The sequence below is a fragment of the Modestobacter sp. NPDC049651 genome (assembly GCF_040659695.1).
In the GTDB taxonomy this organism is placed as follows: Bacteria; Actinomycetota; Actinomycetes; order Mycobacteriales; family Geodermatophilaceae; genus Modestobacter.
Genome location: NZ_JBFAOG010000004.1, coordinates 1 through 114,072, shown reverse-complemented (window position 1 = coordinate 114,072; position 114,072 = coordinate 1). Strand labels below are relative to the sequence as shown.

General features: G+C 74.1%; 103 protein-coding genes and 1 pseudogene (1 of these 104 only partly in view). 35 read left to right on the top strand and 69 right to left on the bottom strand.

Annotation, left to right across the window (positions count from 1 at the left end; genetic code table 11):
* A protein-coding gene (locus AB0J00_RS07880; protein WP_357742651.1) for an MMPL family transporter crosses the window boundary here: on the bottom strand, positions 1-1,583 show its 5' portion. 538 nt of this gene lie to the left of the window's left edge; the window shows 1,583 of its 2,121 coding nt (coding positions 1-1,583); the start codon lies at positions 1,581-1,583; its stop codon lies off the left edge, out of view.
* 87 nt (positions 1,584-1,670) lie between these two features.
* Here AB0J00_RS07880 and AB0J00_RS07875 point away from each other — a divergent pair, with 87 nt between their 5' ends.
* On the top strand, positions 1,671-2,222 hold the full coding sequence (locus tag AB0J00_RS07875; RefSeq protein WP_357742648.1) for a MarR family transcriptional regulator: 552 nt from the start codon (positions 1,671-1,673) through the stop codon (positions 2,220-2,222).
* Entirely contained in the window at positions 2,212-2,727 is a 516-nt protein-coding gene (msrA, locus tag AB0J00_RS07870) for a peptide-methionine (S)-S-oxide reductase MsrA (protein WP_357742645.1), read from the top strand. Before AB0J00_RS07875 ends, msrA begins: the two co-directional genes overlap by 11 nt.
* Positions 2,728-2,775: 48 nt before the next feature.
* Here msrA and AB0J00_RS07865 read toward each other — a convergent pair whose 3' ends face one another.
* From AB0J00_RS07865 to AB0J00_RS07850, 4 genes are all read right to left on the bottom strand, one after another.
* Positions 2,776-3,507 (bottom strand): hypothetical protein, encoded by a 732-nt coding sequence (locus AB0J00_RS07865; protein ID WP_357742642.1) that lies wholly within the window; start codon positions 3,505-3,507, stop codon positions 2,776-2,778.
* Positions 3,508-3,679: 172 nt separating this feature from the next.
* Complete coding sequence (locus tag AB0J00_RS07860) at positions 3,680-4,435, bottom strand: amino acid ABC transporter ATP-binding protein (RefSeq protein WP_357742640.1); 756 nt, start codon at positions 4,433-4,435, stop codon at positions 3,680-3,682.
* Positions 4,432-5,100, bottom strand: coding sequence for an amino acid ABC transporter permease (locus AB0J00_RS07855; RefSeq protein WP_357742637.1), 669 nt, complete (start codon positions 5,098-5,100; stop codon positions 4,432-4,434). Before AB0J00_RS07855 ends, AB0J00_RS07860 begins: the two co-directional genes overlap by 4 nt.
* Positions 5,097-5,945 (bottom strand): amino acid ABC transporter substrate-binding protein, encoded by an 849-nt coding sequence (locus tag AB0J00_RS07850; protein ID WP_357742634.1) that lies wholly within the window; start codon positions 5,943-5,945, stop codon positions 5,097-5,099. The genes AB0J00_RS07855 and AB0J00_RS07850 overlap by 4 nt, the downstream gene beginning before the upstream one ends.
* A gap of 150 nt (positions 5,946-6,095) precedes the next feature.
* Here AB0J00_RS07850 and AB0J00_RS07845 point away from each other — a divergent pair, with 150 nt between their 5' ends.
* Positions 6,096-6,566 (top strand): Fur family transcriptional regulator, encoded by a 471-nt coding sequence (locus AB0J00_RS07845; protein WP_357742631.1) that lies wholly within the window; start codon positions 6,096-6,098, stop codon positions 6,564-6,566.
* Positions 6,563-8,782: a catalase/peroxidase HPI gene (gene katG / locus AB0J00_RS07840; protein WP_357742629.1), complete on the top strand. Its 2,220-nt coding sequence runs from the start codon at positions 6,563-6,565 to the stop codon at positions 8,780-8,782. The genes AB0J00_RS07845 and katG overlap by 4 nt, the downstream gene beginning before the upstream one ends.
* Before the next feature lie 103 nt (positions 8,783-8,885).
* On the opposite strand, the gene AB0J00_RS07835 is transcribed toward katG, so the two are convergent.
* The gene (locus tag AB0J00_RS07835; RefSeq protein ID WP_357742626.1) at positions 8,886-9,620 is read right to left on the bottom strand and encodes an alpha/beta fold hydrolase; all 735 of its coding nucleotides are present in this window, start codon (positions 9,618-9,620) and stop codon (positions 8,886-8,888) included.
* Positions 9,621-9,783: 163 nt separating this feature from the next.
* Here AB0J00_RS07835 and AB0J00_RS07830 point away from each other — a divergent pair, with 163 nt between their 5' ends.
* From AB0J00_RS07830 to AB0J00_RS07810, 5 genes are all read left to right on the top strand, one after another.
* Positions 9,784-10,590: a class I SAM-dependent methyltransferase gene (locus tag AB0J00_RS07830; protein ID WP_357742623.1), complete on the top strand. Its 807-nt coding sequence runs from the start codon at positions 9,784-9,786 to the stop codon at positions 10,588-10,590.
* A 64-nt stretch (positions 10,591-10,654) separates the two neighbouring features.
* Positions 10,655-12,391, top strand: a complete 1,737-nt coding sequence (locus tag AB0J00_RS07825) for a DUF429 domain-containing protein (RefSeq protein ID WP_357742621.1) — start codon at positions 10,655-10,657, stop codon at positions 12,389-12,391.
* Between the two features lie 188 nt (positions 12,392-12,579).
* Complete coding sequence (locus tag AB0J00_RS07820; RefSeq protein ID WP_357742618.1) at positions 12,580-14,145, top strand: MFS transporter; 1,566 nt, start codon at positions 12,580-12,582, stop codon at positions 14,143-14,145.
* Positions 14,142-14,723, top strand: coding sequence for a helix-turn-helix domain-containing protein (locus tag AB0J00_RS07815; RefSeq protein ID WP_357742616.1), 582 nt, complete (start codon positions 14,142-14,144; stop codon positions 14,721-14,723). The genes AB0J00_RS07820 and AB0J00_RS07815 overlap by 4 nt, the downstream gene beginning before the upstream one ends.
* A 76-nt stretch (positions 14,724-14,799) precedes the next feature.
* Positions 14,800-15,771 carry a zinc-binding dehydrogenase gene (locus AB0J00_RS07810; RefSeq protein WP_357742613.1) on the top strand — a complete coding sequence of 324 codons (972 nt, stop codon included), beginning with the start codon at positions 14,800-14,802 and terminating at the stop codon, positions 15,769-15,771.
* Positions 15,772-15,815: 44 nt separating this feature from the next.
* Here AB0J00_RS07810 and AB0J00_RS07805 read toward each other — a convergent pair whose 3' ends face one another.
* The 5 genes and pseudogenes from AB0J00_RS07805 to AB0J00_RS07785 all read right to left on the bottom strand — a co-directional run bounded on the left by AB0J00_RS07805 (position 15,816) and on the right by AB0J00_RS07785 (position 22,295).
* The gene (locus AB0J00_RS07805) at positions 15,816-16,772 is read right to left on the bottom strand and encodes a VWA domain-containing protein (RefSeq protein WP_357742610.1); all 957 of its coding nucleotides are present in this window, start codon (positions 16,770-16,772) and stop codon (positions 15,816-15,818) included.
* Positions 16,769-17,722, bottom strand: a complete 954-nt coding sequence (locus AB0J00_RS07800) for a DUF58 domain-containing protein (protein ID WP_357742607.1) — start codon at positions 17,720-17,722, stop codon at positions 16,769-16,771. Before AB0J00_RS07800 ends, AB0J00_RS07805 begins: the two co-directional genes overlap by 4 nt.
* A pseudogene (locus AB0J00_RS07795) lies at positions 17,719-18,822 on the bottom strand (MoxR family ATPase); the annotation flags it as partial. The gene AB0J00_RS07800 and the pseudogene AB0J00_RS07795, both read right to left, overlap by 4 nt.
* A 257-nt stretch (positions 18,823-19,079) precedes the next feature.
* On the bottom strand, positions 19,080-20,576 hold the full coding sequence (locus AB0J00_RS07790; protein ID WP_357742605.1) for an NlpC/P60 family protein: 1,497 nt from the start codon (positions 20,574-20,576) through the stop codon (positions 19,080-19,082).
* 180 nt (positions 20,577-20,756) lie between these two features.
* Positions 20,757-22,295 carry an AMP-binding protein gene (locus AB0J00_RS07785; RefSeq protein WP_357742602.1) on the bottom strand — a complete coding sequence of 513 codons (1,539 nt, stop codon included), beginning with the start codon at positions 22,293-22,295 and terminating at the stop codon, positions 20,757-20,759.
* A gap of 203 nt (positions 22,296-22,498) precedes the next feature.
* Between AB0J00_RS07785 and AB0J00_RS07780 the strand changes: the two genes are divergently transcribed.
* Positions 22,499-23,590 (top strand): LLM class flavin-dependent oxidoreductase, encoded by a 1,092-nt coding sequence (locus AB0J00_RS07780; RefSeq protein ID WP_357742600.1) that lies wholly within the window; start codon positions 22,499-22,501, stop codon positions 23,588-23,590.
* Complete coding sequence (locus tag AB0J00_RS07775) at positions 23,587-24,387, top strand: SDR family NAD(P)-dependent oxidoreductase (protein WP_357742598.1); 801 nt, start codon at positions 23,587-23,589, stop codon at positions 24,385-24,387. Before AB0J00_RS07780 ends, AB0J00_RS07775 begins: the two co-directional genes overlap by 4 nt.
* 76 nt (positions 24,388-24,463) lie before the next feature.
* On the opposite strand, the gene AB0J00_RS07770 is transcribed toward AB0J00_RS07775, so the two are convergent.
* From AB0J00_RS07770 to AB0J00_RS07705, 14 genes are all read right to left on the bottom strand, one after another.
* On the bottom strand, positions 24,464-25,555 hold the full coding sequence (locus AB0J00_RS07770) for an oligopeptide/dipeptide ABC transporter ATP-binding protein (protein ID WP_357742595.1): 1,092 nt from the start codon (positions 25,553-25,555) through the stop codon (positions 24,464-24,466).
* Positions 25,552-26,718, bottom strand: a complete 1,167-nt coding sequence (locus AB0J00_RS07765) for an ABC transporter ATP-binding protein (RefSeq protein WP_357742593.1) — start codon at positions 26,716-26,718, stop codon at positions 25,552-25,554. Before AB0J00_RS07765 ends, AB0J00_RS07770 begins: the two co-directional genes overlap by 4 nt.
* Before the next feature lie 38 nt (positions 26,719-26,756).
* A complete protein-coding gene (locus tag AB0J00_RS07760) occupies positions 26,757-27,644 on the bottom strand; it encodes an ABC transporter permease (RefSeq protein ID WP_357742590.1) in 888 nt (295 codons plus the stop codon).
* Positions 27,631-28,599: an ABC transporter permease gene (locus AB0J00_RS07755; protein ID WP_357742587.1), complete on the bottom strand. Its 969-nt coding sequence runs from the start codon at positions 28,597-28,599 to the stop codon at positions 27,631-27,633. Before AB0J00_RS07755 ends, AB0J00_RS07760 begins: the two co-directional genes overlap by 14 nt.
* A 62-nt stretch (positions 28,600-28,661) precedes the next feature.
* Positions 28,662-30,245 carry an ABC transporter substrate-binding protein gene (locus AB0J00_RS07750; RefSeq protein ID WP_357742585.1) on the bottom strand — a complete coding sequence of 528 codons (1,584 nt, stop codon included), beginning with the start codon at positions 30,243-30,245 and terminating at the stop codon, positions 28,662-28,664.
* A 414-nt stretch (positions 30,246-30,659) separates the two neighbouring features.
* Complete coding sequence (locus AB0J00_RS07745) at positions 30,660-31,664, bottom strand: amidohydrolase family protein (protein WP_357742582.1); 1,005 nt, start codon at positions 31,662-31,664, stop codon at positions 30,660-30,662.
* Between the two features lie 10 nt (positions 31,665-31,674).
* Complete coding sequence (locus tag AB0J00_RS07740) at positions 31,675-32,784, bottom strand: zinc-binding dehydrogenase (protein WP_357742580.1); 1,110 nt, start codon at positions 32,782-32,784, stop codon at positions 31,675-31,677.
* Positions 32,781-33,662: an SDR family oxidoreductase gene (locus AB0J00_RS07735; RefSeq protein WP_357742577.1), complete on the bottom strand. Its 882-nt coding sequence runs from the start codon at positions 33,660-33,662 to the stop codon at positions 32,781-32,783. The genes AB0J00_RS07740 and AB0J00_RS07735 overlap by 4 nt, the downstream gene beginning before the upstream one ends.
* Positions 33,659-34,561, bottom strand: coding sequence for an SDR family NAD(P)-dependent oxidoreductase (locus tag AB0J00_RS07730; protein WP_357742574.1), 903 nt, complete (start codon positions 34,559-34,561; stop codon positions 33,659-33,661). Before AB0J00_RS07730 ends, AB0J00_RS07735 begins: the two co-directional genes overlap by 4 nt.
* Complete coding sequence (locus tag AB0J00_RS07725; protein ID WP_357742571.1) at positions 34,558-35,670, bottom strand: hypothetical protein; 1,113 nt, start codon at positions 35,668-35,670, stop codon at positions 34,558-34,560. The genes AB0J00_RS07730 and AB0J00_RS07725 overlap by 4 nt, the downstream gene beginning before the upstream one ends.
* Positions 35,667-36,263, bottom strand: a complete 597-nt coding sequence (locus AB0J00_RS07720) for a UGSC family (seleno)protein (RefSeq protein WP_357742568.1) — start codon at positions 36,261-36,263, stop codon at positions 35,667-35,669. Before AB0J00_RS07720 ends, AB0J00_RS07725 begins: the two co-directional genes overlap by 4 nt.
* Positions 36,264-36,266: 3 nt before the next feature.
* Positions 36,267-37,385 carry an NDMA-dependent alcohol dehydrogenase gene (locus AB0J00_RS07715; protein WP_357742566.1) on the bottom strand — a complete coding sequence of 373 codons (1,119 nt, stop codon included), beginning with the start codon at positions 37,383-37,385 and terminating at the stop codon, positions 36,267-36,269.
* Positions 37,386-37,424: 39 nt separating this feature from the next.
* Positions 37,425-38,903, bottom strand: a complete 1,479-nt coding sequence (locus tag AB0J00_RS07710; RefSeq protein ID WP_357742563.1) for an aldehyde dehydrogenase family protein — start codon at positions 38,901-38,903, stop codon at positions 37,425-37,427.
* A 10-nt stretch (positions 38,904-38,913) separates the two neighbouring features.
* The gene (locus tag AB0J00_RS07705) at positions 38,914-40,023 is read right to left on the bottom strand and encodes an NDMA-dependent alcohol dehydrogenase (protein WP_357742560.1); all 1,110 of its coding nucleotides are present in this window, start codon (positions 40,021-40,023) and stop codon (positions 38,914-38,916) included.
* Positions 40,024-40,414: 391 nt separating this feature from the next.
* On the opposite strand from AB0J00_RS07705, the gene AB0J00_RS07700 reads away from it, so the two are divergent.
* The 5 genes from AB0J00_RS07700 (at position 40,415) to AB0J00_RS07680 (ending at position 44,240) form a co-directional block, all read left to right on the top strand.
* A complete protein-coding gene (locus tag AB0J00_RS07700) occupies positions 40,415-41,158 on the top strand; it encodes a 3-oxoacid CoA-transferase subunit A (RefSeq protein WP_357742558.1) in 744 nt (247 codons plus the stop codon).
* Entirely contained in the window at positions 41,155-41,850 is a 696-nt protein-coding gene (locus AB0J00_RS07695) for a 3-oxoacid CoA-transferase subunit B (protein WP_357742556.1), read from the top strand. The genes AB0J00_RS07700 and AB0J00_RS07695 overlap by 4 nt, the downstream gene beginning before the upstream one ends.
* Entirely contained in the window at positions 41,847-42,740 is an 894-nt protein-coding gene (locus tag AB0J00_RS07690) for an amidohydrolase family protein (protein ID WP_357742554.1), read from the top strand. The genes AB0J00_RS07695 and AB0J00_RS07690 overlap by 4 nt, the downstream gene beginning before the upstream one ends.
* Positions 42,741-42,754: 14 nt before the next feature.
* On the top strand, positions 42,755-43,669 hold the full coding sequence (locus tag AB0J00_RS07685; protein WP_357742551.1) for an SDR family NAD(P)-dependent oxidoreductase: 915 nt from the start codon (positions 42,755-42,757) through the stop codon (positions 43,667-43,669).
* Positions 43,670-43,841: 172 nt separating this feature from the next.
* Positions 43,842-44,240, top strand: a complete 399-nt coding sequence (locus AB0J00_RS07680) for a VOC family protein (protein WP_357742549.1) — start codon at positions 43,842-43,844, stop codon at positions 44,238-44,240.
* Between the two features lie 9 nt (positions 44,241-44,249).
* On the opposite strand, the gene AB0J00_RS07675 is transcribed toward AB0J00_RS07680, so the two are convergent.
* From AB0J00_RS07675 to AB0J00_RS07655, 5 genes are all read right to left on the bottom strand, one after another.
* A complete protein-coding gene (locus AB0J00_RS07675) occupies positions 44,250-44,717 on the bottom strand; it encodes a MarR family transcriptional regulator (RefSeq protein ID WP_357742546.1) in 468 nt (155 codons plus the stop codon).
* A gap of 125 nt (positions 44,718-44,842) precedes the next feature.
* On the bottom strand, positions 44,843-45,787 hold the full coding sequence (locus AB0J00_RS07670; RefSeq protein WP_357742543.1) for an SDR family oxidoreductase: 945 nt from the start codon (positions 45,785-45,787) through the stop codon (positions 44,843-44,845).
* Positions 45,787-46,017, bottom strand: a complete 231-nt coding sequence (locus AB0J00_RS07665) for a hypothetical protein (RefSeq protein ID WP_357742540.1) — start codon at positions 46,015-46,017, stop codon at positions 45,787-45,789. The genes AB0J00_RS07670 and AB0J00_RS07665 overlap by 1 nt, the downstream gene beginning before the upstream one ends.
* Positions 46,014-47,072: a hypothetical protein gene (locus AB0J00_RS07660; protein WP_357742538.1), complete on the bottom strand. Its 1,059-nt coding sequence runs from the start codon at positions 47,070-47,072 to the stop codon at positions 46,014-46,016. Before AB0J00_RS07660 ends, AB0J00_RS07665 begins: the two co-directional genes overlap by 4 nt.
* Entirely contained in the window at positions 47,069-47,620 is a 552-nt protein-coding gene (locus AB0J00_RS07655; RefSeq protein ID WP_357742535.1) for a UGSC family (seleno)protein, read from the bottom strand. Before AB0J00_RS07655 ends, AB0J00_RS07660 begins: the two co-directional genes overlap by 4 nt.
* A 272-nt stretch (positions 47,621-47,892) precedes the next feature.
* Here AB0J00_RS07655 and AB0J00_RS07650 point away from each other — a divergent pair, with 272 nt between their 5' ends.
* Positions 47,893-48,780, top strand: coding sequence for an IclR family transcriptional regulator (locus AB0J00_RS07650; protein ID WP_357742532.1), 888 nt, complete (start codon positions 47,893-47,895; stop codon positions 48,778-48,780).
* 21 nt (positions 48,781-48,801) lie between these two features.
* On the opposite strand, the gene AB0J00_RS07645 is transcribed toward AB0J00_RS07650, so the two are convergent.
* Together AB0J00_RS07645 and AB0J00_RS07640 are read right to left on the bottom strand one after the other, a co-directional pair.
* Positions 48,802-49,545, bottom strand: a complete 744-nt coding sequence (locus AB0J00_RS07645; RefSeq protein ID WP_357742529.1) for a Sir2 family NAD-dependent protein deacetylase — start codon at positions 49,543-49,545, stop codon at positions 48,802-48,804.
* A 10-nt stretch (positions 49,546-49,555) separates the two neighbouring features.
* The gene (locus tag AB0J00_RS07640) at positions 49,556-49,906 is read right to left on the bottom strand and encodes a hypothetical protein (RefSeq protein WP_357742526.1); all 351 of its coding nucleotides are present in this window, start codon (positions 49,904-49,906) and stop codon (positions 49,556-49,558) included.
* A 152-nt stretch (positions 49,907-50,058) separates the two neighbouring features.
* On the opposite strand from AB0J00_RS07640, the gene AB0J00_RS07635 reads away from it, so the two are divergent.
* From AB0J00_RS07635 to AB0J00_RS07620, 4 genes are all read left to right on the top strand, one after another.
* Positions 50,059-52,890: an aconitate hydratase gene (locus AB0J00_RS07635; protein WP_357742523.1), complete on the top strand. Its 2,832-nt coding sequence runs from the start codon at positions 50,059-50,061 to the stop codon at positions 52,888-52,890.
* A 13-nt stretch (positions 52,891-52,903) separates the two neighbouring features.
* The gene (locus AB0J00_RS07630) at positions 52,904-53,665 is read left to right on the top strand and encodes an SDR family oxidoreductase (RefSeq protein ID WP_357742520.1); all 762 of its coding nucleotides are present in this window, start codon (positions 52,904-52,906) and stop codon (positions 53,663-53,665) included.
* The gene (locus AB0J00_RS07625; RefSeq protein WP_357742517.1) at positions 53,665-54,375 is read left to right on the top strand and encodes a CbiX/SirB N-terminal domain-containing protein; all 711 of its coding nucleotides are present in this window, start codon (positions 53,665-53,667) and stop codon (positions 54,373-54,375) included. The genes AB0J00_RS07630 and AB0J00_RS07625 overlap by 1 nt, the downstream gene beginning before the upstream one ends.
* 247 nt (positions 54,376-54,622) lie before the next feature.
* On the top strand, positions 54,623-55,129 hold the full coding sequence (locus AB0J00_RS07620) for an FBP domain-containing protein (protein WP_357742515.1): 507 nt from the start codon (positions 54,623-54,625) through the stop codon (positions 55,127-55,129).
* Positions 55,130-55,133: 4 nt separating this feature from the next.
* On the opposite strand, the gene AB0J00_RS07615 is transcribed toward AB0J00_RS07620, so the two are convergent.
* From AB0J00_RS07615 to AB0J00_RS07585, 7 genes are all read right to left on the bottom strand, one after another.
* Entirely contained in the window at positions 55,134-55,946 is an 813-nt protein-coding gene (locus AB0J00_RS07615) for a sulfurtransferase (RefSeq protein WP_357742512.1), read from the bottom strand.
* Positions 55,943-56,395 carry an SgcJ/EcaC family oxidoreductase gene (locus AB0J00_RS07610; RefSeq protein WP_357742509.1) on the bottom strand — a complete coding sequence of 151 codons (453 nt, stop codon included), beginning with the start codon at positions 56,393-56,395 and terminating at the stop codon, positions 55,943-55,945. Before AB0J00_RS07610 ends, AB0J00_RS07615 begins: the two co-directional genes overlap by 4 nt.
* An 88-nt stretch (positions 56,396-56,483) precedes the next feature.
* The gene (locus AB0J00_RS07605; RefSeq protein ID WP_357742506.1) at positions 56,484-56,762 is read right to left on the bottom strand and encodes a hypothetical protein; all 279 of its coding nucleotides are present in this window, start codon (positions 56,760-56,762) and stop codon (positions 56,484-56,486) included.
* A 117-nt stretch (positions 56,763-56,879) separates the two neighbouring features.
* Positions 56,880-58,772 (bottom strand): ABC transporter ATP-binding protein, encoded by a 1,893-nt coding sequence (locus tag AB0J00_RS07600; RefSeq protein WP_357742504.1) that lies wholly within the window; start codon positions 58,770-58,772, stop codon positions 56,880-56,882.
* A 57-nt stretch (positions 58,773-58,829) separates the two neighbouring features.
* Positions 58,830-59,600, bottom strand: coding sequence for an enoyl-CoA hydratase/isomerase family protein (locus AB0J00_RS07595; protein WP_357742501.1), 771 nt, complete (start codon positions 59,598-59,600; stop codon positions 58,830-58,832).
* Entirely contained in the window at positions 59,597-59,848 is a 252-nt protein-coding gene (locus AB0J00_RS07590; RefSeq protein WP_357742498.1) for a helix-turn-helix domain-containing protein, read from the bottom strand. The genes AB0J00_RS07595 and AB0J00_RS07590 overlap by 4 nt, the downstream gene beginning before the upstream one ends.
* 143 nt (positions 59,849-59,991) lie before the next feature.
* Complete coding sequence (locus tag AB0J00_RS07585) at positions 59,992-61,602, bottom strand: ABC-F family ATP-binding cassette domain-containing protein (RefSeq protein WP_357742496.1); 1,611 nt, start codon at positions 61,600-61,602, stop codon at positions 59,992-59,994.
* Between the two features lie 111 nt (positions 61,603-61,713).
* Between AB0J00_RS07585 and AB0J00_RS07580 the strand changes: the two genes are divergently transcribed.
* The 3 genes from AB0J00_RS07580 to AB0J00_RS07570 are packed head-to-tail and all read left to right on the top strand — an operon-like array spanning position 61,714 to position 66,361.
* Entirely contained in the window at positions 61,714-63,906 is a 2,193-nt protein-coding gene (locus tag AB0J00_RS07580) for a hypothetical protein (RefSeq protein WP_357742493.1), read from the top strand.
* Between the two features lie 42 nt (positions 63,907-63,948).
* Complete coding sequence (locus tag AB0J00_RS07575) at positions 63,949-65,781, top strand: hypothetical protein (protein ID WP_357742491.1); 1,833 nt, start codon at positions 63,949-63,951, stop codon at positions 65,779-65,781.
* A gap of 40 nt (positions 65,782-65,821) precedes the next feature.
* The gene (locus tag AB0J00_RS07570; RefSeq protein ID WP_357742488.1) at positions 65,822-66,361 is read left to right on the top strand and encodes a GNAT family N-acetyltransferase; all 540 of its coding nucleotides are present in this window, start codon (positions 65,822-65,824) and stop codon (positions 66,359-66,361) included.
* Positions 66,362-66,415: 54 nt separating this feature from the next.
* Here the strand turns inward: AB0J00_RS07570 and AB0J00_RS07565 are convergent, their stop codons facing one another.
* The 10 genes from AB0J00_RS07565 to AB0J00_RS07520 all read right to left on the bottom strand — a co-directional run bounded on the left by AB0J00_RS07565 (position 66,416) and on the right by AB0J00_RS07520 (position 76,618).
* Positions 66,416-66,994 carry a GNAT family N-acetyltransferase gene (locus tag AB0J00_RS07565; protein ID WP_357742485.1) on the bottom strand — a complete coding sequence of 193 codons (579 nt, stop codon included), beginning with the start codon at positions 66,992-66,994 and terminating at the stop codon, positions 66,416-66,418.
* A 59-nt stretch (positions 66,995-67,053) separates the two neighbouring features.
* Positions 67,054-67,431, bottom strand: a complete 378-nt coding sequence (locus AB0J00_RS07560; protein ID WP_357742482.1) for a metal-sulfur cluster assembly factor — start codon at positions 67,429-67,431, stop codon at positions 67,054-67,056.
* Positions 67,428-67,907: a Fe-S cluster assembly sulfur transfer protein SufU gene (sufU, locus tag AB0J00_RS07555; protein ID WP_357742479.1), complete on the bottom strand. Its 480-nt coding sequence runs from the start codon at positions 67,905-67,907 to the stop codon at positions 67,428-67,430. Before sufU ends, AB0J00_RS07560 begins: the two co-directional genes overlap by 4 nt.
* Positions 67,907-69,235: a cysteine desulfurase gene (locus AB0J00_RS07550; protein WP_357742476.1), complete on the bottom strand. Its 1,329-nt coding sequence runs from the start codon at positions 69,233-69,235 to the stop codon at positions 67,907-67,909. Before AB0J00_RS07550 ends, sufU begins: the two co-directional genes overlap by 1 nt.
* A complete protein-coding gene (gene sufC, locus AB0J00_RS07545; RefSeq protein WP_357742474.1) occupies positions 69,232-70,023 on the bottom strand; it encodes a Fe-S cluster assembly ATPase SufC in 792 nt (263 codons plus the stop codon). Before sufC ends, AB0J00_RS07550 begins: the two co-directional genes overlap by 4 nt.
* A 10-nt stretch (positions 70,024-70,033) precedes the next feature.
* On the bottom strand, positions 70,034-70,378 hold the full coding sequence (locus tag AB0J00_RS07540) for a non-heme iron oxygenase ferredoxin subunit (protein ID WP_357742471.1): 345 nt from the start codon (positions 70,376-70,378) through the stop codon (positions 70,034-70,036).
* A 2-nt stretch (positions 70,379-70,380) separates the two neighbouring features.
* Entirely contained in the window at positions 70,381-71,721 is a 1,341-nt protein-coding gene (gene sufD / locus AB0J00_RS07535; RefSeq protein WP_357742468.1) for a Fe-S cluster assembly protein SufD, read from the bottom strand.
* On the bottom strand, positions 71,721-73,163 hold the full coding sequence (gene sufB / locus AB0J00_RS07530; protein ID WP_357742465.1) for a Fe-S cluster assembly protein SufB: 1,443 nt from the start codon (positions 73,161-73,163) through the stop codon (positions 71,721-71,723). Before sufB ends, sufD begins: the two co-directional genes overlap by 1 nt.
* Complete coding sequence (locus tag AB0J00_RS07525; RefSeq protein WP_357742463.1) at positions 73,160-73,975, bottom strand: helix-turn-helix domain-containing protein; 816 nt, start codon at positions 73,973-73,975, stop codon at positions 73,160-73,162. Before AB0J00_RS07525 ends, sufB begins: the two co-directional genes overlap by 4 nt.
* An 84-nt stretch (positions 73,976-74,059) precedes the next feature.
* Positions 74,060-76,618: an ATP-dependent Clp protease ATP-binding subunit gene (locus AB0J00_RS07520; RefSeq protein ID WP_357742460.1), complete on the bottom strand. Its 2,559-nt coding sequence runs from the start codon at positions 76,616-76,618 to the stop codon at positions 74,060-74,062.
* 225 nt (positions 76,619-76,843) lie between these two features.
* Here AB0J00_RS07520 and AB0J00_RS07515 point away from each other — a divergent pair, with 225 nt between their 5' ends.
* Positions 76,844-77,749 (top strand): COX15/CtaA family protein, encoded by a 906-nt coding sequence (locus AB0J00_RS07515; RefSeq protein ID WP_357742457.1) that lies wholly within the window; start codon positions 76,844-76,846, stop codon positions 77,747-77,749.
* 125 nt (positions 77,750-77,874) lie between these two features.
* Here the strand turns inward: AB0J00_RS07515 and AB0J00_RS07510 are convergent, their stop codons facing one another.
* Entirely contained in the window at positions 77,875-78,795 is a 921-nt protein-coding gene (locus tag AB0J00_RS07510; protein ID WP_357742454.1) for a heme o synthase, read from the bottom strand.
* A gap of 313 nt (positions 78,796-79,108) precedes the next feature.
* On the opposite strand from AB0J00_RS07510, the gene tkt reads away from it, so the two are divergent.
* The 6 genes from tkt to AB0J00_RS07480 all read left to right on the top strand — a co-directional run bounded on the left by tkt (position 79,109) and on the right by AB0J00_RS07480 (position 87,036).
* The gene (tkt, locus tag AB0J00_RS07505) at positions 79,109-81,340 is read left to right on the top strand and encodes a transketolase (protein ID WP_357742451.1); all 2,232 of its coding nucleotides are present in this window, start codon (positions 79,109-79,111) and stop codon (positions 81,338-81,340) included.
* A gap of 40 nt (positions 81,341-81,380) precedes the next feature.
* A complete protein-coding gene (gene tal / locus AB0J00_RS07500; RefSeq protein ID WP_357742448.1) occupies positions 81,381-82,487 on the top strand; it encodes a transaldolase in 1,107 nt (368 codons plus the stop codon).
* Between the two features lie 118 nt (positions 82,488-82,605).
* On the top strand, positions 82,606-84,123 hold the full coding sequence (zwf, locus tag AB0J00_RS07495) for a glucose-6-phosphate dehydrogenase (protein ID WP_357742445.1): 1,518 nt from the start codon (positions 82,606-82,608) through the stop codon (positions 84,121-84,123).
* A 37-nt stretch (positions 84,124-84,160) separates the two neighbouring features.
* Positions 84,161-85,396, top strand: a complete 1,236-nt coding sequence (locus tag AB0J00_RS07490) for a glucose-6-phosphate dehydrogenase assembly protein OpcA (RefSeq protein ID WP_357742442.1) — start codon at positions 84,161-84,163, stop codon at positions 85,394-85,396.
* On the top strand, positions 85,393-86,259 hold the full coding sequence (gene pgl, locus AB0J00_RS07485) for a 6-phosphogluconolactonase (protein ID WP_357742439.1): 867 nt from the start codon (positions 85,393-85,395) through the stop codon (positions 86,257-86,259). The genes AB0J00_RS07490 and pgl overlap by 4 nt, the downstream gene beginning before the upstream one ends.
* Positions 86,260-86,493: 234 nt before the next feature.
* A complete protein-coding gene (locus AB0J00_RS07480) occupies positions 86,494-87,036 on the top strand; it encodes a class I SAM-dependent methyltransferase (protein ID WP_357742437.1) in 543 nt (180 codons plus the stop codon).
* Positions 87,037-87,082: 46 nt separating this feature from the next.
* Here the strand turns inward: AB0J00_RS07480 and AB0J00_RS07475 are convergent, their stop codons facing one another.
* The 10 genes from AB0J00_RS07475 to uvrC form a co-directional block, all read right to left on the bottom strand.
* Entirely contained in the window at positions 87,083-87,424 is a 342-nt protein-coding gene (locus AB0J00_RS07475; protein ID WP_357742434.1) for an RNA polymerase-binding protein RbpA, read from the bottom strand.
* Between the two features lie 143 nt (positions 87,425-87,567).
* Positions 87,568-87,798, bottom strand: coding sequence for a preprotein translocase subunit SecG (gene secG, locus AB0J00_RS07470; protein WP_357742431.1), 231 nt, complete (start codon positions 87,796-87,798; stop codon positions 87,568-87,570).
* 97 nt (positions 87,799-87,895) lie between these two features.
* The gene (locus AB0J00_RS07465; protein ID WP_357742428.1) at positions 87,896-89,611 is read right to left on the bottom strand and encodes an ABC transporter substrate-binding protein; all 1,716 of its coding nucleotides are present in this window, start codon (positions 89,609-89,611) and stop codon (positions 87,896-87,898) included.
* A gap of 80 nt (positions 89,612-89,691) precedes the next feature.
* Entirely contained in the window at positions 89,692-90,522 is an 831-nt protein-coding gene (gene tpiA, locus AB0J00_RS07460; RefSeq protein WP_357742425.1) for a triose-phosphate isomerase, read from the bottom strand.
* Positions 90,523-90,529: 7 nt separating this feature from the next.
* Positions 90,530-91,723, bottom strand: coding sequence for a phosphoglycerate kinase (locus AB0J00_RS07455; RefSeq protein ID WP_357743238.1), 1,194 nt, complete (start codon positions 91,721-91,723; stop codon positions 90,530-90,532).
* A complete protein-coding gene (gene gap, locus AB0J00_RS07450) occupies positions 91,723-92,736 on the bottom strand; it encodes a type I glyceraldehyde-3-phosphate dehydrogenase (protein WP_357742422.1) in 1,014 nt (337 codons plus the stop codon). Before gap ends, AB0J00_RS07455 begins: the two co-directional genes overlap by 1 nt.
* 275 nt (positions 92,737-93,011) lie before the next feature.
* Positions 93,012-93,992, bottom strand: coding sequence for a DNA-binding protein WhiA (gene whiA, locus AB0J00_RS07445; protein ID WP_357742419.1), 981 nt, complete (start codon positions 93,990-93,992; stop codon positions 93,012-93,014).
* 144 nt (positions 93,993-94,136) lie between these two features.
* Positions 94,137-95,156, bottom strand: a complete 1,020-nt coding sequence (gene yvcK / locus AB0J00_RS07440; RefSeq protein ID WP_357742416.1) for a uridine diphosphate-N-acetylglucosamine-binding protein YvcK — start codon at positions 95,154-95,156, stop codon at positions 94,137-94,139.
* The gene (gene rapZ, locus AB0J00_RS07435) at positions 95,156-96,109 is read right to left on the bottom strand and encodes an RNase adapter RapZ (protein WP_357742413.1); all 954 of its coding nucleotides are present in this window, start codon (positions 96,107-96,109) and stop codon (positions 95,156-95,158) included. Before rapZ ends, yvcK begins: the two co-directional genes overlap by 1 nt.
* Positions 96,106-98,151 carry an excinuclease ABC subunit UvrC gene (uvrC, locus tag AB0J00_RS07430; protein WP_357742410.1) on the bottom strand — a complete coding sequence of 682 codons (2,046 nt, stop codon included), beginning with the start codon at positions 98,149-98,151 and terminating at the stop codon, positions 96,106-96,108. Before uvrC ends, rapZ begins: the two co-directional genes overlap by 4 nt.
* Before the next feature lie 190 nt (positions 98,152-98,341).
* Here uvrC and AB0J00_RS07425 point away from each other — a divergent pair, with 190 nt between their 5' ends.
* Positions 98,342-98,947, top strand: coding sequence for a hypothetical protein (locus AB0J00_RS07425; protein WP_357742408.1), 606 nt, complete (start codon positions 98,342-98,344; stop codon positions 98,945-98,947).
* A 74-nt stretch (positions 98,948-99,021) separates the two neighbouring features.
* Here AB0J00_RS07425 and uvrA read toward each other — a convergent pair whose 3' ends face one another.
* Both uvrA and AB0J00_RS07415 read right to left on the bottom strand, forming a co-directional pair.
* Complete coding sequence (gene uvrA, locus AB0J00_RS07420; RefSeq protein WP_357742405.1) at positions 99,022-101,916, bottom strand: excinuclease ABC subunit UvrA; 2,895 nt, start codon at positions 101,914-101,916, stop codon at positions 99,022-99,024.
* A 127-nt stretch (positions 101,917-102,043) separates the two neighbouring features.
* The gene (locus tag AB0J00_RS07415) at positions 102,044-103,456 is read right to left on the bottom strand and encodes an amidase (RefSeq protein ID WP_357742403.1); all 1,413 of its coding nucleotides are present in this window, start codon (positions 103,454-103,456) and stop codon (positions 102,044-102,046) included.
* Positions 103,457-103,504: 48 nt separating this feature from the next.
* Between AB0J00_RS07415 and AB0J00_RS07410 the strand changes: the two genes are divergently transcribed.
* Both AB0J00_RS07410 and AB0J00_RS07405 read left to right on the top strand, forming a co-directional pair.
* The gene (locus tag AB0J00_RS07410) at positions 103,505-104,182 is read left to right on the top strand and encodes an MBL fold metallo-hydrolase (RefSeq protein WP_357742400.1); all 678 of its coding nucleotides are present in this window, start codon (positions 103,505-103,507) and stop codon (positions 104,180-104,182) included.
* Positions 104,183-104,234: 52 nt separating this feature from the next.
* Positions 104,235-104,657 carry a hypothetical protein gene (locus AB0J00_RS07405; protein ID WP_357742397.1) on the top strand — a complete coding sequence of 141 codons (423 nt, stop codon included), beginning with the start codon at positions 104,235-104,237 and terminating at the stop codon, positions 104,655-104,657.
* Between the two features lie 27 nt (positions 104,658-104,684).
* Here AB0J00_RS07405 and AB0J00_RS07400 read toward each other — a convergent pair whose 3' ends face one another.
* From AB0J00_RS07400 to AB0J00_RS07380, 5 genes are read right to left on the bottom strand one after another with little or no spacing between them, the layout of a single operon-like run.
* On the bottom strand, positions 104,685-104,975 hold the full coding sequence (locus AB0J00_RS07400; RefSeq protein ID WP_357742394.1) for a hypothetical protein: 291 nt from the start codon (positions 104,973-104,975) through the stop codon (positions 104,685-104,687).
* 34 nt (positions 104,976-105,009) lie between these two features.
* Positions 105,010-105,759, bottom strand: a complete 750-nt coding sequence (locus AB0J00_RS07395) for an SDR family oxidoreductase (protein WP_357742392.1) — start codon at positions 105,757-105,759, stop codon at positions 105,010-105,012.
* Positions 105,760-105,784: 25 nt separating this feature from the next.
* On the bottom strand, positions 105,785-106,798 hold the full coding sequence (locus AB0J00_RS07390; protein ID WP_357742389.1) for an acetamidase/formamidase family protein: 1,014 nt from the start codon (positions 106,796-106,798) through the stop codon (positions 105,785-105,787).
* A 34-nt stretch (positions 106,799-106,832) separates the two neighbouring features.
* Complete coding sequence (locus AB0J00_RS07385) at positions 106,833-108,047, bottom strand: alpha-hydroxy acid oxidase (RefSeq protein ID WP_357742386.1); 1,215 nt, start codon at positions 108,045-108,047, stop codon at positions 106,833-106,835.
* Positions 108,048-108,090: 43 nt separating this feature from the next.
* Positions 108,091-110,214: a S9 family peptidase gene (locus AB0J00_RS07380; RefSeq protein ID WP_357742383.1), complete on the bottom strand. Its 2,124-nt coding sequence runs from the start codon at positions 110,212-110,214 to the stop codon at positions 108,091-108,093.
* A gap of 73 nt (positions 110,215-110,287) precedes the next feature.
* Between AB0J00_RS07380 and AB0J00_RS07375 the strand changes: the two genes are divergently transcribed.
* The gene (locus tag AB0J00_RS07375) at positions 110,288-111,532 is read left to right on the top strand and encodes an amidohydrolase family protein (RefSeq protein ID WP_357742381.1); all 1,245 of its coding nucleotides are present in this window, start codon (positions 110,288-110,290) and stop codon (positions 111,530-111,532) included.
* Positions 111,533-111,555: 23 nt separating this feature from the next.
* Here AB0J00_RS07375 and AB0J00_RS07370 read toward each other — a convergent pair whose 3' ends face one another.
* Positions 111,556-112,629 carry a TerC family protein gene (locus AB0J00_RS07370; protein WP_357742378.1) on the bottom strand — a complete coding sequence of 358 codons (1,074 nt, stop codon included), beginning with the start codon at positions 112,627-112,629 and terminating at the stop codon, positions 111,556-111,558.
* 88 nt (positions 112,630-112,717) lie between these two features.
* The gene (locus AB0J00_RS07365; protein WP_357742375.1) at positions 112,718-113,725 is read right to left on the bottom strand and encodes a TerC family protein; all 1,008 of its coding nucleotides are present in this window, start codon (positions 113,723-113,725) and stop codon (positions 112,718-112,720) included.
* Positions 113,726-114,072 lie beyond the last annotated feature (347 nt).

The following is a 114,072-nucleotide window of genomic DNA, read 5'->3' as shown; positions in this document are numbered from 1 at the left end:
ACCAGCGGCACGATGACGGCGAGGTCGCGGGCGGCGGTCTCCTGGGTGTCGACGTCCTGGGCGGTGGTGCCGCCGACGAGCGCGTCGGGGTCGACGTCGTGCACCGCCGTCCGGAGGTCGGCGACCGTGGCCTGCGCCGCGGCGCTGTCCGGCGCGTCGCCGAGCGTGGCGTCCAGCCGGACCCGGCCGTCGGACTCGACCGGCTCGCCGCCGGGCTGACCGGAGTCGCCGGTGTAGGGGACGACGTCGACCACCCCGTCGACGTCGGAGGCGGCCGCGGCGACGTCCCGCCAGCCGTCGGCCGGCGTGATGATGCTGGCCGGGCTGGCCGCACCGGCGTCGTAGTGCCGGGCCAGCGCCTCCTGCCCGGTCGCCGACGGGGAGCCGCCGCGGACCGCCTCCGACAGCGGGATGCCGTCGTCGTCGAAGGTGGGCAGGAACGCCGCGAGCACGAACAGCCCCACCAGGCTCCCGGCCAGCACCCGGGCGGGCCGGTGGGCGACCGCGGTGGCCACCCGCTCCCAGCCGCGGCCGTGCCGCTGCTCGTCGCCGTACCGGGGCCGGAACGGCCAGAACGCCGCGCGGCCGAAGAGCACCAGCAGGGCCGGCAGGAAGGTGAGCGCCGCGAGCACCGCGAACGCGATGCTGACCGCGGAGATCGGGCCGAGGCCCCGGTTGGAGCCGAGGTCGGAGAACAGCAGGCACAGCACGCCGAGGACGACCGTGCCGCCGCTCGCGACGATCGGCTCCCACGACCGGCGGAGCGCGACCCGCATGGCGGTGAACCGGGACTGCTCGAGCCGGAGCTCCTCGCGGTAGCGGGCCACCAGCAGCAGGCCGTAGTCGGTGGCCGCGCCGACGACGAGGATCGAGGCGATGCCCTGGCTCTGCCCGTTGACCGCGATCCAGCCGTGGTCGGCGAGGAAGTACGCGACCGCCAGCGAGACGACCAGGGCCATGCCCGCGGTGCCGATGACCAGCAGCGGGAGCAGCGGGCTGCGGTAGACCACCAGCAGGATCAGCAGGACGACGCCGAACGCGGCGACCAGCAGCAGCCCGTCGATGCCGGAGAACCCCTCGGCGAAGTCGGAGAAGACGGCGCCGGGGCCGGTGACGTACGCGGTGGCGCCCTCGACGCCCGGCAGGTCGCGCAGCTGCGTGACGACCTCGCCCAGGCTGTCGCCGAGGTCGGGGTCGAACGGCAGCACCGCCTGCACCGCGGCGCCGTCCTCCGAGGGGATCGGCGGGGACGCCTCGCCGTCCAGGGCGCCGGCCCCGTCGGCGATCCGCACCGCCTGGTCGACCCGCTGCGCCACCTCGCCGAGCGCCGCCTGGTCGAGCGGGCCGCCCCCGCTCTCCCAGAGCAGGATGACCGGGAGGGTGCGCTCGGTCCGGAACCCCGCCTGCAGCTCGGTCACCCGGGTGGACTCCGCGCTGTCGGGCAGGAACGCGGCGGAGTCGTTCTCCGAGACGTCGCCGAGCTTGCCGCTGAACGAGCCGAGCGGGCCGGCGAGCCCCAGCCAGAGCACGGCGATCAGCGCGGGGAGCAGCCAGCGGAGGACGGAGGTGCGGCGGGGCATCATGTTCCTCAGGGATAGGAAGTCTCGATCGTCGAGAGATCTCACGGTACGACGGGTCGCGACGGTGGGCGAACGGGAGGGAGGTGACCGGTGGCAGAGGACGCTGCCGCTGCCCGGCTGCACGTCTCGCTGCTCCTTCGCCGGCTGACCGTCGAGCTGGATGCAGTCGGCGCCCGGTTCGCCGAGGCGCACGGGCTCAACCCGACCGACGTCCGCGCGCTGGTGGCGGTCATGGACGCCGCGCGCACCGGCCGGCCGATGACCGCCGGCCGGCTCGGCGAGGCGGTCGGGCGCACGTCGGCCTCGGTCACCGCGCTGCTGGACCGGCTCGAGCGGATGGGGCACCTGCACCGGGTCCGCGACGCCGACGACCGCCGCCGGGTGGTGCTGGAGATGTCGGAGACCGCGATGTCCGCCGGCGCCGAGCACTTCGGCGGGCTGCAGCGCGACCTGGCCGCGGCGATGGAGCCCTACAGCGACGAGGAGCTGGCGCTGGTCGAGCGGTTCCTGCAGGACGTGATCGGCGTCGTCGGCCGGTACGCGCGCCTCACCGACGGCGGGGTGCCCCGGGCGGAAACACCGGGACCGGCCACGGTGTTCACTCGTCGTGCTGAACAAGAAGGAGGCACACGTGACCACTGAGACCGCCATCCTCGCCGGCGGCTGCTTCTGGGGTGCGCAGGAGCTGCTGCGCAAGCGCCCGGGGGTGCTGTCGACCCGCGTCGGCTACTCCGGCGGTGACACGCCCAACGCCACGTACCGCAACCACGGCGACCACGCCGAGGCCGTCGAGATCGTCTTCGACCCCGCGGTGATCTCGTTCCGGGAGCTGCTGGAGTTCTTCTTCCAGATCCACGACCCGTCGACGAAGGACCGGCAGGGCAACGACATCGGCCGCAGCTACCGCTCCGCGATCTTCTACACGAACGAGGAGCAGCAGCGCGTCGCGCTCGACACCATCGCCGACGTCGACGCCTCGGGCATCTGGCCGGGCAAGGTCGTGACCGAGGTGGAGCCCGCGGGCGCGTTCTGGGAGGCCGAGGAGGAGCACCAGGACTACCTGCAGAAGATCCCCTTCGGCTACACGTGCCACTACGTGCGGCCCGACTGGGTGCTCCCGCGCCGCGAGGCGCAGACCACCCGCTGAGCTGGGCGGAGCGCGTCCCGGGCCCCGGGCCGGGACGCGCTCCGCGGCTCACCGGAGGTGCCGGGCGAAGAACCGGTTCCCCTCCTCCCCCTCGAACGACGGGACGCCGGTGTGCCCGCCGGTGTTGGCGTGCAGCGTCTTCTCGCGCGAGCCGAACGCGTCGAACAGGTCGAGGGCCGCCTGCCGGTCGTTGCCCTCGTCGTCCCACTGCAGCAGGACCAGCAGCGGCACGCCGACCTGCCGGGCCTCGTCGACGGTCCGGCGGGGGACGTGGCTGCCGGCGAACAGCAGCGCCGCCGCGATCCGCGGCTCGACCAGCGCCAGCCGGACGCCGATCGCGATCACCCCGCCCGCGTACCCGACCGGCCCCCTGGTCCCGGGCAGGCGCAGCAGGGCGTCCAGGGCGGCCCGCCACTCCGGCACCGCCGCGTCGACCAGCGGGAGCACGAGCCGGTCGACGATTCCGTCGTCGACCCGCTCGCCGGCGCCCAAGCACCGGTGCAGGTCGGCGCGGGCCTCCTCGACGGCGGGGAGCCGGGGGCGGTCGCCGCTCCCGGGCAGCTCCAGGGTGGCCGCGGCAAAGCCCGCCGCCACCGTGGCCCGGGCCCGGGCGAGCAGCCTCGGGTACATCCGTTCCAGCCCGCCGGGGTGGCCGAGCAGGACCAGCGGGACGGGCGTGGACGCGTCCGCCAGCGTCCAGAGGATGCCGGGCACCGCGCCCAGGGTGAGACGGCGCTCGACGACGTGGTCGTCGACGGGCCGTACAGAGGTGAACTGCATGGTCGTGCCTCTCCGGAGGTGCTCGCGAACGGCACTCCCGGACGACCTACCGGCCCGACCGCGACCCCAGAGGGGAGCGCCCCTGTCCCTGCATCCACGGCGCCCACCTCCTCAGTTCCCCGCACGGCCGCCGGCACCGTACCGACGGACCGGCGGGCCCGTCGAACGAGTTCTACAGCGGGTCGAGCAGGCGCTGCAGGAACTGCCGGGTGCGGGCCTCGCGCGGCTCGACGAGCACCTCGGACGGCGGCCCGTGCTCCACCACGACCCCGCCGTCGAGGAACAGGACCTGGTCGGCGACCTGCCGGGCGAACCGCATCTCGTGGGTGACCACGACCATGGTCCAGCCCTCGGCGGCCAGCGACTGCATCACCTGCAGCACCTCACCGACCAGCTCCGGGTCCAGGGCGCTGGTCGGCTCGTCGAACAGCACCACCTCCGGCCGGGTGGCCAGCGCGCGGGCGATGCCGACGCGCTGCTGCTGCCCGCCCGACAGCTGGACCGGGAACGAGCCGGCCTTGTCGGCCAGCCCCACCCGGGCGAGCAGCGCGCGGGCCTCCTCCTCCGCCTCGGCCCGCGGCCGGCCCTGCGCGAACACCGGCCCGGAGATCACGTTGTCCAGCACGGTGAGGTGCGGGAAGAGGTTGTGCGCCTGGAAGACCATCCCGCTCTGGCCGCGCAGCCGGGCCACCGCGCGGGTGTCCGGCCGGGTCGCCCAGTCCAGCTCGACGCCGCCGATCCGCACCGTGCCGGCCTCGGGCTGCTCCAGGCCGTTGAGGCTGCGCAGCACCGTCGTCTTGCCCGAGCCCGACGGGCCGATCAGGCAGGTGACCGACCCGGCCGGGACGGCGACGTCGATGCCGCGCAGCACCCGGTTGTCGCCGAAGGACTTGACCAGCCCGCGGGCCTCCAGCAGGGGGGCGCTCATGCGGCCACGTGCCGGGACAGCCGGGTCTCCAGCCGGGTCTGGCCGAAGGACAGCACGAGGCACACCACCCAGTAGTAGACGGCGGCGACGCCGTAGAGCGTGAAGTACTCGAACGTCTGCCCCGCGATGATCTGGGCCTGGCGCAGCAGCTCGGTGACCAGGACGACCGCGACGAGCGAGGTGTCCTTGACCAGCGAGATGAGCGTGTTGCTCAGGGACGGGACGGCGATCCGGGCGGCCTGGGGCAGCACCACCCGGCGCAGCGTGGTCACCCGGCTCATCCCGACCGTCATCGCGGCCTCCCACTGCCCGCGCGGCACCGCGAGGATGGCGCCGCGCACCGCTTCCGAGGCGTAGGCCCCGACGTTGAGCGACAGCCCGAGGATCGCGCTCGGCCACGGGGACAGGGTGACGCCGAGGGACGGCAGTCCGAAGAAGATGATGAACAGCTGGAGCAGCAGCGGCGTGCCGCGGATGACCGAGACGTAGAACCGGGCGGGCGCCGAGATCAGCCGGTTGCCCGACAACCGCATGAGCGCGACGAGCACGGCGAGGGCCAGCCCCAGCGCGAAGCTCACCGCCGTCAGCGGCAGCGTGCCCCGCAGCAGCTCCCGGCCCAGCGGCCAGAGGCTGCTGCGGACGAGGTCCCAGTCGATCGCGCTCACTCCGCGCTGACGTCCTCGCCGAAGTACTTCTCCGACAGCTTCGCCAGCGTCCCGTCGTCCTTGAGCTCCTTTAGGGCGCCGTCCACCTGGGTCTGCAGGTCGGCCTCGTCCTTGCGGAAGGTGAGTGCCGACTCGCTCTTGTCGCCGACCTCGGCGGCGACCTTCACGTCCTTGTCACCGGTGGTCTTCTGGTACTCCAGGAAGGCCAGGCTGTCGTTGACGGTGACGTCGACGCGCGACTGCTTGAGCAGCGTGATCGCCTGGGTGAAGCCCTCGACGGCCTCGATCTTCGCGCCGGCGTCCGTGGCGACCTGCGCGAAGTTGCTGGTGGTCGACTGCGCGCTGGTCTTGCCCTCGATGTCGGCCAGCGAGCTGACGCTGTCGTCGTCGGCCCGGGTGATGACCACGCCGTTCGAGTAGGTGTAGGGCGTCGAGAACAGGTACTTCGCCTGGCGCTCGGGGTTGACGCCGATCTGGTTGGCGATGACGTCGTACCGCTTGGCCTCGAGGCCGGCGAAGATCGCGTCGAACTGCGTCTCGCTGAACTCGACCTTCTTGCCCAGCTGCTTGCCGACGGCCCGCGCCACCTCGACGTCGTAACCGGTGAGCTCGTTGCTCTTCGGGTCGTGGAACGAGAAGGGCGAGTAGGTGCCCTCGGTGGCGACGCGCAGCACGTCGCCGGAGCCGCTCCCGCTGCCGCCCTCCGCGTCGTCGGAGCTGCCGCCACCGCAGGCGGTCAGCACGAGGGCGGTGGCGAGGGCGGCGGTCAGGGACAGGCGGGTGCGCACGGTGGTCTCCGGGTTCAGGTGGTCGCTGCAGCGGTCGGGGCCGGCAGGGCGGAGCACCTGCCGGCAGGATGAACCGCTGCCACCCCCGAGCATTCCGCCGCGTGACCGGGCGCACAAATCAGCGGGCCGGCCGTGCGGCTCCCGGGGCCGCTCCGCCGCGCCGGAGCAGTCTTGACCGGGTCAAGGGGGGCTCGCCAGGATGCGGCTGTGCCGGATGCCGCCGACCTCGAACGTGCGCTGCGTGGTGCAGGGCTGCGCGTCACCCGGCCGCGCCTGGCGGTGCTGGACGTCGTCCACGCGCAGCCGCACGTCGACACCGACACGGTGATCGATGCCGCCCGGGCCCGCATCGGCGCGGTGTCGCACCAGGCCGTCTACGACGTCCTGCGGGTGCTGACCGACACCGGGCTCGTCCGGCGCATCCAGCCGCAGGGCTCCGTGGCGCGCTACGAGGCCCGCGTCGGCGACAACCACCACCACCTGGTCTGCCGGTCGTGCGGCACCGTCACCGACGTCGACTGCGCCACCGGCACCGCACCCTGCCTGACCCCGTCGGCCGACGGCGGCTTCGTGGTCGACGAGGCCGAGGTCCTCTACTGGGGGCGCTGCCCGTCCTGTGCCGCAGGACCCTCCCCCGCACTCCCCGACCGCCCCGCAGCACAGAGAGGCACACCGTGACCAACGAGGTCGACAAGGTCCAGACGCAGAGCACCAGCGAGAGCGAGAACCCGGCGATCCCGTCGCCGACGGCGCACACCGACCAGCGACCCCGCAGCAACCGGGACTGGTGGCCGAACCAGGTCGACCTGTCGGTCCTGAACAAACCGTCCCGGGACTCCGACCCGCTCGGCGCGGACTTCGACTACAAGAGCGCGGTCGCCCGGCTCGACGTCGCGCAGGTCAAGCGCGACCTCGTGGAGCTCATGCACACGTCGCAGGACTGGTGGCCGGCCGACTGGGGCCACTACGGTCCGCTGTTCATCCGGATGTCCTGGCACGCGGCCGGCACCTACCGCATCGCCGACGGCCGCGGCAGCGGCAACACCGGCGCGCAGCGTTTCGCCCCGCTCAACAGCTGGCCGGACAACGCCAGCCTGGACAAGGCGCGCCGCCTGCTGCTGCCGGTCAAGCAGAAGTACGGCCGCTCGCTGTCGTGGGCGGACCTGCTGCTGCTCGCCGGCAACGTCGCGCACGACGACATGGGGCTGAAGACGTTCGGCTTCGCGTTCGGCCGCGAGGACACCTGGCAGCCGCAGGAGGTCTTCTGGGGTCCGGAGGACACCTGGCTCGGCGACGAGCGCTACGCCGGTGACGACCCGCTGGACCTCGACGAGGGCCACCTCGCGGCCGTGACCATGGGGCTGATCTACGTCAACCCCGAGGGCCCGAAGGGCCAGCCCGACCCGATGGGCTCGGCGCACGACATCAAGGTCACCTTCCGCCGCATGGGCATGACCGACGAGGAGACCGTCGCCCTCGTCGCCGGCGGCCACACCTTCGGCAAGACCCACGGGAACGGCAACCCGGAACTCCTGGGACCGGAGCCCGAGGGCTGCCCGGTGCACGGCAACGGCCTGGGCTGGGCCAACCCGAACGGCACCGGCAAGGGTGCGGACACCATCACCAGCGGTCTCGAGGGCGCCTGGACGCCGACGCCGACCCAGTGGGACAACAGCTACTTCGAGACGCTCTTCAGCTACGACTGGGAACTGGTCGAGAGCCCGGCCGGCGCCAAGCAGTGGCAGCCGAGCAACCCCGAGGCCCAGGAGCTGGTGGCCGACGCGCACATCGAGGGCAAGCGGAACCCGCCGATGATGTCGACGGCCGACATGGCGCTCAAGGTCGACCCGGAGCTGCGCGCCATCTCCGAGCGCTACTACAACGACCCCGAGCACTTCGCCGACCAGTACGCCCGCGCCTGGTTCAAGCTGCTGCACCGCGACATGGGCCCCAGGAGCCGCTACCTCGGCCCGGACGTGCCCGGCGAGGAGCTGCTCTGGCAGGACCCGGTGCCGGCCGTGGACCACGAGCTGGTGGGTGAGGCGGAGATCGCCGACCTCAAGGCGCGCGTGCTCTCCACCGGCCTGACCGTCCCGCAGCTGGTGCACACGGCCTGGTCCGCGGCCGCGTCCTACCGGGGCACGGACATGCGCGGCGGGGCCAACGGCGGCCGGCTGCGCCTCGAGCCGCAGATCGGCTGGGCGGCCAACGCCGGCGTCCAGGACGTGCTGCCGGTCCTGGAGCGGGTGAAGGCGGAGTTCGAGCAGCAGACGGGCAAGCGGGTCTCGCTCGCCGACCTGATCGTGCTGGCCGGCAGCGCCGCGGTGGAGAAGGCCGCGGCGGACGCCGGCGTGCCGGTGACCGTGCCGTTCCACCCGGGCCGCACCGACGCGTCGCAGGAGCAGACCGACGTCGACGGCTTCCGCTGGCTCGAGCCGCGGGCCGACGGCTTCCGCAACTGGATCGCGCCGGGCAGCAAGCTCGGCCCCGAGACGCTGCTGGTCGACCGGGCGTACATGCTCGAGCTCACCGCCAAGGAGATGACCCTGCTGGTGGGCGGCCTGCGCGTGCTGGGTGCGAACACCGGCGGCGTGCCGCACGGCGTCTTCACCGACCGCCCGGGCGTGCTGTCGCAGGACTTCTTCCGCAACCTGCTCGACCTGGGCATCTCCTGGCGCACCTCGGCGGACACCGAGGGCGTCTACGAGGGGGTGGGCGCCGACGGCACCGTCGTGCGCACCGCGACCGCCGCCGACCTGGTGTTCGGCTCGAACTCGATCCTCCGCGGCATCGTCGAGGTCTACTCGGCCGACGACGCGAAGGAAGCCTTCGTCCGCGACTTCGTCGCGGCGTGGGTCAAGGTGATGGAGCTCGACCGCTTCGACCTGCGGTAGGCACTCCCCTGGTGGCCCCGGTCCGCACGCGGGCCGGGGCCACCAGGCGTCGTCCTCGGTGCCGCGGGTGCGACGGACCGGCCTCGCCTCCTGCCCGGGGCGGTCAGTGCGCGCCGGCTCCGGCCGCCCGCACCAGCGCGGCCACCAGCTCGTCCGCGTGGGACAGGAACGGCGAGTGGTCGGAGTCCAGCTCGGCCAGGACGGGGGCGCCGGCCTCCCGGGCCATCCGCCGCTGCAGGGCCGGCGGGATGGCGCGGTCGCGGCTGGTCAGGACGTAGGAGCAGGGCACCGGCAGCCCGCCGTCGGGGAGCTCGACCGGCGTGACGAACGGCAGCACCGGCTGCGGACCGATCTGCCGCAGCGCGCGCTCCGCGGCAGCGTCGTCGCAGTCCTCGAAGAAGACCTCCCGGGCGGCCGCCGGGGGCATCACCGCGACCGGCGGCTCCCCGTCGACCACCATGTTCGCCTGCACACCGTCACCGGCGCCCTCGGGCAGCTGGGTCAGGTCCACGAGGCTCTGGCCGTTCCCCGGCGCGAACGCCGCGACGTAGACCAGGGCGGCGATCGCCTCGGGGCAGCGGGCGGCGGCCTGGGTGGCCGCCACTCCCCCCATGCTGTGGGCGACCAGGACCGCGGGCTCCGCCGCGGTCCGCAGCGCCTGGCAGACCCGCTCCGCGTAGCGCTCGAGGGTGACCTCGGCGACGGGTGTCCCGTCCGCTCCGGAGCCCGGCAGGTCCACCGCCTCCGCCTGGTGCCCCTGGGCTCGCAACGCCGCGATGACGTCGTCCCAGCACCAGGCACCGTGGAACGCGCCGTGCACGAACAGGAATCGGTTCACGTGGACGATCTCCTCCGCTGAGCTGGCAGGAAGATCATCAGATCACGTCAGTGGCGGGACGCGGGCACGGTGCGCACCGCGAGCCCGGGACTTCGACCTGCGGCAGGCACCCGTCCGCCGGAAGACCCTGTCGCCCCGGTCGTCCCCGCACTACGGTCGCGCGATGGCGGACGACGTCGCGTTCACCGGCTCGGTGCCGGAGCTCTACGACCGCGTGATGGTGCCGTTGGTCTTCCGCGAGCCGGCGGCCTCCCTGGCGCGGCGGGTCGCGTCGCTGACGCCGAACGACATCGTCGAGACGGCTGCCGGGACAGGGGCCCTCACCGCGGCCCTGCTCGACGCCTGCCCGGGTGCCGAGGTGCTGGCGACGGACCTCAACAGCCCGATGCTCGACCGCGCCGAGCGGTGGCTGGCGGACCGCGGCCGGGTGCGGTTCCGGCAGGCCGACGCGCTCGACCTCCCCGTGGCCGACGCGTCGTGCGACGTCGTGGTCTGCCAGTTCGGCGTCATGTTCTTCCCCGACCGGGTCCTCGGCCACCGGGAGGCGCACCGCGTGCTGCGGCCCGGCGGGTCCCTCCTCTTCTCCGTCTGGGACTCGCTCGCGACCAACGACTTCGCCCGGGTGGTGGACGCTGCGGTGCAGGAGCTGGCCGGGGACGACTCCCTCGACTTCATGGGCCGGCTCCCCCACGGCTACCACGACCCGGCCCGCATCGAGGACGACGTGGCCCGGGCCGGCTTCACCGCCGTGGCGATCGAGCGCGTCAGCGGCACGAGCACCGCCGACGTCCACGACATCGCTGCCGGGTACTGCCAGGGCACGCCGCTGCGCGCTGCGATCGAGGCCCATCCGAGGGTCTCCCCGGCCGAGGCGACGCGGGTGGCGGAGGAGGCACTGCGCCGGGAGTTCGGAGCCGGTGTGCTCACCGGCCGCACCGGCTGGTTCGAGGTCGCGGCCCGGGCCGGCTGACCGGCCACCACCCGCGCCACCCGCGGTTCCGAGCACCTGCGGCGGGGCAGGGCAAGCTGACCCCGTGCAGCACATCGGGATCGACCTCGCCTGGGGGCTCAGGCAACCCACCGGCCTCGCCGTGCTGGACGACGCCGGCCGGCTGGTGCACGTCAGCGCGGTGCGCACCGACGACGAGATCGAGACCGCGCTGGCCCCGTTCACCGCCGGCCCGTGCATCGTGGCGATCGACGCCCCCCTGGTGGTCACCAACGCCACCGGGAACCGGGCCGCCGAGCGGGCGCTCAACGCCGACTTCGCCAGGTTCGAGGCCGGGGCGCACCCGACGAACACCGGCAAGGCCGAGTTCGCCGACGGCGACACCCGCGGCGGGCGGATCGGCCGGCGCCTGAAGCTGGACCTCGACCCACGCTCGGGCCGCGACCGCCGGGCGATCGAGGTCTACCCGCACGCGGCGACGGTGGCGCTGTTCCGGCTGGGCCGCACGCTGAAGTACAAGAACAAGCCGGGCCGGACGCTCGAGCAGATGCGCGCGGAGCTGCTCCTGCTGGTCGACCTGCTGGGTGCGGTGGTCGAGCTCGAGCTCGGCGCACCCTTCGCCGCGCTGCGCGAGCAGGTGCTCACCGCCTCCCGCAAGAGCGAGCTGCGGGTGGCCGAGGACAAGGTCGACGCCGTGGTGTGCGCCTACGTGGGGTGGATCGCCGCCCGGCGCCCGGACGAGGTGACCACCTACGGCGACGCGGCCGGCGGCGCCATCGTGACCCCGACCCTGCCGCCGGGCCTGCAGCCGGGCCCCCGGGTCGCCGCCCTCCGGCCCGACCCGGTGCAGCAGGCCATCCAGGCGTACGCCGACGGTCGGCCCGAGACCCTGGTCGCCGGGGAGAAGGCGCTGGCGTTCGTCACCGGGTTGCTCGACGACGCCGGGATCAACTACCTGTCGGTGACCGGGCGGACCAAGACGATCGCCTCGTTCGCGGAGAAGGCGGCTCGCGTGGTCGACGGCGTGCCTGCCTATCCCGACCCGGCGCGGGACATCACCGACCAGATCGGCGTGCGGGTGATCACCTACGTGCAGAGCGACGTGGAGGCGGTCGCCGAGCTCCTCGCCCAGCAGGTGCGGGTGATCGACGACCGCGACATGGGGCGGCGGACCGCGCAGCAGGGCCGCTTCGGTTACTCCAGCCGCCACCTCCTGATCGGCGTGGACCCGGGGCAGGCGGCCGAGCTGCCGGAGCTGGTCGGACGCGTGGTGCAGGTGCAGGTGCGCACGGTGCTGCAGCACGCGTGGGCCGAGTTCGAGCACGACATCCGCTACAAGGGCACGGTGCCGGACGAGCACGCCTCCGAGTTCGACCGCCGGTTCACCCTGGCCGCCGGGTTGCTGGAGCTGGCCGATCAGGAGTTCACCGCGATCCGCGAGCGCCTCCGGGCCCCTGCCCCCGGCGACGAGACCGACGACCCCGACCCCGACGACCCCCGGATCGCGCCGCGGGAGCTGGCCGCGTTCCTGGCCGGGCAGTACGCCGACGCCGGCTGGTCGCGCCCGGACCACTACACCTGGATCTCCGGCCTGCTGCTCGAACTCGGCGTGACCAGCCTGGTGGAGCTGGGCGAGGTGCTGCGCGGCGTCGACGACAGCGGCATCACCGCCCGGATGGACTACCGCTACCCCCCGGGGGCCGTGCGCCGGCTCGACGACACGCTGCTGGCCGGCTTCGGGCAGCGGTACGTGGACCTGCACGGCAACGCCGACCGGCGGACCGCGCTGGCCACCCGGCTGCAGCGGCTCGCCGGCGGCTGACCGGCAGGACCGGCCGGGACGACGTCCGGTGGCGACCAGGTGGTCGTGCCGTCGGTGACCTCGGCGGCGAGGGCGTCGCGCGACCACCGCGCCGTCCGGCTCACGCCGAGGCTCGTCCCACCTCACCCCCGCGAGGGCTAACCGACCGATCGGTTTGTTGTGCCGACCGGACGGTATACCGTGATGACGTGACCACCACTCCCCCGGCCGGCACCGAGTCCTCCCAGGCCGGCGCAGCGACCGCCGCGACGGGCCGGGCGGGGAAACGCGCCTGGCTGTCGTTGATCGTGCTGACGCTGGCCGTCGTCCTCCTGGCCGTCGACGGCACGGTGCTGGCGCTGGCGATCCCCGAGCTGACGGCCGACCTGGCCCCCAGCGGCACGCAGGTCCTGTGGACGGGCGACATCTACTCGTTCATGATCGCCGGGCTCCTGGTCACCATGGGCAACGTCGCCGACCGCATCGGGCGCAAGCGCCTGCTGCTCATCGGCAGCGTGGGCTTCGGCCTGAGCAGCGCCGTGGGGGCCTTCGCCACCACTCCCGAGCTGCTCATCGCCGCCCGGGCCCTGCTCGGCTTCTTCGGGGCGATGATCATGCCCTCGACCCTGTCGATCCTCCGCAACCTCTTCGACGACCCGCGCCAGCGGGCCACCGCCATCGCGGTCTGGGCCGCCGGCGCCACGGGGGGCGCGGCCATCGGCCCGCTGATCGGTGGCGTCCTGCTGGAGCACTTCTGGTGGGGCTCGGTCTTCCTGCTCAACGTGCCGATCATGCTGCTCGTGCTGATCGCAGGTCTGGCCCTGCTGCCCGAGTCGCGCAATCCGGCGGGCAACCGCATCGACCTGCTCTCGGCGCTGCTGTCGGTGCTGGCGATCGTGCCGGTCGTGTACGCCGTCAAGCACGTCGCCGGCAGCGGGCTGGACACCTCGGTCCTGCTGGGCGCACTGATCGGGCTGGGCGCCGGCACCGTGTTCGTCCGCCGCCAGCGGCGCCTGACCCACCCGCTGGTGGACGTCTCCCTGTTCCGGGTGCCGGCCTTCGCCGGTGCGGTGGTCGCCGAGACCATCGCGATCTTCGCCTTCATCGGCCTGCTGTTCTTCTTCTCCCAGTACCTGCAGCTCGTGCGTGGGCTCAGCCCCCTGCAGGCAGGCCTGGTCGAGCTGCCCGCCACGCTGGCCGCGATGGTGGTGATCGCCGTCGCCGGCACGGTGCTGGGCCGGCTGGGGCGGGGGCGCGCGATCGCCGTCGGCATGCTCGTCTCCGCGCTCGGGCTCGGCCTGCTCGCCGCCGCGGAGGCCACCCCCGGCTACTGGCTGCTGTGCGCGGCGATCGCGGTCTGCGGCCTCGGCGCCGGTCTGTCCACGACCCTGGCCACCGACGCCGTCGTCAGCGCCGTGCCCAAGGAGCGCGCCGGAGCGGCCTCGTCGGTCTCGGAGACCGCCTACGAACTCGGCGTCGCCCTCGGCATCGCCGTCCTCGGGTCCCTCCAGGTCGCCCTGTACCGCAACCGGCTCGAGCTGCCCGAGGACGTGCCCGCCGGCCTGCGTGCACCCGTCGAGGACTCCCTGGCCGGGGCCGCAGCCGTCCTGCACGACGCCGGCTCCGCCGCGGCTGACATCATGGACGCCGCCCGGCATGCGTTCACCCAGGCCATGCAGGTCACGTCCGTGGTCGCGGCGCTGCTGCTGGTGGTGGCAGCGGCGATCGCTCGGCGGACCATCCCCTCAGCGGTCGACAGGGAGCCCGCCCCATGACCACCACCGGCGACCGAGCCCCTGGCCGTGACCAGCCGGCGACCCGCGACCGGGACCGCACCCGCCGCGCGCTGCTGGCGGCCACCGAGCAGCTGCTGCACGAACGGGGCACCGGGTTCAGCCTGGCCGACGTCGCCACTCGCGCCGAGGTCTCCAAGGGCGGCCTGCTCCACCACTTCCCCACCCGCGAGGCGCTGGTCATCGCCGTGGTCGAGGCCGGGCTGGCCAGGTTCCGCGACGAGGTCATGCGGCACGTCGACCTGGCCGAGAACCGAGCGGGCAAGGTGTTGCGCGGTTACGTGCGGGCGCTGTGCGGCAGCAGCGCGGAGGCAGTGGCCACCTTCGCCCCCTCGGCCTGGCACGGCGTGGACGCCGTCGCCGAGGTCGCCGCGCTGCTGCACGCCGACGCCGACCGCTGGCGCGAGACCTTCGCCCGTGACGGCATCGCGCCGGAGCGGTCGCTGGTCGTGCAGTTCGCCGCCGAGGGTGTCGCCGCCGCCATCGCCCTGGGCGCCTACATCAACGACGCCGAGGTCGACCTCGCCCGCACGAGCCTCCTCGCCCTCGCCGAGCCGTGAGCTGACCCCCCACGGGTCGCAGGGGCCTCCCCTACTCGCCGGGGCCTCGACCGCCGCCGTGCCCTAGGTTCCGACCATGCGTGCTGTGCAGATCACCCGCTTCGGCGGCCCCGAGGTCATGGACGTCGTCGACCTGCCCGACCCGGTGCCCGCCGACGGCGAGACGCTGTTCGACATCTCCTCCGCGGGCGTCAACTACGCCGACACCCACCAGACCGAGAACTCCTACCTGGCGCCGCAGGAGCTGCCGCTGGTGCCGGGCGCGGAGTTCGTCGGGACGCCGGCCGGCGGCGGGCCGCGGGTGGTCGGCCTGCTCCCCGGCGGCGGCTACGCGCAGCAGGTCGCCACGCACCCGCGGCTGACCTGGGAGCTGCCCGACGCGGTCACCGACGCGCAGGCGCTCAACCTCGTGCTGCAGGGCACCACCGCCTGGCACCTGCTGCGCACCAGCGCCCACCTGGCGGCCGGCGAGTCCGTCGTGGTGGTCGCGGGCGCCGGCGGGGTCGGGTCGCTCGCCGTCCAGCTGGCCAGGCGCTGGGGCGCCGGCCGGGTCATCGCCACCGCCTCCAGCCCGGACAAGCGGGCCCTGGCCGAGCAGCTCGGCGCCGACGCCACCGTCGACCCGGCGCTGGCCGAGGACGACCCGAAGACCTTCACCGCCGCGCTGCGCGAGGCCAACGGCGGCAGGCGCGTCGACGTCGTCCTGGAGATGACCGGCGGGCACGTCTTCGACGGCGCGTTCTCCGCGCTCGCCCCGTTCGGCCGGCTGGTCGCCTACGGCACCGCCGGGCGGGTCCCGCCCAAGCCGGTCAACCCGCAGGCGCTGATGGGCACCAGCCGGGCGGTCATCGGCTTCTGGCTGGCGCACTGCTTCCGCCGTCCGGAGATGCTCGACGCCGCCATGGCCGACCTGCTCGCGCTCACCGCGGCCGGCGAGCTGCGGCCGGTCGACGGCGGCCGCTACCCGCTGACCGCCGTCCGCGAGGCGCACCAGGACCTGCTGGCCCGCCGCACCACCGGCAAGCTCACCCTCGACCCGACCCGCTGAGGTGGAGTGGGTCCGTCGGCGTCACGCCGACGGATCCACTCCGCTCACACCAGGCGGGAGGTCCAGAGCAGCGACAGCACGATGCCGAGGAAGGCGAACACCAGCCCGCCGCGGACGAACCACGGGCTGATGTCCCGCGGCTCGGTGGTGTAGCCGATCTTGCTGCCGAGGTCCTTGTAGACCTGCTCCAGCTGCCGGGCGCTGGCCGCCTCGCTGAAGCTGCCGCCGGTGTCGTCGGCGATCTTCTCCAGCGTCCCGCTGTCGACCGGCACCGGCACCGTCTCGCCGTTGAGGCTGAGCGTGCCGTAGTCGGTGCCGAACGCGATCGTCGACACCGGCACCTTCGCCCCGGTGGCCGCGTCGATGGCCTGCGACGCCTCCCGGCCCACGGTGCTGTAACCGTCGGACAGCAGCACGATCCGGGCCGGCGGCGCGTCGTCGGCGCCGCCGCCGAGGGACGCCTCGTAGTTCTGGATCGTCTGCAGCGAGGTGAAGATGGCGTCGCCGATGGCGGTGGCCTCGGCCAGCTCCAGGTTGTCGATCGCCGCCCGCACCTGGCCGCGGTCGGTGGTCGGGGTGACCAGGCTGCTCGCCGTCCCGGCGAACGACACCAGCCCGAGGTTGATCCGCGCGGGCAGCACGTCGACGAACTCCTTGGCCGCCTTCTGCATCGCCGCGAACCGGTTGGGCTGGATGTCGGTGGCCCGCATCGACAGCGACACGTCGACGGCCATGATCACCGTCGCCCGCTCGCGGGGCACCTGCACCTCGGCGCTCGGCTGCGCCAGCGAGGTGACCAGCGCGGCCAACCCGAGCGCAACCGTGCCGAACGCCAGGTGGCGGCGCCAGCCGGGGCGCTTGGGCACGACCGACCCGAGCAGCCCGACGTTGGTGAACCGGGCGGCGTACCTGGCCCGGCGCAGCTGCAGGACGACGTAGAGGCCCACCACCGCGGCCACCGCCAGCAGGGCGACCAGCCACCACGGTGCCTGGAAGGTCATCGGACAGCTCCTCCGGTGCCGGCGCGCCGGCGGTCGGCCACGAACCTCACCACGTCGGCGACCCAGTCGCGGTCGGTGCGCAGCCGCAGGTGCCCGGCACCCGCCCGGCGCAGCGCCGCCGCGATCTCCCCCCGCTGCCGCGCGGCCGCCTCGGCGAACCGCTGCCGCACCTCGGCCTTGCCGGTGGGCACCTCCAGCGTCTGCCCGGACTCCGGGTCGACGACGGTCAGCAACCCGACGTCGACGAGCTCCAGCTCCCGCGGGTCGACCACCTCGACCGCCAGCAGCTCGTGCCGGGAGTGCAGCCCGCGCAGCGGCCGCTCCCAGTCCGGCTGCGCGGCGTCGGCGCCGAGGAAGTCGGAGATCACCACGACCAGCCCGCGCCGCCGCGGCGGGCGGCGCAGCGTCTCCAGCGCCGCGGCCAGGTCGCCGCGGCGTCCGCCGGTCGCCCGGGGTGTGGCCACCACCTGGCGCAGCAGCCGGTCGGCGGCCAGCCGGCCCGGCGCCGCCGGGTAGCGGTCCACCCGCTCCCCGGTGGTGACGACGGCGCCCAGCCGGTTGCCGCCGCGCACGGTCAGGTGGCTGACCGCGGCCAGCCCGGCGATGGCCAGGTCGCGCTTCTCGCAGCGGGCGGTCCCGAAGTCCAAGCTCGGCGACAGGTCGACCACCACCCAGGTCTCCAGCTCCCGGTCGGCGATCGTCTCCCGCACGTGCGGCACCTGGGTGCGCGCGGTCACCGGCCAGTCCATCCGGCGGACGTCGTCGCCGGGGTGGTAGGTGCGCGAGTCACCGGCCTCGCTGCCCGATCCGGGCACCAGCCCCAGGTGGTCGCCCTGCAGCAGCCCGTCCAGCCGGCGCCGGACGGTCAGCTCCAGCCGGCGCAGCAGCACCTCCGACGACGCGCCGACGCCGAAGTGCGGCGCGTCGTCCCGGTTGGCCGGCGAGGTCACGCGGACGGCGGGCCGTAGCCGCCGTTGCCGTTCGCGGGCTGCCCGTTGGGCGGCGGGTAGGCGGGCTGGCCGTTCGGGTACGCGGGCTGGCCGTTCGGGTAGGCGGGCACCACCGGGCCGCCCGGCCCACCGGGGCCGAACCCGCTCGCGGACTGCCGCGGGGTCACCTGCGGCAGCGGCACGCTCTGCACGATCCGCTTCACCACGTGGTCGGCCGGCACCCCGTCGGCGAGTGCGTCGTAGCTGAGCACCAGCCGGTGCCGCAGCACGTCACCGGTCACGTCGAGCACGTCCTGCGGCAGCACGTAGTCGCGGCCGCGGATCAGCGCCAGCGCCCGGCTGGCGGCGATCAGCCCGAGCGAGGCCCGGGGGCTCGCGCCGTAGGTGACCCAGCCGGCCACGTCGGGCATGCCGTGCTCCAGCGGGGTGCGGGTGGCGACCACCAGCCGGACGACGTAGTCGACCAGCGCGTGGTGCACGAACACGTCGGCGGCGGTGCGCTGCAGCCGGCGGACGTCGTCCGGGGTGAGCACCTGCTCGGCCACCGGCGGCGTGGAGCCCATCCGGTAGACGATCTCCCGCTCCTCCTCCGGCGTCGGGTAGTCGACGACCACCTTGAGCAGGAACCGGTCGCGCTGCGCCTCGGGCAGCGGGTAGACGCCCTCGGACTCGATCGGGTTCTGGGTGGCCAGCACCAGGAACGGGTCGGGCAGCTTGTGCGTGACGCCGCCGAGCGACACCTGCCGCTCGGCCATGACCTCGAGCAGCGCCGACTGCACCTTCGCCGGCGCGCGGTTGATCTCGTCGGTGAGCACGAAGTTGGCGAACACCGGGCCGAGCTCGGTGTCGAAGGCGTCCTGGCCGGACTTGTAGATCCGGGTGCCGATGATGTCGGCCGGCACCAGGTCGGGGGTGAACTGCAGCCGGGCGAACCGGCCGCCGACGACCCGGGCGAGGGTCTCGACGGCGAGCGTCTTGGCGACCCCGGGCACGCCCTCGAGCAGCACGTGCCCGCGGGCCAGCAGGCCCACGAGCATCCGCTCGACCAGCCGGTCCTGGCCGACGATGACGCGCTTGATCTCGAACAGCGCCCGCTCGAGCCGGGCGGCGTCGACCGAGGGCGGGGTGGGCTGCTCCGGTGCGGGCTGGCCGGAGGCGGGCGGGCTGGCGGCGGTCACGCGGCCAGTGTCCTACACCCGGCTGAGGGAGCGCCCGCGCGCGACCGACGCGCCGCGGCACCCGGGAGGAGGAGGAGCCTGCCCCTCCCGCCCCGTGACTGCTAGCCTGGCCAACGCGTCGGGCAGCTCCCCCCGTGGCTGCCCGACGCCCTTCTGCCCGGTCTCCCGGCAGCCGCGCCTCAGGCGCTGGGGCGCACGGCCCCGTAGTAGTCGCGACCGAACCGCAGCGACGACGTGGTCACCTTCTTGCCCCGGTCGGGCGCCTCGATCATCTGGTTGCCGCCCAGGTACATCGCCACGTGGTAGATCGACGTGTAGGCGCTGCCCGACGCGTAGAAGAGCAGGTCACCGGGCTGCAGGTCGTCGGCGTCCACCTGCTTGCTGCGGTTGAGCCACCACTGGTCGCGGCTGGTCCCGCCGATGGCGATGCCGGCCTTGGCGTAGGCGTACTGGGTCAGGCCCGAGCAGTCGAAGCCCCACACGTCCGCGTCCGGCGGGATGCCGTAGCTGGGGCCGTTGCTGCCGCCGCCGCCCCACGAGTACAGGACGCCGATCTGCGACCTGGCCGCGGCGATCGCCTTCTGCACCGCGCTGGTCGACGGCGACCCCGCGGGGGCGCCCGCCGACGAGCCACCGGAGGACGGCGAGCCCTTGGACGGCGAGCCCGAGCTCGACGAAGCGGACGACGACGAGCCGGACGACGAGGACCCGGACGACGAGCCGCCCGACGCCGACCCGCTGGACGCGGAGCCGGACGAGGACGAGCCGGACGAGGACGAGCCCGACGAGGACGAGCCCGACGAGGAGGTGCTGGCCGGCGCCGGCGCGGTCGTCGCGCGGCTCGCGGCCGGGCGGGCGGCGGCCGCGGCGGCCTGCTGCGCGGCCCACTGCTGCGCGGCGGCCCGGGCGCCCTGCAGCCCGTAGAGGGCCTGGCTGGCCTTGTCGAGCTCGGTCTGCAGCGCGGTCTGCTGCACGGCCAGGTCGTCGGCCTGGGCGCGGGCGGCCTGCTCCTGCTGCTGCGCCGACTCGAGCATCCCGGCGGCCTGGGTCTGCAGCTCCCTGGCCTCGCCGAGGCTGGACTGCGCGGCCTGGTCGGCGGCGGTGGCCTGGGTCTGCAGCACGGTCAGCTGCGCGACGACGTCGGTGCGGTGCTCCCCGGCGGCGTCCAGCAGCGCGGCGCGCTCCAGCAGCTGCGCCGGCCCGCCGGCCGACAGCAGCGCCACGGTGCCCGGCGACGTGGTGCCCTGGATGTAGCTCTGCCGGGCGAAGGCGGCGACCTCGTCACGGCCCGTCTGCAGGTCCGCGGCCGCCTGGGCGGACGCGGCGGCGGCGTCGTCCGCCTGCTGCTGCGCGGCCTCGGCGGCCTGCTGCTTCTCCTCGTAGTCCTCGAGTGCGATCAGCGCGTCCTGGTGCGCGGCGTCCGCGCTCGCCTGCAGCGAGGCCAGCTGCCCGCGGATCTCCCCCACCCGCTGGGCGGCGTCCGCCTTGGCCTGCTCGGCCTGCTGCAGCTGCTGGTCGCTGGGGTTGACCGGTGCCGCCGACGCCACCCCCGGGGCGAACAGCGACGCCCCGACCGAGCAGACGAGGGCGATCGCCGCCGTCCCCGCGGTGCGGCGCAGCCAGCGGCCGCTCCCCCGTCGTCCCGACCCGACCTGCGTCCCGACCCACGCGCGCACTGACCCGACTCCTCCGTTGCCCGCGCCGGTCCCGGAGGGGCGGCGCGGTCTCGACCTGTCCAGGAACTCCACGTGGGAGTCCCTCCGCGGGACAGATCGACCGGATCGGGTGAGGAACTGAACGCTGCCGGGGCACCCTCACCCGGAGGGAGGAGGCGGAACCGGACCGTCCGTGCCGGGTCAGTTGACCCGGCGCTCGCTGTCGGCCCAGAAGGCCTCGCGCAGCTTGAACTTCTGGATCTTGCCGGTGGCGGTGCGCGGGATGGCGTCCCGGAACTCCACCCGCTTGGGCGCCTTGTAGCCCGCCATCCGCTGCTTGCAGTGGGCGATGATCTCCGCCTCGGTGACCTCGGCGCCGTCGGCGGTCACGACCAGCGCGGTGACCAGCTCGCCCCACTTGTCGTCGGGCACCCCGATCACCGCGACCTCGGCGACGGCGGGGTGGCTGAAGACGACGTCCTCCACCTCGATCGAGGACACGTTCTCCCCGCCGGTGATGATCACGTCCTTCTTGCGGTCGGAGATGGTCAGGTAGCCGTCGTCGCCGATCGAGCCGCCGTCGCCGGTGTGGAACCAGCCGCCGTCGAGCGCGTCGGCGGTCGCGTCCGGGTTCTGCCAGTAGCCGGCCATCACGGTGTTGCCCCGGGCGAGCACCTCACCGGTGTCGCTGGTGTCCAGCCGGGTGCCCAGCGCCGGCGCCCCGGCCCGGGACAGCGCCCGCGCCCGCTCCTCCGGGTCCAGCGCGTCGTACTCGGCGCGCGACCGGTTGATCGTCAGCAGCGGGGCGGTCTCGGTGAGGCCGTAGATCTGGTTGAACTCCCAGCCCAGCTCCTCCTCCACCCGGGCGATCGTCCGCGACGGCGGCGGAGCGCCGGCGACGACGATCCGCACCCGGTCGCGGCCGGGCACCGGGCCGTCCCACCCCGCGGCGGCCTCCAGGACGGCGTTCCACACCGCGGGCGCACCGGCCATCAGCGTCACCCCGTGCTGCTCGACCCGGCGGAGGATCTCCGCGCCGTCCACCTTGCGCAGCGCCACCTGGGTGCCGCCCACCCCGGCCAGCGTGTACGGCAGGCCCCAGCCGTTGACGTGGAACATCGGCAGCGTGTGCAGGTAGACGTCCCGGTCGCTGACCTGCATGTGCAGGCCGAAGGTGACCGCGTCCAGCCACATGTTGCGGTGGGTCATCTGCACGCCCTTGGGCCGCGCCGTCGTGCCGCTGGTGTAGTTGATCGTCGCGGTGGCGTCCTCGTCGGGCTCGGCCCACGGGCGCGGCTCGGTGTCGAAGCGCAGCAGCCCCTGGTCGTACTCGTCGCCGAGGACCAGCCGGTGCTCGACGGGCACCCCGGCCAGCGCGGGCGCCAGCTCCGGGTCGACCAGCAGCACCCGGGCGCCGGAGTGCTCGACGATGTAGCGCACCTCGTCCGGCTGCAGCCGGAAGTTGACCGGCACGAGCACCCGGCCCGACCCGGGGACGGCGAACAGCAGCTCCAGCAGCCGCGCGGAGTTGTGGCTGACGACGGCGACCCGCTCGCCCTCGGCGATGCCCAGCGCGTCCAGCCCGGCCTGCACCGCCCGCGCCCGGCGGGCCAGCTCCCGGTAGGTGAGCGCGCCCAGCGGGGTCGCCGGCTGGCCGGGCTCGTCGACCATCCCGACCCGGTCGCCGTACACGAGCTCGGCGCGGTCGAGGAAGTCGCGGGTCGTGAGGGGGACGCGCACGGTTGCTCCCGGTGGCCGGGCCGGCTGCGCTGCCGGCCGCTGACGTGGTCGCCGTCACGCTAACCGGGCGGCCGCCCGTCCGGCAGGCGGAAGCAGCGGCGACGGCGTCGCGACGCCGGTCCTAGCGTCGCCACGGGCGCAGTGACCTGCGTCACGGACGGACGACGGCCGGCGCCGCGGCACCGGCCACTGGAGGTGGCGCTGTGCTCGGCATCGGGATCAACCTGGGGTTCGGGAAGCTCGACCCGGACCTCACCGACCAGGAGATGTACGCCGGCGAGGTCGACCTGGCCGTGCGCGCGGACGCGCTGGGCTACGACGGCGTGTGGGTGGTGGAGCACCACTTCGAGGACTACTCGCTGTGCCCGGACAACCTGCTGCTGCTCGCGCACGTCGCGGCCCGCACCGAGCGGATCAAGCTGGGCACCGCGGCGGTGATCGTGCCGTGGAACGACCCGCTGCGGGTGGCCGAGAAGGCGCTGATGGTCGACACGCTGTCCGGCGGCCGCCTGCTGCTGGGGCTGGGCCGGGGGCTGTCCCGGCGCGAGTACGTGCCCTTCCGGATCCCGCTGGAGGAGACCCGCGGCCGGTTCGACGAGGCGGCGGCGCTCATCTTCGAGGCCGTGGAGACCGGCGTCATCAGCGGCGACGGGCCCTACTACCCGCAGCCGCGCGCCGAGCTCCGGCCGCGGCCCCGCGCGTCGTTCCTCGACCGGCGGTACTGCGTCGCCGGCTCACCGGACTCGCTGGTCTCCGCCGCGCACCTGCGTGCCCGGCTGATGTCGTTCATCACCAAGCCGGTGCCCGACCTGATGCCCACCTTCGACACCTACCGGCGGCTCTACGCCGAGGAGCACGGCGAGGCCGCCCCGCCGATCTGCCTCAACGTGAACATGTACTGCCACGAGGACGACGAGCTGGCCCGGGAGCGGCACTTCCGGTACGTCAACCGGTTCTTCCTGTCCAACGTCGACCACTACGAGATGGCCGGCGACCACTTCGCCACCACCAAGGGCTACGAGCGGTACGCCGACGGCGCGCGGTTCCTGCAGGAGACCGGCCTGGAGAAGGCGGCGGACAAGTACGCGGCCACCGCGCTGTGGGGCAGCCCGGAGCGCATCCTCGGCCAGATCGAGGCCGTGCGGGACGTCATCGGCGACTTCGAGCTGGTGCTGGCCCCCTGCTTCGGCGGGATGCCCTACGACGAGGCCCGGGCGAGCCTGGACCTGTTCGCCCGCGAGGTGCTGCCCCGGGCCCGCAGCCTGTCCGGGGCCTCCGTCGGGGTCCCCGCGTGAGCCGGGAGGTCTCCTTCCCGGGCACGACGGCGGTGGTCACCGGCGGGGCCTCGGGCATCGGCAAGGGGCTGGCCCGGGCCTTCCGGGACGCCGGCTGCGCGGTGGTGATCGGCGACCTGGACGGCGACGCGCTCGCGGCCACCGCCGAGGAGCTGGGCGTGCTCGGGGTGCCCACCGACGTCGGCGACCCCGGCAGCGTGGCCGCGCTCGCCGAGCGGGCGGTCGCCGAGCACGGCGAGGTGCACGTCGTCTGCGCCAACGCCGGCGTCGGGCCGGTGGGTGCGGTCGCCGACCTCACGCTCGAGGACTGGCGCTGGATGCTGCAGGTCAACCTGTTCGGCGTCGTCCACACCGTGCACGCGTTCCTGCCGGTGCTGCAGCGCAACCCCGACTGGGGGCACCTGGTGGTGACGTCGTCGATGTCGGCGCTGTGCCCGCCGCCCGGGCTCGGCGCCTACGTGGCAGCCAAGGCCGGGGTGCTCGGGCTCACCGAGGTGCTCGCCGCGGAGCTGGCCGGCTCCCCGGTGGGCACCACGGTGCTGCTGCCCGGCGCGGTGCGCACCAACATCAAGGACAGCCTGCGCACCCGGCCGCCCGGCGCTCCCGGCGCGCTCACCGACCACGACCTGGCCGCCAGCGGCCGCCCGCACCGGTGGCTGGAGCCCGACGAGGTCGCCGCGGCCGTGGTGACCGCCGTCCGGGACGGGCAGCCCTACGTGGTGACCCACCCGGAGTGGCTGCCGGTGGCCGGGCAGCGGCTCGACCGCATCGCCGCCGGCGCCCTGCACCCCGCCTGACCCACCCACCGGCCCCGGACGTGACGGTGCCCCGCCCTCCCCGGTGGGGAGGGCGGGGCACCGGGTGCCGAGCGGGTCAGCCGACCGCGGCCGGCGGGTGCTCCTGGGTCGGCGTCTCCGGCTGCCGCCGGGGCAGCGTGGCGGCCAGCTCGTCGAGCGGGAAGTGGCAGGACACCTGGTGGCCGGGCAGCCGCTCCTGCAGCTTCGGCTCCTCGATCGCGCACTTCTCCTGGGCCCGCGGGCAGCGGGTGCGGAACCGGCAGCCGCTGGGCGGGTCCAGCGGCGACGGCGGCTCGCCGGCCATCGGCACCGGGCGGCGGGCCCGGCCGGTGACCGGGTCGAGGCCGGGGATGGAGTCCAGCAGCGCGGCGGTGTACGGGTGCAGCGGCTGGCGGTACAGCCCCTCCGACGGCCCGATCTCCGCCAGCTGACCGAGGTGCATCACCGCGACCCGGTCGCTGACCTGCTTCACCAGCGCCAGGTCGTGCGCGATGAACATGTAGGCCAGGCCCAGCTCCTTGCGCAGCTTCTCGAACAGGTTGAGCACCTGCGCCTGGATGAGCACGTCGAGCGAGGACACCGCCTCGTCGCAGATCACCAGCGCCGGGTTGAGCGCGATGGCGCGCGCGATGGCGACCCGCTGCGCCTGGCCGCCGGACAGCTCCGTGGGCCGCCGCTTGCCGTAGCTGTCCGGGTTGAGCCCGACCAGGTCCAGCAGCTCGGCCACCCGCTTGCGGCGGGACTCGGCGTTGCCCTCGCCGTAGCCGAGCAGCGGCTCCTCGACCAGCTGCTCGACCCGCCAGCGCGGGTTCAGCGAGCCGAACGGGTCCTGGTAGACCATCTGGACGTCGCGGCGGGCCTCCTTCAGCGCCCGCCGGCGCAGCCCCACCAGCTCCTTGCCGCGCAGCTCCACCGACCCGGCCTTGGGCGGCGGCGCCTGCACCACCGACCGGGCCAGCGTCGACTTGCCCGACCCGGTCTCCCCCACGATGCCCAGCGTCTCGCCGGGGTAGATGTCGAAGGAGACGTGCGAGACGGCGTGCACGACGCCGCCCTTGACGCCGCCCGCGCCCCGGACGGTGAACTCCTGGACGACGTCGCGCACCTTCAGCAGCGGATCCGTGCCCTGCCCGGGCGTGGTCGACGCCCGCTCCTCGACGGCGGTCATCGGGTGGCTCCCTTGCGCGTGGTCGGGTCGGTGGCACCGGCCCGGGTGTAGGCGGTGGCACCGGCGCCGACGGCGGTCGCCCCGGCGGGCACCGGCGCGGCCGCGGCGGCGTCGGCCACCCCCGCGAGCACGGCGCGCTCGGGCACCGGGTGGTGGCAGGCCCACCAGTGGCCCGGCTGGTGCTCGAGGAAGTCCGGTGCCTCCAGGCACCGGTCGGTGGCGTTGGCGCACCGGGGCCGGAACGGGCAGCCCTTGGGCAGCTTGCTGAGGTCCGGCGGCTGGCCCGGGGTGACCGGCAGCAGCTCGTGCGAACCCCGCTCCAGCAGCGGGATGGCGTCCAGCAGCGCCCGGGTGTACGGCATCCGGACGGCGCCGAACAGGTCCGCCGCCGCGGCGTACTCGACCGCCCGCCCGGCGTACATGACCGCCACGTCCTGGGCGTAGCTCGCGGCCAGGCCCAGGTCGTGGCTGATCATGATCACCGCCATGCCGAGCCGCTCCTGCAGCTCCACGATGAGCTCCATGATCTGCGCCTGGGTGGTGACGTCCAGGGCGGTGGTCGCCTCGTCGGCGATCAGCAGCCGCGGGTCACCGGCCAGCGCGATGGCGATCATGACGCGCTGGCGCATGCCGCCGGAGAGCTGGTGCGGGTACTCGTTGAACCGCCGCTCCGGCGCGGGCAGCCGGACCAGGCGGAGCAGCTCCACCGCGCGGTCCCGGACGCCCTTCTTGTCCAGGTCGCAGTGCGCCTTGATGGCCTCGGTGATCTGCAGGCCGATCTTCATGGTCGGGTTCAGCGAGCGGGCCGGGTCCTGGAAGACCATGGCGATGTCGCCCCCGCGCAGCGAGCGGAACTCCTTCTCGCCGAGCCCGATCAGCTCGCGGCCGTCGAACTGCGCCGACCCGGTGATCTCGGCCGTCGGCGGGAGCAGGCCCATGAGCGCCCGGGAGCTGACGCTCTTCCCGGAGCCGGACTCGCCGATGATCGCCATCATCCGGCCGGCGGCCAGCTCGTAGGTCAGCCCGTTGACGGCGTTGACCCGGCGGCCGCCGCGGGTGAAGGTCACCCGCAGGTCCTGCACCGACAGCAGCGGCCGGCCGTCGTCCGGGCGGGCGCTGTGCTGCCCGCCGGCGGACGGGGTGGGCAGGGACGTCTCGGACACGCGGGGCCCCTCACTGGTCGGTGTCGTCACGGAGCGGCTCACCGGCCACCCCACCGGGCACGCAGGTTCTCGCCGAGGAGGTTGAAGGAGAGCACCGTGAGCAGCAGCGCGACGCTCGGCCAGACGACCAGCATCGGCGTCGCGGAGAGGCTGAGCTGACCCTCGGCCACCATGTTCCCCCAGCTCGGGTTGGGTGCCGGGATGCCCAGGCCGAGGAAGCTCAGCGCTCCCTCGATGATGATCACGATGCCCATGCCGAGCATCGCGAAGGTGATCAGCTGCGGGACGATGTTGGGGGCCAGGTGCCGCAGCAGCACCCGCCAGCCGGGGGTGCCGGCCAGCTCGGCGGCGGCCATGAACGGCATGCTCCGCAGCCGCAGCACCGCCGACCGGGCCACCCGGGCGACCGCCGGGATGCTGAAGAACGTCAGCGCCAGGATCGTGTTGGTCATGCTCGGGCCGAGCGCCTGGGCGACGGCCAGGGTGAGCACCAGCGACGGGAACGCGATGAGCACGTCGAGCACCCGCATGATCACCGTGTCCACGGCGCCGCCGAGGTACCCGGACACCGCGCCCAGGGTGCCCCCGATGAGGAGCCCCAGGACGTTGACGGTGAACGCGATCAGCAGCGAGGCCCGGCCGCCGTTGAGCAGGCGGGACAGGATGTCGTTGCCGTTCGGGTCGGTGCCCAGCAGGTGCCCGGGCGAGCCGGCCGGCAGGTAGCTCTCCAGGATGTTGCCGCCGATCGGCCGGGGCAGGCCGAGCACGAGCGGCCCCAGGAAGCAGGCGAAGACGATCAGCGCGATCATCCCGGCCGGGATCCAGGTGCCCAGGTTGCGGACCCGCCGGCGGCGGGGCCCGACCTCCTCGACCTGGTCGAGCTCCGGGACGTAGGCGGCCGACGGGGCCGGTTCAACGACTGTCATGGCGGATCCTCGGGTCCAGGACGGCGTACAGCAGGTCGACGACGAGGTTCGCGACCACCGCGACGAGCGCGAAGATCACCACGACGGCCTGCACGACGACGACGTCACGGGTGTTGATGGCCTGCAGCAGCAGCTGGCCGATCCCGGGCAGCGAGAAGATCTGCTCGATGATGACCGTGCCGCCGATCAGCGCCCCGAGGTTGAGCCCGACCACGGTGATCAGACCGAACGACGAGTTGCGGAAGGCGTGCCGGAGCAGCACCTGCCACGGACCGATGCCCTTGGCCCGGGCCGTGGTGATGTACTCCTCCTGCTGCAGCTGGTCGACCAGGTCCCCGCGCAGGAAGCGCGCGTAGAAGCAGAACAGCGGGATGCCGATCGCCGCCGAGGGCAGGATCATGCCGCGCAGGTTGTCGCCCACCCCGTCCGACAGCGGGGTGTACCCGATGGCGGGGAGCACGCCGAGCTGCACGGCGAAGACCAGCACCAGCACCAGCGCCAGCACGTAGTTGGCGACCGACAGCCCGGCGGTGCTGACGAACATGCTGATCCGGTCGAACAGCCCGTTGGGCCGGTGGGCGGCCGCCAGGGCGACCGGGATGGCGAGGACCAGCGAGACCACGAAGGCCAGCACCACGAGCTCCACGGTGACCGGCAGCCGGTCGCCGAGCACGTCGCTCACCGGCTGCCGGCTGACCATCGAGTTGCCGAGGTCGCCGGTGAGCGCCCCACCGAGCCAGTCGAAGTAGCGCGCGACCCCGGAGCGGTTGAGCCCGAGCTGCTCCTCCAGCTGCGCGATGTCCTCCGGCGTGGCCTCGGGACCGAGCAGCTGCTGTGCGGCGTTGCCGGGGATCAGGCTGAGCACCCAGTACGTCAGGATCGTGACGCCCAGCATGATCGGGATGGCCATCAGCAGGCGCTTGACGACCAGGCGGAGGACCGGCGAACCGGTCATCCGGGTGAGGGAGACCCGCGGGTCCCGGTCGACCGGGACCCGCGGAGTCGTGGTGGCGGTGGTCACTTCTGCCGCCAGACCTCGTCCCAGATGACCCCGGAGTTGACCAGGATCGGCGGGATCTTGGTGGTGAGCCCCGGACCGTGCACGCCCTTGGCGGCCAGGTTGGCGGGGGCGAAGGCGAGACCGAACGGCGCGTAGAAGTTCTTCGCGATCAGCTCACCGGCCTGGCGGTACAGGTCGGCCCGCTGCTTCTCGTCGACCGTCGAGGCCGCGTTGTTCAGCAGCTCGTCGAGCGCCGGGTCGTTGACCCCGCTGTAGGGGACGCCGGAGGCGAACCGGAACCCGACACCGACGCCGGCGGCCGGGTCCCAGGCGCCGGCGGTCTGCAGCATCGCCTGCCACTGACCACCGGTGAACTGCTGGATGACCCCGGAGAGCTGGTAGTCGTTGATCGTGACCTTGATGCCGGCCGCCTCCCACTGCGTCTGCAGCGCGGTGTTGATCTGGGTGGCGACGTAGTTGCTGATGGTGCCGAGGTTGACGGTCAGCCCGCCGAGCTCCTGCACCAGCTGCTTGGCCTTGGCCAGGTCGAACTCCGGGTAGCCCTCGACGTCCTTCTCGTAGAACTTGCCACCGGGGCCGGTGAAGCTCTGGCTCACGTCGTACTTGCCCTTGAACACGCCCTTGTTGATCGCCTCGAAGTCGGTGGCCCGGTAGATGGCCTCCCGCGCCTTGGCGTCGTTGAACGGCGCGATCTTGGTGTTCAGCTGGATGACGTAGGGCGAGGTGGCCGGCTGGATGGTGACCTGCAGGTCACCGCTCTTCTGGGCCTGCTCCAGCAGCGGGGTGGTGTTGAGGCCCTCGTAGGCCTGCGCCTGGCCCGCCTGCAGGGCCTGGTAGGCCGGCTGGTCGCCGCCGATCGACTGGAAGGTCAGCTTGTCCAGGTAGGGCAGGCCGTCCTTGAAGTAGTTCGGGTTCTTCGCCAGCTGCAGCGAGGAGCTCAGCTGGTTGGAGACCACCGTGAAGGGCCCGGCGCCGACGGGGTTGATCTTGAAGTCGTCCTCGCCCTGCTTCTGCACCGCGGCCGGGCTGGCGATCCAGTTGACGTTGGCCGCCGGGAACGAGGCGAGGATCGCCGGGTAGGGGCGGGTGAAGGTCAGCCGGATGGTCAGCGGGTCGACCACCTCGATGCCGTTCTGGGCCAGCGGCCAGGTCGGCTTGCAGGTGCACGGGTTGTTCAGGTCGCGGTCCCAGTTCCAGCGGACCGCCTCGGCGTCCAGCGCGGTGCCGTCGCTGAACTTGATGCCGTCGCGGAGCTTGACGGTGAACTGGGTGCCGTCGTCGGAGATCTGGTAGCTCTCCGCCTGGTTCGGGGTGACCTCGGCGTTGGAGCCGTCGTCGTCGGCCTTCAGCAGGAACAGCCCGCCGAAGATCGCCTGGTTCATGGCGATGTTGGAACCACCGGTGGTGTTGGTGGCCGGGTCCAGGCCGGCCGGCCAGGAGCCGGCGAAGGACGCGTCCTCCAGCACGGTCAGGTCGCCGCCGGCGACCGGGTCGCCGGCCGGCTTGTCCGCGGAGGAGGAGGAGCCGCTGTCACCGGAGCCGCCGCAGGCGGTCAGGAAGACGACCGCTGCTGCGGCCATGGATGCGATCTTGGTCGTTCGTCTCACGTCGGTGCTCCCACGGGGTAGGGCGTCGATGGCCTGGGGATGACGGGCGCTCGGCGAGCGAGCGAGGAGCGGTGGAGCCGATTGCGGGTCCCGCACCAGCGGGTGACGGGGCTCACTATTCGCACGCAGAGAGTCCCGTGCCGCGGGACCCGCGATCCCGGCTGCTTCCGTCCGGCGGTAAGGAACTTCGGGGTCCGGATGCGCTCTCCGGGGGGTACCGTCGCAGAGCGCGACGACCCGCGCGGAGAAGGCCGCGGCCGACCCGGTCCAGCGCGCCGGGACCGGGCGTCCGTGCTGGTCAGCGGCCGCCGGCCGGCCGGCCGCCGGGCAGGCACGACGGCCCGCCCGGCGGTGCCGGACGGGCCGTCGAGGGTGGTGGTGGAACGGTCAGGCGGGCGGGTCGATGCCGAGCCAGCGGAAGGCGTTACCGCTCGCGATCGCGGCGAACTCCTCCGGCGGCAGGCCCATCGAGCGCAGCGTCGCGGCGGCGGGGTCCTCGCGGAGCATCGCCGGGAAGTCCGAGCCGACCAGCAGCCGGTCGGCGCCCAGGTAGTCGATGAGGAACCGCAGCGCCCGGCGGTCGAAGACCATCGAGTCGTACCAGAACCGGCGGGCCAGCTCGACCGGCGCGGGCCCGTCGTCGTGCATGACCGCGCGGGTCGGGTCGACCGGCTCCTCGTTCCAGGAGCCGCTCCAGAAGTAGTTCGCCCGCGGCAGCATCAGCGGGAAGCCGCCGGCGGCGTGGCTGAAGGAGATCCGCAGGTCCGGGCAGGCCTCCGCGGTGCCGCCGGTGACCATCGAGCCGGCCGCGAACGCGCCCTCGACCCCGACGACGTAGGTGCCCATCGCCTTCATCGGCAGCCGCTCGGTGGGGCTGGGCATGGCGTGGACGAACACCGACAGCCCGAGCCGCTCGACCTCCTGGAAGAAGGGCAGGAAGCGCTCGTCGCCGATGCTCTTGCCCAGCACGTTGGAGGCGATCTCGATGCCGTTCAACCCCTGGTCGCGGATCGCCTTGAGCTCGGCGGCCGCGGCGTCGGGGTCCTGCAGCGGCACCATGCCCAGGCCCTTGAACCGGTCGGGGGCGGTGGCGCACAGGGTGGCGGTGAACTCGTTCACCCAGCGGGCCAGCGACAGACCGTCCTCCGCCGGCAGGTCGTACCGGAGCAGCGGCGGCATCGGGCTGAGCACCTCGACGTCCACCCCGGAGGCGTCCTGCTCCTGGATGCGCCGTTCGGCGTCGAAGAAGACGTCGCGGGCGGTGAACCGCATCTGGCCGAAGACCAGGGTGCGGGCGGTGTCGCCGTCGACCGGCTCCATCCGCGGGAAGCACGCCGGCGCGTCGGCCGGGTAGTCGCGGGGCAGCAGGTGGGCGTGCGCGTCGACGAGCACGGGGGCCTCCTCAGGCGGGCAGGTTGGGGTGGACCGACACGTGCACCGGGCTCTCGCCGGGCACCTCGCCGGCGAGCGTCTCGATGGCCAGCGCGGTGTCCTCGAGGCCGAACGTGTGGGTGTGCAGCTTCTCCAGCGGGAAGCGGCCGGACTCGATGAGCGCGATGGCCGCCTCCTGCCCGGCGAAGTCGACGCCGAACGCGCCCTTGACGGTGAGCGCCCGGTTGATGATCAGGTCGGTCGACAGCGGGATCTCCCGGCCGCCCTTGAGGCCGGCGAGCACGACGCGGCCGCCGTGCCGGGCGGCCAGCAGCGCGTCGGTGACCGGGCCGGCGGCCATCGGGGTGAGCTCGAGGACGACGTCGGCCATCTCGCCGTCGGTGATCTCCCGGACCCGCTCGACGACGTCCTCGCCGTCCGGGCCGACGACGACCGTGTGGTCGGCCCCGAACTCCCGGGCCAGCGCGAGCTTGTGCTCGTCGGCGGGCAGGCCGGTGATGACCACGGTGCCGGCGCCGGCGGCCTTGGCGGCGATGACCGCGGCGATCCCGCGCTGGCCGGCGCCGAGCACCACGACCGTGTCGCCGAGGCCGATCTCGCCGAGGTGGGCGGCCCACCGGACGCCGGCGCCCAGCGGGTTGAACATCACCGCGATCTCCGCGGGGATGGTGTTGTCGATCTTGTGCAGGACGGCGTTGGGCGTCAGGAACAGGTGCTCGGCGAAGCCGCCGAACAGGCTGGGCTGGGTGTCGATGCCGGTGACGCCGTGCCCGATGGTCCGGTTGCGGCAGGACTGGTAGCGCCCGGTCAGGCAGTTCTGGCAGGCCCGGCAGGGGACGATGACCTCCAGCGCCACCCGGTCGCCGGGCTGCACGCCCCACCGCTTCGCCGCGTTCTCACCGATCTCCTCGATGATGCCCATCGGCTCGTGGCCGGGGATGAACGCGTCGGTGCGGCCGCCGCCCATGTGGCCCTTGTAGGTCTCGACGTCGCTGCCGCAGATGCCGTTGGCCTCCACCCGCAGCAGGCCGCTGTCGGCGTCGATCTTCGGCCGGGGGAACTCGCGCATCTCGATCTTCCGCGGGCCCACCTGGACCGCGGCGCGGACCGTGTCGGTCATCGGTTCTCCTCTGCGGTGCCCGCGGCGACCGGCTCGGCCGGCCGCGGGAGGGGGAAGGGGGTGAGCCCGCCGCCGTCGAGGACGAGGGTCTGGGCGGTGACGTAGCCGGCGTCCTCGCTCGCGAGGTAGCCGACGGCGGCGGCGATGTCGTCCGGCGTGCCCGCGCGGCCGACCGGGATGTTGCGGCCGCGGGAGGCGATCGTCGCGGCGTGGTCCAGCGACGGGTCGGGGTCGAGGATGGCCCGGCTGGTGCCGACCAGCCCGGGGCAGATCGCGTTGACGGTGACACCCCAGGCGGCGACGTCCATGGCCAGCGCCCGGGTCATGCCGATGACGCCCGCCTTGGACGCGGAGTACGCCGCCGAGCGCGGCGCGGCCGACAGCCCGGCCATCGAGGCGATGTTGACGATCCGGCCGTACCGCTGGGCGCGCATCACCGGGACGGCGGCCTGGCTCATCAGGAACGTGCCGGTCAGGTTGACCCGGATGAGCCGCTCCCAGACCTCGAACGGCACCTCCTCGACGTCGGCCCGGTCGGCGCCCTGCGGCGCGGACGCGTTGTTGACCAGGACGTCGAGCCGGCCGAACTGCCCGGTCGCGGTGCCGACCATCCGCCGGGCGTCGTCCGGGTCGGCGATGTCGCCCAGCGCCGTGGCGACCTCTCCCCCGGCCTCGCGGATCTCCGCGGCCAGCTGGTCGATCCCGCCCCAGCGGTGCTGCTCGGGGACCCCGGCGACCTCCTGCCGGCGGTTGAGCACGCCGGTGGCCTGCAGGTCGGTGACCACGACGGCGTGCCCGGCGGCGGCGAGCCGGTGCGCGATGGCCTGGCCCATGCCGTCCCGCTTGCCGCAGCCGGTGACCAGCGCGACGCGCCTCATGCCTGCGCCACCGGCACCACGGCGTCGGGCCCGAGCGGCACCGTCTCGTCCTCCGGCTCGGCCGCACCGACGACCGCGGTGACCGGCGGCCCCGCGGGGAAGCGGTGCGGCGGGCCGCCCTCGACGGGCAGGATCGCGCCGGACACCCAGCGGGCGGCGTCGCTGAGCAGGAACAGCGCTGCGTGGGCGATGTCCCAGGCGGTGCCCTCGGTCTTCAGCGCCACCGACTGGCGGCGCGGCTCGCGGAGCTGCTCGTCCATGTTGGCCGCCGCGAACGCGCCCCAGATGGCGCCGACCTGCACGCAGTTGACCCGGATGCCCTGCGGGCCGAGCGTCGTGGCCGCTCCCTCGGTCAGGTTCTCCAGCCCCGCCTTGGCGACGCTGTAGACCATGCCGGGGCCGCGCATCTTCACGCCGACCGAGGAGATGTTCACGATGCTGCTGCCGGCCGGCAGCTGCGGGACGGCGTGCCGGGTGACCGACCACGCCGACCGCAGGTTGATGTCGACCAGCTGGTCGAACCGCTCGGGGGTGACCTCGAACAGCCCGGCCCGGTCGCCGGCGGCCACGTTGTTGACCAGCCCGTCGAGGCGGCCGAACGCGGCGGCCGCCTCGGCGACGGCGCGCCCGCAGGCCGCGTCGTCGGTGACGTCGGCGACCACCACGGCGGCCTCGCCGCCGGCGGCGGTGACCCGGTCGACGGTGCGCTGCGCGGCCGCGCGGTCGCGGTCGAGCACGACGACCTTGCCGCCGGCCGCGGTGACCAGCCGGGTGATGGCGTAGCCGACCCCGGGCAGGTCGCCGTTCTGGCCGCCGCCGGTGACGAGCACGACCCGGCCGGCCATGGACTGGCCGGCGCCGCCGAGCGGGTCCTCGAGCGGGTCAGGGGTGCTGGTCATCGAGCGGCCTCCAGGGGCTGGGCGGGGGTGGTGGGAGCGGTGCGGCCGACCACGGGCACGGCCCGGCCGGACCAGTCGGCGAACATCCGCACGACCATCGAGATCCCGGCGTTGCGGGCGCCGGCCACGGCGATCAGCAGGTGCCGCGGGTCGCCGTCGGGGAGCGTCCGCTGGAAGCCGTCCCCGTCGTCGCCGGGGACGGGGAGCGCGCCGTCGTCCTCGCGGGCGAAGCGCACGCCGTTGTCGCCGATGCCGTCCTTGCCGACCCGGTGCAGGTCGGCCAGCGAGCGGCCGCAGTGCTCGTACAGCCAGGCGCGGACGTCGGCCCGGCTGAACCCGGCGTCGGCCAGCAGCTGGGCGTGGTCGGGAGCGAAGACGACCCCGGCCGAGGCGTGCCGGAAGATCAGCACGCCGGTGCGGGAGATGGTGTCGGCGAAGTCGGCGAGCAGCTGCTCGGCGCTGCTGGTGTGCCGGTTGTCGACGAACTCGCAGGTGCGCAGCAGGGTCGCCGACACCGCCGAGCCGCCGCCGGGCAGCCCGGCCTCGGCGGCCAGCGGCTCCCAGGGGCTGTCCGCCTCGTTCTCGCCGAAGCAGATCTGCCAGCGGCCGGGCAGGCCCTGGGTGGCCTGCTCGAGCACGTGCGGGTGGATGCCGAAGGCGTTGCGGACGATCAGCCCGATGGCGCGCGCGATGGTCGCGTTGGGCCGGAAGCCGGGCCCGAAGACGCCGCCGGTGCTGTTGAGGCCGATCTCGTCGCGCACCGGGCCGTTGACGATGATCAGCGGCGCCGGGCCGCTGGTCGACTGCCACCCGCCGCCGCCGGTGGCCCGCTCGAGCATGAGCGCGTCCCAGGCGGCGAGCACCACCGGGAAGTACTCGGGCCGGCAGCCGGCCATCGCCGCGTTGATCGCCGCGGTCTCCAGGGTGACCGAGCGGTCCAGCTGCGGCAGCCGCCCGATCACCTCGTCGGCCGGTCGGTCGGTGGTGGCCAGGAACTGCTCCAGCAGGGGCAGGCTGACCGGTACCAGCGGCAGGCCGTCGGACCAGCCCTGCGCGTAGCAGTGCTCGATCGCCGCCTGGGCGGCGTCGGGGTCCAGCAGCTCGGTCACGCCCGCTCCCCCGCCAGCAGCCCGACCACGTCGGGGAGCAGGTGCTTCGCACGCTCGGCGACCTGCTGCGGGCTGAGGACGGCGACCGGGTGCGCCGTCCGGGCGTACCGGTAGCCGGGCGCGCCGCGCAGCTCGGCCATCGCGTCCGCGGTCGCGACGAAGGCCTCGCTGCAGATGACCGCCGCCGGCAGCCCGGCCTGCTCGAACCGGATGCCGTCGGCCACCGCCGACGCGCTGCACGACCCGCAGTCGCCGACCGCGGTGATCACCAGGTCGCAGTCGCCCGCGAACTCGGTCACCACCTCGTCGCTGACCGGCATCGCGAACACCTGCTTGGTGGCCCGCCGGGTCACCCGGACGCCGTGCTCGGCCTCCAGCAGCGCGCCGATCTCGTCCAGCAGCAGCGCGGCGTTGTGCTTGGTGTTCTCCAGCAGGCCCACCCGCAGCCCGGTGAGGTCCGGGCGGCGGGGGGCGAGCTGGCCGGCCGGCCGGTCCGTCCCGGCCGGGGCGGGGGCCCCGGCGAGGACGGACGTGCGGCCGGTCGGGTCCAGGATCGCGTTGGGCTCACGGGTGGGCAGGGTCGGGGTCGTCATCGCTCAGTCCTCGTGGACGATGACGCCGCGGATGTTCTTGCCGTCGTTGAGGTCCTTGTAGGCCTCGTTGACCTCGTCGAGGGCGTACGTGCGGGTGACCAGCTCGTCGAGCTTGAGGTCACCGGCGCGGTACAGGCCCAGCAGCTTGGGGATGTCCGACAGCGGGTTGCAGTCGCCGAACAGCGCGCCGCGGATCTGCCGCTGGTAGCCGATGAGCATCCCGGCGTGCACGTGCACGGCCTTCTCGTTGATGTGCCCGACGCCGGTGATGGTGACCTTGCCGCCCTTGCCGGTCATCAGCACCGCGGCCTGGACCATCTCCTCGGTGACCACGCCCGGGGTGAGGATGACGTGGTCGGCCAGCTGCCCCCACGTCGTCTCGACCACGAAGTCGTGCGCCTCCTTGGCCGAGGCGAACGCGTGGGTGGCGCCGAACACCGGGGCCATCTCGCGCTTGAACTCGACCGGGTCGACGACGACCACGTTCTTGGCACCGGCGAACCGGGCGCCCTGGACGGCGTTGCTGCCCACACCGCCGGCCCCGAAGACGACGACGGTGTCCCCGGCCCGGACGCCGGCGGCGTAGACCGCGGAGCCCCAGCCGGTCGGGACGCCGCAGCCGACGAGGCTGGCGACCTCGAACGGGATGTCGTCGGCGATCGGGACGACGGCCCACTCGGAGACGACGGCGTACTGCGAGAAGGTGCCCAGCGAGCAGAAGCCGCCGAGGTCCTCGTCGCCGAGGTGGAAGCGGAAGGTGCCGTCGAGGAACATGCCGCTGCCGGCGTTGAGGCCCTTCTCGCACATGTTCTGGTGCCCGGTGGAGCACGGCCGGCAGTAGCCGCAGGCGGGGATGTAGGAGCAGACGACCCGGTCGCCGACCTTGACCCGGCGGACGTCGGGGCCGACCGACTCGACGATGCCGGCGCCCTCGTGGCCGCCGACCATCGGGAAGCGGACCGGCGCGTCCCCGGCGGTGATGTGGTCGTCGGAGTGGCACAGGCCGGAGGCGGCGAACTTGACCCGGACCTCGTGCGCCTTGGGCTCGTCGAGCTGGAGGTCGACCATCTCCCAGCCGATGTGCGGCCCCCGGGCGATGGCGGCGTGCGTGGTGATGCTCATCGGGATGCGCTCCTCGGGGTGCTGGCGTGGGTGGTGGGCTCAGGCACCGGTGCCCCGCAGGGACACCGTCTTGACCTGCGTGTAGTCCAGGACGGAGTCGGCGCCCATGGTGCGGCCGAAGCCGGAGCGCTTGTAGCCGCCGAAGGGGCCGCCGATGACGCCGGCGCCGAGGGCCGCGTTGACCGCCACCTGGCCGGCCTGCAGGCCGCGGGAGAACTTCACGGCCTTGCCCACGTCGCGGGTCCAGACCGAGGCGACCAGGCCGTAGTCGGTGCCGTTGGCCACCCGCAGCGCCTCGTCCGCGTCGGCGACGGCGGTGACGCCGAGCACCGGGCCGAAGATCTCCTCCTGGTGGATCCGCATCTGCGGGTCGACGTTGTCGAAGAGGGTCGGCTCGACGAAGAAGCCGCGCTCGAACTGGGCGCCCGAGGGGCGGCCGCCGCCGAGCACCAGGTCGGCGCCCTCCTCCTGGCCCAGCTGCATGTACTTGAGCACGCGCTCCTGCTGCTTGGCGTTGATCAGCGGGCCCATGTTGACCTGCTCGTGCCACGGGCCGACCTTGACCTGCGACATGTGCTCGGCCAGCCGCTGCACGACCTCGGCGTGCACCGACCGCTCGACGACCACCCGGGAGCCGGCGGCGCAGATCTGGCCGGTGTTGAGGGTGATGCCGCGGGCGATCGCCGGGATGGCGGCGTCCAGGTCCGCGTCGCCGAGGATGACCTGCGGGGACTTGCCGCCCAGCTCCAGGTGCAGCGGGGTGAGGTTCTCCGCGCAGGCGGCCATGATCAGCGACCCGGTCTGCGGCGAGCCGGTGAAGCTCATCCGGCGGATCCGCGGGTGCGCCGGGATGGCCGCGCCGGCCTCGTGGCCGTAGCCGGTGACGACGTTGACCACGCCCGGCGGGATGCCGGCCTCGAGCGCGAGCCGGGCCAGCGCCAGCGCGGTCAGCGGCGCGTCCTCGGCCGGCTTGATGACGATGGTGTTGCCGGCGGCGATCGCCGGGCCGACGTCGGTGACGAACATCGGGCCGGGGGCGTTCCACGGGATGATCGCGCCGACCACGCCGTAGGGCTCGCGCAGCGTGAGGCCGAGCGCGTCCGGGGTGTAGGTGGGCAGCGACAGGCCCTGCACCTTGTCGGCCTGGCCGGCGGTGAAGCGCAGCTGGCCGGCCATCGGCGGCGGACCCCAGTGCGGCCGGCCGACCTCCTGCGACTCCAGCTTGTCCAGCTCGCCGATGTTGTCCTCGATCAGCTGCGCCCAGCGGAACAGCAGCGCGGCGCGGGCGGTGGCGTTGGTGTCGCGCCAGGCCGGGAACGCGGCCTCGGCCGCGCGGACCGCGGCGTCGACGTCGGCGGCCCCGCCACGGGGCACGCGGGCGAGCACGTCGCCGGTGGCCGGGTTGATGACCTCGATGGTCTGGCCGTCGGCGGCCGGGACCCAGTCACCGCCGATGAGCTGGGCGTTGTCGATGATGAGCGGGCTGCCGGTCTGCGGGCCGGGAGGGGCGATCGTCATGGCTGGGTCCTCAGTGCTCGTGGATGATGACGCCGCGGACGTTCTTGCCGTCCAACATGTCCTGGTAGCCCTGGTTGACGTCCTCGAGCCGGTACGTGCGGGTGATCAGCTCGTCGAGCTTCAACTTCCCGGACCGGTAGAGGGACAGCAGCCGAGGGACGTCGAACAGCGGGTTGCAGGCGCCGAAGATCGCGCCCTGGATCCGCCGCTGGTAGCCGATGAACATCCCGGGGTGCTCGTTGATCCAGCCGTTGCCCACGGCGGTCACGGTCACCTGGCCGGTCTTGCCGACGACCTTGAGCGCGTCGGCGATCACCTCGTCGTGCAGCACGCCGACGGTGATGATCGCGTGGTCGGCCAGCTGGCCCCAGGTGGACTCGACGACGAAGTCGTGCGCCTCCTTGGCCGAGGCGAAGGTGTGGGTGGCACCGAAGACGGTGGCCATCTCGCGCTTGAACTCGACCGGGTCCACCACGATGACGCGCTCGGCGCCGGCCAGGGCCGCGCCCTGCACCGCGTTGCTGCCGACGCCGCCGGAGCCGTAGATGACGACGGTCTGCCCGGCGCGGACGCCCGCGGCGTGCACCGCGCTGCCCCAGCCCGTCGGGACGCCGCAGCCGACGAGGCTGGCGACCTCGAACGGGATGTCCTCACCGATCGGGATGACCGAGTACTCGCTGACCACCGCGAACTGGCTGAACGTGCCCAGCACGCACAGGCCGCCGAAGTCCTCGCCGTTCTGGTGGAACCGGAAGGTGCCGTCGGCGAACATGCCGGTCGAGGCGTTCTTGCCCTCGTCGCAGAGGTTCTGCCGGCCGGTGGAGCAGTACCGGCACTTGCCGCAGGCCGGGATGAACGAGCAGACGACGTGGTCGCCGACCTTGACCCGGGTGACGCCCTCGCCGACCGCGTCGATGATGCCGGCGCCCTCGTGCCCGCCGACCACGGGGAAGCGCATCTGCGCGTCGCCCTTCTGGATGTGGTCGTCGGAGTGGCAGAGCCCGGCGGCCATGAACTTGACGCGCACCTCGTTGGCCTTGGGGTCGTCGAGCTCCAGCTCGGTGATCTCCCAGGGCTTGCCGGGCTCGCGGCAGACCGCGGCGCGGGTGGTCACACTCATCTGGACCCTCTTCCTGCTGGTGGGTGGCCGCTTCGGCAGTGGGGCCGCGGCACTCGGTCCGGGGTGGTGGTGTCCGCGCCGGACCACGGGCGGCCGCTGATCACGATGCTCAGCCCGAGTGGCCTGGGCCACACCTCTCCCGTCGCACGGAAGACCGCAGCTCGGGGGCCCGCGGAGGCGGCTCGGCGGGCCGCGGGGGCCTGCCTGAGCGCCGGCTGGGCACACCTTCCCCAGGGTGGAAAGCGGGGTTCTCCGGTCCGCGCCGCCGTCCCTACCGTCCTCGGCGTCGGCGTGACGCGGACCACACGGTCCGTCCCGTCCCCGCCGCGCGACACCGCCGCGGCACCGCCGCCTCCCCGTTCCCAGCCAGCCGCAGCGAGAGGACCTGGCGTTGATCGACAAGTACCGCGAGGACGTGCTGTCCGTGGTCGACCAGATCCCCTCGGGGGCCTCCATCGCCGTCGGGGGGTTCGGCAGCTCCGGGCGGCCGGACGCGCTCATCGACGCGCTGTGCGAGCTGGACCGCCGCGACCTGCACGTCTACGTCAACAACGTGGGCAACGACTTCAGCGGCATCGGCCGCCTCCTCCACGAGGGGCGGTTGCGCCGGTTCACCGGGTCGTTCCCGGTGCTCCCGGAGTTCTACGACGAGTACTTCGCCGGCAAGGTGGAGCTGGAGCTCGTGCCCCAGGGCACCCTGGCGGAGCGGATGCGCGCCGGCGGGGCCGGGATCCCGGCGTTCTTCACCCCCTCCGGCGCCGGCACGATGCTCGCCGACGGCTCCTTCACCCTCCGGTACAGCCCCGAGGGCGGCGTGGCCGAGCACGTGCCGGCCAAGGAGCACCGGCTGATCAACGGCCGCGAGTGCGTGCTCGAGGAGGGCATCGTCGCCGACTACGCCCTGGTGAAGGCGCACCGCGCCGACCGCCGCGGCAACCTGCGCTTCCGGTTGTCGGCCCGCAACTTCAACCCGATCGCCGCCATGTGCGGGCGCACCACGCTGGCCGAGATCGAGGAGCTCGTCCCGGTCGACGAGCTGCACCCCGACGACATCCACCTCCCCGGGGTGTTCGTGGACGAGCTGGTGCCGTCCACCACCGCCGCCCGCGAGCTGGTCGAGAGGACCGCGTCATGACCGCCACCACCCCCGCGCCGACGACCGGGACCGCGCCCGCGGCGCCGGCCGCTCCCCCGCAGGGCCGCACCCGCGACGGCATCGCCGAGCGGCTGGCCGCGGACCTGCAGGACGGGTACGTCGTCAACCTCGGCGTCGGCATCCCGCTGGAGGTGCCCCGCTTCCTGCCCGACGACGTCGAGGTGGTGCTGCACGCGGAGAACGGCGTCCTGGGCCTCGGCCCCGCGCCGGACGGCCCGGGCGACCCCGACCTCACCGACGCCGGCAAGCAGCCGATCACGCTGCTGAGCGGCGCCGCGATCACCGACTCGGCGATGTCGTTCGCGATGATCCGCGGCGGCCACCTGGACGTCACCGTGCTCGGCGCGCTGCAGGTCGCCGCCAACGGCGACCTCGCCAACTGGTACGTCCCCGGCCGCAACCCGGCCGTCGGCGGCGCGATGGACCTGGTCGCCGGCACCCCGCAGGTGTGGGTGGCCATGGAGCACGTCGACCGCAAGGGCCGGCCGAAGATCGTGCCGGAGTGCACGATGCCGCTGACCGGGCGCGCCTGCGTGACCCGCGTCTACACCGACCTGGCCGTCTTCCATGTGGTGGACGGCGGCCTGCGGCTGGTCGAGTGCGCGCCGGGCGTCACGCCCGAGCAGGTGCGCGCCGCCACCGCCGCGCCCTACACGGAGGACCTCGCATGAGCAGCCCCGCCTACCCCGGCCCCCGGATCGACCTCGACGCGATCACCGCCATCGACGTGCACACCCACGTGCACCGCTCGGTGTCCGCTCCCCCGCCGTCCGGCTCGCAGGGCGAGGACATGGGCGCCTACTTCGGCATCGGCACCATGCCGCAGTACACGGTGCCGCAGCTGGCCGACTACTACCGCGAGCGGAACATGGCCGCGGTGGTCTTCGGCGTCGACAGCGTCACGCACACCGAGGAGGGCACCCCGACCAACGAGGAGGTCGCGGAGCAGGCCGCCGAGCACGCCGACGTGATCATCCCGTTCGCCAGCATCGACCCGCACCGCGGCGCCGAGGGCGTGGCGATGGCGCGCCGGCTGGCCCGCGACTACGGGGTGCGCGGGTTCAAGTTCCACCCGAACACCCAGGCGTTCGCCCCCAACGACCCGATCGCCTACCCGCTGTACGAGGTGATCCAGGAGTTCGGGCTCATCGCGCTGTTCCACTCCGGGCAGACCGGCGTCGGTGCCGGCACCCGGGGCGGCGGCGGCATCCGGCTGAAGTACTCGAACCCGATGCTCGTCGACGACGTCGCGGTCGACTTCCCCGACCTGGACATCATCCTGGCCCACCCGTCCTTCCCCTGGCAGGACGAGGCGCTGTCGGTGGCCACCCACAAGCCGCGGGTGCACATCGACCTGTCCGGCTGGTCGCCGAAGTACTTCCCGCCGCAGCTGGTGCAGTACGCCAACTCGCTGCTGCGGGACAAGGTCCTCTTCGGGTCGGACTTCCCGGTCATCACCCCGGAGCGCTGGGTGAAGGACTTCGGCGAGCTGAAGATCAAGGACGAGGTCCGCCCGAAGATCATGAAGGACAACGCCGCCCGCCTGCTCGGGCTCGGCTGAGGAGGACGGCAGACATGCAGGACGTCGACGGGCGGGTCGCCTTCATCACCGGCGGGTCCAGCGGCATCGGCCGCGGGATCGCGCTGGCCTTCGCCCGTGCGGGCATGCAGGTGGTGGTCACCGGCCGCCGCCAGGAGCACATCGACGAGACGCTCGCCGAGTTCGACGCGGCCGGCCTGACGGCGGAGGCGCGGCAGCTGGACGTCACCGACGCCGCCGCCGTGGAGGACGCGGCCGCGGAGACCGTCGCCCGGTTCGGCCGGGTGGACGTGCTGGTCAACAACGCCGGCATCGGGCTCACCGGCCCGGTGATGGGCGCGACCGCCAGCGACTGGGACTGGCTGATCGACGTCAACATCAAGGGCGTCGGCAACGGGCTGCGCGCGTTCGTGCCGCGCATCCGCGAGGGCGGCCGGGGCGGCCACGTCGTCACCACGACGTCGATGGCCGGGCTGCTGCCGGTCGTCGCGGGGCTGTACAGCATGACCAAGGCCGCGGTGATCGCGCTGTCGGAGGCGCTGGCCATCGAGCTGGCGCCGGAGGGCATCGGCGTCTCGGCGTACTGCCCCGGCCCGGTGCACAGCAACATCGCCGCCGGCGTCGCCGCCCGGCCCGCGCAGTACGGCGAGAGCGGCTACACGCCGCCGCCGGCGGAGTTCCTCGAGCGGGCCAAGCAGCAGCCGTACATGAGCTACCTGGAGGCAGGCGAGCGGGTGCTCAACGGCGTGCGCCGCGGCGACCTGTTCATCCTGACCCACCCGGAGTTCAAGGAGGGCGTGCGCGAGCGGTTCGAGACGACGCTGGCCGCGTTCCCCGACGAGCCGATCGACGAGGAGCGGGCTGCGGTGATCCCGTTCCTGACGTCCTCGCCGATCTACGCGCCGGAGAACCGGCTGCCGAGCCCGCGGCTCACCGACCTGGTGCCCTGATCGACCTGTGGACTGACCGCCTGGTCCGACGAACGGCCGGTCCTGCCCCTCTGGGCGGGGCCGGCCGTTCGGCGTCCTGCCCGGTCCGACGTTTGACAACATGTTGTCATGTACGCCAGGGTGGCAGGGCCGCGGACCCGCGGCGCCCGACGCCGCACCCAGGAGAGCGCCCGTGCACCTCGCCTCGATCCGCCTCATCACCGACGACGTGGACTCCCTCGTCGACTTCTACGAGGAGGTGACGCAGGTGGCCGCGGAGCGCCCCGCACCCGTCTTCGCGGAGCTGCGCTACGCCACGTGCACCCTCGCCATCGGCCACTCCTCGACGGCCGCGCTGTTCAACGGCGCCGCCCAGCCGGCGAGCAACCGCACCGCGATCCTCGAGTGGGTGGTCGACGACGTCGACGCCGAGTTCGACCGGCTGCAGCCGGTCGTGACCGCGTGGGAGATGGCGCCGACCACGATGCCGTGGGGGAACCGGTCGATCCTCTTCCGCGACCCCGACGGGAACCTCGTCAACCTCTTCACGCCGGTCTCCGAGGACGCCCGCCGGCGCTTCCAGCGCGCCTGACCGCTCCGGTCAGGCGTCGCGCAGGACGGCCAGCAACCGCCGGACCGCCTGGTGGCCGTCCTGCAGGTCGGCCGCCGCGGTGTCCGGCAGCCAGCGACCCCGCTCCTGCGCCGCACGGTCGGAGATCCGCTGCAGCAGGGCCTCCCCGGCGGGGGTGAGCCGGATGAACGGCGACGTCCGGTGGTCCGGGTTCGGGGCCGGGTGGGCGAGGCCTCGGGCGACGAGGTCGTCCGCGCTGCGCTGGACCGCCTGCCGGGTGGTCCCCAGCCGGCGCGCCGCCTGGGGCACCGTCAGCGGCTCGGCCGAGAAGACGCTGAGCGCGTACCAGCGCGCCCGGGTCTGGTCCTCCGCACGGGCGATGGCATCGGCCATCTCCCGGAACCGCCCGGCGAGCTCCTGGACGTCGGCGATGAACAGCGCCAGGGCGCCGTCCAGGCCGTCGTCCGGGAAGTTGACAGCCTGTTGTCGATCCGGCACGTCCGGGACGCTAGCAGCACGAGCCCGCACGCGACGGAGCCCGACCCGGTCGTCACCGGGTCGGGCTCCGCCCTGTGCCAGCGCCGCCCCGGGCCGCGGCAGGACGGCCGGGGCGGCGCCGCGTCTCAGCCGGCGGCGCCGGGCAGCGGGGTGCTGTCGAGCGGGACCACCGGCACGGGGCCGGCGATGTCCTCGGGGGCGGCCGGGAAGTAGGCGAAGTTCTTCGCCCGGGCGCCGCCGTCGACGACCAGGTCGGTGCCGGTGATCAGCCGCGCGTAGTCCGAGCACAGCCAGGCGACGGCGTGGCCGATGTCGGTCGGCGTCCCGGTGCTGCCCATCGGCACCAGCGGCGGCCGTTCCCCCGACCAGCGCGAGGGACGGCGCCACGGCTCGTCGCCGCCGTCGCCCCCGAGCCCGCCGCCCTTGCGGCCGGCGTTGAGCATGTCCGCCGGCCGGCCGGAGACGGCGAACTCGGCGAGCAGCTCGGGGTTGTCGACCGTCGGTGCGGTCGGGGTGTAGCCGTTCACCCGGATGCCGTACGGCGCGAGGTCCATCGCCGCGGCGCGGACGAAGTTGTTCACCCCGCCCTTGTTCCAGGCGTAGGCGATGACCCCGGGCGAGCCGTTCCAGCCGTTGGACGACGAGATGCACACGATCGAGCCGCGGATGCCCCGCTCGGCCATCGCCCGCCCGACGATCTTCGTGTTCAGGAAGTAGCCGAGCCCGGACACCTTGATCGACCGCTCGAAGGTCTCGGCGGTCTCGTCCAGCACGCCGCGGCCGCCGAGCATCGCCGCGTTGTTGACCAGGATGTCGATCCGGCCCCACCGCTCCAGCACCGCGTCGACGTAGGCCTGCACGGCCGCCTCGTCGGTGACGTCGCCGGGCGCGGCCATCGCCTCGCCGCCGTTGCGCTCGATCCGTGCGATCGCGGTCTTGATGACGCCCTCGTCGACGTCGTTGCAGGCCACCTTCGCGCCGTACCGGGACAGCGCCAGCGCGATGCCGCTGCCGATGTTCGGGCCGACGCCGGTGACGAGGGCGACCTTGCCCTCGAGGGAGACCTCCATCAGTGCGCGTCGACCGGGTAGGTGAGCTGGATGCTGTCGGGCTCCACGCCGAGCACCGGCGCGAGCATCTGCTGCATGAGCGGCTTGGGCACCAGGCACTCCTCGCAGGCGTCGGGGCCCGCGACGATGGTCACCGCGGCCGCGCTGCCCTGCAGGTCGACGTCCATCCGGTAGTCGTCCGCCTGCAGGGTCTGGCGCAGCTGGTCCAGCTGCTTCTCGTCGACGGTCACGGGTGCTCCTCCTGGGTGGTCCAGCGGACGGGGACGGACCGGCGGGACCACGAGGCCCAGCCGAACGGGCGGAAGACCATGGAGATGGCGGCGTTCGCGGCGCCGGCCACCACCACGGTGATGTCCTCGGGCGACGGCATCATCGCCAGCGGGGTGTCGTCGTCCGGGTCGCTGCCGGGCTCGGCCTTCCCGGCCGCGCGGACGTCCGCGCGGGACCGGACGGCGTGCTCGAACAGCCACTGCTGGACGTCGGCGCGCGAGTACCCGGCGTCCGCCAGGGTCTGCGCGTGCTCCGGGCCGAGGACGAGGCCGCCGGTGGAGTGCCGCACCCCGAGGTAGGCGCCGAGCCGGCCGAGCGTGTCGGCGAAGTCGAACAGCACCGACTCGGCGCTCTCGGTGTGCCGGTTGTCGACGTACTCGCAGGTGCGGATCAGCATCGCCGAGACGGCGTCGGTGCCGGCCTCGAGCCCGCCGAGCACGCTGAGCGGCTCCCACGGGGAGAGCTCCTCGTTCTCGCCCAGGCAGATCGACCAGCGGCCGGGCAGGCCCTGGGTGGCCTGCTCCAGCTCCTGCGGCTTGATGCCGAAGCCGTTGCGCACCACCAGGCCGAGCGCGCGGGAGATGGTGGCGTTGGCGCGGAAGCCGGGGCCGAAGACGCCGCCGGCGTAGTTGATGCCCAGCCGGTCGCGCACCGGGCCGTTGACCACCAGCAGCGGCGCCGGCCCGCTGGTCGACTGCCAGGCGCCACCGCCGGCGGCGGGCTCGCCCTGCAGCGCCTCCCAGGCGGCCAGCACCACGGGGAAGTACTCGGGCCGGCAGCCGGCCATGATCGCGTTGACCGCGACCTGGGCGACGGTCACCCGCCGGTGCAGGTGGCCCTGCTCGCCGACGACGGCGTCCGGCGCCAGGTCGGTGGTGGCCAGGAACTCCTCGACGTCCGCGGCGGTGGCCGGCACCACCGGGAGGCCGTCGGTCCAGCCCTGCGCGTAGCAGTGCTCGATCGCCTCCCGGGCGTACCGGACCGGGTCGGCGACGGGGTCCGCGACGGTGCTCACGCGTCGTCCCCGTGACCGGTCAGCAGCGCGACGAGCTCGGGCAGCGCCTGCTCGGCGCGGCCGTGCACGCCCTCGCGGGTGAGGCTGGCGACGGGGTGCGGCGTCGTCACGTAGGAGTAGCCGGGCGTGCCCTGCAGCGCGGCCATGGCGTCGGCGCTGACCCGGAACGCGTCGCTCACCAGCACGACGCTGGGGATGCCCGCGGCCTCGAGCTGCAGCCCGTCGGCGACGGCCGAGGCGCTGCACGAGCCGCAGTCCCCGACGCCGACCACGACGACGTCGCACTCGCCCTTGAGGTCCTCGATGATCTCCGGCGGGGCCGGGTGGACGATGCTCGGCTTGGTGCGGGTGATCACTGCCTTCGCGCCGTAGCGCGACTCCAGCAGCCCGGCGACCTCCTCGAGGAAGGCGCCGGCGTTCCGCTTGGTGTTGGCCAGCAGGCCCAGCCGCTTGCCCGCCAGGTCGGCGGGGCGGACGGCCAGCGCCGTCCGGCCGCGGTCGGCGTCCGCGGGCGGGCCGACCGTGGGGTCGATGATCGTGTCGAACACGGCGCGCTCCTCGGGGTCCGGGAGGCCGGACTGCGGCCCCGGTGACGGAAAGGTAGGAGCGCCGGTGTGGCGTGGGCCACGGCTTTCCCGTGACGCGGAATGACGATCGACCAGCCGTGAGCGGGCGGCCACGGTGGACGCTGGACCGTCATATGTCCCGCCTCGCCTGGACTTCCCGGCCGGTGCTTGACAACGCCGTCAGCGGGAACTGAAGGTGACGTGCGCCACGCTCGCATGCGTGGGACCGCACCCCTTCGATCCAGGAGGACGACGTGCCGGCAACGACGCCGCTCCCCACTCCCCCGCGACGCGCCTCCTCCCCCCGGCCGTCGGCCCCCGAGGCCCGCCGACCCGACGACCTGCACCCCTCGACGGCGGCCGGCCGAGCGCTGGCGGTCCTCGCCGCCTTCGGCCCGGAGCACCCCTCCCTCTCCCTGTCCGAGATCAGCCGCCGCACCGGGCTGTCGCTGACGACCACCCACCGGCTGGTCGGCGAGCTGCGCGAGTGGGGCGCGCTCGAGCGCGGTGCCGACGGCCGCTACGGCATCGGCCTGCGCCTGCTGGAGCTCGGCGCGCTGGCCCCGCACGGTCTCCAGCTGCGCGAGATCGCGCTGCCGTTCCTCGACGACCTGCACCACGCGACCCGCGCGAACGTGCACCTCGCGGTCCGCGACGGGCACGACGTCGTCTACGTGGAGGCGCTGCGGGCCCGGGGTGCGGTCCAGGTGCTCTCCCGGCTGGGCGGGCGGTGGCCGCTGCACGCCACCGGCACCGGGCAGGTGCTGCTGGCCTTCGCCACCCCGGAGATCCAGCGCGAGGTGCTCAGCTCACCGCTGCGCCGGTACACCACCAACACGATCACCGACGTCGCCCACCTGCGCCGGGTGCTCGCCGAGGTGCGCCGCACCGGGGTCGCGATCGCCGAGAACCAGCTGCCGCCGGCGGGTGCGCTCGCCGTGGCGGTGCCCGTGCGCGGGCAGCGCGACGAGGTGGTCGCCTCGCTCGGGGTCACCATCTCCCGCGGCTCCGCCCGCGCCCAGGCGCTGGTGCCGGTGCTCGCCGCCGCGGCCCGCGGCATCAGCCGGGCGCTGGGCGCCCCGTCGGTCAGCACCGTCGACCCCCGGTCGGTGCGCCGCACCATGGAGCCCGACCTGCTCTGACGCCTCGCCGGCTGCTCGGGGTCAGGCCACCCCGAGCAGCCGGGGCAGGGCGGTGCCGATCGGCTCCCGGACGACGAGGTCGGCCATCCCGTCGTACGGCGTCGGCTCGCCGTTGACCACCACGACCCGGGCGCCGGAAGCCGCCGCCAGGTCGACCAGCCCGGCCGCCGGGTGCACCTGCAGCGAGGTGCCGACGGCGAGGAGCACGTCGCAGTCCCCCGCCGCGAGCGCCGCCGCTTCGATCACGTCGGCGTCCAGCAGCTGGCCGAAGCTGATCGTGGCCGACTTGAGGATCCCGCCGCAGACCGTGCACGCCGGGTCCGGGTCACCGGCGTCCAGCCGCGCGACGGTCTCCGCCATCGGCCGCCGGTCGCGGCAGCCCAGGCACTCGGTCTCCCGCACCGTGCCGTGCAGCTCGAGCACGTCGGTGTTCCCCGCCTCGGTGTGCAGCCCGTCGACGTTCTGGGTGAGCAGCGCCCGCAGCCGGCCCTGCCGCTGGAGGTCGACCAGCGCCGCGTGCCCGGCGTTGGGGCGCGCGCCCAGCCCGGTCGTGTGCCGCATCGCCCACGCCTTGCGCCGGATCGCCGGGTCCGCGACGTAGTAGGACAGCGTCACCAGCTTCTCGGCGTCCGGGTCGCGGGTCCACACGCCGTCGGGGCCGCGGTAGTCGGGGATGCCGCTGTCGGTGGAGATGCCGGCGCCGGTGAGCACCGTGATGCGGCGCGCGCCGGAGAGCCAGCCGGGCAGCGGGTCGGGGACCGTCACGCCGTCCACGCTAGGGGGTGCGCCCGCTCCCGGCCGCCCGCTTCGGCGGCTTCCCGCGCCAGGCCAGGCTCTGCGCGTCCAGCTCGCGCAGCAGCGGGTCCCCCTCGGCGAGCAGCCGGTCGGCCAGGGCCACGGCGGCGGCCAGCTGCTCGTCGTCCAGCTGCTCGAACGCCGGCGACCGGCGCCGGTCGAGCACGTCGTACCAGCGCCCGCCCACGGTCGTGTCCAGCACGATGCGGCCGAAGCAGTGGTCGGCGGTCACCACCCACTGATCGGCGCGGGCCCGCCGCGGCAGCTCGCCCAGCACCAGGTCGCGGTACCGCGCGAGCAGGGTCGCGCGGTGCGGTGTCGGCGCGGGCACGGGCCCACGGTACGGCCGCGCACCGGTGATCCCACTCACTGAGGGTGAGGGAAGGGCAGCCTTGGTCGGCGTGGGCGGAGCAGGGCTGGGATGATGCGGGGTGGCAAGTCGAGGCGCAGGAGCGCAGGACCAGCGAGGGTGAGGCGCAAGCAGTGGCAGCCAGCAAGGACAGCTTCGGGGCCAGGACGACGCTCGACGTCGACGGGACCGAGTACGACATCTACCGGCTCGACGCGGTGGAGGGCTCCGACAAGCTGCCCTTCAGCCTGAAGGTGCTCCTGGAGAACCTCCTCCGCACCGAGGACGGCGCGAACATCACCGCCGACCACATCCGCGCCCTGGCGAACTGGGACCCGTCGGCCGAGCCCGACCAGGAGATCCAGTTCACCCCGGCGCGCGTGGTGATGCAGGACTTCACCGGCGTCCCGTGCATCGTCGACCTCGCCACCATGCGCGAGGCGATGTCGGAGATCGGCGGCGACCCGAACCGGATCAACCCGCTGGCGCCGGCCGAGCTGGTCATCGACCACTCGGTGATCGCCGACGTCTTCGGCACCCCGGAGTCGTTCGAGCGCAACGTCGAGATCGAGTACCAGCGCAACGGCGAGCGCTACCAGTTCCTCCGCTGGGGCCAGGGCGCGTTCGACGACTTCAAGGTCGTCCCCCCGGGCACCGGCATCGTGCACCAGGTCAACATCGAGCACCTGGCGCGCGTGGTGTTCCCCCGCCAGGAGGGCGACCGGGTCGTCGCCTACCCCGACACCTGCGTGGGCACCGACTCGCACACCACCATGGTCAACGGCCTCGGCGTGCTGGGCTGGGGCGTCGGCGGCATCGAGGCCGAGGCCGCGATGCTCGGCCAGCCCGTCTCGATGCTCATCCCCCGCGTCGTCGGCTTCAAGCTGACCGGCGAGCTGCCCGACGGCTCGACCGCCACCGACCTGGTGCTCACGATCACCGAGATGCTGCGCCAGCACGGCGTGGTCGGGAAGTTCGTCGAGTTCTACGGCGCCGGCGTCTCCGCCGTCCCGCTGGCCAACCGCGCCACGATCGGCAACATGAGCCCGGAGTTCGGCTCGACCGCCGCGATCTTCCCGATCGACGGCGAGACGATCAGCTACCTCCGGCTGACCGGCCGCTCCGAGGAGCAGATCGCGCTCGTCGAGGCCTACGCCAGGACGCAGGGCCTGTGGCACGACGACGACCGCGAGCCGGCCTTCTCCGAGTACCTGGAGCTGGACCTCTCCACGGTCGTGCCGAGCATCGCCGGCCCGAAGCGGCCGCAGGACCGCGTCGCGCTGACCAACGCCAAGGAGGCGTTCCGCGAGGCGCTGCCCACCTACGCGCCCGACGGCGCCAGCGAGCCGGACGACGCCGCCGGGGCGCGGTCCACCGTCGACGAGTCGGTCGAGGAGACCTTCCCGGCGTCGGACCCGGCCAGCCCGTTCGCCGAGGGCAACGGGGACGCCGGCAAGCCGCACCCGTTCATCCCCGGCCAGCCCCTTCCCGACCGGGCCACCCGGCCGACCAAGGTCGTGATGGAGGACGGCACCGAGACCTTCGTCGACCACGGGCACGTGACGATCGCGGCGATCACCTCCTGCACCAACACGTCGAACCCTTCGGTCATGATCGGTGCCGCGCTGCTGGCCAAGAAGGCCGTCGAGGCCGGGCTTGCGACCAAGCCGTGGGTGAAGACGACGCTGGCCCCGGGCTCCAAGGTCGTCACCGACTACTACGAGAAGGCGCAGCTCACCCCGTACCTGGAGAAGCTCGGCTTCTACCTGGTCGGCTACGGCTGCACCACCTGCATCGGCAACTCCGGCCCGCTGCCGGAGCCGATCAGCAAGGCGGTCAACGAGGCCGACCTCGCCGTCGTCTCGGTGCTCTCGGGCAACCGGAACTTCGAGGGCCGGATCAACCCGGACATCAAGATGAACTACCTGGCGTCCCCGCCGCTGGTGATCGCCTACGCGCTCGCCGGCACGATGGACCTCGACCTCACCAGCGAGCCGCTGGGCAAGGGCACCGACGGGCAGGACGTCTACCTGCACGACATCTGGCCCTCGCCGCACGAGGTGCAGCAGGTCATCGACGAGGCCGTCACCGCCGAGATGTTCGCCGCCGACTACGCGGACGTCTTCGCCGGCACCGAGCAGTGGCAGAACCTGCCCACGCCCACCGGTGAGACCTTCGAGTGGGACCCGCAGAGCACCTACGTCCGGAAGCCCCCGTACTTCGAGGGCATGCCGGAGACCCCGGCCCCGGTGCAGGACATCACCGGCGCCCGGACGCTCGCGGTGCTCGGCGACTCGGTGACCACCGACCACATCTCGCCGGCCGGTTCCATCAAGGCCGACTCCCCCGCGGGCCGGTACCTGACCGAGCACGGCATCGAGCGGCGCGACTTCAACTCCTACGGCTCCCGGCGCGGGAACCACGAGGTGATGATCCGCGGCACGTTCGCCAACATCCGGCTGCGCAACCAGCTGGTGCCCGGCACCGAGGGTGGCGTCACCAAGAACCACCTGACCGGTGAGACGACGTCGATCTACGACGCGTCGCAGGCCTACCAGGAGGCGGGCATCCCGCTGGTCGTGCTGGCCGGCAAGGAGTACGGCTCCGGTTCCTCGCGCGACTGGGCGGCCAAGGGGACGGCGCTGCTGGGCGTCAAGGCGGTCATCGCCGAGAGCTACGAGCGGATCCACCGCTCCAACCTCATCGGCATGGGCGTGCTGCCGCTGCAGTTCCCCGAGGGGCAGGACCGCGAGTCGCTCGGCCTGACCGGCGACGAGGAGTTCACCATCACCGGGATCACCGAGCTGAACGACGGCTCGATCCCCCGCACGGTCAAGGTGCACGCCGGGGACGTCGAGTTCGACGCCCGGGTGCGCATCGACACCCCCGGTGAGGCGAACTACTACCGCAACGGCGGGATCATGCAGTACGTGCTGCGCTCGCTGCGCGGTTCCGCCTCCGCCTGACGGGCCTGGGCTGATGGACCTGGGGCTGGGCGGCCGCCGACACCTGCTCACCGGCGCGAGCCGGGGGCTGGGGCTGGCGACCGCCCGGGCCCTGGTCGACGACGGCGCCCGGGTGATGATCAGCTCCCGCGGCGCCGGCTCCGTGGACGCCGCCGTCGCCTCCCTGGGTGGGGCGCCGGCGGCGTTCGGCGTCCCGGCCGACCTCGCCGAGCCGGACGCCGCCGCCGCGCTCGTGGACGCCGCGCTGGACCGCCTGGGCGGGCTGGACGGCGCGCTGGTCTCCGTCGGCGGGCCGCAACCGGGCTCGGTGCTCGAGGTCGGTGAGGACGCCTGGCGGGCCGCCGTCGACAGCGTGCTGCTCGGCCCGCTGCGGCTGCTCAGGGCCCTCGTGCCGCACCTGGCCGAGGGCGCGGCGATCGGCATGGTCCTGTCCACCTCGGTGCGCCAGCCCATCGGCAACCTGGCCATCTCCAACGGCCTGCGCCCCGGCCTGGCGATGACCCTCAAGTCGCTCGCCGACGAGCTGGGCCCGCGCGGGATCCGGGTGGTCGGGCTGCTGCCGGGCACGATCGCCACCGACCGGATCACCGAGATCGAGGCCGCCTCCGGCGATCCCGCGGCCATGCGCGAGCGGACCGAGGCCGGCATCCCGCTGCGCCGGGTCGGCCGGCCGGAGGAGTTCGGCCGGGTCGCCGCGTTCGCCCTCTCCCCCGCCGCCTCCTACGTCACCGGCACGATGCTCGCCGTCGACGGCGGCGTCACCCGCGCCCTCTGATGACGCCCGTGCTGGTCGCCTGCGCGCACGGCACCCGCAACCCCACCGGCCGGCGGCTGATCGCTGAGCTCGCACTGGCCGCCCGCGCGCTGCGGCCGGGGCTGCGCACCACCGCCGCGTTCGTCGACGTGCAGCCGCCGACGGTCGTCGACGTCGTGCGGGGGCTCGCCGACGACGGCGTCCCGGCGGTCGTCGTCCCGCTGCTGCTGTCCGGCGGCTACCACGTGCACGTCGACATCGCCGGTGCGGTGGCCGCGCACCCGCACGCGGTCGCCGCCCGCCCGCTCGGGCCGGACCCCCGGCTGGTCGCCGTGCTCACCGACCGGCTGCGGGCGGTCGGCGCCGACCCCACCGACCCGGGGACGGCGGTGGTGCTGGCCGCCGCCGGGTCCAGCGACCCGCGGTCGGTGCAGGACGTGGCGGACACCGCCGCGCTGCTGCAGCAGGACCGGGCCGGCCCGGTCACCACCGGCTACGGCTCGGCCGCGCAGCCGCCGGTCGCCACCGCGGTGACCGCCGCCCGCGCGGCCGGCGCCCGCCGGGTGGTGGTCGCGTCCTACCTGCTGGCCCCCGGCCACTTCCACGGCAAGCTGGCCGAGGCGGGCGCCGATTCCGTCACGGAGCCGTTGCTCCCCGACGCGCGCATCGCCGCGGTGCTGCTCGACCGCTACGACGCCGCCTGCCGGAAATCGTTGGACGACGCGTCGTAATCTGGAACGGCCGGTCACGGGGCCGGCTCCAGGACAGCGAGGAGCGAGCGGGTGCGCATGATCGCCGCGGGTTGCGAGGTGGCCGTTGAGGCCTGCTCCGCCGCGAGCCGGACCCGCGTCCGGCGCTCCTGACCCGCTCTCCTCCCCGACACGCCCCGCTCCGCGGGAGCGTGCCCGCCGGCGAGCGGGGCTGCGGGCGCGGGCGCCCCCATGCCCCCACCCCGCCTCGCCCTCCGGAGCAGATCCCGTGAACCCCCTGACCGACAAGCAGATCCGCGCGTCCTTCGTCAACGCCAGCCGCCGCGAGACGACCGACGCGACCCTCCCCGACCTGACCGAGCTGGACTGGGACCGCCTGGACTACCTGGGCTGGACCGACCGCCGGGCGCCACTGGCCGCCTACGTGGTGCTGGAGCTGGACGGCGCCCCGACCGGCGTGCTGCTGCGCGCCAGCGCCGCCCCGGCCAGCGGCCGGCGCCGCACCGCGCTGTGCACCTGGTGCCAGGACGTCACCACCGTCCGGGCGAGCCTCTACGTGGCCCGCCGCGGCGGTGCCGCCGGGCGCGAGGGCAACTCGCTGGGCATCCTCGTCTGCGAGGACTTCAGCTGCTCGGCGAACGCCCGGCGCCGGCCCACGGCCGTCGAGGCGGGCTCCGCGGTCGACGAGGTCCGTGACGCGCTCGTCGCGGACCGCATCGCCGGCCTGCGCGAGCGGTCCGCGGCCTTCGTGCAGCAGGTCGCAGCGACCCGCTGAGCGCTCAGGGTCCGGTCGCCACCGGCCGGCCGGGGTCGTGCGACCACTGGGACCACGACCCCGGCCACAGCGCCGCGTCGACGCCGGCGACCGCGAGCGCGGCCACCTCGTGCGCGGCGAACACCCCCGAGCCGCAGTAGACGCCGACCGGGCGCCCGTCCGTGGCGCCCAGCCGGTCGAACCGCTCGGTCAGTGCAGTCACTGGAAGGAACCGGCCGTCCGCGCCCAGGTTCTCGCCGCTCGGGGCGTTGACCGCGCCGGGCACGTGCCCGGCGCGCGGGTCGACCGGCTCGGTCTCGCCGCGGTACCGCTCGCCGGCCCGGGCGTCCAGCAGCAGGCCGCGGGCCGGCAGCGCCGCCGCCTCGTCGATCGTCAGCACGGGCAGCGCCCCGCCGGTCAGCTCCACGTCGCCGGGCGCCGGGACGACATCGCCGGTCTCCAGCGGACCGGGCCACGCCTGCAGCCCGCCGTCCAGCAGCGTGGTGGCGGTGACGCCGGCCCAGCGCAGCAGCCACCACGCCCGGGCGGCCGCCGTCCCACCGGCCGCGTCGTAGACGACGACCCGCGACCCGGCCGAGATCCCCCACCGGCGGGCAGCTGCTTGCAGGAACTGCACCGACGGCAGCGGGTGCCGCCCCTTGGCCGGTGACGGCGGCGCCGACAGCTCGGTGTCCAGGTCGACGTACACCGCGCCCGGCAGGTGACCGGCGAGGTACTGGTCGCGGCCGTCGGTGCGGCCGAGCTGCCAGCGGACGTCGAGCAGCACGTCGGCCGGCCGGGCCAGCAGCTCCTCGGCGGTGGTGAGGACCGGCGTCACCGGGCGGCCTCGAGCTCCGCGGTGAGCGCGGCCAGCGCGTCGGCCCGTCCGCCGTACCGGGCCGGCGTGCTCTGCAGGACGGCGATCTTCCAGCGGCCCCCGTCGTCGACGGCGGTCAGCGAGTGGACGGTGTGCAGCGCCGGGTCGAGGGCGTCGGCACCGGGCGGCACCATGCCGGCCACCGCGTGCAGCACCGCGACGTCGTCGGCCAGCGGGCGCACCGACCGCACGATGCCGACGAACGACGGGGTGGACCGCTCGGCGAACAGCCGGCGCATGTCCGCGGCGATGGTCAGCCGGCCGCTGCGCAGCGTGCCGTCGAGGTCGATCATCTCGCCGTCGTCGGCGAAGACGGAGGACACCGTGACCCCGCTGCGCTGGTTCCACCCGGCGAGGTAGCGGACGTACAACGCCCGGATCTGGGTGTCCTGCGGATGCCCTGCGCTCAACGACTCGCTCCCCCTGTTGCTGGTGATACGGGAGTGAACGCTAGTCGCCGAGGTGCGGGGACGGACCGTCCCCCGCCGTCGGGGAGGCTCAGAACGCGGCGACGTGCACGGCGCTGAACCCGTCGCCGTCCCGGCGGACGTGCCACACGCGCACGTCCTTGCCGCCGGTGACGTCCTTCTCGTGGAAGCGGACCTCCTCGCCCAGCGGTACGCCGTGCCCGCGGACCACCACCGGACCGGGCGCGCCGTCGACGGTGAACTCGGCGTCGCCGAGGAAGGAGTCCAGCGACGGCGGGCCGCCGTCGGGGAGCACGGTGACGGCGCAGGGCTTGCCGGACGCGACGATGGGGCGGCTGGCGTGGGTCATGGCGGCACCTCGGGCTCGGGTCGGCGGGGGCGGGTCGGGTCGGGCCTGGACAGGCCTGCCCGGGCTACCCCGGCGGCGCGACGGGCCACGCGCCCGCACGCGAACGCAACGCAGAGTTCACCCGGCGGACGCGGGCTCCGCGACCTCACCGCGGAACTGGGTGCGGTACAGGTCCGCGTACAGGCCGCCGGCGGCCAGCAGCTCCTCGTGCCGGCCGCGCTCGACGATCCGGCCGCCCTCGACGACGAGGATCTGGTCGGCGCCGCGGATCGTCGACAGCCGGTGCGCGATGACCAGCGACGTCCGGCCGGCCAGGGCGGTGTCCAGCGCGTGCTGCACCGCGACCTCCGACTCGCTGTCCAGGTGCGCGGTCGCCTCGTCCAGCACCACGATGCCCGGCGCCTTGAGCAGCACCCGGGCGATCGCCAGCCGCTGCTTCTCGCCACCGGACATCCGGTACCCGCGGTCGCCGACCACGGTGTCCAGCCCGTCGGGCAGCGAGTGCACGAGCGCGGCGATCCGGGCGCCGGTGAGCGCCGCCCACACCTCCTCGTCGGTGGCGTCGGGCTTCGCGTAGCGCAGGTTCGCCGCGATCGTGTCGTGGAACAGGTGCGAGTCCTGGCTGACCACGCCGATCGCGTCGCGCAGCGACGCCGCGGTGGCCTGCCGCACGTCGACGCCGCCGACCCGCACCGCGCCGTCGGTGACGTCGTAGAGCCGGGACACCAGCGCGGCCATCGTCGACTTGCCCGCCCCCGACGGGCCGACCAGCGCGACCAGCTGCCCGGGCTCGGCGCGGAAGGAGACGTCGTGCAGCACGTCGCCGCCGCCGTGCTGCTCGGGGACGGCCACGTCCTCCAGCGACGCCAGCGACACCTCGTCGGGTGCGGGGTAGCGGAAGGACACGGCGTCGAACTCGACCGAGCGGTCCTCGGCGGGCACCGGCACGGCGTCGGGGGCCTCGTCGATCATCGGCGCGAGGTCGAGCACCTCGAACACCCGGTCGAAGCTGACCAGCGCGCTCATCACGTCGACCCGCACGTTCGCCAGCGCGGTCAGCGGCCCGTAGAGCCGGGACAGCAGCAGGGCGAGCGCCACGACGTCACCGGCGGACAGCGACCCGGTGAACGCCAGCCACCCGCCCAGGCCGTAGACCAGCGCGGTGGCCAGCGCCGCGACCAGCGTGAGCGAGGTGAAGAAGACCCGGCCGTACATCGCCGACAGCACGCCGATGTCGCGCACCCGGGCCGCCCGGCCGCGGAACGACTCCGCCTCCACCTCGGGCCGGCCGAACAGCTTCACCAGCAGCGCCCCGGCCACGTTGAACCGCTCGGTCATCGTCGCGTTCATCGACGCGTTGAGCCCGTAGGACTCCCGGGTGATCTCCTGCAGCCGCTTGCCGATCCGCTGGGCCGGCAGCACGAACAGCGGCACCATCACGATGGACAGCAGGGTGATCTGCCAGGACAGGCTGAACATGACGCCGGCGGTGAGCACCAGCGCGATCACGTTGGAGACGACGCCGGACAGCGTCGAGGTGAACGCCCGCTGCGCGCCGATCACGTCGTTGTTCAGCCGGCTGACCAGCGCACCGGTCTGGGTGCGGGTGAAGAAGGCCACCGGCATCCGCTGGACGTGCTCGAACACCCGGCTGCGCAGGTCGTAGATGACGCCCTCGCCGATCCGGGCGGAGTACCAGCGCTGGGCCAGCGAGCTCACCGCGTCCAGCACGGCCAGGCCGGCGATGAACAGCGCGATCCGGACGACGTCGCCCGCGGTGCCCGAGAGCCCGGCGATCCGGTTGACGATGTCGCCGGCCAGCAGCGGCGTGACCACACCGATCAGCGAGGAGAAGACGACCAGCGACAGGAAGCCGGTCAGCTCCCGGCGGTACGGGCCGGCGATGCCGAGGATCCGCCGGACGGTCCCCTTCGGGATCTGCCGGCTGGTCACCGACCGGTCGCGGCTGAACGACCGCATCGCGGCCATCGAGGTCATCGGTGAGCTCATGGCGGTCCCCCTCGCTGTAACTGTGTAAGCCAACCGCGAGGAGGGCGGCGGTGTTCCTCAGCGGCCGGCGAGCAACCCCAGCCGGCGCACCTGCGCCGCCCGCTCGGCGGCGTCCTGCTCGTCCGGCCCGGTGCGGACGGCGGAGCGCAGCAGCGCCAGCGTCTCCCGTGCCGCCCCCGCGTCGACCGCGAGCAGCGCGGCCACCAGGTCGGCGACGGCACCCTCGAGCTGCCCGGCGGGGACGGCGAGGGCGGCCAGCCCGGTGGCCACCGCTTCCGGCGCCCCCACGGCGCGCCCGGTCAGGCACAGCTCCACCGCCCGGCTGTAGCCGACCAGCTCCACCAGGGTGCTGGTGCCGGTCAGGTCCGGGACCAGGCCGAGGGTCGCCTCGGGCAGCCGCAGCTGCAGGTCGTCGGCCACCACCCGCAGGTCGCAGGCGAGCGCGAGCTGCGCGCCGGCGCCCACGGCGTGCCCCTGCACCGCGGCGACCGACACCACCCCCGGCGCACGCAGCCACCGGAACGCCTGCTGGTAGCCCCGGATCCGCTCCTGGGCGACGTCCGGCGGGAGCGCGCCCAGCTCGGCGAGCCCGCCGGGCACCCCGCCCGCCGGGTCGAACAGCCGGCGGTCCAGCCCGGCGGAGAAGGAGCGGCCCGAACCGCGGACGACGACCACGCGCACCTCGTCGTCCAGCCCCTCACCCACCGACCGCAGGGCCCCCCAGGTCGCGGGCGTCTGCGCGTTCAGCTGGTCGGGGCGGTCCAGCGTGACGGTGAGGACGGCGCCGTCGCGCGCCGTCCTCACCCAGCCGTCGGCCGGGTCCGTCACACCTCCTGCTTCTTGGTGCTGTTGCGGTTGGCCCCGCCGCGCCCCCGCAGGGTGGCGCCGGACTCCGACAGCAGCCGGTGCACGAAGCCGTAGGAGCGGTTGGTCGAGGTGGCCAGCGAGCGGATGCTCTCGCCGCTGTCGTAGCGGCTGCGGAGCTCCTCGGCCAGCGAGTTCCGGTCGTCGCCGGTGATGCGCTTGCCCTTGCCCAGGTCAGTGACGGTGTCCGTTGCAGTGCTCGAGTCGGCCATGACTCCCTCCCGTACCCGCAGGATCCCCCTCCGGCTGGGCCGGCCGGTCCCGCTGGTCGCCTGGTGCCGCAGTCCCGCTGACCTCGGCCTCCCACGACCGATGATCACCCAGGCACGGGGCGTCGGCCACCGGAGAGGAGGACTCAGGCCAGCGACACCAGGTCGGCGAGCTCCTCGCTCCAGGCGTCCTCGGTGCCGTCCGGGAGGATGATCACCTTGTCCGGGCTGAGCGCCCGCACCGCGCCCTCGTCGTGCGTGACCAGCACGATCGCCCCGGCGTAGGTGCGCAGCGCGTCGAGCACCTGCTCGCGGCTGGCGGGGTCGAGGTTGTTGGTCGGCTCGTCGAGCAGCAGCACGTTGGCGCCGGACACGACCAGGGTGGCCATCGCCAGCCGGGTGCGCTCACCGCCGGACAGCGTGCCGGTGCGCTGGTCGACCGCGTCGCCGGAGAAGAGGAACGCGCCGAGGATGCGGCGCAGCTCGGTGTCGGTGCTGTCCGGCGCCGCCGACCGCATGTTCTCCAGCAGCGTGCGGTCCATGTCCAGCGTCTCGTGCTCCTGGGCGTAGTAGCCCACCCGCAGCCCGTGCCCGGCCTTGACCTCGCCGGTGTCGGGGGTCTCGGTGCCGGCGAGCATGCGCAGCAGCGTGGTCTTGCCGGCGCCGTTGAAGCCCAGGACGACGACCCGCGCACCCTTGTCGATCGCCAGGTCCACGCCGGTGAAGATCTCCAGCGAGCCGTAGCTCTTGGACAGGCCCTCCGCGGTGAGCGGGGTGCGCCCGCACGGCGCCGGGGTCGGGAACCGCAGCTTGGCGACCTTGTCGGCGACCCGGACCTCGGCCAGGCCGGCGGCCAGCCGCGCGGCGCGCTTGTCCATGCTCTGCGCGGCCTTGGCCTTGGTCGCCTTGGCCCGCATCTTGTCCGCCTGGGCGGTCAGCGCGTCGATCTTCTTCTCCGCGTTGGCCCGCTCGGCCTTGCGGCGGCGCTCGTCGGTCTCCCTGGCGTCCAGGTACCGCTTCCAGCCGAGGTTGTAGATGTCGACGGTGGCCCGGTTGGCGTCCAGGTGCCACACCTTGTTCACCACGGCCTCGAGCAGCTCGACGTCGTGGCTGATCACGATCAGGCCGGCGCGGTGGCTGGCCAGGAAGCCCTTGAGCCAGGCGATCGAGTCGGCGTCCAGGTGGTTGGTGGGCTCGTCGAGCAGCAGCGTGTCGGCGTCGGAGAACAGGATGCGCGCGAGCTCGACCCGGCGGCGCTGGCCACCGGAGAGGGTGCGCAGCGGCTGCTCCAGGATGCGGTCGGGCAGCCCCAGGTTGGTGCAGATGCGGGCGGCGTCGCTCTCGGCGGCGTACCCGCCCATCGCGGCGAACTGGTCCTCCAGCCGGCCGTAGCGGCGGACCGCCCGGTCGCGCTCGGCGTCGTCGGCGGGCTCGGCCATGGCGACCTGCGCCTTGGTGAGCTCGGCGCGCAGCTGGTCCAGCCCGCGGCCGGACAGCACCCGGTCGCTGGCGGTGATGTCGAGGTCGCCGCTGCGCGGGTCCTGCGGGAGGTAGCCGAGCTCACCGGTCACCTCGACCTTGCCGGCGTGCGGCACGCGCTCGCCGGCCAGCGTGGTGAGGGTGGTGGTCTTGCCGGCGCCGTTGCGCCCGACCAGGCCGATCCGGTCACCGGGCTGGACTCGGAGGTTGGCCTCGCTGATGAGGATGCGGGCCCCGGCGCGCAGCTCCAGACCGGTCGTCGTGATCACTGATGCCATTCTAGGCGCTCCGACCGCCCGGGCCGACCGCTTTCCCGGGTGATGTGGACGGCACCCCCGCGCTGTGGACGGTGCCCCCACGCGGGCCCCGGACCGGCCAGGATGCTGATCATGAGCTCGACGAGTGGCCCGCCGGTGCTGCCCTGCCCCGTCTGCGGGACGGCGCTGCGCGCGGCGGCACCGTCGCCGGAGGCGGCGACCTGCCCCGCGTGCGGCCTGCCCGCGGCGGCGCGCGCGGCGCTGGTCGTCGCCCGCGTCGACGCGACGATGCGGGAGTTCGCGCGCGACCGGGAGGCGCTGCTGGCCGCGCTGCGGGCGGCCGCCCCCGGCCCGGCGGCGCCGCCGGTGCCGTTCTCTCCCGCGCCGCCTGTTGCCGTGCCGCCTGCTCCCGTGCCGCCCGCTCCCGCGCCCGGTCCGCCGGCCCCGCCCGCCTGGTGGCCACCCGCCCCCGAGCTGCCCGTCCGGCCGCCGCGCCGCCGGCTGAGCCCGCAGCAGGTGCTGCTGGGGCTGGGGGCGCTGCTGCTGGTGGCCGGGGCGCTGGCCTTCGTCGCGCTCGGCTGGACCCGGCTCGGGCTGGTCTTCCAGGCGGGGGTCATGGGCACGCTCACCGCGGCGGCGGCCGGGGCGTCGGCCTGGGCGGCCCGCCGCGGGCTGCGCGCGACCGAGGAGGCGCTGGCCGGGGCGAGCGCCGCCCTGCTCGCCGTCGACCTCGGCGCCGCGCACGCCCGCGGCCTGCTCGGCGTCGACGAGGTCCCGCTGCGCCTCTGGACGGCGGTCGCCTGCGCGGTGCTGGTCACCGCCGGGCTGCTGCTCGGCCGCGCCACCCGGAGCACGACCACCTGGCCGCTGGTGGCGCTGCTGGCGGGCCAGCCGGTGCCGCTGCTGCTCCTGCCCGGCGACCGGGTGTCCGGAGCGGCCGGGGTCGCCGCGCTGCTCGTGGTGGCCGCCGTCGACCTGGCGGCGGTGCTCGTCGTCCGGGGCGCGCTCGTCCGGCTGGCAGGCTCCCTCGCCGGGCTCGCCGCGCTGGGCGGCGGCTGCCTGGGCGTCGCCACCGCCGGCACCGCCGGTGCCGGCGAGGCCTGGACGGCGACCGCGCTGCTGCTCGCCGCCGCGGCCGCGGTCGTGGGGGTGCCCCTCCACCGGCTGCCGGCCCGGCTGCACCCGTTCCTGCCCGCCGGTGCGCTGCCCCTGCTGGCCACCGGCACCGCCGCCCTCGCGCTCGCGCTCGCCGCCTCGCGCGCCGGCACCGCCGGGCCGGTGCTCGCCGGGGCCGCCGGGCTGGCCGTGCTCACGGCCGCGGCACTCGTGGCCGGCCCCGCGCACCCCTGGCGGACGCCGGACGGCGGGCGCTCACCGGTGCTCGTGCCGGCGCTGCTGACCGGCGGGACGGTGCTGGCGCTCGGCGTGGCCGCCCGGCTCTGGAACGGCGAGCGGACGGTCCCGCTGGCGCTGCTGGTGCTCGCCGTCGCGGTGCCGGCCGCGGTGGCGGCGGTCCGGCTGCCCGAGGTGCGGGCCGCGGCCACCGCGACAGCGCTGCTGGCCCCGGCGGCCGCGGTGCTCGTCGCCCTGGCCGGTGACCGGCTGACCGGCCCGACCGCCGGCCTGCTGCTCGCGCTCACCGCGGCACTGGCCTTCGGCGTCGGCGCCGTGCGCGCGGGCGCCGCCGAGGAGCCGGCCGCCGCTGCGGCAGGTGCGGTGATCGCCGGCGCTGCTGCCTGGGCCTCCGGCGGAGCGGGCGCCTGGGGCCAGCTCGGCCTGCAGCTCGCGGTGGTCGGCGTCTCGGCCGGGGCCTACGCGCTGGCGACCCGGCGGCAGCCCGTCGCCGCGCTGGCGGTGGCCGACCTGGTGACGGCGACCTGGATCGCGGTGGGCGGCGCGGGGGTGACGACACCGGAGGCCTACACGCTGCCCGCCGCGGTGGGACTGCTGCTGGTCGCCCTGCCGGCGCTGCGCCGGCGCGGGCCGTCCTGGGCCGCGGAGGGGGCGGCCGTGGGGGTCGCACTGGTGCCCTCCGCCCTGGTCGAGGTCGCCGACCCGGGAGCGCTCCGGCTGGTGCTGGTCGTCGCGGCCGGGGTGGCGCTCACCGCGGTCGGCACCCTCGCGCGCCGCCAGGCGCCGTTCGTGGTCGGCGCCGGGGCGCTGGCGGTCGTCGTCCTCGGCCGGCTGGGCCCGTACGCGCCGCTGCTGCCCCGCTGGCTGTCCCTCGCCGCCGCCGGGCTCGTGCTGCTGGTTCTCGGGGCGACGTACGAGCGGCGGCGGCAGCAGGCCCGCGAGGCCGTCGCCTGGGTGTCGCAGCTGGGCTGACCCCGCTGGCGTGAGCGCGGCGGCGCCGGGTAGGACGGACCCGTGGCCCGGCGCAGCGAGGTGGTGTACCCGCCGCCGCTGGCCGCCGCGCCCCCGCCGCCACCGGCCGCGGAGTCCGACGGCGTGGGCCGGCTCAGCCCGCAGCTGGTGCTGGTCGGCGCCGGCGCGGTGGCCGTGGTGGCCGCGGGCGGCGCCTCGGTGGCCGGGGCCAGCGCCGGCCAGGTGCTGCTCACCCTGCTGGTGGTCGCGCTGGCGGCGGGCTCCGTCACCGCCGGCCACCGGGAGCTGCGGACCAGCGAGGAGACCCTGGCCGCCGCGTGCGCGGTGCTCGCCGCGATCGGCGCTGAGGCCACCAGCCGCAGCAGCGCGGAGAGCCCGGTGCTGCTGCTCGCGCTGCTGTCGGCCGCGTTCCTCGCCGTCTCCGGCCTCGCCCGCGGTGCCGCCACCTGGCCCATCGCTGCGTGGTGCGCCGGGCAGCTGGCCGTGCTGTCCGCCCTCGGCGGGCTGGAGCTCGCCCCCGCGGAGCACGTCGCCGCGCTGCTGGGCACCGCGTCGGCCGGGGTGGCCGTCGCGCTGCGGGCCCGCCGGCCCGTGGCGCTGGTCGCGCTGGCGACCAGCCTGCCCTGGTGGGGAGTCGGCGTGGTCGAGGGCGCCCGGCTGGCCTGGCGGGTCGACGGCGTCACCGCCGGCACCGCCGCCGCGCTGATGACCGCGGGGGCCGCCGGGCTGCTCGCGCTGCGCACCCGCCGCGAGCTGCACCGCTGGCTCGGCCCCCGGCCCGCGGTGCCCGTGGTCGCCGGCGCGGTCGCCGGCACCGGTCTCGCCGGGGCGCTGCAGGCGATCGGCCCGGCCGGCGAGGCCGCGACCGGCTGGCTGGGGCTCGCGGTCGCCGCCGCGGTGGGCGCCGCCGCCTCCCCCGGTCCCCGCTCGCTGCTGCGGCCCGCCGGACTCAGCCTGGCCACCACCCTCACCCTGCTGGCGGTCGTGCAGCTGCTGCGCGACGGCCACTGGACGGTGCTGGCGGTGCAGCTCGCCGTGGCGGCCGTCCCGGCGGTGCTCGTCGCCGCGCGCCAGCCCGCCGACCGGGCCGGCGCGCTGCCGATCGCCGTGGGCTGCCTCGCGGCCTCGGTGGCCCTGGCCGAGGCCGACGGGCAGCTCCCCGCCGCGGCGGCCGGGCCGCTGCTGCTGCTGATCGGCACCGCCGCGCTGGCCGGCGCGGCGGTGCTGCGGGGCAACCGCTCGGAGCGGTCGCTCGCCGTCGCCGGGACGGTGGTCGGGATCGCCGCCGTCGTCCACCAGCGGCTGGCCCCGGACGACCCGTCGTCACCGGTCCTCGGCCTCGCGGTGCTCGGTGCCGCGCTGCTCGGCTACGGCGCGCTGACCGACCGGTCCCGCGCCCGCGCGCTGGGCTGCGCCGCGCTGGTGCTGGCGGCCTGGGTGGCCGCCGCGGACGCCGGCCTGCGGGTCCCCGAGGCCTACACGCTGCCGGCCGCGATCATGCTGCTGCTGTACCCGGCGCGGGGGCTGGCCGACGGGCCGTCCTGGCCCACCTGGGGGCCGGGCCTGCTGGTCGGCTTCCTCCCCTCGGGCTGGCTGGCCGTGACCGAGCCCGACCTGGTGCGGTTGGTCGGGGTGCTGCTGGCCGCGGTCGCCGCGGTGGCGGCCGGCACCCTGCTGGAGGTGCGGGCGCCGTTCGCCGTCGGCGCCGGAGTGCTGGTGGGGGTGGCGGTCGGGCGGGTGCTGGTGAGCCTGCCGCCGGCCGGCCAGCTGGCGCTGCTGGTGGTCGGGGTGGCCCTCATCGCGGCCGGCACCGGGTACGAGGACGCCCGCCGGTCCGCCGTCCGGCTGGCTGCGCACGTCGCCGACCTGCGCTGACGTGGTCGGTACAGGGACTGCAACGGGTCCGCTCTGGCCGGTGGAGATCAGCTCCCCCGCCCGGCTCGCCGCGGCCGACGTGGCCGCGCTGTCGACCTTCGACGCGTCGTTCACCAGCGGCTCGGTGCTCGCCGTGCGGCGCACCACCGACGGCGGCTTCTCCGTGCGCGAGCAGCAGGTCGACCCGCCGGTGAGCAAGCGGTACCGGCTCGGCGGTGGGCTGCGCGCCGGGCAGGCGCCGCCCTGGGACCGGCTGTTCCTGGCCCGCGAGGCCGGTCGGCTGGTGGGCGTCGCGGCGACCACGTTCGAGCCGTGGAACGCCCGGCAGCGGCTGGACGAGCTGCACGTCGTGCCGTCGGCGCGCGGCCGCGGGCTGGCCCGGGAGCTGGTCGACCGGGCGCTGGGCGAGGCGCGCGGCAACGGCGCCCGGGAGCTGTGGCTGGAGACGCAGAACATCAACCTGCCGGCGATCCGCGCCTACCAGCGGATGGGCTTCGAGATCACCGGCCTGGACCTCAGCCGGTACGCCCCGCCGCACGACACCGAGGTCGCCGTCTTCCTCTCCCACCCCGTCCGCTGACCCCTCCCGCTCTCTCGCGACCAACCGGGCCGCTTTCTCGCGAGAAACCGGGCGTCAGGAGCCGAAGAGGACCTCGGCGCCGACCGGGCGCCAGCCGGCGGCGAGGAACGCCCGCAGCGATGCCACGTTCGCCGGTGCCACCTGCGCCCACACCGGTGCGCCGCCGGGCACCAGCGCCGGCGCGGCGGCGGCGAGCGCGGTGCCCAGCCCGCGTCCGCGCGCGGCCGGCGCCACCTCGACGCTGGCCTCCCAGCGGCCGGCGACGCCGCGGCCGAGGGTGAGCAGGGCCGTGCCGTCGCGCGTCGTCCACACCCGGACGCCGGTGCGGTGCCGCAGCGCCCGCACCACCCGCGGGTGCTCACCCGCCGGGATCTCGACCAGGTCCAGGCCCGGGCGGCCCGGGGGTGGGCCGACCAGGACGGTGTCCAGCACGCCGGGCTCGGCGCCCACCCGGTCGGCGAGCGCGGCCAGGAACCGGGCGGACAGCGGTGCGGTGACCGGGTCGTGCGCCACCGCCGCGGCCACCCAGGCCGGGTCGACGTCCGCGGCGACGACGTGCCAGGCGGACCCGCCGACGACGAGTGCCGGCGCCCGCCGTCCGTCGAGGAGGGCAGGCGCCGGCACCGTGGTCACGCTCGCGTCCGGCGGCGGGGTCTCCCCCGCGGCCAGCGCGTCGAACAGGCTCCGCAGCGTCAGACGCGGAAGCCGAGCGCCCGCAGCTGCTCGCGGCCGTCGTCGGTGATCTTGTCCGGGCCCCACGGCGGCATCCAGACCCAGTTGATCCGGATGTCGTCGACCAGCCCGGCCGGCCCGGTGAGGGCCGCGCGGGTCTGGTCCTCGATGACGTCGGTCAGCGGGCAGGCCGCCGAGGTGAGCGTCATGTCGAGGGTCGCGACGTTGCTGTCGTCGACGTCGATGCCGTAGACGAGGCCTAGGTCGACGACGTTGACGCCCAGCTCGGGGTCGACGACGTCGCGCATGGCCTCCTCGACGTCCTCGACCAGCCGGGACTTGTAGGCCGGCAGGCCCGGGGTCAGCTCGTCCGGCAGGGCCGGGGTGTCCTCGCTCATGCCACGCCTTCCGTGGGGGTGGTGGGGTGGGTGGATGCCACGGCCCGGGAGCTGGCGTCCTTCAACGCCATCCAGCTCAGCAGCGCGCACTTCACGCGCGCCGGGTACTTCGAGACGCCGGCGAACGCGACGGCGTCCTCCAGCTCCTCCTCCAGCTTCTCGGCCACCGTCGGGTCGCCCTTGGCCTGCATGAGCGTCATGAAGTGCTCACCGGTCTCCAGCGCCTGGCCGACGGTCCTGCCGATCACCAGGTCGTACATCGCCGAGACCGACGCCTGGCTGATCGAGCAGCCCATGCCCTCGTACGAGACGTCGGCGATGGTGTCGCCGTCCAGGTGGACCCGCAGGGTCACCTCGTCACCGCACGTCGGGTTGACGTGGTGCACCTCGGCCTCGAACGGGTCGCGCAGACCGCGCCCGTGCGGGTTCCGGTAGTGGTCCAGGATGATGTCCTGGTACATCGACTCCAGCTGCATCAGCTCGCCGCCTCCTTCTCAGCGGGTGCAACACCGAAGAAGCGCTGGGCTTCCCGGACGGCGTCGACGAGCGCGTCGACGTCGTCGTAGCCGGTGTGCACGTAGAACGTCGCGCGGGTCGTGGCGGGCACGCCGTAGCGGCGGACGACGGGCCAGGCGCAGTGGTGACCGACGCGGACCTCGACGCCCAGGTCGTCGAGCACCTGGCCGACGTCGTGCGGGTGGATGCCCTCGACGGTGAAGCTGATCGCGCCGCCGCGGGCCACGGTGTCGGGCGGGCCGATGACCGTGACGCCGGGGATGGCCTGCAGCTGCTCCAGCGCGTAGGCGGTGAGCGCCTCCTCGTGCGCCTGCACGTTGGCCATGCCCAGCCGCTCCAGGTACTCGACGGCCGCGCCCAGGCCGATGACCTGCGCGGTCATCGGGACGCCGGCCTCGAAGCGCTGCGGCGGGGGCATGAACGTGCTGCCCTCCATCCGCACGACCTCGATCATGGAGCCGCCGGTGAGGAACGGCGGGAGCGCGTCGAGCACCTCGTACCGGCCCCACAGCACGCCGACCCCGGTGGGGCCGAGCATCTTGTGGCCGGAGAAGACGAGGAAGTCCGCGCCCAGCTCGGTGACGTCCACCGGCTGGTGCGGCACCGACTGGGCGCCGTCGACCAGCACCAGGGCCCCGACCTCGCGGGCCCGGCCGATGATGTCCTCGAGCGGGTTGATCGTGCCGAGGATGTTCGACTGCTGGGTGACCGCGACCAGCTTGGTGCGCTCGTTGACCACCGTCGCGAGGTCGGAGAGGTCCAGCCGGCCGTCGTCGGTGAGCCCCAGCCAGCGCAGGGTCGCGCCGGTCCGCTCGCACAGCTGCTGCCAGGGCAGCAGGTTGGCGTGGTGCTCCATCTCGGTCACGACGATCTCGTCGCCCTGCCCGACGGCGTACCGGCGGAACTCGGGCTCCTTGGCCGTCGCGGCGTTGCTCAGCGCGTAGGCGACCAGGTTGATCGACTCGGTCGAGTTGCGGGTGAACACGACCTCGCGGACGTCCGCCCCGATGAACCGGGCCACCGCGGCGCGCGCCTCCTCGTAGAGGCCGGTGGCCTCCTCGGCGAGCTGGTGCGCGCCGCGGTGCGGAGCGGCGTTGTGGTTCTCGTAGAAGTCCCGCTCGGCGTCCAGCACCGAGCGCGGCTTCTGCGACGTGGCGCCGGAGTCGAGGTACACCAGCCGGCGCCCGTCCCGGACGGTGCGGGACAGGATCGGGAAGTCCGCGCGGACCGCCTCGACGTCCAGCGGCAGCGGAGGCGCCCCGGCGGGACGCGAGACGGTCTGCGTCATGCCTTCGCGGTCTCCCTCGAGTCCTTGACGTACGCGGCGTAGCCCTCGTTCTCCAGCTTCTCCGCCAGCTCCGGGCCGCCCTCCTCGACGACCTTGCCGGCGACGAAGACGTGCACGAAGTCCGGCTTGATGTAGCGCAGGATCCGCGTGTAGTGCGTGATCAGCAGGACGCCGACCGGGCTGTCCTCGCGGCTGCGGTTGACGCCCTCGGAGACGATCCGCAGCGCGTCGACGTCCAGACCGGAGTCGGTCTCGTCGAGGATCGCGATCTTCGGCTTGAGCAGCCGCATCTGCAGGATCTCGTGGCGCTTCTTCTCACCGCCGGAGAAGCCCTCGTTGACGTTCCGCTCGGCGAACGCGGAGTCCATCTCGAGCAGGTCCATCTCGCTCTTGACGTCCTTGACCCAGGTGCGCAGCTTCGGCGCCTCACCGGTCACCGCGGTCGCCGCGGTGCGCAGGAAGTTCGACACCGAGACGCCGGGGACCTCGACCGGGTACTGCATGGCCAGGAACAGGCCGGCCTGCGCGCGCTGGTCGACGCTCATCGCGAGGACGTCCTCGCCGTCGAGGGTGACGGTGCCGCCGGTGATCGTGTACTTCGGGTGCCCGGCGATCGAGTAGGCCAGGGTCGACTTGCCCGACCCGTTGGGGCCCATGATCGCGTGGGTCTCGCCGCCGCGGACGGTCAGGTCGACACCGCGGAGGATCTCCTTGGTCTCGTCGCCCTCGCCCACGGTGACGTGCAGGTCGCGGATCTCCAGCACGCTGCCGGTCTGGGGGGTGGTCACTGTCTCGCTCCTAGTTGGTGGCCGCGACGATGGGGGCCTCGACGTCCACCAGGACGTCGTCGCCCTCCACCCGGACCGGGTAGACGGGGACCGGCTCGGTGGCCGGGAGGTTGGTGGGCTTGCCGGTGCGCAGGTCGAAGCACGAGCCGTGCAGCGAGCACTCGATGGTCGGGGCGCCCTCGAACTCCTCGACCTCGCCGTCGCTGAGCTCGACGGCCGCGTGCGAGCACACGTCCTCGATCGCGAACAGCTCGCCCTCGAAGTCGACGACGGCGATGTCCACGTCGGTCAGCTCGACCCGCAGCGCGCCGTCCTCGGGCACCTCGGACCGGGCGCAGACCCGTTCGAACGCCATGCTCAGGCCACCTCGACCGGCTGGTCGTCCAGGTCCGGCAGCGCGCCCAGGCGGCGCTCGATGGTGCGCATCAGCCGGTCCTGCAGCTCGGGCAGGCCCATCTGCTGGACGACGTCGGCGAAGAAGCCGCGCACCACGAGGCGGCGGGCGGTCTCGGCGTCGATGCCGCGGGAGCAGAGGTAGAACAGCTGCTCGTCGTCGAACCGGCCGGTGGCGCTGGCGTGACCGGCGCCGACGATCTCACCGGTCTCGATCTCCAGGTTCGGCACGGAGTCGGCGCGGGCGCCGTCGGTGAGCACCAGGTTGCGGTTGAGCTCGTAGGTGTCGGTGCCGGTGGCCGTCGGCCGGATCCGGACGTCGCCGACCCACACGGTGTGCGCCTTCTCGCCCTGCAGGCCGCCCTTGTAGACGACGTTGCTGCGGCAGTTGGGCGTCGCGTGGTCGACCCAGAGCCGGTGCTCCTGGTGCTGGGTCTCGTCGGCGAAGTAGACGCCGAGCAGGTCGACCTGGCCGCCGGGGCCGGCGTACTGCACGTTGCTGACCAGCCGGACCAGGTCACCGCCCAGGGTCACCACGACCTGCTTGAGGGTGGCGTCCCGGCCGACGACGGCGTCGAACTGGCCGCCGTGCACCGCACCGGGCGCCCAGTCCTGCACCGAGACGACGGTGACCTGCGCGCCGTCGCCGATGAGCACGGAGACGCCGCCGGAGTAGCGGGCCAGGCCGGTGTGGTCGAGGACGACGGTCGCCTGGGCGAAGGCGCCGACCTCGACGACCAGCTGACCCCACACGACGTCGTCCGAGCCGGTGCCGGTCAGCGCGAGGGTGACCGGGCGGTCGAGCACGGCCTCCGCGGCGATCCGGACGACGTCGGCGCCGCCGGCCCGCTGGCGGGTGAGCGCGGCCAGCCGGTCGACCGGCTCGGGCAGGCCCTTGAGCAGCGGGTCGCCGGCGTCGACGCGGGTCAGCTCGGCGCCCTCGGGCAGGTCGGTGGACCAGGACAGCCGCGCGTCGGACGGCGCGCCGTCCAGCAGCGTGCGGGCCCGGCGCAGCGGGGTGAACCGCCACTCCTCCTCGCGGCCGGTGACGGCGCCGAAGGCGTCGGGGTCGGTCGAGGTGAAGCGCTCGGCCGGCGAGCCGGTCGGGGCCGGGCCACCGTGGCTGTGCGCCCCGGGGGGCGTGTCGCCGGCGGTGCCGGTGCCGGCCGCCGGGGTGGTCGGCGGGCCGGCCTGCGCGCCCACGCCGTCGGCGAACAGCTCGCCGGCCAGCTGCGCCGTCTCGGCAGCGGCCAGCTCCTCGGGGCCGAGCTCCTCGGCGGTGGTGTTCGTGTTCGGGTCGGTCATCAGCCGACGGCACCTTCCATCTGCAGCTCGATCAGGCGGTTCAGCTCGAGGGCGTACTCCATGGGCAGCTCCCGGGCGATCGGCTCGACGAAGCCGCGCACGACCATCGCCATCGCCTCGTCCTCGGTGAGGCCGCGGCTCATCAGGTAGAAGAGCTGGTCCTCGCTGACCCGGGACACGGTCGCCTCGTGGCCCATCGCGACGTCGTCCTCGCGGACGTCGACGTAGGGGTAGGTGTCGGACCGGCTGATCGTGTCGACCAGCAGCGCGTCGCACTTGACCGTCGACCTGGACCCGTGGGCGCCCTCGTCGATCTGCACGAGACCGCGGTAGGAGGTGCGGCCACCGCCACGGGCCACCGACTTGCTCACGATGGTCGAGGAGGTGTGCGGGGCGGCGTGCACCATCTTGGCGCCGGCGTCCTGGTGCTGGCCCTCGCCGGCGAAGGCGATGCTCATGACCTCGCCCTTGGCGTGCTCGCCGGTCATCCACACGGCCGGGTACTTCATCGTCACCTTGGACCCGATGTTGCCGTCGACCCACTCCATGGTCGCGCCCTCGTGGGCCACGGCCCGCTTGGTGACCAGGTTGTAGACGTTGTTCGACCAGTTCTGGATGGTCGTGTACCGGCAGCGCGCGTTCTTCTTGACGATGATCTCGACGACCGCGGAGTGCAGCGAGTCGGTCTTGTAGATCGGCGCGGTGCAGCCCTCGACGTAGTGCACGTAGGCGCCCTCGTCGATGATCATGAGGGTCCGCTCGAACTGGCCCATGTTCTCGGTGTTGATCCGGAAGTAGGCCTGCAGCGGGATCTCGACGTGCACGCCCTTCGGCACGTAGATGAACGAGCCGCCGGACCACACCGCGGTGTTCAGCGCGGCGAACTTGTTGTCACCGGAGGGGATGACCGAGCCGAAGTACTCGCGGAACAGGTCCTCGTGCTCGCGCAGCGCCGTGTCGGTGTCCAGGAACAGGACACCCTGCTCCTCGAGGTCCTCGCGGATCTTGTGGTAGACGACCTCGGACTCGTACTGGGCGGCGACACCGGCGATCAGCCGCTGCTTCTCGGCCTCCGGGATGCCCAGCTTGTCGTAGGTGTTCTTGATGTCGTCGGGCAGCTCGTCCCACGAGGCGGCCTGCGCCTCGGTCGAGCGCACGAAGTACTTGATGTTCTGGAAGTCGATGCCGGAGAGGTCCGAGCCCCAGTCGGGCATGGGCTTCTTGTCGAAGAGCTTCAGCGCCTTGAGCCGGCGCTCGAGCATCCACTCGGGCTCGTTCTTCCGACGCGAGATGTCGCGGACGACGTCCTCGTTGATGCCACGGGTGGCCGAGGCGCCGGCGACGTCGGTGTCGGCCCAGCCGTACTGGTAGGTGCCGATCGAGTCGATCGTCTCGTCCTGCGTCATCGGCGTGCTGGACACCGGCTGCTGGGTGCTGGTCATGCGGGGGTCCTCTCCCGGTCGATCGAGGGGGTGGAGCGAGTGCTGGCGCCAGCCGGTCCGGCTGCGGCGCGACCAGCAGGTACAGGGACGCCCGGGACACCGTTGTTCCCGGGGCGCGGGGTGATCTGGAGCGTGCGGGCGGGGATGTGCGTCGTGCAGATGCCGTCGCCGTGGGCGATGGTGGCGAGCCGCTGCACGTGCGTGCCGACCAGCCGGCCGATCACCGCCGTCTCGGCCTCGCACAGCTGGGGGAACTCGGCGGCGACGTGCGCCACCGGGCAGTGGTGCTGGCACAGCTGCCCGCCGGACGCGATGGCGCTGGCCATGGCGGCGTAACCCTCGGTGGTGAGCACCGCGGCCACCACCTGCGCGCGGTCGACCGGGCCGCCGGCGGCCTCGGCCTGCTCGACGGCGGCAGTGCAACGCGCCTCCAGCCCCGCCAGCTGCTGCTCGGCGACCGAGCGGACGGCGTCGGGGCCGGCGTGCTCGGAGACGAACCGCAACGCCGTCAGCGCCAGGTCGTCGTAGGCGTGCGGGAACGACTCACGGCCGGCGTCGGTGAGCGCGAAGCGGCGGGCCGGGCGGCCCCTCCCCCGGCGCTCGCCGGCGGTGGCACCCTCGGTCACCCGGCCGGTCGCGACCAGCGCGTCGAGGTGCCGGCGGACGGCGGCCGCCGAGACCCCCAGCCGGGCCGACAGCTCGGCCGCGGTCTGCGGGCCCTGCTCCAGCAGCAGGGCGCTGACCCGCTCGCGGGTACGCCGGTCGTCGGCCCCCGTCGAGCTCGGGACGGCACCTGCCGCGCTGGATTCCACAACACGATTGTGTGCTTATTCGAGGAGCCCGCAAGCAAGGGGGTCCTTACTTGCGGGCTCCTCGGGAGGAAGATCACACGATCGTCAGAGGGACGCCGGGAACTCCTGCGGCGCGACCTCGTTCGCGGGGGCCTCGCTGACCTCGAACGTCAGCGCGCCGTCGGCGACGTCGACCCGCACCAGCTGCCCGGCGCCGAGCTCGCCGCCGAGCACCAGCCGGGACAGCCGGTTGTCGACCTCGCGCTGGATCGCACGGCGCAGCGGCCGGGCGCCGAACGCCCGCTCGAAGCCCCGCTCGGCCAGCCAGGAGACCGCCTCGGGGGCGAACTCCACCGCGATGTCCTGCGCCCGCAGCCGGCGCCGGGTCTCGTCCAGCAGCAGGTCGGTGATCTTCGCCAGCTGCTCGGGCTCGAGCTGCCGGAAGACCACGATCTCGTCGATCCGGTTGAGGAACTCCGGCCGGAACGCCTCCCGCAGCCGCCGCATCACCTGGTCACGGACGTCCGAGCCCGCGCCGTTGCTGGTGAACCCGAGCGGGCCGGCGGTGTTGACGATCGCCTCCGACCCCAGGTTGCTGGTCATGATCACCACGGTGTTGCTGAAGTCGACCGTCCGGCCCTGGCTGTCGGTGAGCCGGCCGTCGTCCAGCAGCTGCAGCAGCGTGTTGAACACGTCCGGGTGCGCCTTCTCGACCTCGTCGAGCAGCACCACCGAGTACGGGTGGCGGCGCACCGCCTCGGTCAGCTGGCCGGCGTCCTCGTAGCCGACGTAGCCGGGGGGCGAGCCGACCAGCCGGCTGACCGTGTGCCGCTCCTGGAACTCGCTCATGTCCAGCCGGATCATCCGGTCGGAGTCGCCGAACAGCGCCTCCGCCAGCGCCCGGGCCAGCTCGGTCTTGCCGACGCCGGTCGGGCCGAGGAACAGGAAGCTGCCGATCGGCCGGTCCGGGTCACCCAGACCCGCCCGCGAGCGCCGGATGGCCTCGGCGACCACCTCGACCGCCTCCTCCTGGCCGACCACCCGCTGGTGCAGGTGGTCCTCCAGCCGCAGCAGCCGGTCGCGCTCCTCCTCGGTCAGCTGGGCCACCGGGACGCCGGTCGCCCGGGAGACCACCTCGGCGATCTCCGCCGTCCCCACCTCGGGGATGCCGGACGCGCCCCCGCCGCGGGCCTGGTCGAGCTGGCCCTGCGCCGCCGCGATGGAGTCGCGCAGCTCGGACGCCCGCTCGTACTGCTCGGCGGCGACCGCCTGGTCCTTCTCCCGCTGCAGCTCGGCGACCCGCTGCTCCAGCTCCCGCAGGTCGGTGGTGGGCCGCTTCACCCGCAGCCGGGTGCGCGCACCCGCCTGGTCGATGAGGTCGATCGCCTTGTCCGGCAGGTGCCGGTCGGAGACGTACCGGTCGGACAGCTCCGCCGCCGCGACCAGCGCCTCGTCGGTGAACCGCACGTTGTGGTGCGCCTCGTACCGGTCGCGCAGCCCGCGCAGGATCTCGATGGTGTCCTCGACGCTGGGCTCGGGCACCAGGATCGGCTGGAACCGCCGCTCCAGCGCCGGGTCCTTCTCGATGTTGCGGCGGTACTCGTCCAGCGTGGTGGCGCCGATGACGTGCAGGTCGCCGCGGGCCAGCGCCGGCTTGAGCATGTTGCCGGCACCCGCCGAGCCCTCGGACCCGCCGGCGTTGACCACCGTGTGCAGCTCGTCGATGAAGACGACGACCGAGTCGCGGTTCTCCCGGATCTCGTCCATCACCTTCTTGAGCCGCTCCTCGAAGTCACCGCGGTACCGGGTGCCGGCGACCAGGCCGGTCAGGTCCAGCTCGACCAGCCGCCGGTCGCGCAGCGAGTCCGGGACGTCGCCGTCGACGATCTGCAGGGCGATGCCCTCGACGATCGCGGTCTTGCCGACGCCGGCCTCACCGATGAGCACCGGGTTGTTCTTGTTCCGCCGCGACAGCACCTCGATGGTCTGCTCGATCTCCTGCGCGCGGCCGATGACCGGGTCGATCTTCCCGTCCCGGGCCAGCGCCGTGAGGTCGCGGCCGAACTCGTCGAGGGTCGGGGTGTTCGAGGGCGCCTGCGCGCCGCCCCCGGCACCACCCGCACCGCCCCGGGCCGCGACCGGCCCCCCGGCAGCGGCCTGCTGCAGCGCCTCCGGGGTCACCCGGGCACCGCCGAGCACGCGCCCGGCGCCGGAGTCGGGGTTGAGCGAGAGCGCGAAGAGCAGGTGCTCGGGACCGATGTAGGTGGAGCCGCTGGCGCGGGAGACCTGGTGGGCGTCCAGCAGCGCCCGCTTGGCCGCCGGGGTCAGCGCCGGGGGCTGCCCGGTGGCCTGCCCGCCGCCCAGCTGACCGGCCAGCGCGGCCTGCAGCTGGTCGGGGTCCGCGCCGCTGCGGGACAGCAGCGTGCGGGTCGGCTCGTGCCCGGCCAGCGCCCAGAGCAGGTGCTCGGTGTCGAGGTCGGGGCTCCCCCACCCGGCGGCCTGCCGGGCGGCGGAGGCGACGACCTCGCGGGCCTGCCCGGACAGCAGCTGGGTGATGTCGACCCGCTGCATGCCCCGGCGGCCGGCCCCCTGGCCCGTGAAGGCCTGGAAGAAGTCGTCGAAGGGGTTGGACCCGAAGGGCCCGTCGTAGAAGCCACTGGCCATGGCCGGTGCCACCTCTCGTCTCGTGTGGGCGACGTCCACCTGCCCCCGCGGAGGCGCTGCGGACCGGCTCGGGAGGCATCAGCCGCGGCGGGGCCGACCTGCACTCGTCCGGTCGCGCGCGTCGGGCAGGGTGTGCCGGCCCACGTTCCGTGCGGGCCGTCCGGCGGCGTCGGGGTAAGTAGCATCGGGGGCGTGCCGGTTCTTCCCGCGTCGTTCCGCTCTCGGATGAACCCCTCCGTGGTCTCCCGGGTCCTCCTGGTCAACCTCGTCGCCAACTGCGGCATCGTCGTGACCGGCGGTGCCGTGCGGCTGACCGGCTCGGGTCTGGGGTGCCCCACCTGGCCCGAGTGCACCGACGGCAGCCTGCGGCCGACGCCGGAGCTGGCCGGCCACGGGCTGATCGAGTTCGGGAACCGGTTGCTCACCTTCGTGGTGGTGCTGACCGCGGTCGCCACGGTGCTCGCGGTGGTGGGGTCCGGCCGGCGGGACCTGCGGAAGCTCGCGGTGCTGAGCCTCCTCGGCATCCCGGCCCAGATCGTCCTGGGCGGCATCACCGTGCTGACCAAGCTGAACCCCTGGACGGTCGCCGGGCACTTCCTGCTGTCCAGCGTGCTGATCGCGATCGCCGCCGTCCTGTGGTTGCGGTCCCGCGAGCCGGGGGTGGGCCAGCTGGTGGTCCGCCGGCCGTTCGCGCTGCTGGCCCGGGGCATCGCGGCGACGGTGGCCGCGGTGCTCGTCGTCGGCACCGTCGTCACCGGGAGCGGCCCGCACAGCGGCTCGCTCGGCACCGGCCGCACCGGGTTCGACCCCGAGCTGGTCAGCCAGCTGCACGCGGACGTCGTCTTCCTGCTCATCGGCCTGACCGTCGCGCTGCTGGTGGCGCTGGCCGCCACCGACTCCCCCGGCCGGGTGCGCCGCGCCGCCCGCGACCTGCTGGTCGTCGAGCTCGCCCAGGGCGCCATCGGGTACGTGCAGTACTTCATGCACCTGCCCGTGCTGGCGGTGCTGCTGCACATGGCCGGCGCGGTACTGATCACCGTCTACACGGCGCGGCTGGTGTGGTCGGTGCGCGGGCCGTCGTCCGAGCTGCCGGTCGGGTCCGCGCCGCTCACCCCCGCCGCCACCGTCTGACCCCGCCACCGTCTGACCCCGCCGCCGCGCGGACGGCGTGCGCGGACTGCCAGGTCCCGGACCCGCAGCTGGCAGTCCGCGCCCACCGTCCGGGGGCGGGTCGTGGGCCGGCGGGCGGGCGTGGGTCAGACGAGGACGTCGGCGACCAGGGCGATCGACAGCAGCGTCATGTAGGTGATCGACACCGAGAACAGCCGCATCGGCCGGTCGGGCCCGCCGGCCTTGATCCGGCCCAGCCAGGCGTGCGACTCGGCGACGTACCAGATGCCCAGGACCAGCGTCGCGACGCCGGTGGTCCAGCCCAGCAGCGGCGTCACCGGCGCCATGAGCAGCGAGACGAGCAGCGTGCCCCAGGCCCAGGCCACCGACTGCCGCCCGACGCTGACCGGGCCCGCGACCACCGACAGCATCGGCACGCCGGCGCGGAAGTAGTCGTAGCGGAACCGGCTGGCCAGCGCCCAGAAGTGCGGCATCTGCCAGCAGAAGACGATGCCGAAGAAGACCAGCGCCGGCCAGTCCAGCGAGCCGGTGACCGCAGCCCAGCCGATGAGCACCGGCGCGGCGCCGGGCAGCCCGCCGAAGACGGTGTTGTGGTGGGTCCGGCGCTTGAGCACCATCGTGTACATCACCGAGTACGCCAGCACCGCGGCCGCCGTGAGCGCCGTGGCCAGCGGGGTGGTGAACAGCCCCAGCAGGACCAGCGAGATCCAGGCCAGCACCACCCCGAAGAGCAGCGCGTTCCGCGGCGCGATCACGCCGCTGGGGATCGGCCGGTCGCGGGTGCGCGACATGATCCGGTCGATGTCGCGGTCGTACCAGCAGTTGATGGTGTTGGCTGCGCCGGCGGCGAGCATCCCGCCCACCATGGTCGCCAGGAACAACCCGGTGCCCGGCCAGCCGCCCGCCGCGAGCATCATCGCCGGGAGCGTCGTGACCAGCAGCAGCTCGACCAGCTTGGGCTTGGTCAGCGAGACGTAGGCGGCCACCGTCGCGCGCGTGGAACGCGACCGGGCGGGGGCGACGGAGCGCTCGGAGATCGCGGTCACCGTGTGCCCGGGAGCGCGGGAAGGCGCAGGGAGCAGGACACCTCGACGTCCTTCGCGGCCGGGGATGGGTTGCCCCGCCACTCTAGACCGCCTGTGTGCGGGGAATGTTGCGGCACCACTAGGGTTTGATCACGTTGACTCTGCGCGTGCAACGGGTAGGGCGGACGTCGAGGACGACGAGGCGCCCCCTGTTCTGCCGGTCGGTCCCAGCGCCGGGGCGGCCGAGGTGCGCACCGTCGTCCGCCCGGGGTGGGTGGTTCCCTGCCCTGGACGGGCACGACTGAACCGATCCCGAGGGAGCACCGAGCGCCACATGACCACAGACAGCAACGCCTCGACCCAGGCGACCGCGCCCGAGGCCCCGGCGGAAGCCGCGACCCAGACCCCGACCGGCGAGCCCCGCCAGCCGCACCCCACGCTCGCCGAGGGCTTCGGCGACCTGGACCGCCGGGCCGTCGACACGGTCCGCGTCCTCGCCATGGACGCCGTGCAGAAGGTCGGCAACGGCCACCCCGGCACCGCCATGAGCATGGCGCCCACCGCCTACCTGCTGTTCCAGAAGTGGCTGAAGCACGACCCCACCGACCCGCAGTGGACCGGCCGTGACCGGTTCGTCCTGTCGATGGGGCACTCCAGCATCCAGCTCTACATCCAGCTGTACCTCTCGGGCTACGGCCTCGAGCTGGACGACCTCAAGGCGCTGCGCACCTGGGGCTCGCTGACCCCGGGCCACCCCGAGGTCAACCACACCCCCGGCGTCGAGACCACCACCGGCCCGCTGGGCCAGGGCGTCGCGAACGCGGTCGGCATGGCGATGGCCGCCCGCCGCGAGCGCGGTCTGTTCGACCCGGAGACCCCCGAGGGCGAGAGCCTGTTCGACCACACCATCTGGTGCTTCGCCTCCGACGGTGACCTCGAGGAGGGCATCAGCGGCGAGGCCTCGTCGATCGCCGGCACCCAGCGGCTGGGCAACCTGGTCCTGGTCTACGACGACAACAAGATCTCGATCGAGGACAACACCGAGATCGCGTTCACCGAGGACGTCGGCGCCCGCTACGAGGCCTACGGCTGGCACGTGCAGCACGTGGACGACGGCGAGGACATGGCCGCCATCGACCGCGCCTTCGCCGCCGCCAAGGCCGAGACCGGCCGCCCCTCGATCATCGTGCTGCGCACGATCATCGGCTGGCCCGCCCCGAACAAGCAGAACACCGGTGCCGCCCACGGCTCGGCGCTCGGCGACGCCGAGGTCAAGGCCACCAAGGAGATCCTCGGCTTCGACCCGGAGCAGACCTTCGAGGTCACCGACGAGGTCATCGGGCACACCCGCCAGGTCGCCGAGCGCGGCCGCGCCGCGCACGCCGAGTGGGACGAGGCCTTCACCGCGTGGGAGAAGAGCAACCCCGAGGGCGCCGCGCTGCTGGCGCGGATGAAGACCCGCACCCTGCCCGAGGGCTGGGCGGCGAAGCTCCCCAGCTGGGACGCCGACCCGAAGGGCGTCGCCACCCGCAAGGCGTCCGGTGAGGTGCTCGCCGCGATCTACCCGGAGCTCCCCGAGCTGTGGGGCGGCTCGGCCGACCTGGCCGAGAGCAACAACACCGCGGTCAAGGGCGAGCCGTCGTTCCTGCCGGCCGACCGCCAGACCAAGATGTGGAGCGGTGGCCCCTACGGCCGCACGCTGCACTTCGGTGTCCGCGAGCACGCCATGGGCGCGATCATGAACGGCATCGCCCTGCACGGCGGCACCCGCGTGTACGGCGGCACCTTCCTCACGTTCTCCGACTACATGCGCGGCGCGGTGCGCCTGGCCGCCCTCATGCAGCTGCCGGTCACCTACGTGTGGACGCACGACTCCATCGGCCTCGGCGAGGACGGCCCGACCCACCAGCCGATCGAGCACTACGCGGCCCTGCGGGCGATCCCCGGCCTGGACTTCGTGCGCCCGGCCGACGCCAACGAGACCGCCGTCGCGTGGCGGACCATCCTCGAGCACAACGACCGCCCGGCCGGGCTGGCGCTGTCCCGGCAGAACCTGCCGGTCTTCGACCGCACCGAGTTCGGGTCGGCCGAGGGCACCGCCAAGGGCGGCTACGTGCTGGCCGAGGCCAGCACCGGCCGGCCCGAGGTCATCCTGCTGAGCACCGGCTCCGAGGTGCAGATCGCCGTCGCCGCCCGGGAGGCCCTCGAGGCCGACGGCGTCCCGACCCGCGTGGTCTCGCTGCCGTGCTGGGAGTGGTTCGCCGAGCAGGACGAGGCCTACCGCGCCGAGGTGCTGCCGCCCACGGTCCGCGCCCGGGTGAGCGTCGAGGCAGGCGTGCCGATGGGCTGGCGCGACTTCGTCGGTGACGCCGGCCGGATCGTCGGGCTGAACCACTACGGCGCGAGCGCCTCCTACAGCAAGCTGTACGAGGAGTTCGGGCTCACCCACGAGGCCGTCGTCGCCGCCGCCCGCGAGAGCATCGAGGCCGCGAAGTCGGCGTCGGTGCCCCCGGCCGGTCCCGGCGTCGCCTCCGGCGGGCTGCCGCACCCCACCGGCGACCGCTGACCCAGACCACACCACCCGAGTAGAACCGAGAGAGGGCACCATGGCCCAGAACGAGAACCTGGCTCAGCTGTCCAAGGCCGGCGTGGCCGTCTGGCTCGACGACCTGTCCCGTGACCGGATCCGCAGCGGCAACCTGCAGGAGCTGGTCGACGAGCGCAGCGTCGTCGGCGTCACGACCAACCCGTCGATCTTCGCCGCCGCCATCAGCGGGTCGAAGTCCTACGACGACCAGCTGCACGCGCTCGCCGTCCGGGAGGTCTCCGTCGAGGAGGCGCTGCGGACCATCACCGCGGCCGACGTCCGGGACGCCTGCGACCTGCTCGCCCCGGTCGCCGCGCGCACCGGCCGCGACGGCCGCGTGTCGCTGGAGGTGGCCCCCGGCCTCGCCCACGACGAGGACGCGACGGCCGCCGAGGCCGCCCACCTGTGGTGGCTGGTCGACCGGCCGAACCTGTTCATCAAGATCCCCGCGACCGTCGAGGGGCTGCCGGCCATCACCACGACGATCGCCAAGGGCATCAGCGTCAACGTCACGCTGATCTTCAGCATCGAGCGGTACAAGGCCGTGATGGAGGCCTACATCGCCGGGCTGGAGCAGCGGCTGGCCGAGGACCCGGACGCCTCCTTCGAGGGCATCGAGTCCGTGGCGTCGTTCTTCGTGTCCCGCGTGGACACCGAGATCGACAAGCGCCTGGACGCCGCCGGTGCCGATGCCTCCCTCAAGGGCAAGGCCGGCGTCGCGAACGCGCAGCTGGCCTACCAGGCCTACGAGGAGGTCTTCTCCTCCGACCGCTGGAAGGCGCTGGAGGCCAAGGGCGCCAGCAAGCAGCGGCCGCTGTGGGCGTCGACCGGCGTCAAGAACCCGGAGTACAGCGACACGCTGTACCTCTCGGAGCTCGTCGCCGCCGACACGGTCAACACCATGCCGGAGAAGACGATGCAGGCGTTCGCCGACCACGGCCAGGTCGGCCGCCCGGTGACCGGGACCTACGCCGACGCCGAGAAGGTCATGGCGGACGTCGCCGCGGCCGGCATCGACCTCGACGACGTGTTCCGGGTGCTCGAGGAGGAGGGCGTGCAGAAGTTCGTGGACGCCTGGGACGAGCTGACCGCCTCCGTCCAGGAGCAGCTCACCGACAAGAAGTGAGACCGCGGGGCGGCCGTCCGGTGCGCCGGACGGCCGCCCCGTGAGCGACCTGCCCCGCCGTCCGGTCCGCGCCGCGCCGGACGGCGGGCACCCTGCGAGCCCTTCGAGGACGGAAACGATGTCCACCAACCCGCTGCGGGACCCGCGGGACCGACGACTCCCCCGAGTACCGGAGCCGTGCGCGCTGGTCGTCTTCGGGATCACCGGCGACCTGTCGCGGAAGAAGCTGCTGCCGGCCATCTACGACCTGGCCAACCGCGGCCTGCTCCCCACGAACTTCGCGCTGCTGGGCTTCGCCCGCCGCGACTGGGGTGACGTCGAGTTCTCCGAGCTGGCCCGGTCGGCCGCCCGCGAGCACGCCCGCACCCCCTGGCGCGAGGAGGTCTGGGAGCGGCTGGCCAACAGCGTCCGCTTCGTCCAGGGCTCCTTCGACGACGACAACGCCTTCGACGAGCTGGCCGCCAACCTGGCCGAGCTCGAGGGCTCCCACGGCATCGGCGGCAACGCCGCGTTCTACCTGTCGATCCCCCCGGCGATGTTCCCCACCGTGCTCAAGCAGATGCAACGGACCGGGATGGCCGAGAGCACGGCCGACCGCTGGCGCCGCGTGGTCGTGGAGAAGCCGTTCGGCACCGACCTGGCCTCCAGCCGCGAGCTGAACGCGCTGGTCGACTCGGTGTTCACCGCCGACGACGTGTTCCGCATCGACCACTACCTGGGCAAGGAGACGGTCCAGAACCTGCTGGCCCTGCGGTTCGCCAACACGCTGTTCGAGCCGATCTGGAACGGCAACCACGTCGACTCGGTGCAGATCACCATGGCCGAGGACGTCGGCATCGGCGGCCGCGCCGGGTTCTACGAGAAGACCGGCGCCGCCCGCGACGTGCTGCAGAACCACCTGCTGCAGCTGCTGGCGCTCACCGCGATGGAGGAGCCGGTCGAGTTCTCCGCCGAGGAGATCCGCACCGAGAAGCTCAAGGTGCTGCGCGCCGTCTCGGTGCCCGAGGACATGGAGCGCTTCGCCGTCCGCGGCCAGTACGAGCAGGGCTGGCTCGCCGGCCAGCGGGCCAAGGGCTACCGGCAGGAGGACGGCGTCGCGCCGGACTCCACCACCGAGACCTACGCCGCCGTGCGGCTGGGCGTCGAGACCCGCCGCTGGGCCGGCGTCCCGTTCTACCTGCGCACCGGCAAGCGGCTCCCCCGCCGGGTCACCGAGATCGCGCTGCTGTTCAAGCGCGCGCCGCACCTGCCGTTCGCGCCCACCGACACCGAGGAGCTGGGCCACAACCAGCTGGTGATCCGGGTCCAGCCGGACGAGGGCGTGACGCTGAAGTTCGGCTCGAAGGTGCCCGGCAGCGTCATGGAGGTCCGCGACGTCGCGATGGACTTCCTCTACGGCGAGCAGTTCACCGAGGCGAGCCCGGAGGCGTACGAGCGGCTGCTGCTCGACGTGCTGCTGGGCGATGCCACGCTCTTCCCGCGCAACGCCGAGGTCGAGGCCTCCTGGGCGGTCATCGACCCGCTCGAGGAGTTCTGGGCCCGCACCACCCCGCAGCCCTACCGGGCCGGCGAGTGGGGGCCGCGCGCCGCCGACGCCATGCTCGAGGCCGAGGGCCGCTCGTGGCGCCGTCCGTGACCCGCCGGCTGCACCCCACGTTCGAGAGAGGCCTGTCGTGACGACGTTGTGGGACACCACCGGCTCTGCGGTGGTCAAGGAACTGGCCGCCCAGCGGCGCACCGGTGGCGCCGTGATGAGCGGCGTGGCGCTGACCCTGGTGGTCGTCGCCGACGAGGGCCGGGTGACCGAGGCGGAGCAGGCGGCGACCGCCGCCGCCGAGCTGCACCCGTGCCGGCTGCTCATCGTGGTCCGCCGGCAGGTCGAGGCGCCGCAGCCGCGGCTGGACGCCGAGGTCACCATCGGTGGCCGGCTGGGCCCGGGCGAGGCCGTGGTGATGCGCATGTACGGCCGGCTGGGCCTGCACGCCGAGTCGGTCGTGCTGCCGCTGCTGGCCGCCGACGCCCCGGTCGTCACCTGGTGGCACGAGGCGCCGCCGGAGCGGATCGCCCGGGACGCGCTCGGCGTCATCGCCGACCGGCGGATCACCGACGCGTCGCTCGCGCCCGACCCGCTGGCCGCGCTGCGGACCCGGGCCGCGGACTACTACCCGGGCGACACCGACCTGACCTGGACCCGCAGCACCCCGTGGCGGGCCACGCTCGCCTCGACGCTGGACTCCGTCTCCGGCCGCCGCGGCGAGCCCGTGCGGGTGCTCGGCGGCCAGGTCGAGGGCGACCCGACCAGCGCCACCGCCCAGCTCGTCGCCGGCTGGATCTCCTCCCGCTGCGGCTGCACCATCCCCGTCGTGCCCGGCCAGCGGGTGCCCGGCCCGTCCGGTGTGGACGCCGTGGTGCTGCGGCTGGACCAGGACGAGGAGGTGCGGCTGCAGGACGACCGCAAGGGCAACGCGGTCATCACCCAGCCGTTCCGCCCCGACGCGATGGTCGCGCTGCCCGACCGCAGCCTCGGTGAGCTGATCGGCGAGGAGCTGCGCCGGCTGGACCCCGACGAGCCCTACAGCGAGGCGCTGGAGGCCGTCACCGGCACCGACGGGCTCAACGACCGGCCGGCCTGCCGGGACCACATCTGGTTCGACCCGATGCGCCCCGACCAGACCCGGGCCGAGGCCGACGAGGACGGCGACGCCGCGGCGGCGGCCGACGGGGCCGACGACACGGCGGCCGGCCTGGCCCCCACCGTGCCGGACACCCCCGGCGACACCGACGAGGTCGCGCTGAGCGGCGAGCACGACTCGGCCGCGGACGACTCCGACGAGCAGGACGTCGTGCAGGCGGCCGACGCACCCTCGGCGGCGCCCGCCGGCCGGGCGGGCAAGGGCGGCCTGCGATGAGCTCCCCGGGCGCCGGCGACCGCAAGTCCACCGGCGAGCAGGCCGCCCCGGCCGACCAGACGTCCCCCGGCGAGCACGTCGAGGAGGCGCTGGCCGACGAGGGCCTGCCCACCCCGGACGTCGTCATCGAGCCGGACGGCGACCGGCTGGCCCGCTCGGTCGCCTCGGCGCTGGTGGCCCGGCTGGCGGCGGCCCAGGCGGTGCACGGCACCGCCTCGGTCGTGGTGACCGGCGGCGGGATCGGCACCGCGGTGCTGGAGCGGGTCGCGGACCTCGCCGCCGAGCCGGAGCACGCCGTCGTCGACTGGCAGCAGGTCGACGTGTGGTGGGGCGACGAGCGGTTCGTGCCGGTCGACGACCCGGACCGCAACGAGCTCGGTGCCCGCCGGGCGCTGCTCGACCGGGTCGCGCTCGACCCCGAGCGGGTGCACCCGATCCCGTCGTCCGACGCCGGGTTCGACACCCCCGAGGAGGCCGCCGACTGGTACGCCGGCGAGCTCGCCGCCGCCGCGCCGGAGGGCGCGTCGCTGCCGCGGATCGACGTGCTGATGCTCGGCATGGGCCCCGAGGGGCACGTGGCGTCGATCTTCCCGGACAGCCCGGCCGCGACCGACGAGCGGCCGGTGGTCGCCGTGCACGACTGCCCGAAGCCGCCACCGACCCGGGTCAGCCTGGGCTTCACGGCGCTCACCTCCGCCGAGGAGGTGTGGCTGCTGGTCAGCGGCGAGGGCAAGGCCGAGGCGGTCGCCCGGGCGCTGGGCGGCGCCGACCGGGTGGAGCTGCCCGCCGCCGGCGCGCGCGGCCGGCGGGCCACCCGCTGGCTGCTCGACACGGCCGCCGCGAGCCTGCTCCCCCGCGCGTAGCCGCACCCCGACGCCGCGGCGGTGGCCCTGGTGGCCGCCGCCGTGGCGTCAGGAGGTGACCCGGCCCGCTCTTTCGTGCAGGATCCGGGGTCACAGGTCCCCCAGCGGCGGAGGTCGAGTTCCCTGGACACCACGGCGGACGCACGGGCGCTGCTGCGCCAGCACTACCGCACCGACGACCGGAGGGTCCAGGCGTACAACGCCGCCCGGCTCTCGGTCCTGCCGGTGCCCTGGATGTCCGGGTTGCTGGCGCCGCTGCGCGGCACGGTGCTGTGCCTCGGGTGCGGGTACGGCACCCTGGAGACGGTCCTGGCGGCGGCCAACCCGCACCTGGACTTCCTGGCCAGCGACATCAACGCCGAGCGGATCGCGGTGGCGCAGAAGTCGGTCCACGGGCTGTCGAACATCCAGTTCTCCGTCACCGACGCGACCGAGGGGCTGCCGCCCGGGGACTACGACAACGCGCTGCTCTCCGACGTGCTGCACCACCTGCCCGGTGGCGCGCAGGAGCCGTTGCTCTCCGCGCTGTGGGGGCGGGTCCGCCCCGGCGGGGTGCTGCTGGTCAAGGACCTCGACGTGCAGCCGCGCTGGAAGTACTGGTGGAACTACCTGCACGACCGGGTGGTCGCCGGCCTGCCGCTGACCTACCTGCCGCCGGCCACCTACCAGGGCGTGCTGGGCGGCCTCGGGGCCGCGGTGACCACCGTGCGGCCGCGGACCCGGCTGCCCTACGCGCACTACGCGATGCTCGCGCGCAAGGAACCGGTCGCGGCCTGAGCCGCCTGTCCCCGCGCGGGCGCACCGCCCGCGCGGGGACCGGACCTCAGGCGCCCCGGCGGGAACGCAGGCGGGTCAGCGCCTCCTCGAGGAGCGCGTCACCGTCGGCGTCGCTGCGCCGTTCGCGCACGTAGGCGAGGTGCGTCTTGTACGGCTCGGTGCGCGGCGCCGGCGGCGGGTTCTGCTGGTCCACCCCGGCGGGCAGCCCGCACCGCGGGCAGTCCCAGGTCTCCGGCACCTCGGCGTCGCTCGCGAACGCGATCCGCGCCTCGTGCCCGTTCGCGCACCAGAAGCCGACCCGCCGGCGCGGCGCTGCCTCGCCCCGCTCCGCCTCACCCATCGGACCCGCACCGACCCGGCTCCCCCGGATCGCGTTACCACCAGCCACGAACGGCCCCCTGATCGTCGCCACTGAACTGCGGTGAAGATCACCGCCCGGGCAGTCTAGGGGGTTACCAGCCGGTTCAAGGTCACGATGCGGCCACTCTCCGTACCGGCACGCGACCGCGGCACGAGCGGCCGGGTACGTCCTCAGGCCTTGAGCAGGATGCCCAGCGCGACGATGCACACGGTCCAGATGACCCCGGCGATGACGGTCAGCCGGTTGAGGTTCTTCTCCACCACCGACGAGCCGGCGAGCGACGAGGCGACGGCGCCGCCGAACATCGACGACAGGCCGCCGCCCTTGCCGCGGTGCAGCAGGATGAGCACGATCAGCACCAGGCTGGACAGCACCAGCAGGATGTTCAGCACCAGTTCCATCAGGTCTCCAGTCCCGTGCGGCACGGGGGTGTCGGCGGGACGTCCCACGGCAGGTCGGTCATCGGCGAGCGGTGGACCCAGCTCCCGGTCGTCCAGCCTATCCGACGCCGGCGGTCGCGACGTCGTAGGCGCCGTAGGGCTGCATGACCAGCCCGTTGCGCAGCCGCTGACCGGCCAGCAGCTGCACCCGGTTCTCGGCCAGCGGCACGTACACGTGCGCCTGGTCGACCGCGCGGGCCACCTGGCGCCAGCCGTCGGCCGCCGCGGCGGGGTCCCCGGCGGTGCGCGCGGCGTCGACCAGCTGGTTCACCGCCGGGTCGTTGAACCGCGCGTAGTTGGTGTTGCCGACGCCGCGGATGGTGCGCCCGTCGACCAGCGGCAGCAGGAACGACCCGGCGGTCGGGAAGTCCGCCGTCCACGTGGCCAGCACGATGCCGTAGCCCTGCTTCGTCACCGCGTCGGGGTTGCCGACGTCGTTCGCGTAGTAGGTGCTGGGGTCCAGCGGCCGCACCTCGGCGGTGATGCCGACCGCGGCCAGGTCCTCGGCGAGCGCTCTGCCCAGCGCGACGCTCGTCGGCACGTTCGGGACGGCGAGCACGGTGCTGAACCCGTCGGGCTGTCCGCACTTCGCCAGCGACGACCGGGCCGCGGCCACGTCGGGACCCGGGTCGCCGTCCTCCGGTCCGCCGCCGACCGCGCGGGGCCACAGCACCGACGTGCGCACCGCGTTGCCGGCGCCGCCGAGCGTCTTCTGCGCCCGTCCGCGGTCGACGACGGCCGCCACGGCCGCCCGGCAGTCGGCGTTGCCCATCGGGGCGACGCTGGTGGGCAGGGCGAGCAACCGCACCGCACCGGTGGTCACGTCGTCGACCCGGTCACCCAGGTCGCCGTCGCCCAGCCGCCGGGTGGTGGCGGTCTGCACGCCGCTGCCGGAGATGTCGAGGTCCGCGGAGCCGGCGAGCACCGCCTGGTCGCGGGCCACGCCGGACAGCCCGGTCCGCACGACCACCGCGTCGGGCAGCGCGGTGCGGACGCCGTCGGTGCCCGGGTCCCACTGCGGGTTGCGGGCCAGGACCACGCCGGTCTGCGCGTCGTTGCTGGTGATCAGGTACGGCCCGGAGGACACCGGCTTGGCGCCGTAGTCCTTGCCGGTGTCCGCCTCGACGGGCACCGGGCTGCTGGAGGGCAGCGCCATCACGAACGGGAAGTCGGGGGTGGCGGTGCGCAGCGTGAAGACGATCGTCCGGTCGTCGGGGGTCGCGACCGACGCCAGCCCCAGCTTGTCCTTGGCGGGGTCCTGGTACGGGCCGGCGTAGGGGTCGTCGCGGTCGTCGAGCAGGTCGACGACGTACGTCGGGCCACCGACGACCACGTCGGAGGCGAAGGACCGCTCGATGCCGTACTTGACGTCCTTGGACGTGATCGGCCGGCCGGTCTCGAACTTCACGCCGTCGCGCAGGTGGAACGTCCAGGTGCGGCCGCCGTCGGGGCTGGTGCCGAGGTCGGTGGCCAGGTCGGGCACCAGCTCGGCGGTGTGCCCGGGCTTGCTGGAGTAGGTGACCAGCGTGCGGACGTAGAGCCGCATCAGGTCCCAGACCCCGGGGCTGTAGGACCGCTGCGGGTCCAGGCTGTCGACCGGGCCGGCGACGACGCGGAGCGTGCCGCCCGTCGCGTCGGACGGCGCCCGGACGCCCTGGACACCGGCGTCCGCGGACCCGGTGGCGGTGGGCACCCCGGCGGCGCCGCTGTTCCCGCCGCCGCAACCGGTGGCCACGGCGGCGAGGACGACGAGGGTGGCCGCCCACCGGCCCACCCCCCGGGCGGGGGTGGGCCGGTGGGACGTGCGCGAGGTGAACAGGGTGCTGGCTCCGCCCCGGTCAGGGCCGGCGGCGGTCAGCGGCCGTCGGCAGCGGTCCGACAGATCGATGCGAACTCGTCGGCGTCCAGGCTGGCACCACCGACGAGGGCACCGTCGACATCGGGTCCGGCGAGGATCCCGGCGGTGTTGCCGGCCTTCACCGACCCTCCGTAGAGGATACGGACCCGATCGGCCGTCTCCGGCCCGAAGCGCTCGGCGAGCCGTGCCCGCAGCGCCCCGCAGACCTCCTGCGCATCATCCGGCGTCGCGACCTCACCGGTGCCGATCGCCCACACCGGCTCGTAGGCGATCACGATCTCGTGTCCCGACCCGCCCGCCCCGAACAGCGCCGCGGCGTCGAGCCCGGCCAGGGCCCCGTCGAGCTGGTCGTTGCAGTGCGGCACGTGCGTGCCCGCCTGCCGGACGTCCAGCCCCTCCCCCACGCAGAGGATCGGCCGCAGCCCGTGCCGCAGCGCGGCCTGGACCTTCGCGGCGACGACCTCGTCGGTCTCCCCGTGCAGCTGCCGCCGCTCGGAGTGGCCGACGACCACGTAGCGGCAGGCCAGCGCGGCCAGCATGGCCCCGCTGATCTCGCCGGTGTAGGCCCCGCCGTCGTGCGCCGACAGGTCCTGCGCGCCGTAGCCGATCTCCAGGTCGTCCCCGGCCACCAGCGTCTGCACGCTGCGCAGCGCGGTGAACGGCGGCACGACGACGACCTCGGCGGCGTCCAGCTGCTCCTCGGTGAGCGAGAACGCCAGCTTCTGGACCAGCGCGATCGCCTCGAGGTGGGTGAGGTGCATCTTCCAGTTGCCGGCGATCAGCGGCCGCCGGCCCTCGTACACCCGCTTGACCTTGGTGCGTGCCATCGCCGGCTCAGTCCGCCAGCACCGCGAGGCCCGGGAGCTCCCGGCCCTCGAGGTACTCCAGCGACGCGCCGCCGCCGGTGCTGATGTGGCCGTACGCGGCCTCGTCCAGGCCGAGCACGCGGACCGAGGCGGCGGAGTCGCCACCACCGACGACGGACAGCCCGCCGACGGCGGCCACGGCCTGCGCCACGCCGCGGGTGCCCGCCTGGAACGGCGTCATCTCGAACACGCCCATCGGGCCGTTCCAGAAGACGGTGCGGGCCCCGGAGAGCGCCTCGGTGAACAGCTCGACGCTGCGCGGGCCGATGTCCAGGCTCATCTCGTCGGCGGGGATCTCGTCCGCCGGGAGCACCCGGACCGGGCCGTCGGCGCTGAAGGCCGGCGTCACGACGACGTCGACCGGCAGCACGATCCGGTCGCCGGCGTCGGCCAGCAGCCGCCTGCAGGTGTCGACCTGGTCGGCCTCCAGCAGCGAGGTGCCCACCTCGTGGCCGCGGGCGGCCAGGAAGGTGTAGGTCATCCCGCCGCCGATGAGCAATCGGTCGACCTTGGGCAGCAGCGCCTCGATCACGCCGAGCTTGTCGCTGACCTTCGAGCCGCCGAGCACGACCACGTAGGGCCGCTCCGGGTCCTCGGTCAGCCGGGTGAGCACCTCCAGCTCGCGGGCGACCAGCCGGCCGGCCGCGTGCGGGAGCCGCAGCGCGACGTCGTACACCGAGGCGTGCTTGCGGTGCACCGCGCCGAACGCGTCGTCGACGTAGAGGTCGGCCAGCGCGGCCAGCCGGTCGGCCAGCTCGCCCCGGACGGCGTCGTCCTTCGACGTCTCGGCCGCCTCGAAGCGGACGTTCTCCAGCAGCAGCACGTCCCCGTCGCCGAGGGCCGCGACCTTCGCCGCGGCGTCCTCCCCGGCCACGTCGGCGGCCAGCGGCACGTCGACGCCGAGCAGCTCACCCAGCCGCGCCGCGACCGGCGCGAGGGAGAACTGCGGGTCCGGCGTGCCCTTCGGCCGCCCGAGGTGGGCGGCGACGACGACCCGGGCCCCGGCGTCCCGCAGCGCCTGCAGCGTGGGGAGGCTGGCCCGGATCCGGCCGTCGTCGGTGATCGCGCGGGTGTCCTTGTCCAGCGGGACGTTCAGGTCGGCGCGCAGCAGCACGCGCCGACCCGAGACCCCGTCGGCGATGAGCTCGTCGACGGACTTCATCACGCCGAGAGCTTGGTGCCGACCAGGACGACGGAGTCGACGAGGCGGTTGGAGTAGCCCCACTCGTTGTCGTACCAGCCGACGACCTTGAGCTGGTTGCCGAACACCTTGGTCAGGCCCGAGTCGAAGATGCAGGACGACGGGTCGGTGACGATGTCCGAGCTGACGATCGGCGCGTCGGTGTAGGTGAGGTAGCCGGCCAGCGGGCCCTCGGCGGCGGCGGCGCGGTAGGCCTCGTTGACCTCCTCGACGGTGACCTCGCGGGCGAGGGTCACGGTCAGGTCGGTGGCCGAGCCGGTCGGGACCGGGACGCGCAGCGCGTAGCCGTCGAGCTTGCCCTTGAGCTCGGGCAGGACCAGGCCGATGGCCTTGGCGGCACCGGTGGAGGTCGGGACGATGTTCAGCGCGGCGGCGCGGGCCCGGCGGAGGTCCTTGTGCGGACCGTCCTGCAGGTTCTGGTCGGCCGTGTACGCGTGGATGGTGGTCATCAGACCGCGCTCGATGCCGAAGGCGTCGTTGACGACCTTGGCCAGCGGGGCCAGGCAGTTCGTGGTGCAGGACGCGTTGCTGATGATCGTCTGCGAGCCGTCGTACTGCTCGTGGTTGACGCCCATGACGATCGTCAGGTCGTCGCCGGTGGCCGGCGCGGAGATGACGACCTTCTTGGCGCCGCCGTTGTCGACGTGCTTGCGGGCGTCCTCGGCCTTGGTGAAGAAGCCGGTCGACTCGACGACCACGTCGACGCCCAGGTCGCCCCAGGGCAGGTTGGCCGGGTCGCGCTCGGCGAGGACCTTGAGGGTGGTCCCGCCGACCTTGATGCCGTCACCGGCGACCTCGACGTCCTCGGGGAACTTGCCGAGGATGCTGTCGTACTTGAGCAGGTGGGCCAGCGTCTGCGGCGTGGTCAGGTCGTTGACCGCGACGATCTCGACGTCCGCGCCGCTGGCGGCAGCTGCCCGATAGAAGTTGCGGCCGATCCGGCCGAACCCGTTGATCCCGACCCGTACCGTCACTGTGGACCTCCCAGACCGTGTTGCCCTGCCGGACCGGTCGGCCCAGCGGCACCGTCGACCGCGCGTGTGCGCGGCCACATTCCGGGGCCCACCCTATCCGCCCGCACCGGGGCTCCTGACCGCCGGTCCGGTGGCGTGACCGGGGTCGCACAGACGTCCGCGACGTCTCCCTGCGCTGGTCAGGGAGACGTCGCGGACGACTCAGCAGCTCTTCCCGGCCCTGTCCAGAGGCTCGCCCCGAGCCTGCGAGGGGTGAGGAGGACAGGGTCCTCCTGCTACTGGGCCAGCATGTCGTCGGTGACGACGGACTCCGTGTCGGGGATCCCGAGGTCCTTCGCCCGCTTGTCGGCCATCGCCAGCAGCCGGCGGATCCGGCCGGCGACGGCGTCCTTGGTCATCGGCGGGTCGGCGCGCTGGCCGAGCTCCTCCAGCGACGCCTGACCGAACTCCAGGCGCAGCCGGCCGGCGACCAGCAGGTGCTCCGGGGCGTCCTGGCCGAGGATCTCCAGCGCCCGCTCGACCCGCGCGCTGGCGGCGACGGCGGCGCGCGCCGAGCGGCGCAGGTTCGCGTCGTCGAAGTTGGCCAGCCGGTTCGCCGTCGCCCGGACCTCGCGGCGCATCCGCCGCTCCTCCCAGGCCAGGACGGCGTCGTGGGCGCCCATCCGGGTGAGCAGCGCGCTGATCGCGTCGCCGTCCCGGACGACGACCCGGTCGGTGCCGCGCACCTCGCGGGCCTTGGCGCCGATGCCCAGCCGGCGGGCCGCTCCGACCAGCGCCATCGCGGCCTCCGGGCCGGGGCAGGTGACCTCCAGCGACGACGAGCGACCGGGCTCGGTCAGCGAGCCGTGGGCGAGGAACGCCCCGCGCCAGGCGGCCTCGGCGTCGCCGATGCTGCCGGAGACGACCGCCGGCGGCAGCCCGCGCACCGGCCGGCCGCGCTGGTCGACCAGCCCGGTCTGCCGGGCCAGGCCCTCGCCGTGCTTGGCGATGCGGACCAGGTAGCGCACGCCGCGGCGGATGTTGCCGCCGGCGAGCACGCTGACGCCGCTGGTGTAGCCGTAGACCTCGCTGATGTCGCGGCGCAGCCGGCGGGCCACCGAACCCGTGTCGAGCTCGGCCTCGATGACCACCCGGCCGCCCACGATGTGCAGCCCGCCGGAGAACCGCAGCAGCGCGGTCACCTCGGCCTTGCGCTCGGAGGTCTTGGTGCACTCCACCCGGGAGAGCTCGTCCTTGACCATCGCCGTCATCGCCACGTCGTCCGCCCCCCTGCCCGCACCCGGCGACCGGCCGTCGTGCCTCGCATCAGCGCCATGAGCGGTGTTCCCTTCCCCCTGTGTGCCGACCCGGAAACAGATCGTCCCGAACTCCGGACCCTCCGTGAAGCTGTCCCGCCCCCGTCACCGCGCACCGACCACGGCGGCCAGTGCGTCGGCGAGCCGCGCGGGATCGTGCCGCGGCGCCCCGTCGGGCTCAGCCACCGGCGCCAGGACCAGCTCGGCGCCGCATGCCTGCACAGCAGACAGCAGACCACGCCGGTCAACAACCGCAGTGGCATCGGCGATGACGGAGTGCAGCGACACGCCGCCCAAGTGTCCCAGGAGCACCCTGAGGTGTTCCTGGGGGGAGAACCCGTCCGTCTCCCCCGGCTGCGGTTCGAGGTTGAGGACGACGACGACCCGGGCCCGGCTGGCCTCCAGCGCGGCGCGCAGCCGCGGGACGAGCAGGTGCGGCAGCACCGAGGTGTACCAGGAGCCGGGACCGAGGCTGACCACGTCGGCCCCGGCGATCGCGGTCAGCACGTCGGCGTGGACGGGCGGGTCGGCCGGGGCGACCTGGATGTCGCGCACCGAGCCGGGGGTGGAGGCGATCGCCACCTGGCCGCGGATCCGGCGGGTGGCCAGCGGGTCGTCGGGGTCGACGCTGTCGACGGTCGCGACGAGGTCCAGCGGGACGTCGGCCATCGGCAGCACCCGCCCCACGGCGCCCAGCAGCTGCTCCAGCGACCGGAGCGCCCGCACGGTGTCGCCGCCGTGCAGGTCGGTGAGGCCGGTGAGCATGAGGTTGCCGACCGGGTGACCGGCGAGCACTCCCTCCCCGCCGAAGCGGTGCTGGAGCAGCGCGGCCACCTCCCGGGTGCGCGCGTCGTCGCCGGCCAGCGCGGCCAGCGCCATCCGCAGGTCGCCCGGCGGGAGCACCGGCATCTCGCGGCGGATCCGGCCGGAGCTGCCGCCGTCGTCGGCGACGGTGACGACGGCGGTGAGGTTGCCGGTCAGCCGCCGCCACGCGGCCAGCGCGGCCGCCAGCCCGTGCCCACCGCCGAGGGCCACCACCCGCGGGCCGGAGCGCTCCCCCGGCTCCTGCGGCAGGCCGCCGGGGCCGGGCGCGGCGGGCGCCGGCCACGCGGGTGGGGCCGCCATCACTCGCGCCCCAGGTCGCGGTGCCGGGCCGTCGCGGGCACGCCGTCCTCGGACAGCCGGCGGGCGAACTCCTCGGCGATCGCCACGCTGCGGTGCTTGCCGCCGGTGCAGCCCACGGCCAGCGTGAGGTACCGCTTGCCCTCGCGCTGGTAGCCGGGCAGCAGCCGCCGCAGCACCCGCATGTAGTCGTCGAGGAACGGCGCCGCGTCCTCCTGCGCCAGCACGTAGTCGCGCACCTCGGGGTCGCGCCCGGTCATCGGGCGCAGCTCGGGCACCCAGTGCGGGTTGGGCAGGAAGCGGGCGTCGACCACCAGGTCGGCGTCCAGCGGCAGGCCGTACTTGAAGCCGAAGCTGAGCACGGTGGCGACCACCTGCGGCGGCGCCCCGTGCTCGACGAACGCCGACTCCAGGGTGCTGCGCAGCTGGTGCACGTTGAGGTCGCTGGTGTCGACCCACAGGTCGGCCTCGCCGGCGATGCCGGTGAGCAGCTCCCGCTCGGCCTCGATCCCGTCGACCAGCCGGCCGCTGCCCTGCAGCGGGTGCTCGCGGCGGTTGGACTCGTAGCGCCGGATCAGCACCTCGTTGCGGGCGTGCACGTAGACGACCCGCGGCCGGTGGCCGGCGTCGGCGAGCAGCCGGATCGACTCCTGCAGATCGCTGGAGAACGCCCGGCTGCGGACGTCGACGACCGCGGCGAACCGGCGGAGGTCACCCCGCGCGCCGAGCTCGACCATCGGCTGCAGCAGCGCCGGCGGCAGGTTGTCGACGACGAAGAAGCCGAGGTCCTCGAGCACCCGGCCGGCGGTGTTCTTGCCGGCGCCGGACAGCCCGGTCACGACCACGACGTCCAGCGGCGGCACCTCGGTGCTCGCCGGGTCCGCGCCGGGCGCGACGTCCCGCTGCGGGCCCACCCCGCCGGCCGGCTCGACGCCGGGCTGCTGGTCGACGCTCACGCGGGCACCTCCGGGTGCAGCGAGACCCGGCCGACCTCGGCGGTGTCACCGGCGGCCGGGCCGTGCGCCCCGTCGGCGGCCGGCTCGGCGTCCACCTCGTCGGCGGCGACGTCGACCTCGCGGGCCGAGGGAGGCTCGGCCACGGCCGCGAGCACCGCCTCGGCGGTGCGCCGGCCGATGCCGGGCACCGTCGTGAGCTCCTCGACCGTGGCGGCCCGCAGCCGCTTGAGGGAACCGAACTGCTTCATCAGTGCCTTCCGCCGTGCCTCGCCGAGCCCTGGGACGTCGTCGAGGAGTGAGACCAGCATCGTGCTCGATCGCTTCTGCCGGTGGTAGGTGATCGCGAACCGGTGCGCCTCGTCCCGCACCCGCTGCAGCAGGTACAGGGCCTCGGAGGTGCGCGGCAGGATGACCGGATCGGGGTCGTCGGGCAGCCACACCTCCTCCATCCGCTTGGCCAGGCCGACCACCGCGACGTCCACGACGCCGAGCTCCTCCAGCGACCGGCTGGCCGCCGCCACCTGGGGCGCGCCACCGTCGACGACCAGCAGGTTCGGCGGGTAGGCGAACCGGCGCGGCCGCCCCTCCTCCGCGGCGATGCCCTGCTCGTCGCGCCGGTCGGCCTCGTCCTTGAGGTGCCGGGCGAACCGCCGCCGCACGACCTCGGCCATGGCCGCGGTGTCGTCGGTGCCCTGCTGCACGGCGAACCGGCGGTAGTCGCTCTTCTTCGCCAGGCCGTCCTCGAAGACGACCATGCTGGCGACCACGTTGGTCTGCTGCACGTGCGAGATGTCGATGCACTCGATCCGCAGCGGCGCGTCGGGCAGGTCGAGGGCCTCCTGCAGCTCGGACAGCGCCATCGACCGGGCGGTGAGGTCGCTGGCCCGCTTGACCCGGTGCCGGGCGAACGCCTCCTTGGCGTTGCGCTCGACGGTCTCCATCAGGCTGCGCTTGTCCCCGCGCTGGGGCACGCGCAGCGACACCCGCGAGCCGCGCAGCTCGCTGAGCAGCTCGGCGTACACGTCGGCGTCGTCGGGCAGCTCGGGCACCAGCACCTCGCGCGGCACGGCCTCACCGGCGGTGCCGGACTCGCCGGTCTCCTCATCGACCCCGCCGTAGACCTGCAGCAGGAACTGCTCGACGAGCTGGCCGGTGTCGACCTCCTCGACCTTGTCGATGATCCAGCCGCGCTGGCCGCGCACCCGCCCGCCGCGGACGTGGAAGACCTGGACGGCGGCCTCCAGCTCGTCCTGCGCGAAGGCGACGACGTCGGCGTCGGTGCCGTCGCCGAGGACGACGGCCTGCTTCTCCATGGCCCGCTTGAGCGCCCCGATGTCGTCGCGCAGCCGGGCGGCGCGCTCGTACTCCATGGCCTGCGCGGCCTCGGCCATCTCGCGCTCGAGCTTGCGGACCATCAGGTCCGTGCGGCCGGCCATGAAGTCGACGAAGTCGTCGACGATCTCCCGGTGCTCCTCGGCGCTCACCTTGCCGACGCACGGCGCCGAGCACTTGCCGATGTAGCCCAGCAGGCACGGCCGGCCGATCTGCCCGGCCCGCTTGAAGACGCCGTTGGAGCAGGTGCGTGCCGGGAAGACCCGGGTGAGCGTGTCGAGGGTCTCCCGGATGGCCCAGGCGTGGGCGTAGGGCCCGAAGTAGCGGACGCCCTTGCGCTTGGGCCCGCGCATGACCTGCAGCCGCGGGTACTCCTCGTTCAGCGTGACGGCCAGCGACGGGTAGCTCTTGTCGTCGCGGTACCGGACGTTGAACCGGGGGTCGAACTCCTTGATCCAGTTGTACTCGAGCTGCAGCGCCTCGACCTCGGTGCCGACGACGGTCCACTCCACGCTGCCGGCGGTGGTGACCATCTGCCGGGTGCGCGGGTGCAGGCCCGCGACGTCGGCGAAGTAGCTGTTCAGCCGCTGCCGGAGGCTCTTGGCCTTGCCGACGTAGATGACCCGGCCGGCCGGGTCGCGGAACTTGTAGACGCCAGGGGACTCGGGGATGCTGCCGACCGCTGGGCGGTACGTGGACGGGTCGGGCATGGGTCCAGATTAGGTGGGGACGACGACACTCCGTCGGCCCCGCCGCCGACCTGCGGGAACGCCCGGCAGGGGCGGGACGGGACCCGGCCGGCGACCTGTGGACGACGCCCGCGGTGCGCCGCCCGGGCGTGCCACGCTGACCGCCCGCGGACGGCGCCCGGCCGCTCCGCGCCGCGACGGGGAGGCGTGCGTGCGCGCGACGAGCAGCCAGCAGCGGGCCGGGCGGCCCGTCGACGACCCGCACGGCGGCCGCTGGCTGGTCCGCCGGTGGCCGGTCGCCGTGCTGCCGGTCCCGCCGGACCCGCCGGACGCGGCCCGGCTGCGGCCGCTGCTCGCCGCGCCACCCCGGGCACCGGCGCCGGCGGCCGGCGCGCCGGCGGGCACCCGCCCGGCCGCCAGCTGGGTGCTGGGCCGGTCCGCGCGCTGGCACGGCCCGGCCGCACCCGGCGCCGACGACGACCCCGCGCGGGACGCGCTGCCGCTGCTGCGAGCGGTGGCCCTGCTCCCGGCGGTCCCGCTCCTGGTGCCCCGGCTGCTGGTCGGGCTCGTCGTCCGGGTGCTCGAGGTGCGCCGGCACTCCCCCGCCCGGCGGGCCGCGCCGTGGCTGGTCGAGCTGTCCGACGGGTGGCGCACCGCGACCTGGGCGGTGCGCGGGCCGGACGCCGCCGCGGCCGGTGAGGCGCACGTCGCGGCCGCGGTGCGGGCGGGCACGCTGCCCGCGCCGCCGGGCGCACGGCTGGTCGAGGTGCGCGACGACCGCCCACCCGCCGGGTGCGTCACCCCGTCGGCGCCGTGAGGGGGCAGCGGGACGCACGACGGGCCGGCCACCGCCCCGGGAGGAGCGGTGGCCGGCCCGTCAGGTGCCGGGGGTCAGCTGGCCTTCCTGCGGGCCCGCTTCTTCGGGCCCTCCGCGGCCGCGGCGACCGCGGCCGGGTCGAGCAGCTGGGCGAGGAAGCGGCCGGTGTGGCTCTCCGGCACGCCCGCCACGAACTCCGGCGAGCCCTCCGCGACGACCTGGCCGCCGCGGAACCCGCCCTCGGGACCCATGTCGATCAGCCAGTCGGCGCTCTTGATCACGTCGAGGTTGTGCTCGATGACGATGACCGAGTTGCCCTTGTCGACCAGGCCCTGCAGCACCAGCAGCAGCTTGCGGATGTCCTCGAAGTGCAGACCGGTGGTCGGCTCGTCCAGGACGTAGATGGTGCGGCCGTTGGACCGCTTCTGCAGCTCGCTGGCGAGCTTCACCCGCTGCGCCTCGCCACCGGACAGCGTGGTGGCCGGCTGGCCGAGCCGGATGTACCCGAGCCCCACGTCGGTGAGGGTGCGCATGTACCGGGAGATCGCCGGGATGGCCTCGAAGAACTCGGCGGCCTCCGCGATCGGCATGTCCAGGACCTCGGCGACCGTCTTGCCCTTGTAGTGCACCTCGAGGGTCTCCCGGTTGAACCGGGCGCCCTTGCACACCTCGCAGGGGACGTAGACGTCCGGCAGAAAGTTCATCTCGATCTTCAGCGTGCCGTCGCCGGAGCACGCCTCGCAGCGGCCGCCCTTGACGTTGAAGGAGAAGCGGCCGGGCTGGTAGCCGCGGATCTTCGCCTCCGGCGTGCTGGCGAACAGCTTGCGGACGTGGTCCCAGACACCGGTGTAGGTGGCCGGGTTGGACCGCGGCGTGCGGCCGATCGGCGACTGGTCGACGCCGACGACCTTGTCCAGCTGGTCCAGGCCGGTGACGGTGCGGTGCCGGCCGGGCACCAGCCGCGCGCGGTTCAGCTCGTTGGCCATCACCGTGTAGAGGATGTCGTTGACCAGGCTGGACTTGCCCGAGCCGGAGACCCCGGTGACCGCGACCAGCATGCCCAGCGGGAAGGCGACGTCGATGCCGCGCAGGGTGTTCTCCCGCGCGCCCTTGACGACCACCTCGCGCCCCGGCTGCGGCTGCCGCCGCACCTTCGGGATGGTGATCTCCATCCGGCCGGACAGGTACTGACCGGTCAGGGACCGCTCGCTGGCCAGCAGGTCCTCCACCGTGCCGCTGACGACGACCTCGCCGCCGTGCTCACCGGCGCCCGGGCCGATGTCGACGACCCAGTCGGCCTGCTTGATCGTGTCCTCGTCGTGCTCGACGACGATGAGCGTGTTGCCCATGTCGCGCAGCCGCACGAGGGTCTCGATCAGCCGGATGTTGTCGCGCTGGTGCAGCCCGATCGAGGGCTCGTCGAGCACGTACAGGACGCCCACCAGCCCGGAGCCGATCTGGGTGGCCAGCCGGATGCGCTGCGCCTCACCGCCGGCGAGGGTGGCCGCGGGCCGGTCGAGGGACAGGTAGTCCAGCCCCACGTCGACCAGGAACGACAGCCGGGCCTGGATCTCCCGCAGCACCCGGTCGGCGATGACCTTCTCGCGCTCGCCGAGCTCGAGGGCGCCCAGCCACTCGGAGGCCTCGCCGATCGACAGGCCGGTGACCTCGGCGATCGAGCGGCCGCTGAGCTTGACGGCGAGGATCTCCGGCTTGAGCCGGGTGCCGTGGCAGACGGGGCACGGGACGTCCCGCATGTAGCCCTCGTACTTGTCCTTCATCGCGTCGCTGTCGGTGTCCTCGTGCCGCCGCTCGAGGAACGGGATGACGCCCTCGAACGCCGCGTAGTAGCTGCGCTCGCGGCCGTAGCGGTTGCGGTAGCGGACGTGCACCTGGTCCGGGGAGCCGTGCAGCACGGCCTTCTGGACCTTGGCCGGCAGCTGCTCCCAGGGCGTCTGCATGGAGAAGCCGATCATGTCCGCCAGACCGCTGAGCAGGCGCTGGAAGTACTCTTTGCTCATCGAGCCGGCCCACGGCGCGATCGCGCCGCCCTCGAGGCTCTTCGTCGGGTCGGGCACCACGAGGTCGGGGTCGACCTCCTTGCGGGTGCCGATGCCGGTGCACTCGGGGCAGGCGCCGAACGGCGAGTTGAAGGAGAACGAGCGCGGCTCGAGCGCCTCGAACGACAGGCCGTCGTCGATGCACGCCAGGTGCTCGGAGAAGGTGCGCTCGCGGTACGGGTCGTCCTCGGGCAGGTCGACGAAGTCCAGGACGACGAGCCCGCCGGCCAGCCCCAGCGCGGTCTCGACCGAGTCGGTGAGCCGCTGCTTGGACGACGGCTTGACCTGCAGCCGGTCGACGATGACCTCGATCGAGTGCTTCTCCTGCTTCTTGAGCTTCGGCGGCTCGGTCAGCGGGTGCACGGTGCCGTCGACCCGGACCCGGGAGAAGCCCTGGGTCTGCAGCGAGCTGAACAGGTCGACGTACTCGCCCTTGCGGGCGCGGACGACCGGGGCGAGCACCTGGAAGCGGGTGCCCTCCTCCATCGCCAGCACCTGGTCGACGATCTGCTGCGGCGTCTGCCGGGCGATCGGCTTGCCGCAGTTGGGGCAGTGCGGCTGACCGGCGCGGGCGTAGAGCAGGCGCAGGTAGTCGTAGACCTCGGTGATGGTGCCGACGGTCGACCGCGGGTTGCGGTTGGTGGACTTCTGGTCGATCGAGACGGCCGGTGAGAGCCCCTCGATGAAGTCGACGTCGGGCTTGTCCATCTGGCCGAGGAACTGGCGGGCGTAGGCCGACAGCGACTCGACGTAGCGGCGCTGGCCCTCGGCGAAGATGGTGTCGAAGGCCAGGCTCGACTTGCCCGAGCCGGAGAGCCCCGTGAACACGATCATCGCGTCGCGGGGCAGGTCGAGGTGGACGTCCTTGAGGTTGTGCTCTCGGGCGCCGCGGACGACGAGCCGGTCCATGTGATCCCTGTCGGTCGCAGTGGTTCTTGCTGCAGGTACGAGTCGCGTGTTCATGGGTTGCTCAGAGCAACCGGGCGGTGCCGGTGCGCCTTCCCCCGCGGGGTGCGATCTGGGCAACGCTGCCCGGTCAGCCGGCCGGTGCCGCGGCGGGCTCCCGGGGGTCGAAGACGGGTGCGTGCCGCCGCCAGGGCGACCGGCGCTCCAGCTCTCCGGCGAGCCAGAGTAGTCGTGTTTCCGACCCCGCCGGTCCGACCAGCTGGACCGCCGTGGGCAGCCCGGTGCGGCCCGGCCCGGCGGGCAGCACCAGCGCCGGCAGGCCGGCCAGGTTCCACGCCGCCGTCCACGGCGCCCAGCGCGCGTTGGCGGCGATGTTGGCGAGGAAGCCCCGCTCGTGCCAGGGCCGCGCCGGCAGCGGCGGACCGGTGACCACCGGGGTCAGCAGCACGTCGACGTCGGCGAAGAACTCCGCCAGCCGGGCCCGGAACGCCTCCACCGTGGCCGGCCGCACCAGCCCCGCCCGGCGGACCAGCCGGCCGAGCCGGGTGTGCGCCCGGCTGCGCGGCTCCATCGCGGACCGGTCGAGGCCGAGCGCCGCGGCGTCGCTCTCCGCGCCCGCGAACCAGCGGGCGAGCGCCCCCAGCGCGGCGGACGGGGGGACGGGCGGGTCGCGACGCACGACGGTGGCGCCGGCCGCGGTGAGCCCGGCCACCACGGCGTCGACGGCCGCCCGCCCCGCGGCGTCCAGCCGGACCCCGGGCACCGGCGAGCGGGTGGAGACGGCCACCCGCAGCGGGCGGTCGGGGGCGGCCGGGTCGAGCGGCCGGCCGGCCAGCACGCCGAGCCCGGTGGCGAGGTCGGCGACGGTCGTGGCCAGCACGCCGTGCTCGGCCATGCCGAGCCAGGAGTCGGCGCCCACCGGCTGGTCGACCAGGCCGCGGCCGGGCTTCAGGGTGACCAGGCCGCAGGCCGCGGCGGGCAACCGGAGGGAGCCCATGCCGTCGTTGCCGTGCGCCAGCGGGACGGTGCCGGACGCGACCGCGGCGGCGCTGCCCCCGGACGAGCCGGCGGCCGACCGGGCGGTGTCCCAGGGGTTGCGGGTGACGGTGCCCGGGCCGTCGGTCGCCGCGAAGATGCACAGCTCGGGGACCCGCGTGATGCCGACGACCACCGCGCCCGCGGCGCGCAGCCGGGCGACCACCGGGTCGTCGGTGTCCGCCGGTGCCGGCACGTGGGCCGCCGACCCGTCGGTGGCCACCTCACCGGCGACCCGCACGTTGTCCTTGACCGCGACCGGCACCCCCGCCAGGGGCAGCCCGGAGCGGTCCGGCAGCGTCGCGAGCAGCGCGTCGACCGCGGCGGCCTCCGCGAGCGCCGCCTCCGTGCGGACCACCCGGTAGGCGCCCAGCCGGGCCTCCACGGCGGCCAGGTGCGCGAGGTGGGCGCGCACCACGTCGACCGCGGTCAGCTCCCCCGCCCGCACCCGCGCGGCGATCTCGGTCGCGGGCAGCCCGAGGGGCCCGGAGGGTCCACTACCGTCCATGCGGTCGAACCTATCCGGGACCACCGACAGTTCTCAGATCGGAGCGGGATGAGCGCCAGCTACACCGGGGACGTGCAGGTCGGCGGTCCGGCCGACGTCCGGGAGCTGCCCGGGCTGACCATCCGCAAGCTCGCCGTGAGCGAGATGGCGAACAACGTCTACCTGCTGGTCGACACCGGCACAGGGCCGGGCACCGGGCAGGCGGCGCTGGTCGACGCCGCGGCCGACCCGGAGGCGCTGCTCGCGTTCGTCGACGGCATCGACGTGCGCACCGTCGTCACCACCCACGGCCACTGGGACCACCACCGCGCGCTGCCCGAGGTGGTCGCCGCGACCGGCGCCACCACCGTCGCGCACCCGGCCGACGCCGCCGACCTGCCGGTGCCGGTGGCGCGGCCGGTCGAGCACGGCGACACCGTCGAGGTCGGCGACCACGTGCTCGAGGTCGTCCACCTGCGCGGCCACACGCCCGGGTCGATCGCGCTGGTGTGGCGCGGACCGGACGGCGCGGGCACCCACGTGTTCACCGGCGACAGCCTGTTCCCCGGCGGTGTCGGCAACACCCAGCAGGACCCGGCGCGGTTCGCCAGCCTCGTCGACGACGTCGAGCACCGGCTGTTCGACGTGCTGCCCGACGACACGTGGGTCTACCCCGGCCACGGCAAGGACACCACGATCGGCGCCGAGCGCCCGCACCTCGCGGAGTGGCGCGAGCGCGGCTGGTGACGGCGGCCCGGTGGGTCTTCCGCCGGGCGCCCGGGAGCGGCAGCCTCGCGGCATGACCGACACGGACGTCGACCGCCCGCCGCCCCGCCCGACGGCCGGGCGGCCGACGGTCGGCAACCGGGTGGTGCTGGCGCTGCTGCGCTCCCCGCTGCGCCGGGTGGTCGGCCGGCGGGTGTGCGCGCTGCGCTACACCGGCCGGCTCAGCGGCGCCACGGTCACCCTGCCGGTGCAGTACGTACGGCGGCCGGGCGGCCTGGTGGTGCTCGCCGGCCGCGGCGGCGGCAAGAGGTGGTGGCGCAACTTCGCGCCGTCCGAGCCGGTCGCGGTGTGGCTGGACGGCCGGTGGCACGACGGCGTCGGTGCCGTCCTCGTCGGCGAGGAGCGCGTCGCAGCGCTGGCGGACTACGTGCGCGTGGTCAGCCAGGTGGACGCCGCGACGGACGACCCCGTCGTCGGCATCCGGCTGCCCGGCTGACGGCCCTGGACGCCGCCGGCCGGGCGGTCAGTCCTCGTCGTCCTCCTCGAACAGCTCGATCAGCTCCTCCGCGGTGCCCGGCAGGTGCAGCGGCACGACCGCGACGGTCCACTCCGGGCGCCGTCCGTCCAGGTCGAGCGCCAGCTCCCAGGCCGCCCGCGCGGTCAGCGGGCCGAAGCACGCGTCCTCGCCGTCCTCGTCGACCGCGACCTCGACCAGCCAGTTGTCGGAGAGGTCGGCCGCGAGCTCCTCGAACTCGGGCTCCGCCGCCTCGTCGGGCTCGGGAGCGTCCGCCTGCACGGGGTAGATGAGCGCCATGGGTGCACCGTAGGCCCGCGCGCGACCGCGCGGCTCAGAGCTGGACGCCCCGGGTGAGCGCGCCGTCGACGACCAGGTTGGTGCCGCTGGTGAAGCTGGAGACCGGGCTGGCCAGGAAGACCACCGCGCGGGCCATCTCCGCCGGCGTCCCCATCCGGCCGGTGGGGTTGAGCGCCAGCGAGTCGGCGTACAGCTGCGGCTGGCCGGTCTCGATCTGGTGCCACACCCCGCCCTCGAAGTACGTGTTGCCCGGGGACACCGTGTTCGCCCGCACGCCGGCGGCGGCCAGCTGGTGCGCCAGGCCCTGCACGTAGTGCACGATCGCCGCCTTCATCACGCCGTACGGGCCGGCGGCGAAGTCGATCTCCCGGCCGGAGACGCTGGAGATCGCGACGATCGAGCCCCGGCTGGCCGTCAGGTGCGGCAGCGCCGCGCTGACCAGCCGCACCGTCCCCATGAGGTCGACCTGGAACGACGTCTGCCAGGACTCCTCGCTGTCGGTGATCGCCAGCGCGCTGACGTTCGACACGACGGTGTCGATGCCGCCCAGCCGCTCCGCCGCGGCCGCGACCCAGCCGGTCAGCGCCGCCGCGTCGCCGACGTCGACCGCCGTCCCGGTGGCCGTGCCCCCGACCGCGGCCGCCGTCTCCGCGCAGGCGGCCGCGGTGCGCGCGCAGAACTCGACCACCGCCCCTTCGGCGACGAACGCCTCGACGATCGCCCGGCCGATGCCCCGGGTGCCCCCGGTGACGAGCACGCGCTTGCCGGTGAGCTGCAGGTCCATGGACGGTCCTCTCGGGGACTGGGGGTCAGAGCAGGGTGGCGGCGCGGGCGCGCAGCTCGGCGTGCAGGCCGTCGTACGCGGCGGCCGGGGGCAGCAGCGCCTTCGGTGCCTTGACGACGGTGGAGTAGTTGGCGTCGACGACGTTGGCGATCGGCACCTCGGTGATCTGCGAGAGCAGCTGGTAGGCGTCCATCGCGTGCAGGCCGTGGAGCTCCTGGAACCAGCGCACCAGCTGCGTCTGGCCGATCCGCCAGGCGTCCTCCAGCGGCCGGCTCGACCCGACGGTCATCCAGTGCTCGTCGTCCTCGAGGCGGGGCCACGCGGTCGGGCCCACCCGGCCGCCGCCCTTGACCAGCTCGACGATCACCGTGGTGGTCATCGCACCCTCGACCGCGGTGCCGCAGGCCTCGCCCTCGCCCTGCCGGTAGTGCCCGTCGCCGAGGGAGAACATCGCGCCCTCGACGTTGACGCCGAGGTAGCAGGTGGTGCCCGGGCGCATCTGCGGGGTGTCCATGTTGCCGCCGAACGCGTCGGGCACCAGCGAGCTGCGCACCTCTCCCCCGGCCGGGGCGACCCCGACGGTGCCCAGCATCGGCGCCACCGGCAGCTCGACGGTGAGCTCCGAGTGCCGCGCGGCGAAGGTGACGGTGTTGCGGGCGCGGTCCAGCTCGTAGACCCAGGTGGTGTCCGGCAGCGCGTCCTGCAGCGTCGCCGTCCGGTCGGTGCTGGTCAGCCCGCCGAAGAACGGGATGGCCGCGGACACGCCGAAGTCGCGGGCCGGCTCCATGGCGACGAAGTGCAGGGCCAGGGTGTCGCCCGGCTGCGCGCCCTCCACGTAGAACGGCCCGGTCTGCGGGTTGACCGCGCTCAGGTCGACCTTCTCGCTGGACAGGTCGGTCGCCGACCGCAGCGCGCCGGAGAACGCGTCGTCCGACCACAGCCGCAGCGCGGTGCCCGGCGTGATCCGCATCAGCGGCGCGACGCCCCCGAAGGTGAAGGCGTACTGCTCGAACGAGGGCGTGACCTCCAGGACGTCCATGGCGGCACCCTAGGGCAGGGGCGTTGCCGGGAGATCACGTCCGCAGCCGCGCCCGGTCGGGGGTCAGCTCGGCGACCGAGGCGACGCCCAGCAGCTGCAGCGTGCGCGCGAACTCCGCGGCCAGGACGACGTACGCCTGCTGCACGCCGCGCTCGCCGCCGGCCATCAGCCCGTACAGGTACGCCCGGCCCACCAGCACCGCCCGGGCGCCCATCGCCACCGCGGCCGCGACGTCGGCGCCGTCCAGGACACCGCCGTCGACGCACACCTCGGCCCGGTCGCCCACCGCCCGGACGACGTCCGGCAGCTCCTCCAGCGGCGTCGGCGCCCGGTCCAGCTGCCGCCCGCCGTGGTTGCTCACGACCACCGCGTCGGCACCGGCGTCGACCACCGCGCGCGCGTCGTCCACCCCCTGCACGCCCTTGACGACCAGCTTCCCGGGCCAGTCGTCGCGCAGCCGGCGGACGTCGGCCATCGTGGCGGCCGGCTCGAACACCTTGTCGGCCAGCTCGCCGACCGTGCCACCCCACGAGCTCAGCGAGGCGAACGACAGCGGCTCGGTGGTGAGCAGGTCGGCCCACCAGCGCGGGTGCCGGGCGGCGTTCGCGACGGTCCGGAGGGTGAGCGACGGCGGGATCGTGAAGCCGTTGCGGACGTCGCGCAGCCGCGGGCCGGCGACCGGGGTGTCGACGGTGAGCACCAGCGCCTCGTAGCCGGCGTCCCGGGCCCGCCGCACCATCGCGGCGCTCGCCTCGCGGTCGCGCCACAGGTACAGCTGGAACCACCGGCGCCCGCCCGGCGCCTCGGCCGCGAGCTGCTCCAGCGACGTCGTGCCCATCGTCGACAGCGCGTACGGGATGCCCCCGCGGGCCGCCACCCGGGCGACCGCGGGCTCACCGGCGGTGTGCATCAGCCGGGTGAACCCGGTCGGCGCGAACACCAGCGGCAGCGCCGCCGGGCCGCCCAGGACGGTCGTCGAGGTGTCGACGACGGACACGTCGCGCAGCACGCTCGGCCGGAACTCGACCCGCTCGAACGCCTCCCGGGAGCGCCGGTACCCGATCTCCGCGCCGGCGGCGCCGTCGACGTAGTCGAAGACCGCGCGCGGCACGGTGCGCCGGGCCACGGCCCGCAGGTCGCCGATCGTGGCCGCCTGGGCCAGCCGGCGCGCGACCGGGTCGAGCGGCAGGGCGCGGGGCCGGACCAGCTCGGACAGCTCGGACCAGCGCGGCAGGCGGCGGGTGACCACGGCGTCTCCTCTCGACGGCACGCCCACCCTGCCACCCGCGGCGTCACACCCGGGTCGAGGGCACCGCAAGCCGCTCGCGCCCGCCGGGGACCTCGCCGTCCACCGCCGCGTCGGGGGTCCGCCCCGGGTCGCCGGGACCCGTGTCGCCGGGACCCGTGTCGCCGGGACCCGTGTCGCCCGCGACCGGCGGCAGCGCGCCGGCCGCGCCGCCGTTCTGCGGGGTGGGCAGCCAGCGGGCCCACCAGCGCAGCACGTGCTCGAGCCGGGCCAGCCGGTGCTTCGGCCGGCCGGAGCGGGACAGCTCGTGCCCCTCCCCCGGGAACAGCAGCAGCTCGGCCGGGACGCCGTTGCGCTTGAGCTGCACGTACAGCCGGGTGCCCTGCTCCAGCGGGCAGCGCCAGTCCTCCTCGGAGTGGATGACCAGCGTCGGCGTGGTGATCCGGTGCGCCCCGGCCATCGCCGACTGCTCCGCGAGCCGCTCCGGGTCGGTGCCCAGGTACTCGTCGGGGAAGAACCACCCGATGTCGGAGCTGCCGACGAAGCTGACCGGGTCGTTGAACCCGCGCTCGCTGATCCCGGCGACGAACCGGTCGGTGCGGCCGAGCAGCAGCGTGGTCATGTAGCCGCCGTACGAGCCGCCCATGATCCCGACCCGGGCGCCGTCCAGCGCCGGGTCGGTCAGCGCGGCGTCGAGGAAGGCGAGCACGTCGTCGGCGTCGACGGTGCCGAACGCCTCCTTGACCGCGCGGCCGTGCGCCTGGCCGTAGCCGGAGGAGCCGCGCGGGTTGCACTGGACGACCGCGTACCCGGCCTCCACGTAGGCCTGGGTCTCGTCGAACAGCGTCCAGCCGTACTGGGCGTAGGGGCCGCCGTGCACGGTGAGCAGCACCGGGTGCGCTCCGGCGCCGGGCGGCGTGGTGATCCAGCCGTGCACCGGGTAGCCGTCCGGCGCGGTGGCGGTGACCTCGCGCATCCGGTGGAGCCGGCCGGTGGCCTGCAGGGTCGCGCCGAAGCCGGTGAGCAGCCGGCGGCGGCCGGGGGTGATCGCGATCAGCTCGCCGGCCGAGCGGTCGTGCGCCACGGTGGCGACGACGACGCCGCCGCCCACCGCGACGCCGCGCACCGTGTACGGGCCGTCGACCAGCGGCTCGGGCGTCCCGCCGGCCAGCGGCACCCGCAGCAGCTCGACCCCGCCGCGGCGCTGGACGCCGAGGAACGCCGCGCCGGCGGCGACGACGGTGCCCGGCGTCTCGTCGCCGCGGTCGTGCTCCTCCGGGTCGAGCAGCACGCGCAGCGGACCGCCGGCGGCGTCGACCGCGGCCAGCGTGGCGTTGCGGGCCACGAAGTCGCGGCCGGTGGCACCGAGGTCCTGGGCGGTCACGTAGATCGTGCGGCCGGCCGGGTCGTCGGGGTCGTAGGCCGGGGCGGCGCAGCTCGACGTGGAGTCGGTGACCCTGCGCAGCCCCGAGCCGTCGGGCCGGACGACGTACACGTCGCGCACCAGGTCGGTGTCGGCGCCCTCGTGCCGGGCGGAGACGAAGGCGAGCTCGGCGCCGTCCGGGCTCCACGTCACGTCGGTGTCGTCGACGTCGCCGTCGGTCACCTGCACCGGCTCGGGGAGCACGGCCGCGTCGTCGGCGAGGTCCGCGGGGAGGTCGACGACGAACACGTGGCTGCGCCGGTCGACGGTGAAGCCGGTGCCGTCGCTGCGGTACTGGAGGGTGGTGATCAGCCGTGGGGCCTCGGCGGCCGGGGGGACGTCGTCCGCCGTCCCGTACCGGCCCTCCTCCGGCACCCGCGCGGTGTAGGCGAGCCGCCGGGAGTCCGGTGACCAGGCCGGGACGCCCGCGCCGAGGTGGTGGTCGGTGAGCCGGCGGCCGGGGCCACCGGAGGTGGGCATCACGTGCAGCTGCGGCGCGCCGGTGGGCTCCGCGGACAGGTAGGCCAGCCAGCGGCCGTCCGGGGAGAACACCGGTGCGGAGTCGCGGGAGCCGTGGGTGAGCGGGCGGGCCGGCGCCGAGGCGTCGGTCGGGACCGTCCACAGCTGGCCGCGGTACTCGTCGGCGTCCAGGTCCAGCCGGGTCACCGCGACGACGGCCGTGCGCCCGTCCGGGGAGACGGTCGGGACGCCGGGCACGCGCAGCAGGGAGAGGTCGGTCGGCCGCATGACCTGCACGCTAGCCGACCGCCACCCGGATGATCCTGAGCACAGCTAACGGACCACCCGCTAGGGTCCCGCCATGACGCGACGGGTCTTCACCGGTGGGCAGGTCCTCGACGGCACGGGCAGCCCGGCGGCGCCCGCCGACGTGGCGGTCGAGGACGGCCGGATCGTCGAGGTCGGCCTCGGGCTGGACGGCGACGAGGCCGTCGACTGCACCGGCGCGACCGTGCTGCCGGGCCTGTTCGACTGCCACGTGCACGTGATGATGAGCGGCGTCGACACCCTGCGGCACCTGCAGACACCGTTCAGCTACGGCTTCTACGAGGCGGTGCACAACCTCCGCCGCACGCTCGCCCAGGGCATCACCTCGGTGCGCGACGCCGGCGGCGCCGACCTCGGCGTCGCGGAGGCGGTGCGCAACGGCCTGGTCGCCGGTCCGCGGATGCAGATCGCGATCAGCATGCTCAGCCAGACCGGCGGGCACGGCGACGGCTGGCACGTGTGCGGCGCGGAGCTGCCGCTGATGGGCCCGCACCCGGGCCGGCCGGACACGGTCGTCGACGGCCCGGACGAGATGCGGCGCACCGTCCGGGAGCTGCTGCGCGCCGGCGCCGACGTGCTCAAGGTGGCCACCAGCGGCGGGGTCCTCTCGGCCCGGGACGACCCGCGGCACCCGCACTTCCGCCCCGCCGAGCTGGCCGTGCTGGTCGAGGAGGCGAACGCCGCGCACGTCGCGGTGATGGCCCACGCGCAGGGCGCGGAGGGCATCAAGGCCGCCGTCCGGGCCGGCATCCGCTCCATCGAGCACGGCATCTTCCTGGACGACGAGGCGATCGACCTGATGCTCGAGCGCGGCACCTGGCTGGTGCCCACGCTGGCCGCCCCGCGCGCCGTGCTCGCCGCGGTCGCTGCCGGTGCCTCGCTGCCGGCGGCGGTGGTGGAGAAGGCCCGCGCGGTGCAGGCGGTGCACGACGAGTCGGTCACCCGGGCGGTCGAGGCCGGGGTGAGGGTGGCCATGGGCACCGACAGCGGCGTCGGGCCGCACGGCGACAACCTCTCCGAGCTGGCCCTGATGGCCGGCTGCGGGATGACCGCGGAGCAGGCCTGGCACGCCACCACGCTCTCGGCCGCCGAGCTGCTCGGCGTGGCCGGGGAGCTGGGCAGCCTGGAGCCGGGAAAGCGGGCGGACGTCGTCGTGCTGGACGGCGACCCCCGCGACCTGACCGGCCTCGCCGGCCGGGTGCGGGAGGTCTGGCGGGACGGCGCGCTGGTCGCCGCCGGCGGCGCGGTCGTCGAGCCGGGGACGATCCCGCCGCGCTGACCGCGGGCGCCGCCCGCGGCGGGTCAGCCGGGCCGGCGCTCGTCCGCCGTCGCCGGTGCCTGCACCGCGCGGGTCGTGCCCTCGGTGCCGGTGGCGGGCTCCACCGGCTCGGCCGGCGGGCCGGCGGCGGCGTTCTCGCCGCGGGTCTTGAGCAGGCTGGCGACCGTGGCGACGGCCAGCACGGCGAGGATGACGGTGAGCGACAGCCAGGTCGGGATCGCCGGCACGCTCTCCAGCGGCTCGCGGTGGCCGGCGAACGGGTACTGGTTCTCGTGCACCGCCTCGAGGATCAGCTTCACGCCGATGAACGCCAGGATGACCGCGAGGCCGATCGACAGGTAGACCAGCCGCTTGAGCAGGCCGCCGAGCAGGAAGTACAGCTGCCGGAGGCCCATCAGCGCGAAGACGTTCGCGGTGAAGACGATGAAGCCCTCGCGGGTGAGGCCGAAGATCGCCGGGATGCTGTCCAGGGCGAACAGCAGGTCGGTGGTGCCCAGCGCCAGGATGACCACGACCATCGGCGTCCAGAGCCTCTTGCCGTCCTGCTTCACGCGCAGCTTGTTGCCCTGGAAGTCGGTGGTCATCGGCAGCACCTTGCGGATCCGCCGGATGAGCGCGCTCTCCTCGTACTCCTCGTCCTCGTCGCGGTGCCGGACCAGGTTGATCGCGGTGTAGACGAGGAAGAGGCCGAAGGCGAAGAACACCCAGACGAACCGCTCGATCACCGCGGAGCCGAGCAGGATGAAGATCCCGCGCAGCACCAGCGCGATGATGATGCCGATCATCAGGACCTCTTGCTGCAGCTTCCGGGGGACCGAGAAGCGGGCCATGATGATCACGAAGACGAAGAGGTTGTCGACCGACAGCGAGTACTCGGTGAGCCAGCCGGCGTAGAACTCCGTCGCGTGGTCGCTGCCGGCGAAGGCGAGCATCAGCACGCCGAAGACGAGGGCCAGGGCGATGTAGAAGGTGACCCAGAGGCTGGCCTCCTTCACGGAGGGCTCGTGCGGGCGGTGCGCGACGATCGCCAGGTCGGCGATCAGCAGGGCGGTGAGCCCGATGAACGTCGCGACCTCGAACCAGACGGGGAGCTCCACGCCGACCGACTCTACGGAACGGGTTCGGTGTGCACGGGCCAACGAACGGCCGCAGCCGGCGCCCGGTGCCCGGGCGCCGGCTGAGGGTTCACTGAGCGCCTGCTGAGCGGACGGCCTGCCGCTCGCGGACCTTCCGGTCGTGCCGCAGGCTGGCCACCGTGGTGACCAGCAGGGTCACCAGGATGACCGCCAGCGAGAGCCAGGTGGGGATCTCCGGGATCGCGGTGATGTGCTCGCCGCCGTTGATCCAGGACAGCTCGTTGGTGTGCATGGCGTGGATGACGAGCTTGGCACCGATGAAGGCCAGGATCACGGCCAGGCCGTAGGCGAGGTACACCAGCCGGTCGAGCAGGCCGTCGATGAGGAAGAACAGCTGGCGCAGGCCGAGCAGGCTGAACGCGTTGGCCGCGAAGACCAGGTAGGTGTCCTGGGTGAGGCCGAAGATCGCCGGGATGGAGTCGACGGCGAAGATGACGTCGGCCGTGCCGATGGCGATCAGCGCGATGGCCAGCGGGGTGATGTAGCGCTTGCCCTGCAGCTTCACGGTCATGCGGTCGCCGTGGTGCTCCTCGGTGGTGGGCACCACCCGGCGGACCAGCCGCAGGACCCCGTTCTCCTTGTACTCCTCGTCGCTGTCGTGCCCACCGCTGCGCGCCTGCACGTAGGCGGTGTAGATGAGGATGCCGCCGAAGATCCAGAAGACCCAGCTGAAGTTCGAGATCGCGGCCGAGCCGACGGCGATGAAGACGGTGCGCAGCGCCAGCGCGAAGGCGATGCCGAACAGCAGCACCTTCTGCTGCGCCTCCCGGGGCACCGCGAAGCTGGCCATGATCAGCACGAAGACGAAGAGGTTGTCGACCGAGAGGCTCTTCTCGGTGATGTAGCCGGCGAAGTACTCACCGCCCGCCGTCCCGCCGCCGAAGACGAGGACCAGCAGGCCGAAGACGACGGCGATGCCGACGTACACCGCCGACCAGGTGGCGGCCTCGCGGAGCGAGGGGGCGTGCGGGGTGCGCACGTGACCGACGAAGTCGAAGACGAGCATGCCGACGATCCCGGCGACGGTGATCGCCCAGACCCAGAACGGGACGTCCATGCGGGTTCCTCCGGTGCACTGGCAGTGGTGTCAGTTCCGGAGGTCTCTCCCACCGACGGGTTCGTCGGCCGGCAGCGCCGGGGTCACCCCGACCTGCAGGGGACTCCGTGTTGACGACACTGCCGCGGCGGGATACTCCCCTCCACGTACGACCGCCCGGCACGCGGCAGCGGCTGGGCGGTTCGTGGAGGACAACGCCCTCGGTCCCGGGTTGGTTCCCCGCCCGCCCGGGGCGGCCCGCCGGAGCACGGGACGCCGGTGGCCCAGGACCCGATCGGCCATCGTCCGCATGGCGGCCACCGGGATGTTCCGGTCCTGGTCGCCGTAGATCGACCAGCTGGGCACCG

What these genes read in the sequence shown, in the direction of transcription:
- AB0J00_RS07685 (WP_357742551.1), top strand. Translation starts at nt 42,755, where the DNA reads ATGCAGGACGTCGACGGGCGGGTCGCCTTCATCACCGGCGGGTCCAGC.
- sufD (WP_357742468.1), bottom strand. Translation starts at nt 71,721, where the DNA reads ATGACCGACCCGAACACGAACACCACCGCCGAGGAGCTCGGCCCCGAG.
- AB0J00_RS07720 (WP_357742568.1), bottom strand. Translation starts at nt 36,263, where the DNA reads ATGACGACCCCGACCCTGCCCACCCGTGAGCCCAACGCGATCCTGGAC.
- AB0J00_RS07810 (WP_357742613.1), top strand. Translation starts at nt 14,800, where the DNA reads ATGCGTGCTGTGCAGATCACCCGCTTCGGCGGCCCCGAGGTCATGGAC.
- AB0J00_RS07690 (WP_357742554.1), top strand. Translation starts at nt 41,847, where the DNA reads ATGAGCAGCCCCGCCTACCCCGGCCCCCGGATCGACCTCGACGCGATC.
- AB0J00_RS07735 (WP_357742577.1), bottom strand. Translation starts at nt 33,662, where the DNA reads ATGAGGCGCGTCGCGCTGGTCACCGGCTGCGGCAAGCGGGACGGCATG.
- AB0J00_RS07540 (WP_357742471.1), bottom strand. Translation starts at nt 70,378, where the DNA reads ATGGCGTTCGAACGGGTCTGCGCCCGGTCCGAGGTGCCCGAGGACGGC.
- secG (WP_357742431.1), bottom strand. Translation starts at nt 87,798, where the DNA reads ATGGAACTGGTGCTGAACATCCTGCTGGTGCTGTCCAGCCTGGTGCTG.
- AB0J00_RS07755 (WP_357742587.1), bottom strand. Translation starts at nt 28,599, where the DNA reads ATGACCGGTTCGCCGGTCCTCCGCCTGGTCGTCAAGCGCCTGCTGATG.
- pgl (WP_357742439.1), top strand. Translation starts at nt 85,393, where the DNA reads ATGAGCTCCCCGGGCGCCGGCGACCGCAAGTCCACCGGCGAGCAGGCC.
- AB0J00_RS07515 (WP_357742457.1), top strand. Translation starts at nt 76,844, where the DNA reads ATGAACCCCTCCGTGGTCTCCCGGGTCCTCCTGGTCAACCTCGTCGCC.
- AB0J00_RS07865 (WP_357742642.1), bottom strand. Translation starts at nt 3,507, where the DNA reads ATGCAGTTCACCTCTGTACGGCCCGTCGACGACCACGTCGTCGAGCGC.
- AB0J00_RS07740 (WP_357742580.1), bottom strand. Translation starts at nt 32,784, where the DNA reads ATGACCGACACGGTCCGCGCCGCGGTCCAGGTGGGCCCGCGGAAGATC.
- AB0J00_RS07705 (WP_357742560.1), bottom strand. Translation starts at nt 40,023, where the DNA reads ATGAGTGTGACCACCCGCGCCGCGGTCTGCCGCGAGCCCGGCAAGCCC.
- tal (WP_357742448.1), top strand. Translation starts at nt 81,381, where the DNA reads ATGGCCCAGAACGAGAACCTGGCTCAGCTGTCCAAGGCCGGCGTGGCC.
- AB0J00_RS07410 (WP_357742400.1), top strand. Translation starts at nt 103,505, where the DNA reads ATGAGCGCCAGCTACACCGGGGACGTGCAGGTCGGCGGTCCGGCCGAC.
- AB0J00_RS07580 (WP_357742493.1), top strand. Translation starts at nt 61,714, where the DNA reads ATGAGCTCGACGAGTGGCCCGCCGGTGCTGCCCTGCCCCGTCTGCGGG.
- AB0J00_RS07380 (WP_357742383.1), bottom strand. Translation starts at nt 110,214, where the DNA reads ATGCGGCCGACCGACCTCTCCCTGCTGCGCGTGCCCGGCGTCCCGACC.
- AB0J00_RS07730 (WP_357742574.1), bottom strand. Translation starts at nt 34,561, where the DNA reads ATGACCAGCACCCCTGACCCGCTCGAGGACCCGCTCGGCGGCGCCGGC.
- uvrC (WP_357742410.1), bottom strand. Translation starts at nt 98,151, where the DNA reads ATGCCCGACCCGTCCACGTACCGCCCAGCGGTCGGCAGCATCCCCGAG.
- AB0J00_RS07710 (WP_357742563.1), bottom strand. Translation starts at nt 38,903, where the DNA reads ATGACGATCGCCCCTCCCGGCCCGCAGACCGGCAGCCCGCTCATCATC.
- AB0J00_RS07600 (WP_357742504.1), bottom strand. Translation starts at nt 58,772, where the DNA reads ATGAGCTCACCGATGACCTCGATGGCCGCGATGCGGTCGTTCAGCCGC.
- AB0J00_RS07395 (WP_357742392.1), bottom strand. Translation starts at nt 105,759, where the DNA reads ATGGACCTGCAGCTCACCGGCAAGCGCGTGCTCGTCACCGGGGGCACC.
- AB0J00_RS07860 (WP_357742640.1), bottom strand. Translation starts at nt 4,435, where the DNA reads ATGAGCGCCCCCCTGCTGGAGGCCCGCGGGCTGGTCAAGTCCTTCGGC.
- AB0J00_RS07770 (WP_357742595.1), bottom strand. Translation starts at nt 25,555, where the DNA reads ATGACCGCCGTCGAGGAGCGGGCGTCGACCACGCCCGGGCAGGGCACG.
- AB0J00_RS07560 (WP_357742482.1), bottom strand. Translation starts at nt 67,431, where the DNA reads ATGAGCGAGGACACCCCGGCCCTGCCGGACGAGCTGACCCCGGGCCTG.
- AB0J00_RS07630 (WP_357742520.1), top strand. Translation starts at nt 52,904, where the DNA reads ATGGACCTGGGGCTGGGCGGCCGCCGACACCTGCTCACCGGCGCGAGC.
- AB0J00_RS07815 (WP_357742616.1), top strand. Translation starts at nt 14,142, where the DNA reads ATGACCACCACCGGCGACCGAGCCCCTGGCCGTGACCAGCCGGCGACC.
- AB0J00_RS07550 (WP_357742476.1), bottom strand. Translation starts at nt 69,235, where the DNA reads ATGACGCAGACCGTCTCGCGTCCCGCCGGGGCGCCTCCGCTGCCGCTG.
- zwf (WP_357742445.1), top strand. Translation starts at nt 82,606, where the DNA reads ATGTCCACCAACCCGCTGCGGGACCCGCGGGACCGACGACTCCCCCGA.
- AB0J00_RS07520 (WP_357742460.1), bottom strand. Translation starts at nt 76,618, where the DNA reads ATGGCCAGTGGCTTCTACGACGGGCCCTTCGGGTCCAACCCCTTCGAC.
- AB0J00_RS07605 (WP_357742506.1), bottom strand. Translation starts at nt 56,762, where the DNA reads ATGACCCACGCCAGCCGCCCCATCGTCGCGTCCGGCAAGCCCTGCGCC.
- AB0J00_RS07375 (WP_357742381.1), top strand. Translation starts at nt 110,288, where the DNA reads ATGACGCGACGGGTCTTCACCGGTGGGCAGGTCCTCGACGGCACGGGC.
- AB0J00_RS07590 (WP_357742498.1), bottom strand. Translation starts at nt 59,848, where the DNA reads ATGGCCGACTCGAGCACTGCAACGGACACCGTCACTGACCTGGGCAAG.
- tkt (WP_357742451.1), top strand. Translation starts at nt 79,109, where the DNA reads ATGACCACAGACAGCAACGCCTCGACCCAGGCGACCGCGCCCGAGGCC.
- AB0J00_RS07830 (WP_357742623.1), top strand. Translation starts at nt 9,784, where the DNA reads ATGGCGGACGACGTCGCGTTCACCGGCTCGGTGCCGGAGCTCTACGAC.
- AB0J00_RS07415 (WP_357742403.1), bottom strand. Translation starts at nt 103,456, where the DNA reads ATGGACGGTAGTGGACCCTCCGGGCCCCTCGGGCTGCCCGCGACCGAG.
- yvcK (WP_357742416.1), bottom strand. Translation starts at nt 95,156, where the DNA reads ATGGCGGCCCCACCCGCGTGGCCGGCGCCCGCCGCGCCCGGCCCCGGC.
- AB0J00_RS07760 (WP_357742590.1), bottom strand. Translation starts at nt 27,644, where the DNA reads ATGACAGTCGTTGAACCGGCCCCGTCGGCCGCCTACGTCCCGGAGCTC.
- uvrA (WP_357742405.1), bottom strand. Translation starts at nt 101,916, where the DNA reads ATGGACCGGCTCGTCGTCCGCGGCGCCCGAGAGCACAACCTCAAGGAC.
- tpiA (WP_357742425.1), bottom strand. Translation starts at nt 90,522, where the DNA reads ATGGCACGCACCAAGGTCAAGCGGGTGTACGAGGGCCGGCGGCCGCTG.
- AB0J00_RS07670 (WP_357742543.1), bottom strand. Translation starts at nt 45,787, where the DNA reads ATGGAGGTCTCCCTCGAGGGCAAGGTCGCCCTCGTCACCGGCGTCGGC.
- AB0J00_RS07715 (WP_357742566.1), bottom strand. Translation starts at nt 37,385, where the DNA reads ATGAGCATCACCACGCACGCCGCCATCGCCCGGGGGCCGCACATCGGC.
- AB0J00_RS07695 (WP_357742556.1), top strand. Translation starts at nt 41,155, where the DNA reads ATGACCGCCACCACCCCCGCGCCGACGACCGGGACCGCGCCCGCGGCG.
- AB0J00_RS07805 (WP_357742610.1), bottom strand. Translation starts at nt 16,772, where the DNA reads ATGACCTTCCAGGCACCGTGGTGGCTGGTCGCCCTGCTGGCGGTGGCC.
- AB0J00_RS07455 (WP_357743238.1), bottom strand. Translation starts at nt 91,723, where the DNA reads ATGAAGTCCGTCGACGAGCTCATCGCCGACGGGGTCTCGGGTCGGCGC.
- AB0J00_RS07405 (WP_357742397.1), top strand. Translation starts at nt 104,235, where the DNA reads ATGACCGACACGGACGTCGACCGCCCGCCGCCCCGCCCGACGGCCGGG.
- AB0J00_RS07625 (WP_357742517.1), top strand. Translation starts at nt 53,665, where the DNA reads ATGACGCCCGTGCTGGTCGCCTGCGCGCACGGCACCCGCAACCCCACC.
- AB0J00_RS07480 (WP_357742437.1), top strand. Translation starts at nt 86,494, where the DNA reads ATGTCCGGGTTGCTGGCGCCGCTGCGCGGCACGGTGCTGTGCCTCGGG.
- AB0J00_RS07585 (WP_357742496.1), bottom strand. Translation starts at nt 61,602, where the DNA reads ATGGCATCAGTGATCACGACGACCGGTCTGGAGCTGCGCGCCGGGGCC.
- AB0J00_RS07365 (WP_357742375.1), bottom strand. Translation starts at nt 113,725, where the DNA reads ATGGACGTCCCGTTCTGGGTCTGGGCGATCACCGTCGCCGGGATCGTC.
- AB0J00_RS07400 (WP_357742394.1), bottom strand. Translation starts at nt 104,975, where the DNA reads ATGGCGCTCATCTACCCCGTGCAGGCGGACGCTCCCGAGCCCGACGAG.
- sufB (WP_357742465.1), bottom strand. Translation starts at nt 73,163, where the DNA reads ATGACCAGCACCCAGCAGCCGGTGTCCAGCACGCCGATGACGCAGGAC.
- sufU (WP_357742479.1), bottom strand. Translation starts at nt 67,907, where the DNA reads ATGCAGCTGGAGTCGATGTACCAGGACATCATCCTGGACCACTACCGG.
- AB0J00_RS07750 (WP_357742585.1), bottom strand. Translation starts at nt 30,245, where the DNA reads ATGGCCGCAGCAGCGGTCGTCTTCCTGACCGCCTGCGGCGGCTCCGGT.
- AB0J00_RS07390 (WP_357742389.1), bottom strand. Translation starts at nt 106,798, where the DNA reads ATGGACGTCCTGGAGGTCACGCCCTCGTTCGAGCAGTACGCCTTCACC.